The organism is Chryseobacterium endophyticum (assembly GCF_056333165.1).
The window spans coordinates 173,014-288,356 of record NZ_JBWGXE010000004.1 but is presented as its reverse complement, the minus strand read 5'-3'; the positions used below and the strand labels follow the sequence as shown (position 1 = coordinate 288,356).

At 39.4% G+C, this 115,343-nt stretch carries 105 protein-coding genes, 1 pseudogene and 1 riboswitch (2 of these 107 only partly in view); of the genes and pseudogenes, 62 read left to right on the top strand and 44 right to left on the bottom strand.

The annotated features are described in order from the left end of the window. Both lysS and AC0N32_RS11650 read left to right on the top strand, forming a co-directional pair. A protein-coding gene (gene lysS, locus AC0N32_RS11655; RefSeq protein WP_476394032.1) for a lysine--tRNA ligase crosses the window boundary here: on the top strand, window positions 1-636 show its end. 1,065 nt of this gene lie to the left of the window's left edge; 636 of the gene's 1,701 nt are visible here — the last part of the coding sequence; its start codon lies beyond the left edge, outside the window; the stop codon is at window positions 634-636. A gap of 114 nt (window positions 637-750) precedes the next feature. Next, entirely contained in the window at window positions 751-1,569 is an 819-nt protein-coding gene (locus AC0N32_RS11650; RefSeq protein ID WP_476394031.1) for an OmpA family protein, read from the top strand. A gap of 27 nt (window positions 1,570-1,596) precedes the next feature. On the opposite strand, the gene AC0N32_RS11645 is transcribed toward AC0N32_RS11650, so the two are convergent. From AC0N32_RS11645 to AC0N32_RS11635, 3 genes are read right to left on the bottom strand one after another with little or no spacing between them, the layout of a single operon-like run. Continuing rightward, complete coding sequence (locus AC0N32_RS11645) at window positions 1,597-2,100, bottom strand: ClbS/DfsB family four-helix bundle protein (RefSeq protein WP_476394030.1); 504 nt, start codon at window positions 2,098-2,100, stop codon at window positions 1,597-1,599. Between the two features lie 16 nt (window positions 2,101-2,116). Beyond that, window positions 2,117-3,121, bottom strand: coding sequence for a cytochrome d ubiquinol oxidase subunit II (locus AC0N32_RS11640; RefSeq protein WP_476394029.1), 1,005 nt, complete (start codon window positions 3,119-3,121; stop codon window positions 2,117-2,119). After that, window positions 3,118-4,461 (bottom strand): cytochrome ubiquinol oxidase subunit I, encoded by a 1,344-nt coding sequence (locus AC0N32_RS11635; protein WP_476394028.1) that lies wholly within the window; start codon window positions 4,459-4,461, stop codon window positions 3,118-3,120. Before AC0N32_RS11635 ends, AC0N32_RS11640 begins: the two co-directional genes overlap by 4 nt. 231 nt (window positions 4,462-4,692) lie before the next feature. Between AC0N32_RS11635 and gyrB the strand changes: the two genes are divergently transcribed. From gyrB to AC0N32_RS11605, 6 genes are all read left to right on the top strand, one after another. Beyond that, window positions 4,693-6,627 (top strand): DNA topoisomerase (ATP-hydrolyzing) subunit B, encoded by a 1,935-nt coding sequence (gyrB, locus tag AC0N32_RS11630; RefSeq protein WP_476394027.1) that lies wholly within the window; start codon window positions 4,693-4,695, stop codon window positions 6,625-6,627. 123 nt (window positions 6,628-6,750) lie between these two features. After that, window positions 6,751-8,643, top strand: coding sequence for a DUF3857 domain-containing protein (locus AC0N32_RS11625; RefSeq protein WP_476394026.1), 1,893 nt, complete (start codon window positions 6,751-6,753; stop codon window positions 8,641-8,643). Between the two features lies 1 nt (window position 8,644). Then, window positions 8,645-10,573, top strand: a complete 1,929-nt coding sequence (locus AC0N32_RS11620; protein ID WP_476394025.1) for a transglutaminase domain-containing protein — start codon at window positions 8,645-8,647, stop codon at window positions 10,571-10,573. A 79-nt stretch (window positions 10,574-10,652) separates the two neighbouring features. Continuing rightward, window positions 10,653-11,483, top strand: a complete 831-nt coding sequence (locus AC0N32_RS11615; protein WP_476394024.1) for an RsiV family protein — start codon at window positions 10,653-10,655, stop codon at window positions 11,481-11,483. 17 nt (window positions 11,484-11,500) lie between these two features. After that, window positions 11,501-12,313, top strand: coding sequence for a hypothetical protein (locus tag AC0N32_RS11610; RefSeq protein ID WP_476394023.1), 813 nt, complete (start codon window positions 11,501-11,503; stop codon window positions 12,311-12,313). Between the two features lie 5 nt (window positions 12,314-12,318). Then, window positions 12,319-13,209, top strand: a complete 891-nt coding sequence (locus tag AC0N32_RS11605; protein WP_476394022.1) for a diacylglycerol/lipid kinase family protein — start codon at window positions 12,319-12,321, stop codon at window positions 13,207-13,209. Window positions 13,210-14,139: 930 nt separating this feature from the next. Here the strand turns inward: AC0N32_RS11605 and AC0N32_RS11600 are convergent. Together AC0N32_RS11600 and ggt are read right to left on the bottom strand one after the other, a co-directional pair. Beyond that, complete coding sequence (locus AC0N32_RS11600; RefSeq protein WP_476394021.1) at window positions 14,140-15,420, bottom strand: dicarboxylate/amino acid:cation symporter; 1,281 nt, start codon at window positions 15,418-15,420, stop codon at window positions 14,140-14,142. 116 nt (window positions 15,421-15,536) lie between these two features. Beyond that, window positions 15,537-17,222: a gamma-glutamyltransferase gene (gene ggt / locus AC0N32_RS11595; protein WP_476394020.1), complete on the bottom strand. Its 1,686-nt coding sequence runs from the start codon at window positions 17,220-17,222 to the stop codon at window positions 15,537-15,539. 88 nt (window positions 17,223-17,310) lie between these two features. Here ggt and AC0N32_RS11590 point away from each other — a divergent pair, with 88 nt between their 5' ends. Together AC0N32_RS11590 and AC0N32_RS11585 are read left to right on the top strand one after the other, a co-directional pair. Beyond that, window positions 17,311-18,276, top strand: a complete 966-nt coding sequence (locus tag AC0N32_RS11590; protein ID WP_476394019.1) for an NAD-dependent epimerase/dehydratase family protein — start codon at window positions 17,311-17,313, stop codon at window positions 18,274-18,276. An 85-nt stretch (window positions 18,277-18,361) separates the two neighbouring features. Continuing rightward, window positions 18,362-19,114, top strand: a complete 753-nt coding sequence (locus AC0N32_RS11585; RefSeq protein ID WP_476394018.1) for a polysaccharide deacetylase family protein — start codon at window positions 18,362-18,364, stop codon at window positions 19,112-19,114. On the opposite strand, the gene AC0N32_RS11580 is transcribed toward AC0N32_RS11585, so the two are convergent. From AC0N32_RS11580 to AC0N32_RS11570, 3 genes are all read right to left on the bottom strand, one after another. Beyond that, window positions 19,111-19,947 carry a class I SAM-dependent methyltransferase gene (locus AC0N32_RS11580; protein WP_476394017.1) on the bottom strand — a complete coding sequence of 279 codons (837 nt, stop codon included), beginning with the start codon at window positions 19,945-19,947 and terminating at the stop codon, window positions 19,111-19,113. The genes AC0N32_RS11585 and AC0N32_RS11580 overlap by 4 nt on opposite strands. Window positions 19,948-19,972: 25 nt before the next feature. Further along, window positions 19,973-21,178, bottom strand: coding sequence for a metallophosphoesterase (locus tag AC0N32_RS11575; protein ID WP_476394016.1), 1,206 nt, complete (start codon window positions 21,176-21,178; stop codon window positions 19,973-19,975). 68 nt (window positions 21,179-21,246) lie between these two features. Continuing rightward, entirely contained in the window at window positions 21,247-22,314 is a 1,068-nt protein-coding gene (locus tag AC0N32_RS11570; RefSeq protein WP_476394015.1) for a 3-oxoacyl-ACP synthase III family protein, read from the bottom strand. Between the two features lie 101 nt (window positions 22,315-22,415). Here AC0N32_RS11570 and AC0N32_RS11565 point away from each other — a divergent pair, with 101 nt between their 5' ends. The 8 genes from AC0N32_RS11565 to AC0N32_RS11530 all read left to right on the top strand — a co-directional run bounded on the left by AC0N32_RS11565 (window position 22,416) and on the right by AC0N32_RS11530 (window position 28,696). Next, window positions 22,416-22,985 (top strand): hypothetical protein, encoded by a 570-nt coding sequence (locus AC0N32_RS11565; RefSeq protein WP_476394014.1) that lies wholly within the window; start codon window positions 22,416-22,418, stop codon window positions 22,983-22,985. Window positions 22,986-22,988: 3 nt separating this feature from the next. Next, a complete protein-coding gene (ubiE, locus tag AC0N32_RS11560; RefSeq protein WP_476394013.1) occupies window positions 22,989-23,720 on the top strand; it encodes a bifunctional demethylmenaquinone methyltransferase/2-methoxy-6-polyprenyl-1,4-benzoquinol methylase UbiE in 732 nt (243 codons plus the stop codon). 3 nt (window positions 23,721-23,723) lie between these two features. After that, the gene (gene porT, locus AC0N32_RS11555; RefSeq protein ID WP_476394012.1) at window positions 23,724-24,506 is read left to right on the top strand and encodes a type IX secretion/gliding motility protein PorT/SprT; all 783 of its coding nucleotides are present in this window, start codon (window positions 23,724-23,726) and stop codon (window positions 24,504-24,506) included. 137 nt (window positions 24,507-24,643) lie between these two features. Beyond that, window positions 24,644-24,946, top strand: coding sequence for a hypothetical protein (locus tag AC0N32_RS11550; protein ID WP_476394011.1), 303 nt, complete (start codon window positions 24,644-24,646; stop codon window positions 24,944-24,946). Continuing rightward, window positions 24,946-25,233, top strand: coding sequence for a cell division protein ZapA (locus tag AC0N32_RS11545; protein ID WP_476394010.1), 288 nt, complete (start codon window positions 24,946-24,948; stop codon window positions 25,231-25,233). Before AC0N32_RS11550 ends, AC0N32_RS11545 begins: the two co-directional genes overlap by 1 nt. A gap of 222 nt (window positions 25,234-25,455) precedes the next feature. Further along, window positions 25,456-27,021 carry a ribonuclease Y gene (gene rny, locus AC0N32_RS11540; RefSeq protein WP_476394009.1) on the top strand — a complete coding sequence of 522 codons (1,566 nt, stop codon included), beginning with the start codon at window positions 25,456-25,458 and terminating at the stop codon, window positions 27,019-27,021. 76 nt (window positions 27,022-27,097) lie between these two features. Continuing rightward, window positions 27,098-28,339 carry an MFS transporter gene (locus AC0N32_RS11535; RefSeq protein ID WP_476394008.1) on the top strand — a complete coding sequence of 414 codons (1,242 nt, stop codon included), beginning with the start codon at window positions 27,098-27,100 and terminating at the stop codon, window positions 28,337-28,339. 165 nt (window positions 28,340-28,504) lie between these two features. Next, window positions 28,505-28,696, top strand: a complete 192-nt coding sequence (locus tag AC0N32_RS11530; protein ID WP_476394007.1) for a hypothetical protein — start codon at window positions 28,505-28,507, stop codon at window positions 28,694-28,696. A gap of 243 nt (window positions 28,697-28,939) precedes the next feature. On the opposite strand, the gene AC0N32_RS11525 is transcribed toward AC0N32_RS11530, so the two are convergent. The 5 genes and pseudogenes from AC0N32_RS11525 to AC0N32_RS11505 all read right to left on the bottom strand — a co-directional run bounded on the left by AC0N32_RS11525 (window position 28,940) and on the right by AC0N32_RS11505 (window position 33,662). Continuing rightward, entirely contained in the window at window positions 28,940-29,878 is a 939-nt protein-coding gene (locus AC0N32_RS11525) for a YeiH family protein (RefSeq protein WP_476394006.1), read from the bottom strand. Window positions 29,879-29,973: 95 nt separating this feature from the next. Further along, window positions 29,974-30,855 (bottom strand): annotated as a pseudogene (locus AC0N32_RS11520) (LysR substrate-binding domain-containing protein). 46 nt (window positions 30,856-30,901) lie between these two features. Further along, window positions 30,902-32,209: a voltage-gated chloride channel family protein gene (locus AC0N32_RS11515; protein WP_476394005.1), complete on the bottom strand. Its 1,308-nt coding sequence runs from the start codon at window positions 32,207-32,209 to the stop codon at window positions 30,902-30,904. Between the two features lie 32 nt (window positions 32,210-32,241). Further along, window positions 32,242-32,308: riboswitch (Fluoride riboswitch) on the bottom strand. A gap of 14 nt (window positions 32,309-32,322) precedes the next feature. Next, complete coding sequence (locus AC0N32_RS11510) at window positions 32,323-33,195, bottom strand: sugar phosphate isomerase/epimerase family protein (RefSeq protein ID WP_476394004.1); 873 nt, start codon at window positions 33,193-33,195, stop codon at window positions 32,323-32,325. Then, window positions 33,195-33,662 (bottom strand): acyl-CoA thioesterase, encoded by a 468-nt coding sequence (locus AC0N32_RS11505; protein WP_449387813.1) that lies wholly within the window; start codon window positions 33,660-33,662, stop codon window positions 33,195-33,197. The genes AC0N32_RS11510 and AC0N32_RS11505 overlap by 1 nt, the downstream gene beginning before the upstream one ends. A gap of 113 nt (window positions 33,663-33,775) precedes the next feature. On the opposite strand from AC0N32_RS11505, the gene AC0N32_RS11500 reads away from it, so the two are divergent. Next, window positions 33,776-34,129, top strand: coding sequence for an arsenate reductase family protein (locus AC0N32_RS11500; protein ID WP_476394003.1), 354 nt, complete (start codon window positions 33,776-33,778; stop codon window positions 34,127-34,129). A gap of 441 nt (window positions 34,130-34,570) precedes the next feature. Here the strand turns inward: AC0N32_RS11500 and gcvT are convergent, their stop codons facing one another. The 3 genes from gcvT to idi are packed head-to-tail and all read right to left on the bottom strand — an operon-like array spanning window position 34,571 to window position 36,651. Next, window positions 34,571-35,647 (bottom strand): glycine cleavage system aminomethyltransferase GcvT, encoded by a 1,077-nt coding sequence (gene gcvT, locus AC0N32_RS11495; protein ID WP_476394002.1) that lies wholly within the window; start codon window positions 35,645-35,647, stop codon window positions 34,571-34,573. Window positions 35,648-35,662: 15 nt separating this feature from the next. Continuing rightward, window positions 35,663-36,139 carry a hypothetical protein gene (locus tag AC0N32_RS11490; protein ID WP_476394001.1) on the bottom strand — a complete coding sequence of 159 codons (477 nt, stop codon included), beginning with the start codon at window positions 36,137-36,139 and terminating at the stop codon, window positions 35,663-35,665. Then, the gene (gene idi, locus AC0N32_RS11485; protein WP_476394000.1) at window positions 36,136-36,651 is read right to left on the bottom strand and encodes an isopentenyl-diphosphate Delta-isomerase; all 516 of its coding nucleotides are present in this window, start codon (window positions 36,649-36,651) and stop codon (window positions 36,136-36,138) included. The genes AC0N32_RS11490 and idi overlap by 4 nt, the downstream gene beginning before the upstream one ends. A 295-nt stretch (window positions 36,652-36,946) precedes the next feature. Between idi and AC0N32_RS11480 the strand changes: the two genes are divergently transcribed. Both AC0N32_RS11480 and AC0N32_RS11475 read left to right on the top strand, forming a co-directional pair. Beyond that, entirely contained in the window at window positions 36,947-37,354 is a 408-nt protein-coding gene (locus tag AC0N32_RS11480) for an LNS2 domain-containing protein (protein WP_476394160.1), read from the top strand. Between the two features lie 84 nt (window positions 37,355-37,438). Beyond that, entirely contained in the window at window positions 37,439-38,398 is a 960-nt protein-coding gene (locus AC0N32_RS11475; RefSeq protein ID WP_476393999.1) for a D-2-hydroxyacid dehydrogenase, read from the top strand. Window positions 38,399-38,441: 43 nt separating this feature from the next. Here AC0N32_RS11475 and mscL read toward each other — a convergent pair whose 3' ends face one another. Next, window positions 38,442-38,831: a large conductance mechanosensitive channel protein MscL gene (gene mscL / locus AC0N32_RS11470; RefSeq protein WP_476393998.1), complete on the bottom strand. Its 390-nt coding sequence runs from the start codon at window positions 38,829-38,831 to the stop codon at window positions 38,442-38,444. 202 nt (window positions 38,832-39,033) lie between these two features. Here mscL and AC0N32_RS11465 point away from each other — a divergent pair, with 202 nt between their 5' ends. After that, window positions 39,034-40,551 carry an NAD(P)H-hydrate dehydratase gene (locus tag AC0N32_RS11465; protein WP_476393997.1) on the top strand — a complete coding sequence of 506 codons (1,518 nt, stop codon included), beginning with the start codon at window positions 39,034-39,036 and terminating at the stop codon, window positions 40,549-40,551. 132 nt (window positions 40,552-40,683) lie between these two features. Here the strand turns inward: AC0N32_RS11465 and lgt are convergent, their stop codons facing one another. From lgt to AC0N32_RS11415, 10 genes are all read right to left on the bottom strand, one after another. Beyond that, a complete protein-coding gene (gene lgt, locus AC0N32_RS11460; RefSeq protein WP_476394159.1) occupies window positions 40,684-41,550 on the bottom strand; it encodes a prolipoprotein diacylglyceryl transferase in 867 nt (288 codons plus the stop codon). 431 nt (window positions 41,551-41,981) lie between these two features. Further along, window positions 41,982-42,233: a membrane protein insertion efficiency factor YidD gene (gene yidD / locus AC0N32_RS11455; RefSeq protein ID WP_476393996.1), complete on the bottom strand. Its 252-nt coding sequence runs from the start codon at window positions 42,231-42,233 to the stop codon at window positions 41,982-41,984. Window positions 42,234-42,434: 201 nt separating this feature from the next. Then, window positions 42,435-42,992 (bottom strand): DUF6705 family protein, encoded by a 558-nt coding sequence (locus AC0N32_RS11450; protein ID WP_476393995.1) that lies wholly within the window; start codon window positions 42,990-42,992, stop codon window positions 42,435-42,437. A 38-nt stretch (window positions 42,993-43,030) separates the two neighbouring features. Continuing rightward, window positions 43,031-43,591, bottom strand: a complete 561-nt coding sequence (locus tag AC0N32_RS11445; protein WP_476393994.1) for a DUF6705 family protein — start codon at window positions 43,589-43,591, stop codon at window positions 43,031-43,033. A gap of 40 nt (window positions 43,592-43,631) precedes the next feature. After that, window positions 43,632-44,192: a DUF6705 family protein gene (locus AC0N32_RS11440; RefSeq protein ID WP_476393993.1), complete on the bottom strand. Its 561-nt coding sequence runs from the start codon at window positions 44,190-44,192 to the stop codon at window positions 43,632-43,634. Window positions 44,193-44,213: 21 nt separating this feature from the next. Further along, on the bottom strand, window positions 44,214-44,729 hold the full coding sequence (locus tag AC0N32_RS11435; protein ID WP_476393992.1) for a hypothetical protein: 516 nt from the start codon (window positions 44,727-44,729) through the stop codon (window positions 44,214-44,216). A 30-nt stretch (window positions 44,730-44,759) separates the two neighbouring features. Continuing rightward, window positions 44,760-45,794 (bottom strand): hypothetical protein, encoded by a 1,035-nt coding sequence (locus AC0N32_RS11430; RefSeq protein ID WP_476393991.1) that lies wholly within the window; start codon window positions 45,792-45,794, stop codon window positions 44,760-44,762. A gap of 59 nt (window positions 45,795-45,853) precedes the next feature. Further along, window positions 45,854-46,408: a hypothetical protein gene (locus AC0N32_RS11425; protein WP_476393990.1), complete on the bottom strand. Its 555-nt coding sequence runs from the start codon at window positions 46,406-46,408 to the stop codon at window positions 45,854-45,856. Next, window positions 46,408-46,989: a DUF6705 family protein gene (locus tag AC0N32_RS11420; RefSeq protein ID WP_476393989.1), complete on the bottom strand. Its 582-nt coding sequence runs from the start codon at window positions 46,987-46,989 to the stop codon at window positions 46,408-46,410. Before AC0N32_RS11420 ends, AC0N32_RS11425 begins: the two co-directional genes overlap by 1 nt. Window positions 46,990-47,014: 25 nt before the next feature. Continuing rightward, window positions 47,015-48,400, bottom strand: coding sequence for a hypothetical protein (locus tag AC0N32_RS11415; RefSeq protein ID WP_476393988.1), 1,386 nt, complete (start codon window positions 48,398-48,400; stop codon window positions 47,015-47,017). Window positions 48,401-48,571: 171 nt separating this feature from the next. Here AC0N32_RS11415 and AC0N32_RS11410 point away from each other — a divergent pair, with 171 nt between their 5' ends. The 3 genes from AC0N32_RS11410 to AC0N32_RS11400 all read left to right on the top strand — a co-directional run bounded on the left by AC0N32_RS11410 (window position 48,572) and on the right by AC0N32_RS11400 (window position 51,555). Beyond that, window positions 48,572-48,847, top strand: coding sequence for a hypothetical protein (locus AC0N32_RS11410; RefSeq protein WP_476393987.1), 276 nt, complete (start codon window positions 48,572-48,574; stop codon window positions 48,845-48,847). A 13-nt stretch (window positions 48,848-48,860) separates the two neighbouring features. Continuing rightward, window positions 48,861-49,610: a DUF6261 family protein gene (locus tag AC0N32_RS11405; protein ID WP_476393986.1), complete on the top strand. Its 750-nt coding sequence runs from the start codon at window positions 48,861-48,863 to the stop codon at window positions 49,608-49,610. 667 nt (window positions 49,611-50,277) lie between these two features. Next, window positions 50,278-51,555, top strand: a complete 1,278-nt coding sequence (locus tag AC0N32_RS11400) for a replication-associated recombination protein A (protein ID WP_476393985.1) — start codon at window positions 50,278-50,280, stop codon at window positions 51,553-51,555. 83 nt (window positions 51,556-51,638) lie between these two features. On the opposite strand, the gene AC0N32_RS11395 is transcribed toward AC0N32_RS11400, so the two are convergent. The 4 genes from AC0N32_RS11395 to AC0N32_RS11380 all read right to left on the bottom strand — a co-directional run bounded on the left by AC0N32_RS11395 (window position 51,639) and on the right by AC0N32_RS11380 (window position 55,739). Next, on the bottom strand, window positions 51,639-52,079 hold the full coding sequence (locus AC0N32_RS11395) for a hypothetical protein (protein ID WP_476393984.1): 441 nt from the start codon (window positions 52,077-52,079) through the stop codon (window positions 51,639-51,641). Window positions 52,080-52,186: 107 nt separating this feature from the next. Further along, window positions 52,187-54,391 carry a DUF2339 domain-containing protein gene (locus AC0N32_RS11390; RefSeq protein WP_476393983.1) on the bottom strand — a complete coding sequence of 735 codons (2,205 nt, stop codon included), beginning with the start codon at window positions 54,389-54,391 and terminating at the stop codon, window positions 52,187-52,189. Window positions 54,392-54,456: 65 nt separating this feature from the next. Then, the gene (gene pheA, locus AC0N32_RS11385; RefSeq protein WP_476393982.1) at window positions 54,457-55,305 is read right to left on the bottom strand and encodes a prephenate dehydratase; all 849 of its coding nucleotides are present in this window, start codon (window positions 55,303-55,305) and stop codon (window positions 54,457-54,459) included. 23 nt (window positions 55,306-55,328) lie between these two features. Further along, window positions 55,329-55,739 carry an acyl-CoA thioesterase gene (locus AC0N32_RS11380; protein WP_476393981.1) on the bottom strand — a complete coding sequence of 137 codons (411 nt, stop codon included), beginning with the start codon at window positions 55,737-55,739 and terminating at the stop codon, window positions 55,329-55,331. 136 nt (window positions 55,740-55,875) lie between these two features. Here AC0N32_RS11380 and dnaA point away from each other — a divergent pair, with 136 nt between their 5' ends. The 4 genes from dnaA (at window position 55,876) to AC0N32_RS11360 (ending at window position 59,076) form a co-directional block, all read left to right on the top strand. Further along, a complete protein-coding gene (dnaA, locus tag AC0N32_RS11375) occupies window positions 55,876-57,330 on the top strand; it encodes a chromosomal replication initiator protein DnaA (protein ID WP_476393980.1) in 1,455 nt (484 codons plus the stop codon). A gap of 92 nt (window positions 57,331-57,422) precedes the next feature. Then, window positions 57,423-57,866: a low molecular weight protein-tyrosine-phosphatase gene (locus AC0N32_RS11370; protein WP_476393979.1), complete on the top strand. Its 444-nt coding sequence runs from the start codon at window positions 57,423-57,425 to the stop codon at window positions 57,864-57,866. Between the two features lie 6 nt (window positions 57,867-57,872). Further along, entirely contained in the window at window positions 57,873-58,373 is a 501-nt protein-coding gene (locus tag AC0N32_RS11365; protein ID WP_476393978.1) for a Cif family virulence factor, read from the top strand. Window positions 58,374-58,377: 4 nt separating this feature from the next. Continuing rightward, window positions 58,378-59,076: an SAM-dependent methyltransferase gene (locus AC0N32_RS11360; RefSeq protein WP_476393977.1), complete on the top strand. Its 699-nt coding sequence runs from the start codon at window positions 58,378-58,380 to the stop codon at window positions 59,074-59,076. Between the two features lie 4 nt (window positions 59,077-59,080). Here the strand turns inward: AC0N32_RS11360 and AC0N32_RS11355 are convergent, their stop codons facing one another. Beyond that, the gene (locus AC0N32_RS11355; RefSeq protein ID WP_476393976.1) at window positions 59,081-59,890 is read right to left on the bottom strand and encodes a DUF4349 domain-containing protein; all 810 of its coding nucleotides are present in this window, start codon (window positions 59,888-59,890) and stop codon (window positions 59,081-59,083) included. A 213-nt stretch (window positions 59,891-60,103) separates the two neighbouring features. Between AC0N32_RS11355 and AC0N32_RS11350 the strand changes: the two genes are divergently transcribed. Further along, window positions 60,104-61,171, top strand: a complete 1,068-nt coding sequence (locus AC0N32_RS11350; protein ID WP_476393975.1) for a DUF2891 domain-containing protein — start codon at window positions 60,104-60,106, stop codon at window positions 61,169-61,171. Here the strand turns inward: AC0N32_RS11350 and AC0N32_RS11345 are convergent. Beyond that, on the bottom strand, window positions 61,168-62,505 hold the full coding sequence (locus AC0N32_RS11345; RefSeq protein ID WP_476393974.1) for an alpha-amylase family glycosyl hydrolase: 1,338 nt from the start codon (window positions 62,503-62,505) through the stop codon (window positions 61,168-61,170). The two genes, AC0N32_RS11350 and AC0N32_RS11345, sit on opposite strands and share 4 nt — an antisense overlap. A gap of 239 nt (window positions 62,506-62,744) precedes the next feature. On the opposite strand from AC0N32_RS11345, the gene AC0N32_RS11340 reads away from it, so the two are divergent. Then, window positions 62,745-63,530: a glycosyltransferase family 32 protein gene (locus tag AC0N32_RS11340; RefSeq protein WP_476393973.1), complete on the top strand. Its 786-nt coding sequence runs from the start codon at window positions 62,745-62,747 to the stop codon at window positions 63,528-63,530. An 87-nt stretch (window positions 63,531-63,617) separates the two neighbouring features. On the opposite strand, the gene AC0N32_RS11335 is transcribed toward AC0N32_RS11340, so the two are convergent. Beyond that, the gene (locus tag AC0N32_RS11335; RefSeq protein WP_476393972.1) at window positions 63,618-64,091 is read right to left on the bottom strand and encodes an Mpo1 family 2-hydroxy fatty acid dioxygenase; all 474 of its coding nucleotides are present in this window, start codon (window positions 64,089-64,091) and stop codon (window positions 63,618-63,620) included. A gap of 70 nt (window positions 64,092-64,161) precedes the next feature. On the opposite strand from AC0N32_RS11335, the gene AC0N32_RS11330 reads away from it, so the two are divergent. The 6 genes from AC0N32_RS11330 (at window position 64,162) to AC0N32_RS11305 (ending at window position 71,213) form a co-directional block, all read left to right on the top strand. Next, window positions 64,162-65,007 (top strand): helix-turn-helix domain-containing protein, encoded by an 846-nt coding sequence (locus AC0N32_RS11330; RefSeq protein WP_476393971.1) that lies wholly within the window; start codon window positions 64,162-64,164, stop codon window positions 65,005-65,007. Window positions 65,008-65,096: 89 nt separating this feature from the next. Continuing rightward, window positions 65,097-66,407, top strand: coding sequence for a TolC family protein (locus AC0N32_RS11325; protein ID WP_476393970.1), 1,311 nt, complete (start codon window positions 65,097-65,099; stop codon window positions 66,405-66,407). 20 nt (window positions 66,408-66,427) lie between these two features. Further along, window positions 66,428-67,549, top strand: coding sequence for an HlyD family secretion protein (locus AC0N32_RS11320; protein ID WP_476393969.1), 1,122 nt, complete (start codon window positions 66,428-66,430; stop codon window positions 67,547-67,549). A 191-nt stretch (window positions 67,550-67,740) separates the two neighbouring features. Then, the gene (locus AC0N32_RS11315; protein WP_476393968.1) at window positions 67,741-69,333 is read left to right on the top strand and encodes an MFS transporter; all 1,593 of its coding nucleotides are present in this window, start codon (window positions 67,741-67,743) and stop codon (window positions 69,331-69,333) included. A 310-nt stretch (window positions 69,334-69,643) separates the two neighbouring features. After that, the gene (locus AC0N32_RS11310; protein ID WP_476393967.1) at window positions 69,644-70,129 is read left to right on the top strand and encodes a hypothetical protein; all 486 of its coding nucleotides are present in this window, start codon (window positions 69,644-69,646) and stop codon (window positions 70,127-70,129) included. Between the two features lie 379 nt (window positions 70,130-70,508). Continuing rightward, window positions 70,509-71,213: a class I SAM-dependent methyltransferase gene (locus AC0N32_RS11305; protein ID WP_476393966.1), complete on the top strand. Its 705-nt coding sequence runs from the start codon at window positions 70,509-70,511 to the stop codon at window positions 71,211-71,213. Between the two features lie 17 nt (window positions 71,214-71,230). Here the strand turns inward: AC0N32_RS11305 and AC0N32_RS11300 are convergent, their stop codons facing one another. Next, a complete protein-coding gene (locus AC0N32_RS11300) occupies window positions 71,231-71,923 on the bottom strand; it encodes a hypothetical protein (protein WP_476393965.1) in 693 nt (230 codons plus the stop codon). Window positions 71,924-71,975: 52 nt separating this feature from the next. Continuing rightward, window positions 71,976-74,012, bottom strand: a complete 2,037-nt coding sequence (gene metG, locus AC0N32_RS11295) for a methionine--tRNA ligase (RefSeq protein ID WP_476393964.1) — start codon at window positions 74,010-74,012, stop codon at window positions 71,976-71,978. A gap of 327 nt (window positions 74,013-74,339) precedes the next feature. Between metG and AC0N32_RS11290 the strand changes: the two genes are divergently transcribed. From AC0N32_RS11290 to AC0N32_RS11200, 19 genes are all read left to right on the top strand, one after another. Beyond that, a complete protein-coding gene (locus AC0N32_RS11290; RefSeq protein ID WP_476393963.1) occupies window positions 74,340-77,090 on the top strand; it encodes a SusC/RagA family TonB-linked outer membrane protein in 2,751 nt (916 codons plus the stop codon). Between the two features lie 5 nt (window positions 77,091-77,095). Next, window positions 77,096-78,694, top strand: coding sequence for a RagB/SusD family nutrient uptake outer membrane protein (locus tag AC0N32_RS11285; protein WP_476393962.1), 1,599 nt, complete (start codon window positions 77,096-77,098; stop codon window positions 78,692-78,694). Window positions 78,695-78,712: 18 nt separating this feature from the next. After that, window positions 78,713-79,822 (top strand): SusE domain-containing protein, encoded by a 1,110-nt coding sequence (locus AC0N32_RS11280; RefSeq protein WP_476393961.1) that lies wholly within the window; start codon window positions 78,713-78,715, stop codon window positions 79,820-79,822. An 82-nt stretch (window positions 79,823-79,904) separates the two neighbouring features. Next, a complete protein-coding gene (locus tag AC0N32_RS11275; protein WP_476393960.1) occupies window positions 79,905-82,061 on the top strand; it encodes a glycoside hydrolase family 97 protein in 2,157 nt (718 codons plus the stop codon). 176 nt (window positions 82,062-82,237) lie between these two features. Continuing rightward, complete coding sequence (locus AC0N32_RS11270) at window positions 82,238-84,088, top strand: glycoside hydrolase family 13 protein (RefSeq protein WP_476393959.1); 1,851 nt, start codon at window positions 82,238-82,240, stop codon at window positions 84,086-84,088. 155 nt (window positions 84,089-84,243) lie between these two features. Continuing rightward, a complete protein-coding gene (locus tag AC0N32_RS11265; RefSeq protein ID WP_476393958.1) occupies window positions 84,244-84,756 on the top strand; it encodes a nuclear transport factor 2 family protein in 513 nt (170 codons plus the stop codon). Beyond that, a complete protein-coding gene (locus AC0N32_RS11260; protein WP_476393957.1) occupies window positions 84,756-86,174 on the top strand; it encodes an MFS transporter in 1,419 nt (472 codons plus the stop codon). Before AC0N32_RS11265 ends, AC0N32_RS11260 begins: the two co-directional genes overlap by 1 nt. 194 nt (window positions 86,175-86,368) lie before the next feature. After that, complete coding sequence (locus AC0N32_RS11255; protein ID WP_476393956.1) at window positions 86,369-87,097, top strand: pirin family protein; 729 nt, start codon at window positions 86,369-86,371, stop codon at window positions 87,095-87,097. 32 nt (window positions 87,098-87,129) lie between these two features. Then, a complete protein-coding gene (locus AC0N32_RS11250; RefSeq protein WP_476393955.1) occupies window positions 87,130-87,681 on the top strand; it encodes an NADPH-dependent FMN reductase in 552 nt (183 codons plus the stop codon). 269 nt (window positions 87,682-87,950) lie between these two features. Next, window positions 87,951-88,943 (top strand): phosphoribosylformylglycinamidine cyclo-ligase, encoded by a 993-nt coding sequence (purM, locus tag AC0N32_RS11245; protein WP_476393954.1) that lies wholly within the window; start codon window positions 87,951-87,953, stop codon window positions 88,941-88,943. Window positions 88,944-89,010: 67 nt separating this feature from the next. Further along, on the top strand, window positions 89,011-89,577 hold the full coding sequence (gene purN / locus AC0N32_RS11240) for a phosphoribosylglycinamide formyltransferase (protein ID WP_476393953.1): 567 nt from the start codon (window positions 89,011-89,013) through the stop codon (window positions 89,575-89,577). A gap of 309 nt (window positions 89,578-89,886) precedes the next feature. Continuing rightward, window positions 89,887-91,404, top strand: a complete 1,518-nt coding sequence (purH, locus tag AC0N32_RS11235) for a bifunctional phosphoribosylaminoimidazolecarboxamide formyltransferase/IMP cyclohydrolase (RefSeq protein WP_476393952.1) — start codon at window positions 89,887-89,889, stop codon at window positions 91,402-91,404. Window positions 91,405-91,521: 117 nt separating this feature from the next. Next, window positions 91,522-92,760, top strand: coding sequence for a phosphoribosylamine--glycine ligase (gene purD / locus AC0N32_RS11230; protein ID WP_476393951.1), 1,239 nt, complete (start codon window positions 91,522-91,524; stop codon window positions 92,758-92,760). Window positions 92,761-92,912: 152 nt separating this feature from the next. Beyond that, window positions 92,913-94,442 (top strand): glutamine-hydrolyzing GMP synthase, encoded by a 1,530-nt coding sequence (gene guaA / locus AC0N32_RS11225; RefSeq protein ID WP_476393950.1) that lies wholly within the window; start codon window positions 92,913-92,915, stop codon window positions 94,440-94,442. A 1,162-nt stretch (window positions 94,443-95,604) separates the two neighbouring features. Continuing rightward, on the top strand, window positions 95,605-97,104 hold the full coding sequence (locus AC0N32_RS11220) for a nitrilase-related carbon-nitrogen hydrolase (RefSeq protein ID WP_476393949.1): 1,500 nt from the start codon (window positions 95,605-95,607) through the stop codon (window positions 97,102-97,104). A gap of 500 nt (window positions 97,105-97,604) precedes the next feature. Then, the gene (locus AC0N32_RS11215; protein WP_476393948.1) at window positions 97,605-98,042 is read left to right on the top strand and encodes a transposase; all 438 of its coding nucleotides are present in this window, start codon (window positions 97,605-97,607) and stop codon (window positions 98,040-98,042) included. A gap of 1 nt (window position 98,043) precedes the next feature. Beyond that, window positions 98,044-98,376, top strand: coding sequence for a helix-turn-helix domain-containing protein (locus tag AC0N32_RS11210; protein WP_476393947.1), 333 nt, complete (start codon window positions 98,044-98,046; stop codon window positions 98,374-98,376). 90 nt (window positions 98,377-98,466) lie between these two features. Continuing rightward, the gene (locus AC0N32_RS11205) at window positions 98,467-100,116 is read left to right on the top strand and encodes an ABC1 kinase family protein (protein ID WP_476393946.1); all 1,650 of its coding nucleotides are present in this window, start codon (window positions 98,467-98,469) and stop codon (window positions 100,114-100,116) included. An 84-nt stretch (window positions 100,117-100,200) separates the two neighbouring features. Next, complete coding sequence (locus tag AC0N32_RS11200; protein WP_476393945.1) at window positions 100,201-101,553, top strand: DEAD/DEAH box helicase; 1,353 nt, start codon at window positions 100,201-100,203, stop codon at window positions 101,551-101,553. 75 nt (window positions 101,554-101,628) lie between these two features. On the opposite strand, the gene AC0N32_RS11195 is transcribed toward AC0N32_RS11200, so the two are convergent. The 5 genes from AC0N32_RS11195 to AC0N32_RS11175 form a co-directional block, all read right to left on the bottom strand. After that, on the bottom strand, window positions 101,629-102,282 hold the full coding sequence (locus tag AC0N32_RS11195; RefSeq protein WP_476393944.1) for a GDSL-type esterase/lipase family protein: 654 nt from the start codon (window positions 102,280-102,282) through the stop codon (window positions 101,629-101,631). A gap of 61 nt (window positions 102,283-102,343) precedes the next feature. After that, a complete protein-coding gene (locus AC0N32_RS11190; RefSeq protein ID WP_476393943.1) occupies window positions 102,344-102,805 on the bottom strand; it encodes a lipocalin-like domain-containing protein in 462 nt (153 codons plus the stop codon). A 191-nt stretch (window positions 102,806-102,996) separates the two neighbouring features. After that, on the bottom strand, window positions 102,997-104,160 hold the full coding sequence (locus AC0N32_RS11185; protein WP_476393942.1) for an iron-containing alcohol dehydrogenase: 1,164 nt from the start codon (window positions 104,158-104,160) through the stop codon (window positions 102,997-102,999). Between the two features lie 212 nt (window positions 104,161-104,372). Then, on the bottom strand, window positions 104,373-104,951 hold the full coding sequence (locus AC0N32_RS11180; RefSeq protein ID WP_476393941.1) for a hypothetical protein: 579 nt from the start codon (window positions 104,949-104,951) through the stop codon (window positions 104,373-104,375). 33 nt (window positions 104,952-104,984) lie between these two features. Beyond that, on the bottom strand, window positions 104,985-105,389 hold the full coding sequence (locus tag AC0N32_RS11175) for a hypothetical protein (protein ID WP_476393940.1): 405 nt from the start codon (window positions 105,387-105,389) through the stop codon (window positions 104,985-104,987). Window positions 105,390-105,848: 459 nt separating this feature from the next. Between AC0N32_RS11175 and AC0N32_RS11170 the strand changes: the two genes are divergently transcribed. Continuing rightward, entirely contained in the window at window positions 105,849-108,383 is a 2,535-nt protein-coding gene (locus AC0N32_RS11170; protein ID WP_476393939.1) for a phosphoenolpyruvate carboxylase, read from the top strand. 9 nt (window positions 108,384-108,392) lie between these two features. Continuing rightward, window positions 108,393-109,142 (top strand): hypothetical protein, encoded by a 750-nt coding sequence (locus tag AC0N32_RS11165; protein WP_476393938.1) that lies wholly within the window; start codon window positions 108,393-108,395, stop codon window positions 109,140-109,142. 46 nt (window positions 109,143-109,188) lie between these two features. Here AC0N32_RS11165 and AC0N32_RS11160 read toward each other — a convergent pair whose 3' ends face one another. Further along, a complete protein-coding gene (locus AC0N32_RS11160; protein ID WP_476393937.1) occupies window positions 109,189-110,799 on the bottom strand; it encodes a S8 family peptidase in 1,611 nt (536 codons plus the stop codon). Window positions 110,800-110,886: 87 nt separating this feature from the next. Here AC0N32_RS11160 and AC0N32_RS11155 point away from each other — a divergent pair, with 87 nt between their 5' ends. Next, window positions 110,887-112,014 (top strand): DegT/DnrJ/EryC1/StrS family aminotransferase, encoded by a 1,128-nt coding sequence (locus AC0N32_RS11155; protein WP_476393936.1) that lies wholly within the window; start codon window positions 110,887-110,889, stop codon window positions 112,012-112,014. A gap of 118 nt (window positions 112,015-112,132) precedes the next feature. Here AC0N32_RS11155 and AC0N32_RS11150 read toward each other — a convergent pair whose 3' ends face one another. After that, entirely contained in the window at window positions 112,133-112,309 is a 177-nt protein-coding gene (locus AC0N32_RS11150; RefSeq protein WP_476393935.1) for a hypothetical protein, read from the bottom strand. Between the two features lie 214 nt (window positions 112,310-112,523). On the opposite strand from AC0N32_RS11150, the gene AC0N32_RS11145 reads away from it, so the two are divergent. Genes AC0N32_RS11145 through AC0N32_RS11135 form a run of 3 tightly spaced genes read left to right on the top strand, consistent with a single transcriptional unit; the run spans window position 112,524 to window position 114,642 of the window. Continuing rightward, window positions 112,524-113,111, top strand: coding sequence for a transposase (locus tag AC0N32_RS11145; RefSeq protein WP_476393934.1), 588 nt, complete (start codon window positions 112,524-112,526; stop codon window positions 113,109-113,111). A gap of 24 nt (window positions 113,112-113,135) precedes the next feature. Continuing rightward, on the top strand, window positions 113,136-114,158 hold the full coding sequence (gene galE / locus AC0N32_RS11140; RefSeq protein WP_476393933.1) for a UDP-glucose 4-epimerase GalE: 1,023 nt from the start codon (window positions 113,136-113,138) through the stop codon (window positions 114,156-114,158). A gap of 22 nt (window positions 114,159-114,180) precedes the next feature. Continuing rightward, complete coding sequence (locus tag AC0N32_RS11135; protein WP_476393932.1) at window positions 114,181-114,642, top strand: adenylyltransferase/cytidyltransferase family protein; 462 nt, start codon at window positions 114,181-114,183, stop codon at window positions 114,640-114,642. 50 nt (window positions 114,643-114,692) lie between these two features. Here AC0N32_RS11135 and AC0N32_RS11130 read toward each other — a convergent pair whose 3' ends face one another. After that, window positions 114,693-115,343, bottom strand: the end of a protein-coding gene (locus AC0N32_RS11130) for a TonB-dependent receptor domain-containing protein (RefSeq protein ID WP_476393931.1). Its footprint extends 1,971 nt past the window's final position; the window shows 651 of its 2,622 coding nt (coding positions 1,972-2,622); its start codon lies off the right edge, out of view — the gene reads right to left on this strand; it ends in the stop codon at window positions 114,693-114,695.

The following is a 115,343-nucleotide window of genomic DNA, read 5'->3' as shown; positions in this document are numbered from 1 at the left end:
GCAACGATGGGGAAAGGAAAATTAATTGACGAGATTTTTGGTGAAAAGTGTGAGGGAAACTTCATTCAGCCGACTTTCATTACCGATTATCCTGTTGAAATGTCCCCTTTAACCAAAAAACACAGAAGCAAAGAAGGACTTACAGAGCGTTTCGAGCTGATGGTTTGCGGTAAAGAAATTGCAAATGCTTATTCTGAGCTGAACGATCCTATTGACCAGAGAGAACGTTTCGAAGATCAGTTGAGACTATCTGAAAAAGGAGATGATGAGGCCGGTCAGTTTATCGACGAAGATTTCTTAAGAGCCCTGGAATACGGAATGCCGCCAACTTCAGGATTGGGAATCGGAATGGACAGATTAATTATGTTCTTAACAAACAATGCCTCTATTCAGGAAGTATTGTTCTTCCCGCAGATGAAGCCGGAAAAAGCAGTTCCTCAGATCGAATTAGGAGAAGATGAAAAGGTGATCCTGGAAATTTTAAACTCTCAGGAAGAGCCGTTCACTTTAGCTGAAGTAAAAGAAAGAAGCCAGCTTTCCGGTAAAAAATGGGATAAAGCTTCTAAAACTTTAACCAAGAATAATTTAGTGAAAGTTGAAAAAATTGATGAAAACCTTTTGATGAAACTGGTTTAAGTTTATTTAAATTTATATAATTTAGACTCCGGCGGAAGCAAAGCTTCCGCCGGAGTCTTTTTTAACAAAAGAGACTAATTTCGCTGATTTTACGTTTTCACTAAAAACTATGAAATGAAAATTCTCGTATTGCTGTTTTTTTTCGCTGTAAATTTTCAGGCGCAGATGCATACTTCTGTTTATTTCGGGTACGACAGCGACAAACTTACGAAAGATTCTCAACGGAAACTGGATAGTTTAGCCGGATTAAAAAATGATCTGAAGATCAGGATTTTCGGGAATTGCGATATTTCCGGAAGCCATGAGTATAATAAGATACTCTCTGAAAAACGGGCCCACGCGGTGGCTGCTTATTTAAAGACAAAAATAAAAGATAATATTAAACTCGAAAGCGTAACAGGTCTGGGAAATGAAAAGCAGATCAATGATAACAGTACGGAAGAGTTACGCTTACAAAACAGGAGGGTAGATTTGTTTATCGATCGTGTTATGAGAAAGGGAGAAGTGAGAACCGGGAAAACATTTGCAAGCTTTTTCAGCCGTAAAATTTCTGACATGAAAGTAAGGGACACCTTTTCGCTGCCGAATGTGAATTTTTTCGGGGGTCGTCACATCTGGCTTCCGAAAGGAAATGCAGTTTTGGCAAAGCTTGCCGATATCCTGAAAAATAATCCGTCGCTGGTGGTTGAATTGCAGGGACACATTTGCTGTGATTATGATAATTTTGACGGGGAAGATCTTGATCTGAAAACATTTAATCTTTCCTTTACCAGAGCAGATGCCATCCGGCAATTTCTCGAAAAACAGGGAATAACTCCAAATCGAATAAAAGTTAGCGGACTTGGGCATCTTAATCCTGTGGTTTATCCTGAACGGACAGAAGAAGATTTTGTCAGGAACAGGCGGGTCGAAATTGTTGTGCTTAAAAAATGATTAATAATCACTCAAATAAGCCTTCTTCTATACTTTCTTCCACTTTCTGATTTGGGATCTGAAGCTGTTAAAAGGAGCCACTGTATTAATATCTATCCATTTCCAGACAGGCCATTGGGCAGGCGTCGTGGCCCATTTTCTTCTTCCCGGAAGAAAGAGGATGTCATCGTCAAGGTTTTCTATCCATTCGAGGATCTTTTTTACCTGACCGGATAATATCTCGCGCTGCTCTTTCAGGCTGTAAATACCATACGATTGGTAGAAAGATTTGTAAAGTGCTCCCAGGTTGTTCCATTTATATTCGGGAGCAGGGGTTTTTACGTCAATCCCTTTTAATTCATCTGATTCCCAGCTTAAAAGCAAGCCTGTCCATCCGATCTGATAAGAGAGATTCTGTGAAGGTGTTTTATTGATATTTTCCTTCAGCAGATCCTTATCGGCCTCTTCAATCCCGTCAAATTCATGATCATAAAGGAAATATGCTTTTTTAATCGATTCTATAAGCTCTTTTTTATCTGAGTAGCTTCGCATAATATGAGTTATTGATTTACTTTCGTAGTTTGCTGAATGAAGCCATTAAATAAAACAGAAATGGTAAAATAAAAATAGATCCCAGGATCAGCGCCCATCCCAGTGCGGAAACTGTTTTTGGAGCTGCGACATGTTCAATTAATGAAAGGTGCTGCCCGTTTCCAAAGAGAATGATATTCGGATTGTGCTGATAGGTGGCGGCAACCAAAATCATAATGACCTGAAATCCCGCTAATGCTCTCACCGGAAGGAGTTTCCTGTTGTTCATAGCACGAAGAATTAAGAGAAGGCAGATCGTTGCAAAAACAGTGGCCATAATTCCCAGTGGTTTTGAAAATACCCACATTACCAAAGGTATGTCTGAAAGATAAGCGGTCAGGAAAACCAATGCGCCTGTCACCACTACAAAAACCATTGTCTGTTTTGATTTTTTAATCATTAAACTTAATTCAACCCGGTCTACTGTTTCCCTCAAGGCGAAAACGGAAGCCAGATACGCGCAGATCGCAATAGTGAAAAGTCCCACAGCGACACCAAACCAATTCAGCCAGCTGAAAATATACAGTTCTAAAAAGCCTTTCGCATCCGGATTGATTGAATGTGAGATGGTTGCAGCAGCAATTAATCCAAGGAAAAATGGGGTAAACAGGCTCGAAAAATAAAATATCTGGGTATATAAATTTTGCCATTCATCTTTTACGGCATCATAATTTCTGAACGTGAAAGCCGTACCTCTTGCAATAATTCCGATTAGCATCAATACTAAAGGAATATGAAGATAAGTCGACAGCGTCGTATAAATTTCAGGGAATCCCACAAAAAGAATAACAATAGCAATGATCAGCCACATGTGGTTGGCCTCCCAAACGGGAGCAATAGATTCATACATAAGGACTTTCGTTTTGGAACGGTTCTTCTTTTTCGTAAAAAGTTCTACGATTCCGGCGCCAAAATCTGCTCCACCCAAAATCACATACAGGCAGATGGAAAGCCAAAGAAAACCTATAACTACGTAGATCATAATTTCTTTTGTTTAGGGTTAAACTGAGGATCGGTAGGATCATAAAGCTTGGGAACCATTTTTATCTGTCGGGTCAAAAGGAAAACAATGACGAAGGACAGGGATACGAAAACGGCTGTAAAGAAATAGAAAGAATATTGTATTCCCGGCATCGGCGTTACTGCATCTACCGTTCTCATGATGCCGTAGATGATCCATGGCTGCCGGCCCACTTCTGTGACGGTCCAGCCTGCCTCCAGGGCAATATATCCGAAAGGTGTGGCAAATAAAAAAGTTTTCAGAAGCCATCTTTTTTCCAGCCATTTTTTCCTGAAAAAGAAGGCATATAAGTAAATAATTCCTATGATAATCATTACGACTCCGAAGAAAATCATGATCTGAAAAGCAAAGTGGACAACCGTTACCGGAGGCCATTCATCCCTTGGGAAATCATTTAATCCCTTCACTTCTGTATTAAAATCGTTACTGACCAGAAAGCTCAGTAATTTGGGGATTTTTATCGCATATTTTATTTCGCCTTTTTTCTCATCCGGAATGCCTCCGATAACAAAAGCGGCTCCTTTTTCCGTTTTAAAGTGCGCCTCCATAGCGGCTAATTTTATCGGCTGCCTTTCCGCTACGGATTTCGCGGCAACGTCGCCACTTAAAGGGGCTCCAAAGGCTCCGATAAGCGCAAAGCCGGCGGCAATTTTAAACGCTTTGGTATGAAATTCAACATTCTTTTTCCGCATGATCATGTAGGCGTGAACTCCGGCAACGGCAAATCCTGTGGCGCAAAATGCAGCAACCGTCATATGGAGGGCCTGCGGAAACCATGCTTCATTCAGCATTGCTTTAATGGGATCTATATTTAAATACTGCCCGTCAATATAATTGAACCCGGCAGGTGAATTCATCCAGGCGTTGGCTGCAACGACCAGAATTCCGGAGGCCAGTCCGCTGAGCCCTACAAGAAATCCGCAAAACCAGTGAAACCATTTATTGAATCGGTCCCAGCCATAAAGAAAAAAACCGATGGCAATGGCTTCAATAAAAAAAGCGGTGCCTTCCAGGGAAAAAGGCATCCCGAAAATGGGTCCGGCATGTTTCATAAACTGAGGCCACAGAAGTCCGAGCTCAAAAGAAAGCATTGTTCCGGAAACGGCTCCCGTTGCAAAAAGTATTGCTACTCCTTTGCTCCAGGCTTTGGTAAGCCCTTTGTAAATTTCATTATTTGTTTTTAAATATTTCCAGTGGGCAAAAGCCATCAGGAACGGCATCACCATACCGACACACGAAAAAATGATATGAAAACCGAGGGACATCGCCATCTGGGCCCGGGCTGCAAGGAAATCGTCCATAAACATCAACTTTTTAAGCAAATAAATTTAAGGATAAATTGCTTATTTTTAATATGATTTACAACAGTTCTTATTCACGCTAAAGACCTTAACTTTGTATTTTTTAGCTTTAAATCATATCGTTTTCTGTGGAAAAATCAGTACGTTTTTGACATATTTTAACTTTCACACCTCGAAAAAAATCACGATATTTGTGGGTCTTTGCATTTAGCAGGATTTTTAATATTTTATATGAGTCAGAAACAATATACAGCTAGTAGTATTCAGGCATTGGAAGGAATGGAACACGTTCGTATGCGTCCTTCAATGTACATTGGTGATGTAGGGGTAAGAGGCCTTCATCATTTGGTTTATGAAGTAGTGGATAATTCTATTGACGAGGCTTTGGCAGGGTATTGCGATACCATCTTCGTTGCTATTAAAGAAGGAAACGGAATCGAGGTAAGCGATAATGGTAGAGGTATTCCGGTAGACTTCCATGAAAAAGAACAAAAATCTGCTCTTGAGGTTGTAATGACAAAAATCGGGGCCGGAGGTAAGTTCGATAAAGATTCTTATAAGGTTTCCGGAGGTCTTCACGGTGTGGGGGTGTCGTGTGTAAACGCACTTTCCAATGAAATGGTAACCACCGTTTACAGAGACGGAAATGTATACCAGCAGATTTATTCAAGAGGAAAAGCACAGACCGGTGTTGAAGAAATCGGACATAGCGACCAGCGAGGGACAAAACAGTTTTTCCAGCCGGATGATTCTATATTTACAGAGCTGGTTTACAACTATGATACTTTGGCAAGCCGTTTAAGAGAGCTTTCTTATCTTAACAAAGGAATCACGATTACATTAACCGATGAAAGAGAAAAGCTTGAAGACGGTACTTTCAGATCTGAAGTTTTTCATTCTGAAGGCGGCTTGAAGGAGTTTGTAGCCTACATCGACGGAAACCGTGAATCCATCATGGAAAATGTGATTTTCATGGAAGGCGAAAGAGATGATATCCCTGTGGAAGTGGCGATGCGTTACAATACCTCGTTTACCGAAAACCTTCACTCTTACGTTAATAATATCAATACCCACGAAGGAGGAACTCACCTTGCAGGTTTCAGACGTGCTTTAACGAGGACTCTTAAAAAATATGCCGATGATCTGGGGATTCCTCAGAAGGAAAAAGTAGAAGTAACCGGTGATGACTTCCGTGAAGGGTTAACAGCCGTGATTTCCGTAAAAGTTATGGAACCCCAGTTTGAAGGGCAGACGAAAACAAAATTAGGGAACTCTGAAGTTTCAGGAGCTGTTGATAAAATTGTGGGTGAAATGCTTACCAACTTCCTTGAAGAAAATCCGACTGAAGCTAAACAGATCGTGCAAAAGGTTGTTTTAGCTGCAAAAGCAAGACAGGCTGCGAAAAAAGCCCGTGAAATGGTTCAGAGAAAATCACCAATGGGCGGTTCAGGACTTCCCGGGAAATTGTCTGACTGTTCTTCAAAAGATCCGGCAGAATCTGAAATATTCCTTGTAGAGGGAGATTCCGCAGGAGGTACGGCAAAGCAGGGAAGAGACCGTTTTTTCCAGGCTATTCTTCCGTTGAGAGGTAAGATCCTGAACGTGGAAAAATCGATGCTTCATAAAGTTTATGATAACGAAGAGATTAAAAATATCTACACCGCTCTTGGCGTTTCCGTAGGAACTGAAGAGGATAGCAAAGCCCTTAACATGGCGAAGCTCAGATATCATAAGATCGTAATCATGACCGATGCCGATATCGATGGCTCTCACATCTCAACGCTGATCCTTACCTTCTTCTTCAGATATATGAAAGAGCTGATCGAAAACGGATACATTTATATTGCCCAGCCACCTTTGTACTTATTGAAAAGAGGTAACAAAAAAGTATATGCCTATAACGAAAAAGAACGTGAAGAATTTACCCTTGAAATGTCACCTGACGGAAAAGGGGTAGAGGTACAGCGTTACAAAGGTCTTGGAGAAATGAATCCTGAGCAGCTTTGGGAAACAACCCTTAATCCTGAACACCGAATCCTTAAGCAGGTAACCATTGACAACGCTGTAGAAGCAGACAGTGTTTTCTCTATGCTGATGGGTGATGAAGTGCCACCAAGAAGAGAGTTTATTGAGAAGAATGCTAAATATGCAAAAATTGATGCATAATTAACCGCTACTAATATACAAAGGCCTCATTCACTGAGGTCTTTTTTAGTTTTCACATTGATGTATAAAATTTAATTTTAAGACATGCAGAGATTTTATTATTTTTGCTAAATTTTAATAACCATGATTAAAATACTTTGTACCGGCGCCCTTTCTGTAGCATCACTGTATTGTGCACAGAATTTCCCGGCTTCAGCCATTCCTGAAAATCTTAAGAAAAATGCTGATGCCGTTATCAGAAAAGATTTCACAACCATTCAGATCAATAAAATAGATGATATTAAATATCAGCTTTATACGGTAACAACGGTTCTCAATAAAGATGGAGACTCGGATGCACAGGTATACATTCCTTACAAAAAAGGAAACAGTATTTCCGATGTGAAAGTCAATATTTACGATGAAGGCGGAAAGAAAATAAAGTCTTATTCCAAATCGGATTTCGGGGATTTTGCCAACAACAACCAGGGAACATTCTATTCGGACAACCGGGTAATGGCTTTGTCCTACACACCGACGCAATATCCTTATACGGTTGAGTTTTCTTATCAGATTGGTGACGAGAATACCGTTTTTTTACCGGATTTCACACCATTCAGTTCTACAAAGGTATCATTGGAAGAGGCTCAGATGAAGATCATCAATACTTCGGGAATAGAGCTGAAATCAAAAATTTATCCTTCACCTTATAATTATACTGCAGTTACGGAAAGTGGAACCGCCGGTGAAAAAACATATACTTATAAAAATGTTCCTGCTATTGATGATGCGGTTTTGCTTCCCAAGCCGGTAAGGATTTTACCAAAAGTAAGCTTTGCTTTAAAGAAATTTAATCTTGAAGGAAAACAGGGAACTCTTAACGACTGGAAAGATTTTGGAACCTGGTATTATCACAATATCCTCGAACCGGTCTTTGTATCCACTCCTGCCATCAAAGCTGAGGTTGCTTCATTAAATTTACAGGGAACCACCGAAGAAAAGGTGAAAAAGATCTACCAGTACATGCAGAGTAAGACCCGTTATATTTTCGTAGCGCTGGGAATCGGAGGGTGGCAGCCGATGCTTCCGGATGAGGTTCAGAAAAAAGGCTATGGAGACTGTAAGGGTTTATCCACCTACATGAAAACGATGCTGGATGAGGCAGGTATTCCTTCGTATTACTGCAAGATCAATTCAGAATCTTCACCGGTTTCGTTTGATAAAGATTTCCCGAAAATGGGTGGTAATCATATTATTTTAATGGTTCCGACCGATAAGGGAAATATCTGGCTCGAGAATACATCACAACAGATTGCCTTTAATCATTTGGGATACACTACGACAGACAGGAATGTTCTGGTGGTAAAAAAAGACGGGATTGAAGTTATGGATACGCCTTCATATCCTGCCGAGCAAAGTAAAGAAAACCAGTTGCTTAAAATTAAAGTAAACGAAGACAATAGCATCACGGGTGAAGGTAACTTTTCTTACACGGGAGTTCAGTACGACAACAATCTTTTTCTTACGTCTCTGTCGCCGAAAGAGCGCAATGAAACGGTGAAAAATATGTTAGGTATTTTACATTTCGAAAAGGTTGAAATGAAAAATTTCCTTAATGATAAGGATCGCGCAGTTGCGAAGTATGATATTGATTTTAAAGCCAATAATTATTCTAAAAATGCAGGGAGCAGCATGATTTTCAGAGCGGTTCCTATTTATGCAGATAATGTTTATAAAACGGAAGAAAACAGGACGCTTCCTTTTGAGCTGAGACAATCGTTTGAAGATGATTATGAAATCGACTTTACGATTCCGCAGAATTATAAGATCGAAGAGCTTCCTGAAAATGTTGTTCTCAATTCAGAATTCGGAACTTATACTTTAAATTTTGTGAAAAACGGAGAAGGTCTGAAAGTGAAAAGAATGATTAAAATCAACAAAGGGCTCTATCCTAAAGAAAAATATAACGATTACGTTAATTTCAGAAAAAAAACTATAAATATCGATAACTCAAAAATTTTAATATCTAAAGTTTAACATGAAAAAAATATTATTCATCGCTTTTTGCTCTTTGAGTCTTTTTTTAGATGCTCAGAAGCACAAATTTCTCGATCCTCCAAAATTTAACGACGCAGACCTGCAAAAGCAAAAATCGGCACTTGACGAAAATGCGCCTGCAGAGATTTTATATAAATCTTTACACTTCAATATTGATTATAATTCGGGAAACCTTATAAAGTCAGCATTTTACAGAGTTAAAATTTACGATAAAGATAAAGCTGAAGACTGGCTGAATCTGGAAATCCCGCTTTATCAGAACGGAAGCACTCAGGAAACACTATCTAAAATGAAAGCTTTTACCTATAACCTTGAAAACGGAGCTTCCGTAGCGACAAAGGTTGATAAAAGTTCCAAATACAAAAGTAAAGAAAGCAAGTATGTGACGATTACCAAATTTGCTTTTCCTAACGTTAAAAGCGGTTCTGTCATTGAGTATCAATACGAAGTTACATCTCCGTTCCTTTTTATTATACCGGAGATCCTCATTGAAACCGATACTCCGTCGCTGTACACGGAATATGTTTTAGACAGCCCTACCAATATTTCATATAACGTAAACTATACAGGATTTCTAAACCCGAAATTCCGTGAAATCGATGAGAGAATGATGTATGGAATAAACTACAGAACATACAGATTCGGATACGAAAATGTGAAAGGTTTTAAAACCGAAAAATTCGTTAATAATGACAGGAACTACAGAACAAAAATAAGTGCCGAGCTGCATTCTACCAATTATCGGGAACTGAAGCTGTATTCTTCATCATGGGAACAAATAAAGGAACGTTTATATGAAAACGACGATTTTGGTGGCGAATTGAAAAAAACGAGGTTAGCTAAGGAAAATATGCCGGCCAATATCTCGGGAATCTCCGACGAAGTAGAAAGGGCCAATGCAGTATTCAATTATGTGAAAAATACCTTTACCTGGAACAATGACAGAGGAATTTATGCAGATGAAGGCATTAAAAAAATGCTTGAAACCAAAACCGGAAATGCGGCAGAAATCAATCTTTTTCTGGTGATGATGCTTCGTGAAGCAGGTCTTAAGGCAGATCCTCTTACCATTTCAACCGTAAGTAACGGCCTTATCAATATTGCGTCTCCCAACGTTTCAAACATGAATTTCGTCATTGTAGCCATCCAGACAAAAGACGGATTCCATCTGTTTGATGCCACAGCGAAGCAGTCTTCCATCGATCAGTTGCCACCAAGAGACTGGAATCAGTTCGGGATCCTCATCTCCAAAGATAAGGTCCAGCAGCTTTCCCTCAGCAATGCCAAAATGAGTTACACGTATCTTACGGCAGTGGGAAAAATCAATGTAGACGGAAGTATTTCAGGGAATTACTCAGATAAAGATACCGGGACTTACGCGATGTTTGCTAAAGAAAGCTATGACGATAATGCCGATAAATACAAGAAACAGTACAAAGACAATTTTTCCATTGATTTTACGGATATCGATTCAAAGGTTGCGGAAAACGGAGATTTTGAAAGTACGATGAAGTTTGCTTCAGAGAATCTGATCGACAGGATCGGAAAAAAGATGATCATCAACCCAATGCTGTTTCTCAATAAAAACTCCAACGAATTTGATCAGGCGGAAGAAAGAAAATTTATGATCGATTTCACCTCACCATTTACGAGGGTAAAAAAGATCGTTCTTGAAATTCCGGAAGGTTACACCATCGAAGAAATGCCAAAGAACAAAAAGATCGTTACGGAGGATAAGGAAATTGAATACAGCTATGTTGCTGCACAAAAGGGAAATACCATTGAAGTGACTACCACAACAAAAGTATCGAGCCCAACCTATCCAAAGGAATATTATCCTGCATTCAAACAGATTTGGGGCGTGGCCTCCAAGCATGAGAATCAGGTCATCAGCTTGGTGAAAAAATAAAAACAGGGAAAATTTCGAAATAAGTTTAAAACCATTCATTTTTTGAATGGTTTTTGCATGTACGTAGGAAATTAGAATTATGAAAAATACGATCGCCGTTCTGGCTCTTTCAGCGCTCTTTGCGGTCTCAGCCTGTAAAAAGACAGAAAACAACTCCGTTGGTAGTGTTAAGATTGATTCCGTTCAGAGCAATACATTCACCGTAGATTCTGTAAAAGTGAGTGATTCTATAAAGCTCAGCGATTCATTAATCGTTAAATATTCCTCCAAGATGTTAGTGTTTCCCGGCATTAAAAGCAAGAATCTTTTAGACAGCATTTATTTCGGGGACAAAAATATCCAGGATTTCTCGAAGAGCGGCCTTCAGGCACTCCTTGAAAAAAATAAGGATGAGTATTTCAATAATATCAGGAAAGATGCGAAAGACTGGATTTCTGACATCAGTTTCTCCCAGCAATGGTATTCGGATATGGGGATGAACCTCAAATCAAAAGTCAATGATTATATGCATATTGAGTATACCTGGGGTTCTTACGAAGGTGGGGCACACGATAATTACGGGTTTTCAGAAAGGGTTTTTGATTTAAAAAATAATAAAAAAATAGAGCTCAAAGATATTACCTCTTTACCCAAAGCCAAGTTGGAATCGATACTCATGAAAAATATCAACAAAATAAACAGCGGAACCACCGACAGCGAAGGGAAGGTAAATAATTCCGAAATGCTTCTGGTAGAAACAATTCCGGCTACCGAAAATTTCTATTTTGATGAAAAGAACCTGTACTTCCATTATAGTCCTTACGAAATCGCCGCTTTTGCTGCGGGAGATATCACTATTCCTGTATCATGGGAGGAACTGAAAGGGACCATCAATCCTGAATTTAAGAAAAGAATGAATATCAGCAACTGAACTTTCAAATGACACAAATGATGAGAAAATGGTACTTCATATGGGCATCCGCTTTTTTTCTGGTAATTTTCTCGTGCAAAGAACTGGGAAATGATAAGAAAAAAACCGAACAAAATTTCGGGAGAACTCCTGTAGATTACGTAATAGAAGAAGATACAGTGAAGATCTCCGATTCGGTTTTGCTTCGTTATTCCTCAAAACTTTTATGGTTTCCCAATCTGAAAAATGATCAGCTTTTGAAAGAGATTTATCCCGGAAAAAAATCGGCTGACTTTTCCAGAAACGGACTTCAGAACGATCTGAGGCAGGACAAAAACGAGATTAGTAACCGTTTAAGAAACACAGCCCAACTTCTGAATCTAAAACAGCAGCAACAGTGGTCGTACATCTCTTTTATGAATGTCCGGATGAACAGGAATAATTATGTCTCCGTACAGTATTATATCAGCGAGTCTACGGGAGAAAGTAAAGTCAGGTATTCCTATAAAGAAAAAGTATTTGATTTTAAAAATCTTAAAATGCTACAACTTTCCGATATGATCACACTTTCTGAAGAAACGGTAAAGCGCACCCTGAAAGTAAATCTTGAAAAGACAACCATCATGCAGCAGATCAAAACCTATGATCCTCAGACTTATGCCGCAATTTCCGCAGCCGCATTTCCGGTGAGCCGGAATTTCTATTTTGATGACTACAATCTGTATTTTCACTATAATGCAAACGAAATTATCCGTAATGACGACATTGGTGATCTTATCATTGCCGTTTCATGGAACGACCTGAGCGGGTACATTAAACCTGAATTTGCGCGCAGAATGAAAATTAACTGAATTTAATGCTTTCTAATCTGGAAGCATTTTTTATTTTTGCATCAATGGAAAAAGTTGCCTTCATCATCAATCCTTTTTCGGCCAAAAAAAACTATCAGCCGTTTCTCAATGAATTGAATACAAAGATCAAAGATCCTCGGTATTACATATCAGAATCAATTCTGGGAACCGATGAATTTATTCAGAACCATTTTGGTGAAGTCGATATTTTCGTGGCTATAGGCGGTGACGGCACCATTTCCACCGTCGCAAAAAACCTGATCAATACGGAAAAAGTGCTGGCCATCTTTCCGGCAGGCTCGGGAAACGGATTTTCGAACGAAACCAATTTCAGTAAAAATCTGGATGAGCTCCTCGAGAAACTCAAAGCACGAAAATCGAGGAAGATTGATACTTTTACCATTAACGGAAGGCTTTCCATCAATGTTTCAGGAACCGGTTTCGATGGGAAAGTGGTGAAGGAGTTTGAAAAAACATCCCGCGGTTTCAAAAATTATATCAGAGTTTCCTTAAAAACTTTTTTCAGCTTTAAACCTAAAAAGGTTAAATTTCTTGATGAACAGTACAAGCAGTACAACGGCAAATATCTGATGGTTAATATTGCCAATACCCGTCAGTTCGGAAACAACGCTTACATCGCTCCCCATGCCAGTAAGAGTGACGGGCTGGTAGATATGGTTCTGGTAAAAAAGTTTCCGATCACATATTCTCCCTTTTTTGCCTTTAGGATGTTTACCAAAAAACTGAAAGATGACAACTATATCACTTATCTTCCGGTTTCCGACATTGAGTTTAAGGTAAATACAAAAAACTGGCATATTGATGGTGAGTTCAATAAAATAAAATCACCTGTTCATGTAAAAGTTCAGCCGGCAAGTTTAAATATTCTCATATAATAGCCTTTAGGCCAAAACTGATAACGAAAATATTTAGTCCCTATATTTCTTTTTCGTTCTGCATAATAATCCATGGTATTGGCTGCCGGGGCACATATCATTGGCGTACTTATTATTCAGGTAGTCATTTTTTGAAGGAGCTCAGAACTGCTACCCAAGATAAGTCATTGACTGTTTTGTAAAAGAACAAGAGGATTGCTTCGGTGCAAGCAAGAGGATTGCAAGGGCGCAAGCAAGGGTCTTGCTACGAGGCTCACAAGATGCTTGCAAGGGAGCAGGCAACCGCATTGTTATTAAATACAATAATTTCTGTTACGAATAAATTACTGGAATTATGACAGGGAAATCATTTTAGTCAGTGAAAATGATTCCTCACTGAAATAAACTGACAAATCCTTCTAGTATAATGATGCTCCGGTTTTGGGAATCTTTCCCAGCCGGATTTTTTTTGTGGGAGAGGTGGCTGAGCGGAGCCGAAGCCACCGTTGGGTTTGAGAGTGGGAGTAAGAATTTTTAAAGTGTATGATTATGAATATTTCTACAGAACGACGAAAAGTAGGCCTGAGGTTCTCGAAGGCCCGCATTACACTGCAAGGATTGGTGGCTTCGAGTAGCCTCAGCCACCATTTAACGTCATCACGCTTCCTTGTCATCCCGTAGGGATCTAAGCCCGAATCTTCCATCGGAATAGGCTCAACGACGCCGAGATTCCTACGGAATGACAAAGTGTGTGATAGTTGTGTTAAGGTAGAAGAGTGTTAGAGTGTGAGTGTTCCAGCGTCTTAAGGTGTACGGATATTCCTATGGAATGACAGAGAGTATTCGGTAGCTGCGACCTGAGCGGGGTCTAAGCCATCATGAAGAATATTGAATAAGATTCTCGAAAGATTATTGGTGAAAGAAAGTCGAAGATATATATGCCGGTAATTTTCAGATTTCCAGCTTTTTTTCCACCTTATCCGGATGATCAAGACAATACCGGAGCTGTTCCTTATCCAGTTGTTTTTCCCAGTTGGCTACGACTACCGTTGCTACGGAATTTCCGATGACATTGGTTAAGGCTCTGCATTCACTCATGAATTTATCGATTCCCAGGATCAGTGTCATTCCCGCAATCGGAATTTCAGGAACTACGGCTAAAGTGGCGGCCAATGTTACAAAACCGGCTCCGGTCACGCCCGCTGCCCCTTTTGAGCTCAGCATGGCAACAAGCAGAAGCATGATCTGTTTCTCTATGGGAAGATGAATATTAAGGGCCTGGGCGATAAATAGCGAGGCTAAAGTCATATAAATATTGGTGCCGTCCAGATTGAAAGAATATCCTGTAGGCACTACAAGGCCTACAATGGCTCTGGAGCATCCGGCTTTTTCAAGTTTTTCCATAATTCCCGGAAGCGCAGATTCTGAAGAGCTGGTTCCAAGTACCAGCAGCAGCTCCTCTTTCAGAAAATACATCAGTTTGAAAATATTAAAACCGTTGTACCAGGCAACGGCTCCAAGCACCAAAACAACAAAAAGGGCTGATGTAATATAAAAAGTTCCGACCAGAAAAATGAGATTCAGAACAGAATGCAGGCCGTATTTCCCAATCGTAAAGGCCATCGCCCCGAAAGCTCCTATGGGGGCAAGCTTCATCAGCATGTGAACGATTTTAAATACCGGAGTGGAGAGATCCTGTAAAAATTCAGTGACCTTGCTGCTTTTTTCTTTTGTTAAAACCAGGGCAACCCCCATTAAGATGGCAACGAGCAGTACCTGAAGAATATTTTCTCCCACAAGCGGGCTGAAAAGGGTTTCGGGAATGATGTTCATGATAAAACCGGTGAGGGTAGATTCATGGGCTTTTTGCTGATATTGGGAAACATCTCCCGAAAGAGTGGAGGGATCTATATTGAGGCCGTGGCCGGGCTGTAAAACGTTTCCGACAATCAGTCCGATAATAAGGGCCAGCGTGGAAAAGGTCAAGAAGTAGATCATGGCCTTAATGGCAATTCTTCCTACTTTCTTAAGGTCTGTCATATGAGCGATCCCTAAAGTAAGCGTAATGAAGATCACAGGGGCAATAATCATTTTTACCAGCTTGATGAATCCGTCGCCTAAAGGTTTCATCTTTTCTCCGAGTTCCGGGTAGAATTTACCTAAAAGAATACCGGCCAGAATGGCTACGACCACCTGGAAATAAAGCTGCTGATAAAGTTTTTTTGCTTTCAATGAGATTGTTTTAAAGGGCGAAAATTATGAAAAATTTGTTAGTCGGGATGATAAAAGTCAGTAAAAGTTTAGACAAAGGCCGAAAGCCTTTGCCAAAACTTTATTATTTAAAATTATTACTCTACGGCCACAGAATCGTCACCCCTGCCATCAGCTACGGCATGAATGCTTCCGTCGTCATCGATCAGGATCATTTCCGTTCTGCCGATCTGGTTCCAGCGTTCCGCTTTATAGCCTTTTTTTTCGAGCGCGCTGATGGTCGTTTCGGGAAAACAATTTTCGTAGGCGACAATTTCCGGAAGCCACTGGTGATGGAATTTCGGGGAATTGACCGCAATATTGGCATTTAGTTTAAAATCGACCACATCCACAATGGACTGATAGACCGAAGTAGGAATTGTAGTACCTCCCGGCGTTCCTACTACCATGTAGGGTCTACCTTCCTTCATCATGATCGTCGGCGTCATGGAAGAAAGCATCCTCTTGTCAGGCTGGATAGCGTTGGCCTCTCCGCCCACAGCGCCGAACATATTGGGAACGCCTGGCTTTATGGAAAAATCATCCATTTCATTATTCAGGAAAAAGCCGGCTCCGGATACTACGACCTTGCTTCCGTACAAACCATTTAAAGTGGTGGTGACCGCAGCGGCATTTCCTTCTTTATCAATAACTGAAATATGGGTGGTTTGTGTAGATTCTGCAGTCTGTTTAATGATTTTTCCGACCTCTGCACTCGCCGTAGCTTTTTGAAAGCTGAAACTTTTCCATCTGTTTTTTAAATATTCGTCAGAAATCAGGTATGACGTTTTATCCTGAATAAAATCGGGGTCGCCCATGTATTCTGCTCTGTCGGCATACGCTCTTCTTTCGGCTTCCATCATAATCTGGACCGCTTGTGCAGAATTCAACTGATATTTTTCCAGATTCTCATAACCCGCCATTTTCAACATCTGAGCAAGTAAAATTCCACCGCTTGAAGGTAAAGGCATCGAAACGATGTGGTTCCCCTTATATTCAAATTCCAGGGCTTTTCTTTCTGCAACTTTGTAGTTTTTTAGATCTTCCAAACTAATGATTCCGTTTCCCTTTTTCATTTCAGAAACAATGAGTCCTGCGGTTTTACCTTCATAGAAACCTTTCTGCCCGTATTTTTGAATGAGTTTTAACGTTTGGGCCAACTCTTTCTGAACAAGAAGATCGCCCGCCTTCCATGGAATATCCTTTACGAAAGCCATATTACCCTTATTATGCTTTTGGAAGTATTCTTTATGGGCATTTAATAATTCTGCTTCCTGCCGGGTTATGGCAAATCCTTTTTCTGCTAAATCGATCGCAGGCTGAATCAGCTTATCCATTGGGAGTCGGCAGTACTTTAACGTTGCAAAGAAACCTGCCACACTTCCGGGAACTCCCACGGCCAGTCTGCCGTTTTGTGAGAGGTTCGTGTCTGCTTTCCCGTTTTTATCGACGTACATGTCGTGAGTCGCTTTTCCGGGAGCTGTTTCCCGGTAATCAAGCGTAAATTTTTCACCGTTGTTTTTAACGCCTACTAAAAATCCGCCACCTCCGATATTTCCGGCCTGAGGATAAACGACGGCAAGTGCATATTGTGTCGCGATCACGGCATCATAAGCGTTGCCTCCCAATCTGAGTATGCCGGCACCTGCTTCACTGGCCAGCGGATGGGCAGAAACAACAACCCCTTTACTCCTCACTTTAACTTCCTTTACCGTATTGAAATCGGTATATTGTGCTGAAAGTGTGGAAGTAAACGCAATAAATAAAATAAAAATGTTTTTCATTTGCAAATTTTTAATCCAATTTACATTTTTGTTTTAAGATAGGCTTTAAAATATTTACTTTTGCTTTCATCAACTAATAAAAATCAAAATGGAATCCCACACGGAAAGAATTCTTATTACCGGTGCACTAGGACAGATCGGCACCGAGCTTACCAACAGACTTGTCGAAATTCATGGAGCTGACAATGTAGTGGCTTCGGGCCTCGACAGATGGCAGAAAGGAATCACCTCTGCAGGACATTACGAAAGAATGGATGTTACCAATACGCAGCTGGTAAGACAGGTCGTAAAAGATTATGAAATCACAACGGTTTATCACCTGGCTTCGTTATTGTCCGGAACTTCTGAAAAGCAGCCGATTTTTGCCTGGAAGCTTAATCTTGAGCCTCTTCTTCAGTTTTGTGAAATGGCAAAAGAAGGGCTTATCCGGAAGATTTTCTGGCCAAGCTCAATTGCTGTTTTCGGAAAAGGGATTCCCAAAGAAAACGTAGGACAGGATGTAGTATTGAATCCTACGACTGTTTACGGGATATCGAAGATGGCAGGAGAGAAGTGGTGCGAGTATTATTTTGATAAGCATGGGGTAGATGTAAGAAGCATCAGGTATCCCGGACTGATTTCCTGGAAAACACCTGCCGGTGGAGGGACAACAGATTATGCCGTAGAGATTTTTTATGAAGCTATAGAAGAAGGAAAATATACCAGTTTCATTTCCGAAAATACAGGAATGCCGATGTTGTATATGGATGATGCTATTAATGCAACATTGAAATTAATGGAAGCTCCGAAAGAAAGTTTAACCGTTCGTTCTTCTTATAATCTGGGAGGGATGTCTTTTACCCCAAAAGAACTTGCCGAAGAAATCAAAAAAGAAATGCCGGCTTTTGAGATCAATTACAAACCGGATTTCAGACAGCAGATTGCAGACTCGTGGCCTGCCTCAATTGATGATTCCGTAGCGAAAAAAGACTGGGGCTTATCGTATGAATTTGGAATTTCGGAGATGACCAGGGACATGATTAAGAACCTTAAAGTAAAGTTGGGTAAGCATTAAGGTTAGTTTAAATTTACTTTAAATAAAAGTATTGTTAACATCTGATTTTCAAATTATTATAAATTTTATCTAAAATTAAGTTTATATGGTATTATTGACTTTTAACATCATCACTATCGAAGCTTTATGTAAAAAAGATGCCCATGTTTCTGATGTTGAAAGGCTTAAAATTACCGCTGATAACACCAGGGCTGTCCTCAGGATTTTAGATATCCACGATATAAAAGCAAGCTTTTTTGTAGAGGTTTCCATCGCTGAAAAGCTGCACGATTTACTAAAAGCAATTTCATCCAAAGGGCATGAAATTGCTTTTTATAATCAAGATTCCACTCAGGAAGAAATTGAAAATGTGAAGAAGGGTATTCAGGATTTTCTGGTAAAACCGATCAAAGGAATCCGACAGAAAGACGTGAAAATTCCTCTTTCTGATCTGAAGCTGATGGAATTTAATTATGTTTCAAATATTGACAATGCTGATATTCTTTTCCCTTTCAAACGTCTGAAAAGAGATACTGAAATTGTAGAAGAGGATGGGTTGAGTATTGTTCCGGAAAGCATCTCCCCGTACAGCCAGCTTCCTTATAATGATTTTACATTTCAGATTCTGCCTGTAAGCTATTACCAGAATATGGTTTTTGAGACTCTTAAAAAAGACGATTTTGTTTTGATTTATCTTAATTCGTGGCAATTTACCGATTTCAGGAAATACCATTTTGATGTTCCTTTTTTCAGAAGGCTGAATTCAGGCAAAAAAATGGAGGACAAACTGGATGCCCTCCTTAGCTGGATCAACGAAAAAGAAATGGCAACTTCCCGGATGAAAGATTATATATTTTAAATCTGTTCTTCATTTTTACAGATGGCAAGGAGATCTGTAGAATAAGACATTTCTTTGTCGAATACGATGTCTTCGTGCGAATATTTACCTGCCAGATCAGGGGAAGTGTTGTGCTGCGATTGACTTTGCTTATTGTTTCTGTTTCTGATTTTCTTTACAAGGTCAAATGCCTTTTTCTGTAGATTTAAAAGAAAGACTTTTAAGAAATGAGGATAGATAATTAAAGTAGAAGGCAATAGAGCTAGTCTCTGCTTTCTTGTTCTTGTGATCTCTTCATGGATCAGATCCGAATCTGAACCTATCTTTAAAATTTCTACCTTCGTAAAATACTTTTTAAGAAGCTTTTCTAAGCTTTCCGGGGTATATTCCTTCAGGTGGAAAATATTCCACGGCTGCTGGATGTAATTAAAAAGCCGGTGCTTTTTATCGGGAGTTGAAATAATCAGTAATCCGCCGGGATTTAAGAGCTGCTTCAGTTTGGCGGTATATTTTTTATCATCCGGAACGTGTTCAATGACCTGAAAAGAGGTGATGATATCAAATTTTTCATTTCCCAGTTCGGCAATTGTTTTGAAATTCAGATTACCGGATTTGTATTCACGGTCTGCAAAATCAACTGCTTCCTTGCTGATGTCAACCCCTGTAACGCTTGCGGCAGTCTCGGAAAGCATGTGTGAGCCATACCCGGACCCGCATCCGTAGTCTAAGACTTTTTTATCTCCTACAAACTTTTTAGCGTATTCGTAGGTGGCAATGTGCATGAAATGCAGATATAGTTCAGATTTGTTTGTAAAATGATGAGGTATGATGTGTCTCTCGCCGGTATCCTTCATTTGCTGATTATTTGATTGACGGTTATTATGCCAGTTCAAAAAGAGTGATTTCCGGTAAAACACCCACTCTTCCCGGATATGCCAGTACCCCGAACCCTCTGTTCACGTAGAGCATTTTTCCTTCACTTTCATACAGGTCTGCCCATTTAGGATATTTGTATTGAACCGGGGACCATTTTATATTTTTAAGATCCAGTCCGAACTGCATACCGTGAGTATGTCCCGAAAGTGTCAGGTGAACGTTTCCAGGGTGCTTTTTTACCACGTAATCAAAATGGGTAGGGTCGTGGCTCATTAGAATTTTCGTGGCTGATTCCGGTACGTTTTTAAGGGCATCGTCTAATCTTCCGAATTGAGGGAATGGTTTTAAACCCCAGTTTTCAACGCCCAGGATGTATAGTTTTTCGCCATTTTTCTCAATGATCCGGTGTTCATTACGGAGCATATCAAAACCGGCCTGTCTTTCATAATCGATAAGGGTTTTAAGGTTTTGCTTCTTTTCTTCAGGTGAAGCCCACTGTACGTAGTCTCCATAATCGTGATTTCCAAGAACGGCAAACTTGCCGTCTTTGGCTTTTATTTTTGAAAACAGCGGGATAAACGGTTTGAATTCTTCAGCAACATTATTCACCATGTCACCGGTAAATAAAACAAGATCGGGATTCTGTTCATTAATAAGATCAATAGCATGCTGAAGTTTACCAGGGTCGGAAAAGCTTCCACTGTGAACATCCGAGATCTGTACAATTTTATAGCCTTCAAAACTCTTTGGAAGATTGGTGAAATTGATTCTTACTTTTCTTACTTTATGACGGTATTTTCCGAATGTGATCCCATCAATAAAAAGAGCTGAAAGAACACCGCCCAGACCCAGGCCCACGATGCTTAAAAACTTTCTTCTTTCCGGGAAATGATTTTCTGAAGACCCTGCTAAACCGATAAGATATCCGAAGATTCGGATGATATCGTCGATCAGAAGAAAGAGGACGACGAAAATTTTAGGAAGAATAAAGACCAGAAACAGTGAGATCATGATCTGGGCTCTCATCATATTTCGGTCGGCCCTGCTGAAATTTGTGATTTCGTACACTAAAAATCCGTATACTGAAAGCGAAATCACCCAATACACAATCCTGATCCAGAAATTATCGGTGAGGGTCTTGATGGCCTGATAAATATATATTTCCAGAAAAAGGAAAATGGCAGCAATTATTAAAAAGTTTTTTTGCATAACAGGTTTAAAAAAAGCACAAAGAATCATTTCCCTGTGCTTTTGTATTTTAAAATTAAATATTACGATTAAGGAAATCTGTATACGATAGCATTAATGTTCATTCCGGCACCTACCGACGTCATCACAATGTTACCTTTTTCTTTAAACGTTTGACCGTCCATTTTTCCTTTAATGATTAAATCATACATGGTAGGAATTGTTGCCACGGAGGAGTTTCCGAAGTCCTGAATCGTCATTGGGGAAATGGAATGGTCGTAATCTTTCACGTCGTAAAGTTTATGAAGTCTTTCGATCATTGCGTAGTCCATCTTCGCATTGGCCTGGTGAATCAGTATTTTGTTAATGTCTTCAATAGAAAGGCCTGCATCTTCGATGGTTTCTTTGATCGCTGCAGGAACGTTTTTAAGGGCATATTCATAAATCTTTCTGCCCTGCATTCTTACAAATAAACGGGTTTGGTCAGATTCTTTGTTGATGGATGGTCCGTTGGCTAAATAATCCAGTTCAAGACCGTTATCACAAATGGTATTATGGGCAATAATCCCTACATTTTCTTCGTCGGTTGCTTTTACAACGACCGCTCCGGCTCCGTCTGCAAAGATCATTCTGTTTCTGTCGTGAGGATCTGTTACTCTGCTTAGGGTTTCAGCACCGATTACAAGGATTGTTTTGGCAACTTTAGCTTTTATTAGATTATCTGCTAAGATCATTGCTTCCACCCATCCCGGGCATCCGAAAAGCATATCATAAGTGACACATTTTCTGTTTCTGATGCCTAATTTGTTCTTTACTCTCGCCGCCATCGTAGGCATAAAATCGGCATATCCGTGAACGGTTACTTCCCCGAAATTACTGGCGTAAATGATATAATCGAGATCTTCCTGATCTATTTTTGCGTCTTCAATCGCTATTTTGGCAGCCTCATACCCGATTTGAGAATTTGAAAGATCTTCTTCTATGAATCTCCGGTTCTCTATTTCTGTGATTTCTACAAATTTTGCAATAGTTTCTTCAGCAGGTTTATCAATCTTTACCCCGTCTTCTGTATAAAACTCTGAATCTAAGAAATAGTCTCTCCCAATAATTCTGCTGGGAAGGTAAGATCCAGAACCAATAATGATCGTATTCGGCATTCGTTTAAATGATTTTTTAAAGATGCAAAGTTAATAATTAATATTAATAACAGAGAATTAAAAATATTATTAAATTTGCAAAAATTGTACTTTACAATCCTATGAAAAATAATCCATCCTTAAAAGGCTTAATCATTGCAATTGTGGCTTTTGTATTCGCCTTTGGGATTTACTTCCTCTTTTTAGCCAAAAAAAATTATTATGTCGTAGACAATCCTACTTCCGCAACGTTTTACTATAAAATAAATGAAGGATCCGAAGGAACGATTGCCGGCGGACAGACCGTTCATGTGGATCTGAACAAAGGTAAAAACTCCATCAAGGTTTTCGACGGGAACAGGAAGCTGTTGTTTGATTCTGCATTTGAGGTGAATAAAGTACGCGGCCTTATTAATATTGCGCACCAGGATTATTATATCAACGATCAGTACTATGGCTACAACCTTAAAAAAGATTCACTACTTTTGGCGCTTGATAAAACCGTTATTGACGGAAAAGCATACTTTGGAGGAGCAAGACGCTTTAACAAATTATTTACTGACGATTTTTATTACAATGTAGATGAAGATTACGACAAAGTGATCAAAAATATCCAGCAGGTGGAGTCCAGATCAAAGATCTTCAGAAAACAGGATTACCTAAATTATTATAACGAATATTACAAGTTTTAAGTTTTGACAAAAGATATTACCAAAATTACACCCTACAATTCTGATGCTACGAAGAAGAGCCAGGTAGAGGATATGTTCGACAATATTGCACCGAAATACGATGTTCTGAATCGTGTGCTTTCCCTGAAAATTGATGTTTTATGGAGAAATACTTTGGTGAAATGGATGAAAAATGACCATCCGCAGGAAGTGCTGGATGTGGCTACAGGAACAGGAGATCTGGCGATCGCAATTGAAAAGGGAACAGGTTCCAGAGTGATAGGATTAGATTTATCGCAACAAATGTTAAATGTTGGCGTTATTAAAATAAAAAAACTTAAATTAGACGGCAAAATTTCCATGCAAAAAGGGGATGCGGAAAATTTACCTTTCGAGGAAAATAGATTCGATGCAGTGTCCGTTGCATTTGGAGTGAGGAATTTTGAGAACCTTACCAAAGGTTTGGCAGAGTTGAGAAGAGTGGTTAAAGATAACAAGAGTGTTTATATACTGGAGTTTTCAAAGGTTGAGGGTTTCATGGGGCCATTTTATATGTTTTATTTCAAAAATATATTACCTGCCATCGGCAGACTGGTTTCTAAGGATAATAGGGCATACACATACCTTCCGGATTCTGTAAATGCTTTTCCTTTCGGGGAAAAGATGAGACAAATTCTTTTAGATACAGGATTTAAAAAAGTTGAATATAAAAAACTAAGTTTAGGTATAGCCACAATTTATAAAGCAACAAAGTAACCTATGAGTAAATTTTTATTAAGAGCACTGGTTTTAACCTCAGTAAATATCGCCGTTTTTGCAAACGCGCAATTCAGAACCCGAAACAGAATGGATAAGTTGGAAGATTTCGACGAACAGAAATTCAGCTGGGGTTTTTATCTGAATGGTAACAGACTAGACTACCGTATCGTTTTGGATCCGAGATATGGGATGAATAATAATCAGAATCTTGTTTCATCTAAGGAAAGTTACAGCTTCGGTGCCGGATTGATCGCAAAATGGAGACTGAACGATTTTCTGGATGTAAGATTGGAACCAGGGTTACAATTCGGTCAGAGACAACTCACTTTTAATACCCAGTCGAATGACCAATACGCAGCAGGTACTTTAACGAATGCTCCTTTTATCCCTTTTCCTTTAACGGAGAAAGACAGGGTAAGAGAAATTAAAACGACTTTGGTAGACGTTCCCGTATTGCTTGAATTCCATGGAAGAAGATGGTACAACTCGAGACCGTATGTTGCTGCCGGGGTAAACTATATTGTCAACCTCCAGTCAAATTCAGATTCTACAGATGATAACCTTCAGCAGGTTTTCAGATCAACAACGCATAATTTTGCGTGGTCGGCAGAAATGGGGATTCAGTTTTACTTTAATAAATTTAAACTTACTCCGGCAATCAGAGGTACTTTTATCATGAACAATGAAATTGTGGCAGATAACGCGACAACGCCGCCGTACTGGACTTCTGCAATGTCTACTTTACAGACCAGAGCCGTATTTTTTGTGCTGAAATTCGAATAGGAAATATTCATAAAATATAAAAGGAGATGCATTTTGTGTCTCCTTTTCCTTTTGAAATCAAAATATAAGGACTTTTATTTTTGTTAGTGTTAATATTTTGTTATTTTTGCTATTAGTTAGAATATACAAAACCTGAAATGCTTCAAGATTTAGAAAACAATTTTTCAGAATTAGAAAAAAAGATTTTATTATTACAAAAGAATTATAAAAATCTTACTGAAAAATTCTCGGAATTAAGTATTGAGCATGAAGACCTGAAGAAGAAATACGATGAGGAAAGAAGAAAGAATCAGGTATTAGCAGAAGAACAAAAAAATATAAAACTTTATTCAGCAATATCAGGAAATCCTGAACATAACAGATTGATGAAGAATCACATCAACAGATTGGTTAAGGAAATAGATTTCTGTATTGCGCAGCTTCAAAACAGTGGATTATAATGGAAGTAAGAAGAATTACCATTAATATTGCAGGAAGGGTATATCCGCTGAACGTACCGGCAGCAGAAGAAGAAACACTGCGTAAAGTCGGGAAGCAGATTGAAAATATGATTAAAGATTTTGAACAGAATTTTGATGTCAGAGACAAGCAGGATGCATTAGCAATGTGTGCCCTGAAACTGGGAACCAATTCCGAAGTTGTGTCGATGAACTACGAAAAAACAATACAATCTACCAACGAAAGATTAGCAAATATCAATCAATCGTTGAATGAAACAGGGAAATAGATTTTTTTTCCCGGAAAATGCTGCCTACAATAATTCTAACACATTAAAGGTAAACTCAACGCTAAACAATTACCGAACAAATGTCCATTGAATGGCGTGCCGGTTCGTCCGGATTACAGACAGTGGAAATCAGTTCAAATCGTGTTGATTAGGAGTTTACTCTCAATCTCTGGATTATTGTGGGCTTTTTTTATGTAAATACAATTAAACTCAATATAAATTATGATAGAAGTTATAGTCGGCGTTGTTTGTTTGGTAATCGGAGCTGCTGTAGGAATATTTTTCTCCAGGAGTTCACTGAATACTAAAGCAAAATTCATTATAGACGATGCAAAGAAGAATGCCGAAAATCTTATAGAAAAAGCCAATGTACAGGCAGAATCCATAAAGAAAGAGAAAAATCTCCAGGCCAAGGAAAAATTTTTGGAGCTTAAATCCCAGCATGATGCAGATATCCAGGGTCGCGAAAAGAAAATGCAGGAGGTTGAAAAAAGAATCAAAGACAAAGAGCATAAGCTTAATGACGAGCTTAGCAAAGTAGGAAAGCTGGAAAAAGATCTTGATAAACAGATCGCGGATTATTCTAAAAAGACAGAAATTTTAGAAAGGAAACAACAGGAATTGGATGTTGCTACCGCTAAGAAAGTTGAAATTCTTGAAAAGATTTCCAATTACACGGCGGAAGAGGCAAAGGCAGAATTGGTGGAAACCATGAAGGCAGAGGCTAAAACAAGAGCTCAGGCACACGTTCAGAGTATCATGGAAGAAGCTCAGCTTAATGCAAAAAGTGAAGCCCGAAAAATCGTTATCCAGACCATTCAGAGAATTGGTACCGAACAGGCGATCGAAAACTCCGTATCGGTATTTAATATCGAATCTGATGAGGTAAAAGGAAGAATTATCGGTAGAGAAGGTAGAAATATCCGTGCTTTGGAAGCCGTTACCGGAGTAGAAATCATCGTTGACGATACTCCTGAAGCCATTCTTCTTTCATGTTTCGATCCTGTAAGAAGAGAGATTGCAAGATTATCCCTTCACCGATTGGTAACGGACGGAAGAATTCACCCGGCCAGAATCGAAGAAGTAGTAGAAAAGACAAGAAAGCAGATTGAAGAGGAAATTATTGAAGTAGGAAAAAGAACGATCATCGATCTTGGAATTCACGGGCTGCACCCTGAACTGATCAAAATTGTGGGTAGAATGAAATACCGTTCTTCTTACGGACAAAACTTACTACAGCACTCCAGAGAAGTAGCCAACATCGCTGCAACCATGGCTGCTGAATTAGGATTAAATGTAAAATTAGCAAAGAGAGCAGGTCTTTTACACGATATCGGAAAAGTTCCGGAGCAGGAATCTGAACTTCCGCACGCTTTACTGGGAATGCAGTGGGCTGAAAAATACGGTGAAAATGCAGAAGTGGTAAACGCTATCGGAGCTCACCATGATGAAGTGGAAATGACTTCATTACTGTCACCGATTATTCAGGTGGCGGATGCGATCTCCGGGGCAAGGCCGGGCGCCAGAAGACAGGTTCTTGAATCCTATATCCAGAGACTCAAAGATCTTGAATCGGCTGCGTTAAGTTTTGATGGCGTATCATCGGCTTATGCCATCCAGGCGGGTAGAGAACTGAGAGTAATGGTAGAAAGCGGAAAAGTAAATGATGAAGTGGCTTCTCAGTTATCTTACGACATTTCAGAGAAAATCCAGAATGAGCTTACTTATCCTGGGCAGGTAAAAGTAACCGTCATCAGAGAAACAAGAGCGGTGAATATTGCCAGATAATAATCATAAAAAGATATTTCATAAAAACCTTTCAAGAAATTGGAAGGTTTTTTATTTTTAGCAAAATTAATCAAAGATGCAAGAGCTTTCTTTTTCTTCAAAAATGAAGTATATTTTCTCCATTCCTGTCATTATTTCTGCATTAGGCTACTTTGTGGATATTTATGATCTGCTGTTGTTCGGTATCGTTCGGATTCCAAGCTTAAAAGCTTTAGGTCTAAATCCCGATACGGACGGAACATTCATCCTTAATGCACAGATGGTCGGATTGCTCATCGGAGGAATATTCTGGGGAATTTTCGGCGATAAAAAAGGAAGACTGTCGGTATTGTTCGGTTCAATTTTAGTGTACTCACTGGCGAATATTGCCTGTGGGTTCTTACCTTATTTTCCTGAAAAACATTTAGTCTATCAATATGCCGCTTTAAGGTTCATTGCAGGGATTGGCCTCGCCGGGGAGCTTGGCGCCGGAATTACACTCGTTTCTGAAAGCCTGCCGAAGAATCTGAGAGCTATCGGTACTTCGGTCGTTGCCGGATTCGGACTGATGGGAGCGGTTGTCGCGCAACTGACCGTAGAATTAGCCGGCGGCTGGAACATTTCTTATATTATTGGTGGCATCCTCGGAATCTTATTGTTATTCCTGAGAATCAGTGTATCGGAATCTGGGATTTATAAAAACATCGAACATCAGGCTGTTTCAAAAGGAAATTTTCTGTCATTTTTCGCGAATAAAGACCGGCTGACGAGGTATCTCAAATGTATTGCCATTGGATTGCCCACCTGGTTCTGCATTGGTATATTGGCTGTTTTGGCCAATCAGTTTGCTCCCGAGCTTGGCATTAAAGATCTCAGTCCCGGAAAAGCAATCATGTGGGCGTATGTAGGGATTTCTGTGGGTGATCTGGCAAGCGGATTTATTTCACATCTTTTAAAATCAAGGAAAAAAGCCATTCTATACATGCTGGCCTTTACCATTGTCGGCGTGGCGGTCATGCTTTTCGGTAATACCGATTCGGAAACGAAATATTATATTTTCTGCGTATGGCTGGGCTTGGGAACAGGATATTGGGCAATGTTCGTCACACTCGCCGCAGAACAGTTCGGGACGAATATCAGGAATACGGCTACCACCACCGTTCCGAATATGGTGCGCGGACTTGTTCCTGTGATGATCCTGGCCTTCGACTTTTTTAAGCGTGATTTTTCAGTCATCATTAGTGCGGCAATTGTTGGAGTTATTGTTTTCGGACTCGCCTTTTATTCATCATTGACCATATCCGAAACCCATGACAAAGACCTTGAATTTATAGAATAATCAGGGTTGTTTAAAATATTTAGGCCAACACTTCCGTTATAAGAATTAATTAAGTTGAACAATATAAATAATTTATGAAATTTAATATTAAATTATGCTTCGAATAATTAATATTTGTTTAACTTTGAATGTAATTAAAATATATCACCATTAAAACCAATCACAATGAAAAATTTTTTGAAAAACGCCAAGAAATTAAAAAATTCAGAACTTAAAAACATCGTAGGAGGTGTAGGAGGCGGAGGTTCTTTAGGAACACCGGACCTGTCACTTTGCGGATGTAGCTGTACCGGTGCTGTTACAGGCCCTAAGTACTGCTCATCTTACATCGCTTGTCCTCAGGTAATTACCTGCTAAGTAAAGAGTTATTTCAGACAGAATAAACATTTCCACATTTAATACGCAAAAGCCTTTCGGTTCTCCGGGAGGTTTTTGTCATAATAATATAACCGGTACGTAGAATGCTTCAATGCCCATTTTTTAGGAGCTTAATCTTGCTTTCCGCTGTATCTTTTGGGTGGCCGCCACCGCTCCGTGCCGGCCGCCACCCAAAAGGATGCCGCTGCAATCAAGGCTAGGGTAGCAGGTTTCAAAAACCCATTACCTACAATGTAAAATGAACAGCAGGCTTCCGATACTGATGAAAATCCACAGGAAAACAGCAAATGCCAGTGGTTTTATCCCAATACTTTTTAAGGCGCTGATTGAAAGTGTAGAACCGATAAGGAATAGAGTGAGATTTAAACCTGATTTAGCAGCCATGGTAATAAGAGCGCTTAAATTTCCGATCGGGAAATACGTATTAAGCAAAATAGCCAGAATAAAATACCCGATAAACCAGGGAACCTTTATTTTTGATTCTTTACTTTTAAAGATAAACATGGTCAGCAAAGAAACGGGAATTATCCATAAGGCACGGGCCAGCTTAACGGTCGTTGCAATATTCAGTGCTTCGTTGCCGTATTTGGCGGCCGCTCCTACGACCGAACTGGTATCATGAATCCCGATCGCGCACCACAACCCGAACTGTTCCTGTGTGAGATGTAAAAAATGCCCGATGGCCGGATAGACAAACAAAGCAATGGAATTCAATGTAAATACAATCGCGAGGGCAAGCGATATCTGTTTAGGCTGAGGCTTGATAATAGGAGAAGTTGCTGCAATGGCACTTCCCCCGCAAATTGCCGTTCCGACAGAAATTAAAAAAGATAAAGGCCGTTCAATGTTCAGCAATTTCCCGGAAATATATCCCAGCGTCATCACTGTAGAAATGCTGATCACCGTCAGCATAAAACCAGATCTTCCGGCTTCCAGAGCTTCATTCAGCTTTAAGCCGAATCCCAAACCGACAATCGAAACCTGCAGCAATACATGAATATACTGGTTAAGGCTTTTCTCAAAAGGATTTCCGATAAGCATTACCAGCACAAATCCCATAAGCAAGGCAACCGGTGAAGAAACAAAAGGACTAAGGCAGACAATCGCCGTAAGAATGAAGATGGTTTTGCGTAAACGTTCATTTTGAATGAATTGTTCCATGTGTAAAACTTTAAATTATTCTTCAAAATTCTACAAATAATCATCACCAGATAAATCGTATTTTGTTATAATGGATAACTTTTGGTTATAATGCGTTAGTTTACATCTGCAAATTTCAGGAATAATCTTATTAGATTCGACTGCTCACCTTTCGGAAGAATAAAATGAAAATCTCTTTCAATGGTAAAATTTTTAATGTCAACAATGCTGAAAAGATTGTTTTTCAGTTCATTTAAAACGGTGCTGATCGACAGAAAGGCCATGCTTTCCGAATGCAAAAGGTAATTTTTAATACTTTCACTGCTCCCGAGCTGCATGACTACATTAAGCTTATCCGTGTCAATTCCGTTTTCTTTCAGACGGTTTTGAATAAACTCTAATGATCCCGAGCCGTGTTCCCTGAAAACCAGATCAACCGAATACAGATCCTGTACATTTATTGTTTTATGCACTAACGGATGCCCGGATTTTGCCACGAGAACAATCTCATCTCTTTTAAATTTCCGGTATTCAAAATAACTGGACTGCTATTCGCCCTCAATGATGCCGAGATCGATTTTTCCTTCTTTGAGCAGTTCAGAAATCATTTCTGTATTGTGGGCAATCAGTTCGATTCTCAGGTCTTTATAGTAAGATTTGAATTTAGCCAGGATTTCCGGCAGAACATATTGTGCTACTGTGGTACTTGCGCCGATGATCAGCTTTCCTTTATATTGCTGATTCATCTGGCTGATTTCAAATTCAAGATCGCGGTAAATATTCCTGATCTTTTCAGCATATTCAAATAAAATTTTCCCGCTTGGCGTCAGCTGGATGGAAGTCCCTTTCCGGTCGAACAATCTCGTGTGAAGCTGGTTTTCTATTTCTTTAATGTGCTTGGTAACGGCGGGCTGTGAGATATTCAGTTCATCTGAAGCTCTGGTAAAGCTCAGACGGGAAGCAACGGTGTGAAAAACTTTTAATCGGTAATCAAACATCATTAAAGGTATGAATTTACATTAAAATTTATGAATAAATCTGCCATTATACATCCTCGAAGTTTTTATCGGCAAGGTTATCAAATCTGCTGTTTTTGGCTTCTCCGATCTTCTGTTTCGTGTAAATGCTGTTATTTCCTGAAAAAAGATAGGCTGCCACACATGCCACCGCGACATAAACGCCACATTCAGCACCGAATAGTTCTATTCCCATTAAGGTACACGCCAGCGGAGTATTGGTGGCCCCTGCAAATACGGCGACGAAACCCATGCCTGCCAGCAGTGCAAAAGGAAGCGGGATCACTATGGAAAGGGCACTGCCCAAGGTCGCACCAATGAAGAACAAAGGCGTTACTTCACCACCCTTGAAGCCGGCGGAAAGGGTAACGACCGTAAAAAGTATTTTTAAAGCAAAATCATACAGTGGCAGCTGTTTCCCGAAGGCTTCTTCAATAGAGGGAATTCCGAGCCCGATATATCTTGTCGTTCCCATCACGAATACGGCAAGAGCGACGATAACTCCTCCAAGCAAAGGCCTGAAGGGTGGATAATGTATTTTGGATTTGAAAATGAAACTCGTTTTGTGCATCATTTTACTGAATGTTGCCGCACAGACCCCAAACAAAATTCCTGCTATGATGCAGTAAATAAAAGATAAAAAATCAATTTTTGGGACAAAGTCGATGTGGTAATGGGTATGCTGAACATTCCAGAGCTTTGTCACGCAATCGGCCAGGATTGCTGAAGCAAAAGCAGGGAAAAGCGCATTATACCTGATTTTACCTATTAAGAAAACTTCCAGTCCGAAAACGGCACCCGCCAAAGGAGTTCCGAAAACCGAACCGAAGCCCGCTGCGATGGCTGAGATAATTAATATCTTTCTCTCATTCTGGCTTAACCGAAGAAGGCGAGTGAATTGATCCGAAATGGCTCCTGCCATTTGTAAAGCTGTCCCCTCACGGCCTGCGGATCCTCCGAAAAAATGCGTGACGATCGTTCCCAGGTAAACAAAAGGGGCCATTTTAAAAGGAATTCTTTCTTTGTCGGGCTGATGAATCGTCTCCAGAAGTAGATTATTCCCCCCTTCTGCATCTTTTCCGAAATAATAGTAGAGCATACCGACGGCTAATCCTGCCAAAGGAAGAAAAGCAATGATCCAGAGATGTTTTTCTCTGAAATTTGTGGCCCACGACAGCGATTCTAAAAACCCTGCCGAGGCAGTTCCTACAAGCAGTCCGACGATCATGCTTATTGAAAACCATTTAGTGACATACAGCAATGCCGGATATTTCCTGGAAAAAAACAGGATTTGAATTTTTGTCTTTCTTTTTAAATTTCCTGAAGGTTGTGACATAACTTCCCTGATCAAATTACTGTTAATAATCTTTTTAATCAGGCGTCATCAGCTTTGAAAAGCGGTTGGGTAAGGAAGAACACCATTTCCTTTTGTTGATACAAAGATAAAAATTATTTCACAAAGAAATCGTGTTTGGCAATAAAATCACGGCTGATGCGGATGCTTTCGAACATATCTTTGTCGCTGGAGTCCTGTTCGAGAAACCAATGCCGGAGACCTGCCTTTTCTTTAGCTTTAAAAATTCTTTGAAAATCAATGCTGCCGTTTCCGATTTCGGTAAAATCTTTGGTAGCGGAATTCATATCTTTTACATGCCACAATGGGAATCTCTTCGGGTATTTGTCGAAGTAAAGCAGAGGATCAATGCCGGCTTTTGCCATCCAGTATAAATCCAGTTCCATCTTCACTAAATCGGGTGACGCCGCATTTAAAATAAAATCATAAACCGTCTGTGTATCGTCGAATTTATCAAATTCAAAATCATGATTGTGATAGGCAAACTGTATTCCTGCTTTTTTAGCGGTCTCACCGGATCTTTCCAGGAGCTCAGGGAGTTTTCTGTAATTTTCCAGAATTCTTTCTTCCGGGAACAGGTAAGAACAGACCATATACTGCGAGCCTATAAAATGAAGATCTTCTACTGATTTTTCCCAGTTTTCCAGCAAGGTGCCCTGTTCTTTATGCAGTATTCCTGTGGTGTGATGCGAGCTGATGACGGTCATTCCCGTATTGCTGAGGATATTTTTAAATTCGTTGCGGTTTTTGCCGAAAAAAGTACCGTTGTAGCCGTAAATTTCAAGCCCGGTGAAACCCATCGCTGAAAGTTTTTCCAGGGTTTTTTCCGGATTTTCCGCAATAGCGTCACGAACGGTATATAACTGAATAGCCAATGTGTTTTTTTTATTTGTTAAATGAGACATTCCACAGGAATACAAACCCAAAAATCCCAGGGAGGAAATTTTGATAAAGTCTTTTCTATGCATTACAGAAAAGGTTTCATTTCATCTTCAATCTGGGTTCGCAGCTCCATCAGGCGCTTGGCGTACTGTTCCTGCTGCTTTTCCTCGTCGGTTTCGGGAATCCATTTGGGGACGGGAAGTTTCTTTCCGTTTTCATCCACCGCTACGAAAACGATGATGCAGTGCGTCTTTTTATCGAAGTTCGGCTGCTTGAGGTTTCTGGAAAATACATTGATAGAAATGTGCATGCTGGAAGAACCGGTATAGATCACCTGGGCTTCAACCTTTACAATTTCCCCGATCTTAATGGGTTCATAAAACCTGATTCCGCCTACATAAACCGTTACCGAATAATTTCCGCTCCAGGTGGTGGCGCACGCATAGCCGGCCTGATCGATCCATTTCATTACACTTCCCCCGTGTACGTTGCCGCCGTAATTCACATCCGAAGGCTCGGAAATAAACTGAAAAGTAATAGGCTTGTTATCCATGAGTCATAAAATTTGAATAAAGGTATTTATAATTTTTAAAATTTTAGATTAAATCTTACTTTTGAAGGCCGGAAACTCTTGAATTTCCGCTTTACTATTAAATTTATTCGTTTATGAAAAAAGTATTTCATTTAAATACATGTGACACCTGCAGGAAGATCCTTGCACAGTTCGATTTGTCAGACTGGGACAAAAGAGAGATCAGGAAAGAGCCGGTAACCGAACAGGAATTGGCTGAAATGTATGAGAAAACAGGATCTTATGAAGCATTGTTCAGCAGAAAGTCTACACAGATCAAGCAGAGAGGGCTGGATGTAAAATCCCTGACAGAAAAAGACTTTAAAGAATTGCTGCTGAATCATTACACCTTTCTGAAACGTCCGGTATTTCTCAAGGATGACCGTATTTTCATTGGAAATGATAAGAAAAATGTAGAGGAATTGAAGACGTTTTTTGGAGTGGAATAATGAGCTGAATTCAAGAATCGGTATAAACCTAACGGGTTTTTAAAACCCGTTAGGTTTTTTTGTGAATCAATCGTTAGCGGGAAACAAAATGCAGTTGCAGGAAGTCTCCAACAGTTTGCGGGAAACAAAATACAGTTGCAGGAAGTCTCAAACAAAATGTTTCGTGATCAACAGCTTCAAAAATCCTGATTAGTAGAATCCAAGCTCGGGCTAAAGCGATAAACATCAATAGGAATGGGCTTCAGCCCTTTTTTAAAAAATGAAATATGCTCATTGGCTTTAGCCAAATCTTAATACAGTCAGCCTGATGCTACTGTAATTACCTGCTGGCCTTAGGGTCGGGCCCCGGAAAAAATAAAACCTGCCCAAACGGCAGGTTTTACATTTATTTGTAAAACTTTGTCAAAGATTTTGAACTTTGACAAAGTGAGGTTGTCTGATTTAAACAAAGGGTGCTTTCACCACTTTGGCAGGGATATTCTTGTTTCTTACCTGGATGAAGATTTCAGAACCCAGTTTGAAGTGCGGTTTGTCTACATAAGCAAGACCCAATCCAACTTTTTTCATGGGCGACTGTGTTCCGGAAGTTACTTTTCCGATCACGTTTCCTTCTGCATCTACAACAGGATAGTCGTGTCTTGGAACGCCTTTGTCGGTCAGCTCGAAGCCCACCAGTTTTCTGGTAACACCTTCTTCTTTCTGTTTGGCAAAAGTCTCTTTGGAAACAAAATCTTTATCGAATTTTGTGATCCATCCCAATCCGGCTTCGATAGGAGAGGTGGTATCGTCGATGTCGTTTCCGTACAGGCAAAATCCTTTTTCAAGACGTAGCGTGTCTCTGGAAGCCAATCCGCAAGGGATAATTCCTTCTTCGGCGCCGGCTTCGATAATGGCGTCCCAAAGTTTCTCGGCAGATTCATTTTTAAAATAAATTTCGAAACCTCCGCTTCCGGTGTAGCCGGTGTTGGAAATAATAACATCATTCACTCCGGCTACGGAACCTACCGTAAAATGGTAATAAGGAATGTCTGCAAGAGGGGTTTCTGTTAATTTCTGAAGAATTTCAGTGGCTTTCGGTCCCTGAACAGCCAATAAGGACATGTCGTCTGAAGCATTGGTCATTTTGGCCCCGAAAGTATTGTATTTCGAAATATGATCCCAGTCTTTATCGATGTTTGAAGCATTTACCACTACGAAATACTTGTCGTCTGCCATTTTATAAACGATAAGGTCATCCACGATTCCTCCGTTTTCATTGGGAAGGCATGAGTACTGGGCTTTTCCGTTTTCAAGAGTATCTAAGTTATTGGTGGTCACGTACTGCAGAAGGTCTCTGGAACCAGGCCCTTCAATGAAAAACTGTCCCATGTGGGAAACATCGAACAGGCCCGCTTTTTCTCTTACGGCAAAATGTTCTTCCGTCACTCCGGAATATTGTACAGGCATTTCAAAACCTGCAAAAGGTACGATTTTAGCACCCAAAGATACGTGCTTGTCGTACAATGCTGTCTTCTTCATAGTTAATTTTTATTTCTATTTCTTTATTTTAAAACTGTCAAAAGCTTCGTTGAAAATCTTCATATAATTTCCGTTCCAGTATTTCTGTCCGCAATTCACGGAAACCAGGTAAAGGTTTTTGTCTTTCTGGAAAACTTTTGTCAGCCAGATGAGCTTTTCTTTCTCGTCGAAGTATTCGTAAAAATATTCGGTGTATCCTTTTTTACTGCCTTTGGAAATCACTTTCTTTTCATCATCTGAAGACTGATACAGCGCAAGGATGAATTTTTTGGTTTCAGCCTTGGGAAGATTCAGGTCATGGTATTCGGAAATCGTGATGGCGCCTACCTGATTGGGAGGGAAAATATTGATGATATCATCGTTATTGGTCACTTTCCAGCCGGCCGGATGGCTGATGGAGTAATTTTCGCTGTCGTAGGTCTCCGTAGGAATAGATTGTGCAAACACAAACAATCCCGTCAACAGCAGGAAAGCAGAAATTATTTTTCTCATGAATTGAAATGGTGTTTATATTCTTCAAGAATGATCTTGAACCATTCTGTGAAATGTTCCGGATATTCGGACATCTCGAGGTCGAGGTCTTCAGGGGTAATGTATCGTACTTCTTCCACTTCTTCTTTATTAAGATGAAATTCATCTTCGAAGGTTCCTACAAAAACATGATCGAGCTCATGCTCCCAAAGTCCGTTCCCTACATCGGCTTTATAAATGAAACTGAATTTTTCGGAAAGTTCAGCCTCAATGCCCAGTTCTTCCTTTACCCTGCGTTTTGCCCCTTCGAGATAAGTTTCCCCGATTCTTGGGTGAGAGCACACCGCGTTGGTCCATTTCAATGGAGAATGGTATTTTCCGGAAGCTCTTTTCTGTAAAAGCATTTCTCCTTTTCCGTTGAAAAGAAATACTGAAAAAGCTCTGTGCAGAAGGCCGTTGATGTGCGCCTGTTGCTTCTCCATGAGGCCTGTAACCTGATCTTCGGGGCTAACTAAAACTACGTATTCTTCCATTTCTACAAATGTAAGTGTAATAAATGTATTTTGGAAATTTTTGGATAAACATCATGATTTAAGATGAATAAATGATAGTAAATTCACTCACGGAGATGAAATTCATGAAATTATTTTATCTGCTAAATTTTATTAGCCGCCCAAAAGAATATTTTTAACTTTAATGATAATATTCTCATTATTTAATTAAAATTATTTGTTAAATATTTAAATTTAGTTTAAAAAAATCATATTTATAAACTTTGGCGGGGCATATTAATGTAAAAGCCTTAACTTTGTCACTCAAATTTTTATGATGGAATTAGAGTACATAGAACACATTAGCCCGATCCTGAAAGACGGCGTAAAAAACTACCTGATCGATATCGACGGAACGATTACCGAAGATGTTCCGAACGAAGAACCCGAAAGAATGGTAACCTGCGAACCTTTTCCCGATGCCCTTGAAACCATCAATAAATGGTACGATGAAGGTCATCAGATCTGTTTCTTTACCTCAAGAACGGAAAACCTCAAGCAGATCACCATCGACTGGCTCAATAAGCACGGATTCAAATACCACAGTGTATTATGCGGGAAACCGAGAGGCGGGAACTACCACTGGATCGATAACCACCTCGTAAGAGCAACCAGATACAAAGGCAAATTTACCGATCTTGTTGAAAAGCAGGTAACCATAGAAGTTTTCAAAGAAGAAGAATAAATTTTTTAATAAATAGATTAAACGATTAATTCTTCCTACGGTCGATCATGTTGTTTAATCTTCAGTAAAATATCCCATAAGTTTATGAAAGTTTTAGCAAACGACGGCCTGGATCAATCCGGAATTGATGCATTAACTGAAAAAGGTTTTGAAGTGATCACCACAAAAGTTCCCCAGGAATTTCTGATGGAGTACATTAATGAGCATAAAATCCGTACCCTGTTGGTACGAAGCGCAACACAGGTAAGAAAAGACCTTATTGACAATTGTCCGTCCCTGGAAATCATCGGACGCGGCGGTGTCGGAATGGATAATATCGACGTGGAATACGCAAGAGAAAAGGGAATTCATGTCATCAATACACCGTCTGCCTCTTCAGAATCGGTAGCCGAGCTTGTTTTTGCCCACCTGTTTTCAGGAGCAAGATTCCTTCAGGATTCCAACCGCAAAATGCCTGTCTCAGGTGATACCGAATTTGCCGCTCTTAAAAAAGCTTATGCCGCCGGGATCGAACTGAAAGGCAAAACCATAGGAATCGTAGGAATGGGTAGAATAGGGCAGGAAGTAGCCAAGATCGCCCTAGGCCTCGGAATGAGAGTCGTGGCAGCTGACAGCAACGTAGGAAAAGCAAGCATCAAAGTAACTTTCTATAATAAACAGTTTATCAATGTAGATATCGAAACCGAACCGCTACAGGATGTACTTCAGCATTCCGATTTTATCACGCTGCACGTTCCGGCCCAGAAAGACGGATACATGATCGGAAAGAATGAGTTTGACATGATGAAAGATGGGGTAGCCATCGTAAACTGCTCTAGAGGCGGCGTGATCGATGAAGCTGCTTTAATCGAAGCCCTCAATTCAGGAAAGGTGAAGTTTGCCGGACTCGATGTTTTCATCAATGAACCGACACCATCCAAAGAAATCCTTACCCATCCTAAAATTTCAATGACCCCGCACACCGGCGCTTCCACGCTGGAGGCTCAGGACAGGATCGGGCTTTCACTGGCAGAGCAGATCTCCAGTATATTGCAGATTCAGTAGTTTGTAAAAAATAGAAGCACTTCATACCGAAGTGCTTTTCCTTTTATAAATTGTTTTTTGTCTTCAAAAGATCCCTGATCTCCATCAGTAATTTCTGGTCTTCCGTAAGTACCGGTGCCGCAGGCGCTTCTTCTTTAGGCTTTTTATTGAGGCTGTTGACCCCTTTGATCAGCAGGAATAATACAAAGGCCACAATCAGGAAGCTGATCACCGAAGACAGGAAATTCCCGTACTTCACGCCTCCCCATGAAAGCTCTGCAATGTTTTTTACATTAGCCTTTTCCAACGCCGGATTCAGAAGAAGAGGCGTAATAATATCATCTACAAATGACTTGACAATAGCACTGAAAGCAGCACCAATGATCACCCCGACAGCCAGGTCGAGAACATTCCCCTTAAATGCAAATTCTTTAAATTCTTTTACAAATCCCATATTATATTTTTTTAAGTTTATCCGAAAACAGGGAATTAAGTTACAAAAAAATGGGTAAACTATTTATATTTAAAATATATTCTTAAGGAATTAATAAAAATCAGGCATGAATTTTAATGTGATCTATGATATATCTCTTGACGTAAATTTTTAAATTTACTTTTTCGTAAATTGCTTAAAAGACCTTACCAAAACATTATCAATGAAAATTTTCACAGCACAGCAGATCCGCGATTGCGATCAGTATACCATAAAGAATGAGCCTGTTCCTTCGATCCTGCTTATGGAAAGAGCGGCAGAAGCCTGTGTAGACTGGATCTCGGAAAACTGCAATCATCACCGGAATTTTGCCATATTCTGCGGAAACGGAAACAACGGCGGGGATGGATTTGCCCTGGCCAGAATGCTGTACCAAAAAGGGTTTGATATCGATGTATTTACCCATTCAAAAGCGAAATTCTCTCCCGATGCCCAGGAAAATTTTAAACAGATCAAAGAAATATCAGGGATCACCGTAAGAGAATTGAAAGAAGCAATGAGCTACCGCTTCGACAGCAGGACCGTCATTATCGATGCTCTTTTCGGAATCGGGCTTTCCAGGATCCTGGAGGGAGAAAGTAAAGATCTGGTAGAATTTTTAAACCGAAAAAAGAATATAAAGATCTCTATTGACCTGCCGTCGGGACTTATGGCTGATGGTATTCCCGGGAACGAGAACGCTGCGGTTTTTATGGCAGATTATACGCTCAGCTTCCAGTTTTGGAAAAAGACTTTCCTGCATCCTGAAACAGGAACGTTTGCCGGCAAAGTTCATATCCTGGATATCGGCTTAAGTCAGGACTATATCAATGACACCGAAACCGAAGATTTTGTCACCGATGAGGAAGTAATCAAAAGCATCTTTAAAGTAAGAAGCGAGTTTTCTCATAAAGGAACTTACGGAAAAGCCACCATCGCAGGCGGAAGCTACGGGAAAATAGGGGCTGCGGTACTTTCTGCAAGAGCCGCTCTCAGAATGGGGGCAGGCCTTACTTTCGTTCTGGCCCCGAAATGCGGATATGAAATTCTGCAGACCTCCGATCCCGAAGCCATGTTTACAGAAGGCGGCGAAAACTATATAGAGCGGTTCGAAATCGATGAAACCTCCGTATGCGGAATCGGACCCGGACTGGGAACCCACAAAAAAACAGCGGAAGGTCTTTTAAAATTCCTTAAAAGCTATTCAAAACCTTTAATTCTGGACGCAGATGCATTAAATATCATTGCTGAGAATCATAGTGTCTCTTCTTTAATTCCGCAGAGATCCATTATTACCCCTCATCCGAAAGAATTCGAAAGACTCTTTGGAAAGACGGAAAACTCTTTTGAAAGAACAGCACTGGCCAGGAACAAAGCTCAGGAACTTAAAATCTATATCGTCTTAAAAGACCATCATACGCAGGTGATCACCCCGGAAGGGAAGGTCTTCTACAATATCACAGGAAACTCCGGGCTGGCAAAAGGAGGTAGTGGGGATATTCTGACGGGTATTATTACTTCGTTACTCGCCCAGCAGTATTCTGAAGAAGAGGCCGCCCTGCTTGGCGTGTGGTTTCACGGTAAAGCCGCGGAGCTCGCTTCTGAAAAACATTCCAGGGAATTTATGTTGCCTACCGATGTTATTGCGGAATTCGGAAATGTCTTTGCGGAACTGAATGCTAAACTTCAGAAGGTTTTGTGAAATAATGATTGGATAAATAATAGATAAATAAGGGAAACTAAGTTTAGCAATAACCCCGCAGAATACAAAAAAGCAAGCCTGAAGAGACTTGCTTTTTTTACGGCTGTTCCGTAAGTTGATGTATTTTAAAAACTATTCAGGTTTTTCGTTTTCGGCCTGCGTAATTTTGAATTTTTTAGAAATGATCATGATCACAACTCCGGCAATCATGAAAGGGATCGATAGTACCTGCCCTGTATTCAGCCCTCCAAACTGGATGAATTCATCACCCTGAGGTTCTTTAAGGAATTCCACAAAGAATCTGATCGCCCATAGAATGATGAAAAATAAACCGAAAAGCCATCCCTGCTGGTATTTCTTATCCGTTTTTCTGTATAAAACCCACAAAAGGATAAAAAGGCACACATAGCCAACAGCTTCGAAAAGTTGGGAAGGATATCTCGGAATAGTTACTCCATATTCACTGCTCTGTTGCGGGAAAAGTAAAGCAAAAGGAGAGTTGGGATCTGCCGGTTTTCCGATAATTTCAGAGTTGAAGAAATTCCCCATTCTTACGAATGCTCCACCCAAAGCAACGACGATTCCCAATCGGTCGTATACCCAGAAAGGATTTTTTTTAATGATCTTAAATGAATAATAAAGAGTGGTAAAGATCAAAGCGATAGTTGCTCCGTGACTTGCCAGTCCCGAAAAACCTGTGAATTTTAATCCGTTTTTGGTACTGATCGGCAGGAATACGCTCCAGAAATCTTCTTTGAATAATTCCGGCTGGTAGAAGATGACGTGTCCAAGACGTGCTCCGAGGATTGTTCCGATAAGGGTCCAGGTAAAGAGCGGCTCAAGATATTTTTGGTTTACGTTGTCAATTTTAAAAATTCTGTTCATTAAAATATAGCCGAATCCGAATGCGAAAATAAACATTAAGCTGTAAAAATGCAGGGTGATCGGGCCCAGCACAATTCCTTTCGACGGATCCCAGATTTTAAAAGGAGTCTCCAGGCTCACCTGGTCTGCTGAGGTGATCACTTTATTTGATTTTACAGCATACTTGAAAGTGGAGATACTCTCTTTTGTAGCAGGAGATTCGATCAGTCTGAATTTCTTATCCAAAAGCTGATATCCCGTCTTTTTCAATTTATCCAGGGTTAAAGCGCCGAAGCTGAAGAAAGCAGGTTCAAGATTGGATTCGTTCAGGATGATCAGGACATTTCCGTCTACTTTCCTGTCCGGGAAAGCATTAAGGTCTCCCAGTTCCGTTGTGCTGTAGATCTTTACGGGAACCGGTGCGGAGTTTACTTTTAAAGTCCCTTCCGACATTCCGTCCGGATAATTCTGCGCAAAAAGACATTGGCTGATCAGCGCAAAAATGACGAGATACATTCTGAAAAAAATATTACTCATTTCTATTTTTTTAGTAGTTTGTTTTTATTCTAATGTTTACATTTTTTTGGGGGTACGGGATCATACCCGCTTCCTCCCCAGGGATGGCATCTTGAAATTCTCTTCACGCCCAGCCAAAACCCTTTAATAGGTCCGTGAATCTGCAACGCTTTTACCATATAGTGCGAACATGTAGGTTCATACCTGCAGTTTTTGGGCAGCAGCGGCGAAATAAACCATTGGTAAAACCGGATAAGAATTACCAGGGGAAATGTGATGATCTTGTTGGCTGTGACTTTCAAAACATTGCAAAAATAGGCTAAAAAAATGGAAATCGGTTTAAATATGTCATAAGTTTCGGCAGCACAGACGCGTGTTCGTCGGAGAATTTCCGGGGTTGGCCGATTTGCGGTTTTGAAGAGATTATCCGAATTGCAACAAGTTTGAAAAGACCAATCAGCTGTCGATTCAATAATGATTAAAAGCCTCCGAAGAGGCTTTTATTACTGTTTTGTAAAAACTAGATTGTTTGTCTCTGGTAAATAGATCGTCGTATCTGCTCCATTAGGGCAGTTTATGTTAGTTAATATTACACCTTCCGGTTGATATCTCCATTTTATGTGTGTTGCATCTATTAACTGTAAATCAACATCTCCCCATCCATACTGGCAATCACCTCCTGAATAAATAAAAGAAATCAACTGATTTGGAAAAATTGTACTACTTTCAATATTAGAGTTCTCAATACTTAAATTCATCGTACTTTTTATTACTGTACCTTGAGAATTTTTTATACTATAGCGGATAAATAGCATATCTTGGTAATAAATATGTGTGCCCAATTTCATATAATGATGGTCAATCTTGTCTATTTTAATAGTAATTTCTTTATTGTTAAAACTAGCTTTCCATATTCCAACAAAAGGCAATAATTCATTATTTATATCTTTTAAGTATGCATTGTTAGAAATTGTAGAAAAACTTGTATTTAGTGGATAAATTTGTTGGGCCTTACAAGATATGGTAAGCAAGATAATTGATAATAAAAATATATTTTTCATATCGGTGTAAGTTAAAGAGCCTCAGAAGAGGCTTTTTATTACTGTTTTGTAAAAACTAGATTGTTTGTCTCTGGTAAATAGATGGTAGTATCTGCTCCATTGGGACAGTTTATATTAGTTAAAATTACACCTTCAGGTTGATAGCTCCACTTAATATGTGTTGCATCTATTAACTGCAAATCAACATCTCCCCATCCATACTGGCAATCACCTCCTTGATATACAAAAGATACAAGATTTTGATTAGGAAAAGTTCCAATGCTCTTGATTCCAGATTGAGATATAGGTAAGTTAATTGTACTTTTTATTACTGTTCCTTGCGCGTTTTTTACACTATAGCGAATAAATAGTACATCTTGATAAAATATTTTTCTACCAGATTCTATAAGATGTTGGTTAATCTTATCAACTTTAATTATGATTTCTTTGTTACTGAAATTGGCCTTCCATTTTCCGGTAAAAGGGAGTAACTCATTATTAATATCTTTTAAATAGGTATGATTCTGAATATCAGAAAAACTTGTATTTAGTGGATAGATCTGTTGTGCCTTACAAGATATGGTTAGTAAGATTATTGATATTAAAAATATATTTTTCATATCGGTGTAAGTTAAAAAGCCTCTTGGGAGCTTCTCATTACTATTTTGTAAAAATCAAATCCTTTGTTTCCGGCAGATAAATTGTTGTATCCAAATTAGGAGGGCATTTGGCAGCTGTTGTTGTGATATCATCTGGGCGGTATTCCCAGGAAATTTGTGTAGTATTAAGCTTTTTTAATATAATTCTTCCCCATCCTACACTACAGTTAGTACCACTATAGAAAAAGTTTACTGCATTTTGCGAAGGCGTTGTGCTGATACTATAAAGTTCAATGTTATATAAATTATTATTTAAGGTATTCTCTAAAACTAAACCTGCTGAATTTTTTATAATGTATTTTATTATCAGAGCATCGATGTAATAATTTTTTTGCGCTGTTTTCTCCGGTTTTTGTGTTTGTTTAGATATATATAGGATTACTTCATTACCATTGAAATTCGCTTTGTAAGTACCTATATAAGGGTTAAGCTCGTTGTTTAAATCTTTTAGATATGAGTTTTGAGGTACCTCTTCATAATCTGCATTTAAAGGATAAATCTGTTGTGCTTTGCACGATATTAATGTTATAATTAACACTAGAATAGAAAATCTTTTTTTCATGTACTAATATTTTAAAGTTGATCAAATAGGGCAAGGGGTTCCGGTTGGTATACCGTTACTATTTACATTTATATTTATAACAGAACCATTAGAATCTATTTTTTGTAAATTTACATCTCCATTTATTCCCATGTTTTTTAATGTATCAAAGAAGAGTTTTTCAAGTCCAGCTTCATTAAGCATCGCACCATTATTGATGGAATAAGAAGAATCTTTTAACAATTTATCTACTTTTTTTTGATAGTCCTTTTCAAATTGTTTCATTTGTGTAGATGTAAAAACATAACTTCCTCCAGTTCCTATATCCGCTGCTTCGCCCGTGTACTGAATAACATAATGCAATATTTTTTTATTACTTGGCGGGCAATTGCACCATTCCGCGGCAATCATTCCAAAATAAGCATCATTTACATTATCCTGCGCTGCGGCAAAGCCCAACAGCGTGTCAGCGATATCCGGTGGAGAAAACATATGTGTGCCATTAGCAGTATGGTTGTGATAACCTCCGTAGCCATCCGTAACATTGTTATATATCACTTTACGCGATGCGTTGACGTCCGCAGGTGGCTAGGTTCCATCTTTCTTTTCTTTAAAACCTAATTCTCCTTCATTTATATCACTTAATGTCTTTAGAGCCTGTGTTTTTACATCATTAATGATTTTTTGTACCGTAGGTTTTTCCAATATATTCTTCGTTTTCTCACAAGGAGTTTCCGGTTCCCCCACATTAGGTTCTGTAGGTATTACATGACAGTCTCCCTGGTCTGTAGGGTCGAAGTCTGCCTGCTGAGGACCGGTGAAAACCTGCGGATCGGGATACTGCCATGGATCCTGATTTTCTCCGCCGCTGCCACTCCCGCTATCTCCGTACCCTGATGAGCCATTAGGATTCGGAGGCCCATATCCTCCAATATTATTTTGGCCGTCACCAAGATATTCGCACATGTACATATAACCTGTTACAAGATGCGATTTTTCATCAGCTGAACAGGTTTCGCTTCCTTCCCCGCTATGGTGTATATGCTCGCCACACCATGTGTAATATTCGTAAGCTACATACCCGCATACCTGTATTGTTTTTGCTGTAGGAATATTTACTGTTCCCGTTCCCAGAACCGTTACGCTGGTTTTTCCTTTGGTACTTATCTGCACTCCGTTTTGAAGGAGCTTTTTTTCCTGCGGGGTAAGATAATAGGAAACCAGTAATTTCCTGTATGTTCCATCCGTTAAAGGCGTTAAAATCAGATTTTCTATCGGGGAATCTTCATTCTCGTTTTGTTTTATAATACGGAAGGTATAAGTGTGGTAATTGGGCCCGTTCTCAATATAGATAATCTCATTGGTATCTATGGTGAAATCATCATATGCTACTAACCTTCCATTGACAGAAGTATTTGCTTTTTTTAATGCCGTTTCTGCTTGTTGCATTTCGGTAATAAGCTTTGTTTTGTGTTTGCTATGATTTAAAGAAATTCTTTTTGAGGTTAGCTGGAAGCTGCTGCTGCTTGAGTAAACTTCTTTTTCCGGGAACACATCATTCCTGCAGGAACAAAGACTGAGAATCACTGCCATGAAAGGCAGCCATGATAATTTTTTCAGCATACGTATTTGTTTTTTGATGATCTTCATTCACTTTTAAAGCCTCCGAAGAGGCTTTGACATTACTGTTTCGTAAAAATTAAATCCTTTGTTTCCGGCAGATAAATTGTTGTATCCAATGTAGGAGGACATTTGGCAGCTGTTGTTGTGATGTCATCTGGACGATATTCCCAGGAAATTTGTGTAGGACTGATTTTTTTAAGATCAATTTCTCCCCACCCAACACTGCAATTTGCGCCACTGTATAAAAATCCTACCGTATTGGGAGCAGGTATATCAATGCTATAGAACTCGATATTATATACATTATTATTCTTTGTGTCTTGTAAAACAGTTCCTGTTGAATTTTTGACAATATATTTTACAATTAAAGCATCCATATAATAATCATTATGTGTACTTTTTTCAAGTTTATCCTCTTGTTTAGTAATAAACAAAGTAATCTCATTCCCATTATAGTTTGCTTTGTAAGTTCCTGCAAAAGGAATTAATTCATTGTTCGTATCTTTTAGATGGGCACCAGCCGGGATTTCATTCAAAGCAGTATTTATCGGAAGAATCTGTGCTTTAAGCAGGAATGCAACAAATACAAAGGTGTATGTTACTAAACTTCTCACTACTGTTTCGTAAAAATTAAGTCCTTTGTTTCCGGCAGATAAATTGTTGTATCCAAATTAGGAGGGCATTTGGCAGCTGTTGTTGTGATATCATTTGGACGATATTCCCAGGAAATTTGTGTTGAGCTAATCTTTTTTAGATTTATTGCTCCAAATCCTACGTTACAGTTTGTCCCATTATATATTAGTTCAGCTTTACTACCATTTTCCGTAACCCATAAACTATAGATAGAATATTTTAGGTCATTTGTAGGAAGAGTTATGTTCTTAGTATCTTGTAATATATTTCCTGAAGAATTCTTTACAATATATTTAACATTTAAAACATCTCTATAAATTTGTTTACCTCTGGTGTTAAACAATTTATCGTTTTCTTTCGTAATATAAAGAATGATTTGATTTCCATTATACGTTGATGAGTATGTACCAACAAATGATTGTAGCTCGTTATTTGTATCTTTTAAGTGGGATAAATTTGTTACAGTAGATATAGAAGTTTGTAATGGATAAATTTGTTGTGCTTTACAAGATATTAAATTTATAATTAATACTGTAGTTATTAATATTTTTGATTGTATCATAGTGATAATTTTTTGTTGAAATTTATTAATTAGGACAAGGTGTTGCCACTGGCATATTATTGCTGTCTAAATTTACATTAAATACAGTTCCACTAGGTTCTATTCGCTGCAAATTTACCTTTCCGTCCATACCCATAACTGCCAGCGTTTCAAAAAATAATTTTTCCAAACCTTTCTCATTTAGATCGCCTGCATTATTCTTGATATAAGTTGTGCCATTTAGTGATTTATTTGTTAAGTCTTTGATAATTGAAAGATAATCAGATATGAACTGATTTACTTGAGCCTGCGTAAAATTATAACTTCCACCAGTCCCTAAGTCATTAGCCTCTCCCGTGTACTGAATAACATAATGCAATATTTTTTTATTACTTGGCGGGCAATTGCACCATTCCGCGGCAATCATTCCAAAATAAGCATCATTTACATTATCCTGCGCTGCGGCAAAGCCCAACAGCGTGTCAGCGATATCCGGTGGAGAAAACATATGTGTGCCATTAGCAGTATGGTTGTGATAACCTCCGTAGCCATCCGTAACATTGTTATATATCACTTTATGCGATGCGTTGACGTCCGCAGGTGCTATGGTTCCATCTTTCTTTTCTTTAAAACCCAATTCTCCTTCATTTATATCACTTAATGTCTTTAGAGCCTGTGTTTTTACATCATTAATGATTTTTTGTACCGTAGGTTTTTCCAATATATTCTTCGTTTTCTCACAAGGAGTCTCCACAGGAGGTTCAGGATATTCGTATCCATCATTTCCGCCCCCACCTTCAAAATTTGGATCTCCCGAAGGAGGTAATCCTTTTGGAGGGTGATTACTAATTACCCATTCGCAGACCATTGTCGTATTACTCGCTGGAGGGCAATTGACTTCCCCGTTGGCACAGCCTACGTGAATCGTTCTTGTGGAACATACATAACTTAGACCTTTTGCCGATGGGCTTCCCTGTGTATTTATTTTCTCTTCAAATCCTACAATGTTTGAATACATGACCTGTTCAAAAAACGTTTGAAGATTCTCATCTTTCTTTTCATAAAAATACACTTTGCTTCCGATTCTGACGGCCTCCATCAAAAGAACGACTTTATTCTTCTTTGTAATAGGGACCAGCGCATATTTTTCCCCAAACTGTCCGTATGACATGGCGTAATCCCAGTTGAGTTCTCCGTAATTTGTACTAAAACGCTCCAGGTTGGCGTGCTTCAGAAAGACCTGCTGCACTTTTCCAATATACAGCACATCTTCTTTCCATAAACTCCGGGAAACAAATTTGGCTGAGCTTGCATTTTTTGCAAATAGCTGACTGGCATCTTCCGGCTGAATAAAATCTTCACTATGGCAAGACCACAGTAGGGTGAGGAAGACTGTCAGAAAAGACAGGCTGAGAACAATTTTTCTCTTCATGGTTAATTTAGTTTTTGTAAGGGCTAAATATATGAATTTTTTATCCCTCAGAAATGATAAAAGTAAATGAATTGCAAAACAATGTCTTTGACGTCTGTTTATTTTAAGAAAAAAAATTATATTTGCTCTGTTCAAATTATAATTCTCCGTCATTCCCGGACAGTTTTGAGAATGCATAAAGAATTAAAAAAGAACAGGCAGAAATATTTTACAAACAATAACAAAACAGTAAAGAGGTCTGCCTTTCCCGAAAAGCTGTCGCACCCTCGCAATGACTTTTCGGAAACACCCGAAAGTGCCCTGCAACCTGCAGGAAGTTTTCGGGAACAGCCGAAAGTTCCCTGCAAGCTGCAGGAGGTTTTCGGGAACACCCGAAAGGTATTCTTATCCCTCAGAGACTTTCGGATTAAAGTAAGAACAAAAACCGTATCGTACGGTTTATCATAATTAAATACATATAATGATGAATTTTATTGATTTACCTAAACTCCGCAATGCAGAATACCTGCAGTATGTAAAAGACTTCTCAGGAATTATCGCCTTGAACAATCCCGAAACTTTACAGATCGATGCCAAGCTTTCCGCTTTTAATGCCAGAATTGAAGAGTTGGAAAATCTTTATAAAAAAGCCTTGGCTAATGAGAAAACGCAGGATCTTTTGCTGTTGGATGAGAGAAGGGATAATGCTGTTATCGGAATTAATTATTACCTTTTGTCCCAATCTTATCATTTTGAAAATGCTAGAAAACTGAATGCTCAACCGCTTCTCGACAGCATCGCGTTGTACGGTAACAGTATTGCCCGTCTCAACTATCAGGCGGAAACCGCCACCCTCAACAACCTGATCCGCGACTGGGAAAATAAATCCGAACTGGCAGAAGCCGTCGCCTTTTTTGATTTATCCGGCTGGGTAGCCGAGCTGAAAGATGCCAACGAGCAGTTTAATGCAAAGTATCTTTCCCGTACCCAGGAGTATGGCGATGCGAATCCGGGTACCATCAAATCGAAAAGGGAGGAAACCAATGCCGCCTATTATGCACTGAGAGACCGTATCGATGCGCTCCATCTGTTGACAGAAACTTCACCGTCACCCTACACCACGGTCATCAATCGGCTGAATGCGCTAACCGACCAGTACAATGTGCTGCTGGTAAACCGAAAGGATAGGGTGGTTCCCGAGAATAATCAGCAACCTCCTTTACAGCAATAACATTCGAATCGACGAATCAGGAAATATATATACCCGCCCTTCACCGGCGGGTTTCTTTTTGAGTAAATATCCGTCTGATATTTTGAATTAATTTCAAAGAACTAAGAGTCATTTGATTAAATGTTACAAAATCCGCGGGATATTTATTCGACGCAAAGTTTTATTCTTATGATGGATACTTTAAAGGAAGCAAAGAGCGAATCAGCAAGCTGATTAATGAAGCTCACGTATAAGCTTCGCGAAGCAAATTTATTTGCCTTTGCCAACTAAAGTAACCGGCCTGCAAAATCATCTTTGCATTATAAAAAATAATAGAATCATAAAAATTTAAACATACTCTAACAATTTACCCTATTCCCGCTTTTTGTTTTACTCTTTTAAATGAAATGCCTTTGTTTATCTTTATTAAAGATTGATGTATAGTAACCAACTTTGTTTACCCTTGCGATAGTTAAAAACGCAGGGAAATAAAAAGAATTGGTTTTAAGCATTGAAAAATAAAATAAACAGAAGCGTTGACTTGGTCGAAAATTCAGTTTGCAGTTAATTCTGAAATAAGTTTAAAAACGTTTAATATATAATTTTAAAAAAATACTTTCTCTACCTTTGTAAGTAATAAAATGTATTCACATTCAATGCATCAACGCAAACAATTAATTTAAATACCTTGAATCAAAATATTCCATTAGCTGAAAAATTACGTCCCAAGACCCTGGATGAGGTTCTCGGTCAGGAGCATCTGACCGGGGAAAAGGGGACCATACGGAAAATGCTTCAGAATAACAGCCTCAATTCACTGATCTTCTGGGGGCCGCCCGGTACCGGAAAGACGACGCTGGCTGAAATTATTTCTGAGCAGTCGGGAAGGAAGTTTTATAAGCTTTCTGCGGTTTCTTCGGGCGTAAAAGACGTGCGCGACGTGATCGAGGATGCCAAAAAGCAGAATCTTTTCTCGGGAAAATCACCGATCTTATTTATTGATGAGATTCACCGGTTCAACAAATCACAGCAGGATTCGCTTCTGCATGCCGTAGAAAAAGGCTGGATCGTCCTGATCGGTGCTACAACGGAGAATCCGAGCTTCGAGGTGGTGTCCGCATTGCTGTCGAGGAGCCAGGTGTATGTCCTGAAGGCGTTAAGCTATGAGAAGCTTGAGGAACTGATCGATATTGCGCTGGAAAGATTCAACCGGGATGAAGGAACCGGTTTTACGGTGAAAGAAAAAGAAGCCATGATCCAGTATTCCGGGGGTGATGCGAGAAAGCTCATCAATTCTGTAGAGCTGGTGCTGAATCAGTATAAAGGTTCTTCCAAAAAAGAGATTGCGAATGCCGATGTCATGGAGGTTTTGCAGGAAACCATGGCGCTGTATGATAAAAACGGGGAGCAGCATTACGATATTATTTCGGCATTCATCAAATCGATGCGAGGAAGTGATCCGAACGGTGCCGTATACTGGCTGGCAAGGATGCTGGTGGGCGGTGAAGACATCAAGTTCATTGCCAGAAGAATGCTGATCCTGGCCTCGGAAGATATCGGGCTGGCCAATCCGAATGCCCTGGTAATCGCCAACAACTGTTTCCAGGCCGTGAATGTGATCGGAAATCCGGAAGCAAGGATCATTCTGAGTGAAACGGCAGTTTACCTGGCTGTCTCTCCGAAGAGCAACTCGACTTATATGGCGATCAATGAAGCCATGGCGCTGGTAAAGAAAACCGGCAACCTGCCTGTCCCGCTACACCTGAGAAATGCACCGACCAAACTGATGAAAGACCTCGACTACGGTAAAGAATATAAATATGCACATTCTTATGACGGGAATTTCGTAGACCAGGATTTTCTGCCCGAGGAGATCAGAGAGGTAAAACTCTATGAGCCCGGAAATAATGCAACGGAAAAAAAGATCCACGAGGAGCTGAAGAAAAAGTGGAATGATAAATATTGATTTTCAGCATCGGTTTTAATCAACATTAAATAAAAAAGGATACTTTCAGTGAGTATCCTTTCTGGTTAAATATCATTAAGAAATTACTTTTTTGTGGTCACAGACAAGGCTTTTGAGCCATTGCTGTCGATAACATTGATCTTGTTGAGAAGTTCTTCAAAAACGATAAGGCTGGTATTTTTAAACTCATAGCCGTCGATGAATACCGGGGTTTCTTTGGCGAGACCATAACGTACATTCAGCGCAGAAAGTGAGGTTCTGTCGAGGGCTGCAACCTGATTTTTTTTAAGCTTGTATTCTACCAGGCCGTTGTCTGCCATAAAGCTGTATTTTTTGAGATTTTGCGGAAGCTCTGCAGAAGACTTGTAGGAGCGTGTACTTTCAATACTGTTTTTTAAGCTGCCTGCAAAGAGATCCGTTGTCCCGACAATATCGTTGGCCACGGCAAATTTTACGGAAGTATTCTTCTGGGCAAATAGTGTAACGGATGACAACAGTAAAAAAGAGTAGAATATTTTTTTCATAATATTTCGGCAATAGGTCCTGTTAAATACCTGATAAATATAGTTAATTTTTATAAATCGTAATTGAATTTTTAGAGTTATTTGAAAATTAATTAAAAACAGATGCTTTATTGTGTATTCTTACCATCGGGCAGAGCATCTTTGTTCTTGTTATCAACAATGGTTTTCAGAAGGTTTTTCAGCCTTTGAAAAAGAAAGGAGCTTAGGAGTAAAATGATTCCGAGGATGATGAACGCTGTAATTCTTGAGATGTTATCCATTTTCCAGACATCATACAGATATAATTTTAAAATCATGACCGCCAACAGCGCAAACCCCACTCTGCCAATTTCCTGCGTGCCGGATTTTAATCCTTTATAAATGAAAATACTGGCCAGTACGGCCCAGATGATCGGAAGATAAAGGATACTGAAATGGTTTTGCAGCATTGATATTTCCGTTTCGGTTTTAGCAAAAAGAAGAACATAAACGTGATATAGTTCCATACTTACCGCCGACACAACCGCCGCTGCGAGCATCCAGTAAGAAAATTTAATCCTGAAAAATGCAGAATCCCGCAGGATTTTTAATGTGGTGTAGCAGAAAGGAACGATATATAAAAGATACCATGCATAGTTGCTGATTCCTACTTTTTTCAATACGATATCGTTTACCATTCCGGAGCCGGAGATGATGGTGTGAAAGACAATTAGGGATAAAAATATGTAAAGCAGTCCGGTTTCTAGCGTATTACCGATATTCAGTTTTTTTCTGAACAGCAAGAAGGCAAAAACGTAATAAATAGTGAACAGCATGGTGGTGCTGAATATGATAATCAGCGGTCTTCCTGAGATATGATACAGGATTTCCAGGAGAAGAGCCATGTATACCAATGTGTAACTGACCGACGTAAAGAGGTTTTCGAAGAAGCTGTTGTCGTGGCCTTTGTTTTCCGGAAGTTTTTTCAGGAGTATTAAATTGACCAGTGTGGTGCATATCGTGACGAAGCTTGTCAGGAATACCGGGTTAAAAACCGGACTCAGGTTTTGTGCGTGTATGTATTCAGTCCATGTCACCATCTGAGCAATAATCACAAGTGGGAACAGGATGTAAAAAAAGATTTTGAAAATGTGCAGATTATTCTTTTTCCAGATAAACAGCAGGAGTGTCGCTTCAACGGCCCATACACTGGTAATGAGATGTGCTTTAAACTGTAATGCCACAGCGACCGTAATAAGGCTGACGGCAATTCCTGAAAACACAGAATGCACAAGTCCGAATTTCTTTCCTGAATTTTCCCTGTAAAGCAGGATGAAATTAACCAGGCTAAAACCGACGGGGAATACAAGGACCGGCTCGTACTTTAACTGCTTAAAAATATAAACCGTACCGATAATACTTGTGAAGTTGATAAGCACCAGCATTAAAACATCCGAGGCGGATAAATGATTACTCCTGAAATAATTCTGCAGGGCAAATGCATAAAATAGAATATAGCTGATCACAAAAAAGTAAATCGCCATGATTGCGGTGGCCTCAAGCGTCCAGTAGAAAAGATAGAGCTGGGTGAAAATAAAAGCGATCCACCCGATGCTTTTCCATTTCCGCAAAAAGGCTACTGCAAGCATCCCGATATTGATCACCGTAAGGTAAGTGAACATGAACGGGTAATTACTTTGCCCGCTGCTGATCATCAGCGGAGCAAGGAAACCTCCGAATAAAGAAAAGATAATGAGGATTTCACTTTTATAATAGTAAGAAAGCAGGATTGAAATGACCGTAATGATACACGTCACCGAAAAGGCTGTGGCCTGTGTAAAAAGATGGTATTCCCGGAATGCAATTGTCGTGGTAAAATATAAAACTGAAATACCGCCCCCAGTAATGATGGAGGCAAAGGAAGGATAGTTTCTGCGTAGAAAGTGACCCATCCCGATAATTCCGGCGCCGGCTGCAAAACCTATTCCTGCCCGGGAAATTTCACCGATCCAGTTTTTGTCGATGGCATATTTTACAAAATACCCGATGCCCAGCACAAGGGTAAAGATCCCGGCGATGGTTAAGGCATTTTGCCGGAAAAACTCTACGACCGGCCTGATACGGTCTGTCGGCTGGTTTTCATCTTCGCGGATTTCATGGAGAGCGGCATCTGTATTGACGTCTTCTCCTGTAAAGATGGTAATCCGGGGAACATTTCCTTTCTCTTCGTTCTGGTGTTCGGATTGTTTTTTCCTGAGCTCAGAAATTTCATTTTCCAAACGCCTGATCCTTGTATTCAGTTTGGCAAAAAGAACAATAACGATTATCGTTAAAATAATGACCAGGATATACATTGTGTTCCGGTTTTAAGATGATCAAATATAATCAAATGTTTTTTAAGAGAATATGATGCTGTACGTCAGCTGTCCAATGAAAATTCTTTATAACTCCCTAAAAACCGGGTTTCGGCATCCAGCGCTTTAAGTTCTTCGAGGGCGTTCTGATGCAAAGCGGTTTCCCATTTTCCCACCACATTGATGAAAAAGAAATAATTTCCCAAACCGGTCTTTAAGGTTCTGGATTCTATTTTGCTGAGGTTCATCTTTCGCCATGCAAAAACAGACAATACCTGATGCAGTCCTCCGGCATGGTCTTCGGGAAGGGTAATAAGAAGCCCTGATTTTTCACCTAAAACTTTCAGGTTATCATTTTTGTAGCGGTCGTTTTTCCTGGAGATGATGATGAATCTCGTGTGATTCTGTTCAAAATCCTGGATGTTTTGGTGAATGATTTTCAGTCCGTACAGATTGGCGGCAAACTGGTTGGCAACGGCTGCCAGGTTTCTTTCAGGGGCCTGGCTTACATATTTTGCGGCGGCGGCGGTGGAAGAAAAATCCTGTTTCCGGATATCTTTAAAATGATCATCAAGGAAATGAAAGCTTTGAGCCAGGGCCTGAGGATGGGAATATATTGTTTCAATACCGCCCGGATCGGAATCTGGATGGATCATCAGGTGGTGGGCGATAGGCATTACGGCCTCAGCCTCTATTTTGATGCCTTCCGTTTTGTACAGATAATCGAGCGTCATGGAAACTGTTCCTTCGATCGAGTTCTCGAGGGGGACAACGGCTTTTTCCACTTCACCTTTTTCAATGGCGGTAAAGCAGTCTAAGATATTGGGTTGGGGGATAAGCTCATGATCCGGGAAAAGCTGAATCGCGGCCAGTTGGGTAAAACTGGCTTCAGGGCCCAAAAATGCAATCTTCATTATTTTAGTATTATGATTGAAATTTATTCATTCCAGTTTTCTTTGATCAGTGCCATCAGATAATCCGGACATTTTACTACTTTACTGGTTTTGGCATCCAGGAAAAAAAGAGTAGTGGAGGCTTCGGTTATTTTAATGTTTTCTTCGTTGAAGATTTCATAATCGAATTCTATTCTCACGCCGGGTATTTTCCTGATATAGGTGTGGATCTCTAATTTTTCGTCGTAATAAGCGGGTTTTAAATACTTAATTTTATACTCCGAAACAGGCAGCCAAATTCCTTGATTCTCAATCTCATTATACGACATTCCTATGCTTCTGAAGAGCTCCACTCTTCCTGTTTCGAGGTACTCGGCGTAGTTGCCGTAGTAAACGTATTTCATAGGGTCTGTTTCTCCGTAACGAACTCGTAATGAGTGTTTTGTGTGTATCATTGTTGTGGCTTAAATATACATACAAATATATTTTTAAATAATCAATAAGTGCAATATTTTTTTTTAAAATAAAAAATATAGACCTTTGTCTTCCTTCCAAAAACAATACTAACAAGAACTAATCGGGGCATAAATTATGGATGAAAATTTAATGTTGACATGGCAGAAGTGCCTTCAGTTCATGCGCGATAATCTAAACGCAGCTGAAGACAATTCTGATCTTAAAAAGCTTGAAAAATCTTTCGACTTGCTGTTTGATAAGGTACAACCAATTTCGTTGGTTGACAATAACCTTACGTTGATGGTCCCGAGTGATTTTTACAAGGAATATATAGAGGATAATTACCTGTCCTTACTTTCTGCTGCCCTGAAGAAAAATATAGGAAAAGGTGTGAAATTATGGTATTCTGTAATGGAAAACAAGCCTTCCGGTTTGGAAAAACCCGTTACCATGAATATGAAAGGAAAAACGGTTCCTACTCCAAAGATACAGGAGACCATGCCTCAGGGGTTTTCATCGAATATCGTGAATCCTTTTGTGGTGCCGGGAATCAAAAAAGTGAATATTGATTCCAACCTGAAATCTGATTTCTCTTTTGACAATTACGTAGAAGGGGAAAGCAATAAATTTGCAGCGACAGTGGCAAGATCAATCGCGAAAAGACCTGGCGCAACGGCTTTCAACCCTTTATTTTTATATGGTGGTTACGGAGTCGGAAAAACGCATCTTGGCCAGGCGGTAGGTCTGGAAGTGAAAAGCCAGTTTCCTGATAAAGTAGTCCTGTATCTGTCTTCTGAGAAATTTATCCAGCAGTTCATTTCTGCGGCCAAAGCTCATAAGCAGACAGAATTTGCCAATTTTTACCAGATGGTAGATGTGCTGATCATTGATGACATTCAGTTCCTTTCCGGAAAATCGGCTACCCAGGACAGCTTCTTCCATATTTTCGACTATCTTCATCAGAACGGAAAACAGATTATCCTTACTTCTGATAAAGCGCCTGCCGATATTATGGATATCCAGGACAGAATTGTTTCCCGATTTAAATGGGGGCTTTCTGCAGAGATCAAATCTCCGGATTACAGTACCCGTAAACAAATTATCGTTGACAAATTGAGCAGAGACGGTATTGTTTTGACTGATGATATGCTTGATTTTCTGGCTTCAGAAGCAAAAACAAACGTACGAGAACTTATCGGGGTGATCAATTCCGTGATTGCGTATTCTACTATTTATAAATCTGACTTAAGTCTTGAATTATTAAAAGATACCATCAATAAGATTGCCGCCAATCAGAAGAAGATTATCAATATTCCTTATATCCAGGAAGTGGTTTGCGATTACTTCGGAATTAAAAGAGAGCAGCTTTTATCCAAAACAAGAAAAAGAGAAATTGCCCTTCCCAGACAGCTGGCGATGTATTTTGCGAAAGAATTAACGAATGCCACTTTCACCAAGATCGGCGAAGAAATGGGTGGGAAAGACCACTCTACGGTAATGTATGCCTGCGAAACCATTAAAGATGTTTCCAAAATAGACAAGGAAGTAAAGAAATACGTTAAAGAATTGTCTGAAAGAATTAAGCAGTAAAAAATAATTTAATGATTATAAAGAAAATGGAGAATAATTTTATTCTTCATTTTTTATATAGTTTTGTAGAAGTTTTTTAAGGATATTATACGATGAAAATGTTAATGGTCTGCCTTGGTAATATTTGCAGGAGTCCGCTTGCTGAAGGAATAATGAAAGCAAAGGCGCCGGAGAATTTTTTGGTGGATTCTGCGGGAACGATTTCACTTCATGAAGGTGAACATCCGGACAAAAGAGCCATAAAAACCGCAACGCTTCATGGGATCGATATTTCAAAACAACGGTCAAGACCTGTCACGGCACAGGATTTTGACCTATTTGATAAGATCTACTGCATGGATGTGGATGTTCTGGCAGATGTGGTGTCCAAAGCAAAAAGTGACAGCCAGAGGAAGAAAGTCTCATTATTTCTTGAAACTTTAGGCGATCATCAAAATGCCGAAGTTCCCGATCCGTATTGGGGAGATATGAATGATTTTGAGGACGTTTTCCAGCTGCTGGATCGCGGATGTGACGCCATTCTGAAAAACATATAAGTTACTATGAGAAAAATGTCTCTATTGCTTTTGCTGAGCTGCAGTTTTATTTTCGCGCAGACTAAAGATGAAAATGAGATCAGGCAAATAATGACTGATTTTATGAGTTGTATTAAAACGAGGGATGAAGCCAGATTTATCTCTCTTTTTCAGGAACCTGTTCTCTGGACAGGAATTTATACTGACCGTACTTACAGAAAAGTTTTGGAAAAAGATCCTCATGAAAAAAACTTTTTTACCGATAATTATAAAGCATTTATCAAAAGTTTTAAAGACAACAAATCTGAAGAGCGGTTTGATAATGTTAAAATTATACAGGACGGATCAATTGCTTCTGCTAATTTTGACTACAGCTTCTGGTACGATGGCGTAATGCAAAATTGGGGAAAAGAAATATGGACACTGATGAAGATCAATGGTCTGTGGAGAATAACATCAGTTTCTTTTTCAATGGATATGACAGAATATTACAGACAACCTTCTTTACAAGAAAGATTTAAAAAATAAACAAATGCTTATCTTACTTCCGGCTTACCTTTCCGAAAATACTTCTATCACGCACTTTTCACCTGTGATCAAAGATTATATCATGCAGACCGATTACTTTTTTGTGGAAAATGAAAAGACCGCACGAAAGGTTATTAAATTTTTTGCTCCCGAAAAGAAACAGTCGGATCTAAAACTTTTTCTTTTGGATAAATACACTGAAAATGCCGATATTAAAGAAGCCCAGAATCTTATGCTGAAAGGCCAGGATTTCGGACTGCTTTCGGAAGCCGGGCTGCCGTGTATTGCTGATCCGGGTAATCTGATGGTGAAATGGTGTCATGAAAAAAACATCCGCGTTATTCCTGTTTCAGGGCCGTCGTCAATTATCCTGGCTTTGATTTCCAGTGGTTTCAACGGTCAGGAATTTACTTTTAACGGCTATCTGCCGATCGATAAAGGGGAAAAGAAAAAACAAATTCTTCAGCTTGAAAGCCTGGTTCAGAAAACAGGGTATTCGCAGATCTTTATGGAAACCCCTTACCGTAATAACCCGCTTTTTGAAGACCTCTGTAAGTTTTTATCGCCAAATACGAAGCTATGTATTGCGGCCAGTATCAATGATCCGGAGCATGAATTTATCAAAACCAAAACAATAAAAGAATGGCAAAAACAAAAGCCGGAACTTCATAAAATCCCGGCGGTTTTTGTATTAGGAAAGTAAATGCTTACTCATTCTTCGGCAAATTCTGTCTTTTTGTTCTTCTATTCCTCCATTTCTTCCAGGCAATCACGATCACCGGGATCAACAGTAGGAATGGCCACAGGGAAATAATGCCCAATAGAAATTCAACGAAACTATTCCAACCCTCCGTTACAGAATCCCCGAAACGGCTTCCGAAACCTATTTTTGAGGTTGCGGAGCTTCTTACTTTTTCTTTATATAAATTAATGTTCAGCGTACTGTAATTCACACGGTCATCGATGAAGCGCAGCCTTCCTTCGGCGACATCGATCTCATCTTCCAGGGCGCGGATGTTTTCCTGAATTTCCAGCATGTCTTTCGTAGTTTTTGCCGTTTTCAACATGTCACGGTATTTCTCAAGGTAGATCTTTTTATTGGCCAGTTTGATGGAAACATCCGTATATTCTTCTGTTACCTCATCGGAAGATATATTTTTAGATAAAACCGCACCGACACCGTTTGAAAATGAGTTGACCAGGGCATCAAAGTTTTTATGAGATACTCTGATGACAATGTCCAGGTTTTCATCGGTATCCGTGTTCTGAAATTCTTCTTTCTGGATGTATGCGCTGTTGTTTTTGAGGATTGAATTAATCTGGCCCTGGGCTTTTTTGATATCGCCCACCTGGATTCTCATATTACCGTTTTTAATGATCTTTTTGGAAATCGTATTAATCTGTAAAGATGAATTTTGTGGGCTGCTTACCGGGCTCATCATCTTTTCTGCTTCAGCATTTGGCGGTGGTGGTGCATCAAGCGAAGCTACTTTATCTTCCTGGACGATATCAACCATATTTGCGTTGAGACCCTCTGTTTCATTTTTTTTGCATTGAATTAATAAAATACAAAAAAGGGGAATAAGTAATTTTTTCATGTTAAAAGCTTTTTTGAGAACAAAGCAAAAATTGTACTGAAAATTTATTGTTCTCTGCGATACGGTTCATTTTTCTCTGCTTTTTACTGAATAATTTTAATGGAGTTGGAATTAATTTTATATTTTTAATCCATGAAAAAGAGCTTTTTATTCCTTATTTTTTCTCCTGTTTTAATGTTTTCTCAGCAAGTTCCGAAGCTCACCGACGAAATGGCGGTACAATTGTCGGAAAAACCTTTGCACTGCATTTCTCAGGAGTATCCTAATAAAACGGCACATATTATTAACAACGCCAGCGAAGTTCCTTTAAGTCCTAAAGATCTGCATCCCGCTTTTTACGGATGTTTCGACTGGCACAGTTCCGTACATGGGCACTGGATGCTGGTGAGGCTTTTAAAAACAAAACCTGGTTTATCTGGTGCTAAAGACATTGAAAATATCCTTGACCATTCATTCACAAAAGAAAATCTTCAGACCGAAGCCGATTATTTTACAAAATATCAGCTGACGACTACTTTTGAACGTACATACGGCTGGGCATGGTTACTGAAGCTCGACGAGGAGCTGGCCACCTGGAACCACCCGAAAGCCAAAACGTGGCACCAGAATCTTAAGCCGCTGACAGATAAAATTTTAACGGCCTGGAAAACCTATTTGCCAAAACAAACCTATCCGAACAGGACAGGCGTTCATCCGAATACGGCCTTTGCGATGGCTTTTGCGCTGGATTGGGCAAGAGCAACGGAAGATAAGGATTTTGAAAATCAGCTTATAGAAAAAGCAAAATATTTTTATTTAAAAGATGAAAAGACACCCGCCTATCTTGAACCCGACGGCTCCGATTTCTTTTCGCCAAGCCTTGAAATTGCAGATTTAATGAGAAGGGTTTTACCACAGAAAGATTTTGTGCTTTGGCTCAACCGCTTTTATGAAAGACGAAGCCTGGAAAATATTGAAAAGATTCCTGTTGTCAGTGATCTCAGTGACTATCAGACGGTACACCTTGTGGGGCTTTCTTTCTCAAAAGCATGGTGTATGAAAGGCATTACAAAATCGCTTCCTGATCGCCATCCACTCAAAAAAAGTTTCCGGAGAACGGCAGATGTATTCCTGAATAACGGATTACCTCTTCTATTTCAGGGGAATTACGGGGGTGATCACTGGCTGGCCAGTTTTGCCGTTTATGCCCTTGAAAATTAAATCGGAGATCGTTCTTCACGGTGAAGAATCAAGTATTCCCATGGATTCATATTGAGAATCATAGTTTCAGGAACCTGCTGCTGCTTTCCTGTAAAAAGATTGGTGTACATTCCGGTATCGAATGAGGTGTCAAGCTGAACGAGCGCGGGATCATCACTGAGATTCATAAAGGCCAGAACTTTGTCCCCCTCTTTTTCCCGTACAAATGAAATCACCTGGTCCATCCTGTCATTGATGATCCTTACCATTTCGCCGCCATAATTGCCGTTCCAAAGCGCTTTGTTTTGGTGCTTTAATTTGAAAAGAACAGTATAAAGTTCTTCGTTTTCGTGAGACTTCCATTCAATAGGATCTTTCTCGAAAAACTCCAGGGAGCGATCGAGGCCGGCTTCCTGTCCGCTGTAGACCAGGGGCATGCCATCCATGATTACAGTGAATACGGTAGCTGCTGCAAGAGCCTCTCCGAAATTACTGTACTGGTTGCCTTCCCAGGAATTTTTATCGTGATTATCGATAAAATTCAAACGGATCCCGGCTTTCGGAAAAATAGATACATGTTCGGCGATATAGGCTTCCGTGAGTGTCTTTACACTTCTTTCATTGAGAGCGATCTGGTGAAGAATATTCCATAAGGTCCAGTTGTAGGTAATGTCAAAAGCCCTGCGGTGAAGTTCGCGGTCTTCTGCTTCTGCAAGCATCAGTACAGGCTTCAAGGCGTCAAGCTCTTCCCGTGCATTTTCCCAGAAGTCGATCGGGATGAAACTTGCGATATCGCAGCGGTATCCGTCGATATCATACTCACGGATCCAGAATTTAAGGGCTTCCGTCATATATTTGCGAAGTTCAGGATATTGGTAATCCAGTTCGATGATATCGTCATAATCTCTCCATCGGGTCGACTGGAAGGTGTCCTTGCGCGACTTTCGGTACCATTCGGGGTGTTCGGAAACGAGTGGGTTGTCCCAGCTGGTGTGATTGGCAACCCAGTCGAGAATAACATACATGCCTTCATTGTGAATTGCTTTTACCAGATGTCTGAAGTCTTCTTCCGTTCCGAATTCCGGGTTTACGGCGAGATAATCTTTTACCGAATAATAGCTTCCCAGGCTTCCTTTCCGGTGGAGTTCCCCGATAGGATGTACCGGCATCAGCCAGATGATATCGATTCCCATTTTTTTTAGCCGTCCAAGCTGCTTTTCTACCGCTTTGAAACTTCCTTCTTCTGAAAACTGCCTGATATTAAGTTCGTAAATCGTGGCATTTTTTGCCCATTCGGGAAGAGAGATTTCAACATATTGCTCAGGAAGATAACGGGATTCAGGGTGCTGTTCCATAATGTATTCGTGATAAAAAATTGTAAATATCAGCGGTACAGAAATAAATGTACCAGAATTGATTTTTGTCTGATTAAATTAAAACATCAGGGATAAATCTCTCTTTCTGATCGTTTTTATTCTACAGTTTTGGTGATGTGGTACGTAAAAAATTGAGAATTGAATAGTAAGGTTTAATTTTTGCAAACATAAAGCAGGGCTTCGGCCATCTTAGAAAACCAATCACTTAAAATATATTTATGATTCCCAAAAAAATACACTACTGCTGGTTCGGAGGCCATGCAAAACATGAGCTGGCAGAACACTGCATCGAATCGTGGAAGAAAATCCATCCGGATTACGAAATCGTTGAATGGAATGAAAGCAATTCGCCTTTAGAAGACAATAATTATGTCAGGGAAGCTTTTGAACAGAAAAAATGGGCTTTTGTCTCAGATTATGTACGCTCAAAAGTGATGTATGAACACGGCGGTATTTATATGGATACCGATATGGAGCTGAAATTACCGCTGGACGAATTTCTTACGGAGAAGGCCGTTTGTGGCTTTGAAGTGAAAGGCGTTCCGTATTCCGCGTTCTGGATGGCCGAACCGGGGCACAAATTGGCTAAAGATTTTGTCGATTATTACGACCGCCAGGATGGATTTGAAGAACGCATCAATACCGATATTTTCTCTGAAATGCTTGAAAAAGAATATGGTGCCGACCGGTACAGCGATACGGTTCAGAAGCTGAAGCACGACGTAACCCTTTATCCATCCGTTTATTTTTCACAGGATCTTCCGAAAAACTATGTGAGTCACCATTTTAACGGTTCATGGTTTGGAGGGGATGAGGAAAATACCCACAAAAAAATGGTCAATACCTATGGACTTCTCGACCGTCTGATCAATCAGCCTGATGCTTCAAAATCCATCGAAAGCATTTTAAACAAGCATAAGATCATCGATATTAAAGATGTCCTTGATCTTTTCCCGAAAGAAAGTATTGCGGCCTACCTGAAAGATGCCAAAGTAGGAAGCTGAAAATGTAGATATGGACTTTTCATTTAAAACCCGGCCCGGAGCACTCGTCTTCGGGCCGGGTTTTTTACCGTAGTGCCGATACAATCACTAGTATTTGATTCCTGTTTTCTTTAAGATAAAACTCAGCAGCCAGATCGGACCGATCAGGAGAAACTGCAGGTCTTTCAGGAAAGATGGTTTTTTACCTTCTATTTTATGGCCGAGAAACTGCAGGATCCATGTCACTATAAACACCGAAAGATAAACGATCCATGCGTTTTCCCTGAACCTGATATTGATGCCGAAAGCAAAACTTTCCATAATGATCATGATGATGACCATGATGATGCTGATCAGGACAGAAAGGCGTACATAAAAAATAGTCACAAGCGCCATCGCGATCAGGCTCACATAGCTGATACAGCCGATGTAAATGAAACAGATGGATTTGGAAGGGATCAGTGAGATAAACCCTAAGATCGTCCAGAAGATCAAAGGAACGCAGATCCAGTGGATCAGTTTGTTGGTTGAGTTCCGGTGGCTTTCACTGTATTCTGCAAAAAGCAAATCAATTTTTCTCATAGCTGTAATTTGGACGTACTAAAATAATAAATTTTTGTAATCACTCAAGAGATTGCTTACATTTGTGTCTATGTCTGTCTTAGAAAAATTCGGGGTTGAGATCTTTACGCAACATAATATCTTCGAGAGAATTGCGGTCGACAAACCCTTCCGTCCGGAGAACCCGGCATTTATATTTATCAAATCGGGAACCATAAAAATGAAGCAGCACTTCCGGGATCTGGAGCTTTCTGCCAATATGTTTATGGTCACCGATCCGCAGACCGTCTATGAAATGATTTCGGTGAGTGATGACTTCCAGTCGAGAATGGTGTCCTATAAAAGAGAATTTATTTCTGCTTTATCATTAAAATTCAACCGATTGATTACCTACCGCTATTTCCGTCAGCAGATGAATATCGGGGTTCCGTTTCATGCAGACGAAATGGAGGTGGTGTGGAAAAGCGTCAACTTTTTAAAGTATATCCTTGATTCTGAAACGGAGATGACCTATAAAAAGGAGATCGTGGAGCATCTGTTTTCAGTATTCTGCTATCAGATGGCCGGAATCATTTCCAGTCAGGACAATACTGCCATGAACCAGATGTCTAGACAGGAGGAAATCGTTTTTGTTTTCCTGAATGATGTCGCCAAATACCATAATAACGAACGAAGTGTAGAGTTTTATGCAGCACGACAGTCGATTACAACCAGACATCTTTCGTCGGTCATCAAGTCGGTGACCGGTAAGTCGGCAAGTGAGATCATTGCTTTAATTGTCATCAATGAAGCGAAGGTACTGCTGAATTCTTCAAGTAAGCCTGTTTCGGAGATTTCTTCCATACTGGGATTCAGCGACCCGTATTCTTTTTCTCACTTTTTCAAAAAGCATCTAGGCGAAAGTCCGTCGCAATACAGAAATCAGTTCGAAAACTGAAATCTTACATTTGAACATCTTTTTCCAAAATTCAAACATTTGTTTGGGTTCCTTAGTGCCATAACTTTGCATTCGTAAAACAAGGTAAAATGGTACAGAATATAAAAACAGTGCTGTCGGTAATGCTGGCAGTATTTCCTGCGCTGTTTTTTTCACAGGAAATAAAACAGATGACCGCAAATGAAGTGGCGGAACTTGCCCTGCAGAATCATCAGCAGCTGAAAGTTTCGGCGCAGAACATCGATATCGCAAAGCAGAATACAAACGTTGTAAAACTTCAGAAACTTCCCAATATTACGGCTTCTACGAGCCAGTTTTATCTGGGAGATGCGGTAGCTATCGATAAAGACTTTTCCAATTCCACAAACATTCCGATGCCGCACTACGGAAGCACTTATGGGGTTCAGGCAACCCAGCTGATCTTTAAAGGAGGTTTGGTGAATAAATCCATTGAGCTTGCCGGACTTCGTGAGCAGCTTTCGGAGCTCGATCTGGAGAAGAACAAGCAGGACGTCAAGTTTTTGGTGATCTCTAATTATCTTGATGTCTATAAAATTTTAAATCAGCAGAAGGTTTTTGAGAGCAATAAAAAGCTGGCCCAGGAACGTCTGAAAAATATTCAGAAATTCTACCAGCAGGGGATGGTCACCAGAAATGAAGTGATCCGTGGCGAACTGGCCATTAAAAACCTGGATCAGGGAATTCTGACGCTGGTGAACAACAAACAAATCCTCAATTATAATTTGAATCTTGCGCTCGGCCTGCCTTCAGATACGGAAATAATGCCGGTCGAAAGCCTGGAAAACAAAGAGTCCGGTATCGGGATCGATTTTTATCTGAATCTGGCCCACAACAATAATCCGTTGTTAAAATCTGCGCAGACCAACGTGAATGTAGCAGACAAGAATATTGAGATCATTAAAACCGATAAGATGCCTGCGATTTCAGGTTTCGGAGGGTATACGGTGCAAAGGCCGATCACGACAAGAAATCCTGTTCTGGATATGTATTCAGGAGGATGGCAGACCGGGATCTCCTTAAGCTACAATATTGATAATCTTTATAAAACCAAAGAGCGGGTAAAGCTGGGCGAGCTTCAGAAAAGCCAGGCGAATGATGCCGTAACGCTGACTCAACAGAATGTGGATATGGGGGTGAACGCCGCTTACATCAAATATCAGGAATCGATACAGCAGGCTGAGATCCTTAATGATGCTAAAAAACTGGCGGAGGAAAACTATAAGATTACCGAGGCCAAATACCTCAATCAGCTGGCGGTACAGGCAGAAATGATCGATGCGCAGAACCAGAAATTGCAGTCGGAATTAGATTATGCCAACGCGGAAATCAATATGCTGTATCAATACTACAGTCTTCTAAAATCGACAGGAACATTATAATTTTTAAGGTAAATAAAACAATGGAAAACAAGGAACAAAATATACAGAATGCATCTTCTGCACAGACCCAAAGCCCTGCTGCAGCGAAAAAGAAACAAAATAAAAAGAACAGGATCAGGGCAATCATCTCCAATACGATTGTCTTCCTGGTCATCGGTTTCGGACTGTTCTGGCTGGTGCGTGAATATTTTCACGTAGGGGATAAAACCTATACCGAAGCTGCCCAGGTAGAGGAATTCATCAATCCTATCAACACAAGGGTTTCAGCGTATATTAAAGAAATAAAATTCATAGAACATCAGCAAGTTAAGAAAGGTGATACCCTGGTTGTCCTCGACGACCGTGAAATTCTTACGCAGCTGGGACAGGCAGAAGCAGCCTATCAGAATGCTCTTGCCCAGAGAACGGCTACAAGTTCTTCTGTGAACACCGTTTCCAATAATGTCAGTGTGATGGAATCCAATATTGCCGGTGCCAAAGCAAGACTCTGGAATGCTGAACAGAATCTTAACCGCTACAAAAACCTGTTGGCTTCCGAAGCGGTGACCAGACAGCAATACGACCAGGTAAAAACTGAATATGATGCACAAAAGGCTGCTTATGAAACATTAGTTAACCAAAAACAATCTGCAAACCTTTCTACGACCGAGGTGAAAAGCAAATTGGGAATCAATGATGCGGAAATCAAAAGAACAAAAGCCGCTTTGGATATGGCAAAGATCAACCTTTCATACACCGTAATCACGGCGCCGTATGACGGAGTAATGGGACGAAGAACCATTTCCGAAGGGCAGCTGATCCAGCCGGGGCAGCAGGTAGCAACCATTGTATTAAACGGACAGAAATGGGTAACGGCCAACTTCCTGGAAAGCCAGATGCCGGATGTGAAAATCGGTGAAAAGCTGATGATGACGGTAGATGCACTGGGAGGAAAACAGTTTGAAGGAGTGGTTACGGCCGTTTCAGCCGCAACAGGATCAAGGTATTCCAGTGTTCCGACGGATAACTCTACCGGAAACTTTATCAAAGTTCAGCAGAGAATTCCGGTAAGAATAGAATTTACAGGTTCAAACGATAAGGCAGACCTCAATAAACTGAGCGCCGGAATGAATGTAAACGTGAGTTTGGTAAGTAAAAAGTAAAAAGTAAAAAGAGCCAAGTGAAAAGGGCAAGTAAAAAGAGCCAGGTAAAAAGTATAAAGTAGGTTGCATTAAATATAAGTTATGAAAGAAAGATGTGTGAAAGTTTTCATCAGTTGATGAATCTGTATTTCGCACCACACTTTTTACTTTTACCTTTTTACCTGGCTCTTTTTTAACATTAAATCAAAGAAATGTACAATAAAGGACTATACAACGACTGGGTTCCCAAACCTGTACAGCTGCTCCTCATTGTGTTGCTGCTCGCGGTGGTGATGCCACTGGGAGGGGTGTACACGGGAAACATCAGCTATCTGGTCAGCGGAACCGGTGCGATGACGGAATATTTTATGTGGGCCAACTATGCCACCACCATCGGTATGGGCGCCTGTATGCCGATCGTCCTCCGAATGAAGATGAGGTTTAAGGTACGGGATAAAATGACGGTACTGCTCGTGCTTCTGGGATTATTAAGCTATCTGAATTCCACCACCTATGACCCTCTGATTTTTGTTTTCAGCTCATTGGTGATCGGGTTTTTAAAGATGATGGTGACGATCGAGCTTTTTCTTCCGCTGATGGCGATGATCGGCAACCGCGGAATATTCTACGGGGCTTTTTATACCTTTGTTCTCGTGCTGAATCAGGTAGTGGCTTATTATGCGGTTGATATTTCCATCCGTTACAACTGGCAGCATTTCTACATCATGGCGGCAGTAGGATGTTTCATTCTCGCTCTTCTGCACTGGATTTTTATGCACGATAAGTATTTTGCCTTAAAGGTTCCGTTGCATTATATCGACTGGCTCAGTGTTTTGCTTTTTGTGGCGACTTTTATGTTTTCGGCCTATGTTTTTTCGTTTGGAAAACAGCAGGATTGGGTGCGGTCTGCCCGGATCATCAACGCCGGGATAGCGGCTTTCATCAGCTTTGCATTGCTTGTGATCCGGCAGATGACTTTAAAGAGACCTTATTTATCCTTTAAAATTTTCACTAAAAATAATGTTCAGCATGGGCTGTTCATGCTTTTGTGCCTGGGGATGTTTTTAGGGACAACTTCTATTCAGAATACTTTTGCCGTCGGTGTTTTAGGATATGATCAGCTGACGAATGCCGGGCTGAATCTCCTGATGATTCCCGGGCTCATCCTCGCAGGAGGCACTGCTATTTTTTGGTTTAAAAAAGAGATTCCCCTGAAAATGTTCATCTTCTCCGGCTTTGCAGCGATGCTAGGATATGCGATGGTGATGTATTTTTCAATGGTCCTGGAATTCAGCTATGAGTACTGGTATCTTCCTATGTTCCTGAAAGGCTACGGAATGGGAGCCCTGTTTATTTCCGTATGGTTTTATACGCTGGATAAGCTTGAAATGGATGATATGCTGGCCGCCATCGGTCTCGTGCTGGTGTGGAGAACCTTTCTCGCTGTCGGCATTTTCTCCGCTCTTTATTCATGGGTTCAGTACCGCTTCCAGGTGGTGGCGGTAGGAGATCTTGCCGTATATATGGATGGGATGACGGTAAGTCCGCAGACTGTGGCCGCCAATATGAAACTCATTCAGCTGAATGCCATTATTATTGCCTCCAAAAAGATATTCGGATATATTATCCTGGCCGGAATCGGTATTCTGATCTATATTTTTACCCATCATTTCGGAAAAGAACGTTTCGAATATGTACGGTTTATAAGAATGCTCACCGGGAAATCGGTCATTGCCAGAAGAAGGCTCCGTGAGCGGAAAAAACTTCTCGAAGAAATAAAAGACGCAGCTGGTCCTGCGCTTTAACGATACCTTGTTTTTCATTTACTTAGTCAAAGCTTCATTTTATGTATATAGAATGGAGCTTTGCATTTTGTAAGATGTATACGGACTAATTAATCATACCTACTGTTTCTTCTTATACCATGAATTAGGAAGTGAAAAATATTTTGTAATCAAACTTAAATAATGAAATTTATGCTATAATAATTCGCCAAAAATGCGAATTAACGCACTAAAAGTAAAAAGCGGCATTTAAAATTGTTAATGATCCGGGACCAGTATATTTTAGTCCTGACAAATATAATTTTATCAATCAATTTTAAACAATGCAACTATGGCAATTACCAACTTAAACAATGTTCATCTTACCGGGCAGGAAATAGATGATGTGAAGAATGCACTAACCGGACTAGAAAATGCCCTTTCGAGAATTAATATTACTTTAACTTCAGAAGACCGACAGAAGTATGGAAGCATCAATGAGCAGAATAAGCTTTTCGTTAACAAGGTGAATGATTACCTGGTCAACCGGCCGGATCTGTGCACGACCCAGGTCGATTGGGTAGAATTCAACAATGATTTTGCGAGCCGCCTGGTTATGGAACATATAAGTGCACGGTTGAATATTCTTTATGTTAAAATTCAGAATGCAAAGATCCTTCATGATTACGACAATTATCAGGCGTCTCTGGTAGATTATGGTTTTACCGGCTTTATGGCAGGTACGGGAGCAGAAGGTTTTGAAACAAAGCTGAATGATCTTAAGCAGTTCTTTGTAAAAACTTCTCCTAAGAAAGATGCAAAAGGTTCTGAGGAGTAGCTTAGATGTTTGAACAGGTTGTTTAATGGTCCGTTGCGGTTGCAGAACCGTAGCGGATTTTATTTTAACCATGCCGTCAGGGTTTCCCTAAGCTTTGTTCCGGTTCAGAAGCTGAAAATCTGGGTCTGTGAACCCGGATAAACCAGTAAATAACCCATCCCGACCATTAAAAGACCGGTAGAGATTTGTTCTGAACCGTAAACTTATACTTCATCAGTGGAATTGTGAGAAGAGTTTTGTGTAGCAATAATCTGATTCATATTTATTTTTAAGTTTTTTCTGGTTTTAAATGTAATAAATATACAGGGAATTATGTAGGATGATCGGTTGTATCAGATAAGTCTGATCAAAACACTATCTTTGCTTTTTTTAGAACGCTATGAAAGACCTTATGGGAAAGGCGATCCGGGATTATTACCATCAGGAAAATTCTCAGGATCTGCAGACCGAAACTTCTATTTCCGAACTCGATGAACTTCCGGTAGATTATCTCTTCCGTGATTTTGAAGAAATGAATGACATCGAACAGAAAGCTTTAACACTGTCTCGGGGAAAAGTCCTCGATATTGGTGCGGGCGCAGGATCGCATTCGCTTTATCTTCAGAATAACAGGCATCTGGAAGTGACCGCCCTGGATATTTCCCCTCTTTCCATCGAAATCTGCAGGCTTAGGGGTGTAAAAAGAGCCGTGGCTGAAAACATGCTTGCCTTTTCCGGGGATACTTTTGATACGATTCTCCTGCTGATGAATGGAACGGGTATTTTTCAGAGCCTTCTGGTTATTGATATTTATCTTAAAAAACTTTATGCCCTTCTGAATGAAAAAGGACAGATCCTGATCGACAGCACGGATATTCTGTATATGTTCGACCGTGACGAAGACGGCGGTGTGTATATTCCTGCCGAAGGATATTATGGCGAGCTCGATTATGTGGTTCACTACAAAGGAGAATCTGAGGAGCCGATCAAATGGCTGTATCTGGATTTTAATACCTTAAAAAATGCCGCTGAACACAACGGTTTTACCATTGAGAAAATACTTCAGGAAGATGAATCTTATCTGGCCAAACTCACGAAAAAATAAGCAGGGGTTTATCGAGTTTAAATTTGCCCGGGCATGCTTGAGAAATCCCTGACCAGGCGGAAAACCGAGACCACAGGATATGCTGAAAACCACCCTTTAAAATTGATAAGCATGATGATAAGCGTCAGGATGGCTAAAACAACAGGAAGGAACAGCGGTTTTGGCCGGTAAGGTAATTTTTTGGGCATGAAGAGGACTGATATTACCAGTAAGATGAGCGCCCCCAGTGCAATGATTCCCATTTCAGGACTGTATCGCGAGGATGAATGTGTTGTAAGAAAGATGGTTGAGAAAAGATAAGTTTGCAGCAAGAAATACCCGAAGCCCGCCAATAAGGTGAAAACAGCAACAGTATATTTTCTGATTGCCAGCAGATTAAGGCATAACAGGACAGATCCGGGAAGGGTAGTAAACAGGATTGTCATAACAAAAATTGTGGTCCTGGAATAAAGCTTTATGGCATTAGGGTCTTCTGTAATATGGTCTTTCCAGGTTTCCTTTTCTTCATGTATCCTGTTTTCTTCATCCTGTTTTTTAATCCGGATGATCTCATCGACAGTTGATTTTTCGGATTCGCTGAAGACGTGACCTCTTTCCTGTAGAATCTCAAGAGCGATTTCCACGGCTTCCGGGGTAAAACGGTTCCCTGCGATAAGATATTTCCTGAGCTCGGCATCCGGTAATTTTCGGAGTACATTTTTGCTGACCATAACCAAAAAAAGGGCATCGAAATGCCCATTTATCTATTGAAGTTTATAATATTTATCCTATTTCAATCCCGTTTTCCACATTGCTGTCATCCGGTGTTACGAAAGATAATTTTCCGTCCGGTTTTGTGGTTAACAATAACATTCCCTGGGATTCAATACCTCTGATTTTTCTTGGCGCAAGATTTAATAAGATCATCACCTGCTTCCCGATCACTTCTTCAGGGGTAAAGCTTTCTGCAATCCCGGAAACGACCGTTCTTACGTCAACGCCTGTATCCACAGTCAGTTTCAGCAATTTGTCTGCTTTTTCCACTTTTTCAGCTTCCAGAATAGTGGCTGTTCTCAGGTCGATCTTTGTAAAATCATCAAAAGTGATTTCTTCTTTCATAGGGTTTGCGTTAGGGTTTGTTTTTTTATTGTTCTGTTTGGTCTGTTCCAGTTTCTGGATCTGGGCTTCGATGACATCGTCTTCAATTTTTGAGAAAAGAAGAGAGGCTTCGTTGATCTGGTGACCGGCTTTGATGAATACAGATTTTGTTTCAATATCCGCCCAGCTTTGCTTTTCAGCATTAAACATCGTTAATAATTTCTCGGAACTGAAAGGCATAAAGGGTTCACACAGCTGCGCCAATGCTACGGCAATCTGAGCTCCGACAAATAGCGAATGAGCTGCTTTTTCAGGATTATCCTTGATCGTTTTCCAAGGCTCTTCAGTCTGAAGATACTGGTTTCCGAAACGAGCAAGATTCATCAAAGCCGTTAAAGAATTCCTGAATTCGTAATTTTCCAGGAAGCCTGAAATCTCTTTCGCCGATTTGTTGATTTCCTGTAATTCAGGAGCGTTAACATCTCCCTCCGGAACGACACCGTTGTAGTATTTATGAATCAGGACGGCTACTCTGTTGATAAAGTTTCCGAAGATCCCTACCAGCTCAGAGTTGTTTTTGGTCTGAAAGTCTTTCCAGGTAAAATTATTATCCTTGGTTTCCGGAGCTGATGACAATAAAGCATATCTCAGAACATCCTGCTGTCCCGGGAAATCTTCCACGTATTCATGTGCCCAAACCGCCCAGTTTCTAGAGGTTGAGATTTTGTCATTTTCAAGGTTCAAAAACTCAAATGCCGGTACATTGGCAGGCATGATAAAGTCACCATGCGCCTTCATCATACTCGGGAAAATAATACAGTGGAATACAATATTGTCTTTTCCGATGAAGTGAACCAGATCAGATTCTTCACTCTGCCAGTAATCTTTCCAGTTTTTGCCGTTTTTCTCTGCCCATTCTTTGGTGAAAGAGATATATCCGATCGGTGCGTCAAACCACACATACAATACTTTTCCTTCGGCCCCTGGCAATGGAACCGGCACGCCCCAGTTGAGATCCCGGGTCATGGCACGGGGTTTCAGTCCGTCATTCAGCCATGATTTTACCTGTCCGTACACATTGTGCTTCCAATCGTCTTTATGGCCTTCAATGATCCATTCGTTGAGGAAGTCTTCGTATTCGTTCAGCGGCAGGTACCAGTTTTTTGTTTCTTTTAAGATGGGAACATTTCCGCTCAGCATCGATCTTGGATTGATCAGCTCTGAAGGCGAAAGGGTAGAGCCGCATCGCTCGCACTGATCTCCGTAGGCGTTTTCGTTTCCACAGTGGGGACATGTTCCGACGATGTAGCGGTCGGCAAGGAATTCCCCGGCCTGCTCATCAAAATACTGTTCGGATACTTCTTCTGTAAACTTCCCTTTTTCGTAGAGTACCTTAAAGAAATCCTGGCTGGTTTCATAATGCTTTTCAGACGTGGTTCTGGAGTATTCATCAAATGAGATCCCCAGATCTGAAAAAGATTTTTTAATGATTTCGTGGTATTTGTCTACAATATCCTGTGGGGTAACCCCTTCTTTTTTAGCCCTTATGGTAATAGGAATTCCATGCTCATCCGAACCACAGATAAATGCTACCTCTTTTCCTGTTCTCCGTTGAAATCTTGCGTAAACATCTGCAGGAATATAGACACCTGCCAAATGTCCTATATGAACCGGTCCGTTTGCATAAGGCAAAGCCGCCGTAATCATCTTTCTGTTCGACATTTATAGTAAAATTTTATATAGGCAAAGATAGGGAATATATACGGAATATGACAGGGCCTTTTTAAGGCGCGATAAAGTCTATAAGGGCAGTCGGATATTACATTTAGTTAAACGTATGTTTAACTTTTTGTTAAATTTAATCCACTGTTATGTTATGCATATTTTAATTTAAACGATTGATAGATAGATGTGTAAGCTAAAACAATCGTTTAATTTACACAATTTTAATAAAAATTTTAAAAATTTATGATAATTCTTAATTTTTTTTAAATTGCAGCAGGCCTAGGCCATGTACGATAAAAGAGAAACTATATAAAAAATAATATTGTGAAAAATTTTACAACGGTATTAAAAATTGCGCCTGCATTTTTATTTGCAAGTACAATAATTCATGCGCAAACCACCGACTCTGCTACAAAAGAGAAAAAAATAGAGGAGGTTGTTCTGATTGGTTATGGGAAGCAGAAGAAAACGGATCTTACGGGGTCGATATCTTCAATTTCCTCTAAAGATTTTAATGCAGGATCTACTACTGCGGATCAATTAATTGTCGGGAAGACTCCCGGTGTACAGATTACGGGAAATGGTGGAGCTCCAGGATCAGGATCTACAATCAGGGTGAGAGGTAGTTCTTCTTTCCAATATAATGATCCTTTAATAGTTATTGATGGAGTACCTTTAGAAACAAATAGTTTAGCAGGGGCAACGAATCCATTATCATTAATTAATCCAAATGATATCGAAACTTTTGATATTCTTAAAGATGCTTCTGCTACTGCCATTTATGGTAACAGAGCTACTAATGGGGTTATATTAATTACAACCAAAAAAGGAACGGCGGGAAAATTCAGGGTAAATTTTAATACCAATTTTTCTGTCTCAACTAAAATGGGGAATACAGATGTTATGGATGCAGATCAATTCAGAAGCTTTGTAAATACCTATGGTACAACACAGCAAAAATCTTATTTGGGAAATGCTAATACAAATTGGCAAGACCAAATTTATCAACAGGCTTTAGGTACTGATAATAATGTGTCTCTCTCTGGAGGAATTAAAGGTTTACCTTATAGATTATCTTTAGGATATAATGAGCAGAATGGTATTGTAAAAACTAATGAATTTAGAAGAACTTCTTTGGGATTAAATCTATCGCCAAAGTTTTTTGACAACCATTTATCAATTAATGCAAATTTAAAAGGAACATTTACGGAAAACAGATTCCCTGATGGAGGAGCGATAGGTGCTGCTATTTATTTTGATCCGACACAACCGATATATTCTGGTAATTCTAATTACGGAGGATATTATGAGTGGTTGGATTCTGCAAACACAGCTACCGGACTAAATGTCAATGGAACAAGAAACCCTCTTGGTCTACTATATAGTAAAAGAGATTTATCATCTGTTTTCAGAATTATTCCAAGTTTGCAAGTTGATTATAAGCTTCATTTTTTACCAGATTTAAGATTGGTAGCAAATGTTTCTTATGATTACGCAAAAAGTGACGGTTCTACTGCCGTGGCTGCAAATTATGCACAAGGTATTGGTACTTTAGGATCTTATCGTTCATATTCACAGGAAGCTAAAGGTAAATTATTGGAAACATATTTTAATTATGTTAAAAAAATAGACGCTATAGCTACTAATATTGATATTATTGGAGGTTATTCTTATCAGGATAAACATGAGATAACTCCAGTAGCACCAACTTATTACGGGAATGGTCAAAAAACCGATTTTTCGACTGCGGGAGATAATCAAAGAACGATGCAGTCATACTACGCAAGAGGTATTTTTACAATAGCCAATAGATATATTATTAACGGATCAATAAGAAGAGATGGGTCATCTACTTTCTGGAATGGAACAGACAAAAATAATTTATGGGGGAATTTTTCCGGTGTATCTGTTGCATGGAAAATTAATGAAGAAAGTTTTTTGAAGAATGTAAAACTTATTAATTCTTTAAAATTAAGAGCAGGTTGGGGACAAACTGGGCAACAAGAAACAGGAGGTTTTTATACTGCTTTTGGGTCATATTCATATAGTAATAGCAGTACTTCACAGTATCAGCTTGGTGACACTTTTTACACGTTGTTAAGACCTGATATTTATAACCCAAATTTAAGATGGGAAACTACTACTGCAAAAAACATAGGATTAGATTTTGGAATTTTGAATAATAGAATCAACGGTTCGGTAGATCTTTTTGCAAAAAGAACGGATGATAACAGCTTAATTGCGAATGTACCGACTTGGGCAGGAGGTCTTAATAACTTTGTTACTAAAAATGTTGGCGTAATTGATAATAAAGGAATTGAATTTAATCTGAATATTGTACCTGTAAAGAATGAGAACTTAACATGGGATGTTAATTTTAACTTCAGTAAGGCAAACCCTAAAATTATTAGCTTCTCACAATATGTTGATTCTTCGTATAGATTTCAGACATCATCATCAAATATTACAGGAATTAATAACTATATAGAATGGAATTCTGTAGGATATGCACCCAATTCTTTCTTTGTCTACCAGCAAGTTTATGATAGTAATGGAAAAGCTCTTGAAGGAGTATATGTAGATAGAAACGCAGATGGAAAAATTGATGATTCTGATAAATATTTTTATAAATCGCCTAACCCAAGCGCAATTTTAGGTTTTTCAACTAAAATATCTTACAAAAAATGGGATTTTGGAACTACACTTAGGGCTATCTTAGGAAACTATGTTTATAATAATTCAGCTTCTAACAGTTCAATTGCAAATATTCAAAATAATAATTTCTTGAGTAATACTAATGTAAGTGTTTTAAATACCCAATTTGCAACTACACAGTTATTTTCTGATATGTTTGTTGAAAATGCTTCATTTTTAAGGATGGATAATTTGACGATTGGTTATAATGTAGGAGAATTTATGGGTAAGGGAACTAATTTAAGAATAAATGCTATGGCACAAAATGTATTTGTAATCACTAAATATAAAGGTATTGATCCAGAGATTTTTAATGGTGTAGATAATGGATTTTATCAAAGGCCTAAAGTGTATTCATTAGGATTTAACTTTCAATTTTAATTAACATGAAAAATAAATATTTATACAAAAAAATAATTATAGGGTCTATTGTGTTAGGAACTGTAATTTCAGCAGGCTCGTGCTCACAAGATCTGGAAAGAGAACCAAGTTTAGGACTTACTGCCTCTGTATTATATAAAGATTTTAATAACTATAAACCTGCTTTAGCAAAAATCTATGCTGGATTGGCAATTGGAGGACAAGGAGATCAGAATAACGGAGATGCAAATACGGATATTGGAGGCATTGATGGTGGATTTTCCAATTATCTTCGTCAAATGTACAGTATGCAGGTATTAACAACTGATGAAGCGGTTATCGCTTGGGCAGATTCCGGTCTACCAGAAATGCATAAAATGACTTGGGATGCTTCAAACCCTTTCATAACAGCGATATATTACAGAATCTATAGTGTAATTGCTACAAGTAATGAATTTATTAAAAACACTACAGATGAAAAACTTTCTACAAACGGCATTACAGGAAATAATCTGACTGAGGCAAAATATATGCGTGCCGAAGCGCGTTTTTTGAGAGCACAATCTTATTATCACGCATTAGATTTATTTGGAAATGTTCCTAATGTAACAGAAGCTACAGATATTATTAATACTCCTCCACCAAGAATTGCGAGAGCAGAATTATTCAAATATGTAGAAGCTGAACTTTTAGCTTGTGCCAATGATCTTAAAGATGCAAAAACTAATGAGTATGGAAGAGCAGATAAAGCTGCAGCTTGGGCTTTACTAGCAAGATTGTATTTAAATGCTCAAGTTTACACAGGTACAGGAAGATATACAGATTGTATTACGTATTGTAACAAAATTATAAGTGCTGGTTATACTCTAAAATCAAATTATGGATCATTATTTATGGCTGATAATAATGTAAGTAATCCTGAAGTTATTTTATCTGTAAACTACGACGGTACAAGTACAAAAACTTATGGTGGTTCAACTTTCATGGTACATGCCGCTGTTGGAGGATCTATGCCTGCTTCTGATTTTGGAATAAATGGGGGTTGGGGTGGCCTAAGAACTACAAAATCTTTTGTTAATCTATTTGCAGGTTCTCCAAGTGATCAAAGAGGAAATTTCTACACTACTGGTCAGAATTTAGAAATAAATAATGTATCAACATTTACAGATGGTTATGCATTTATTAAATATAAAAATATAAAATTTTCTAACGGTGCTCCTGGATCAGACGCATCAGGTAATTTTGTCGATGCAGATATTCCATTGTATCGTTTGGCTGATATTTATTTGATGTATGGTGAAGCTGTTACAAGAGGAGGATCAGGAGGAAATATTACTACTGCATTAGGATATGTGAATGCCTTGAGAACAAGAGCTGGAGGTAATACAGTTGCGTCAATTAATACCGATTTCTTCTTAGATGAAAGAGCAAGAGAAATGTCTTGGGAAGGAACAAGAAGAACGGACTTGATCCGTTATGGTAAATTTACGACTGGTTCTTATCTATGGCCTTGGAAGGGAGGTGTGAAAGATGGTAAAGCTGTTGAGGATTACAGAAATCTGTTTCCTTTGCCAGCTAATGAGATCGTGGCAAATCCTAATTTGGTTCAAAATCCTGGCTATTAATAAAAAAACACTATTAAAATGAAACATGTATTTAAAATATTCACACTTTTTGTGGTAGCTTTTTTAGTAGCTTCTTGTGATAAAGATGAAGATCAGGCTGTTTTACAGAATCCGTCTGCATCTAGTATTAAAGCAGATAAAACTACTTTAGTTTTAATAAAAGATAATGAATCTCAAACTGCCATTACATTCGATTGGAGTAATCCTGATTATGGAGTAGCAGTAGCACAAAAGAATCAATTACAAATTGCTGTAAAGGGAACAAATTTTGCCAGCCCAAAAAATATAGATTTAGCAGATGGAGCTAAAAAAGTTAGCTATACGGTTGCTGAATTCAATACTGTCTTATTAGACGCAGGATTGTTGCCTGGTGTTGCAACAGATATTGAAGTGAGACTATCTTCAAAGTTAGGAAGTTATGATGCTGTTACTTCTAACTCTGTAACTGTTAAAGTTACGCCTTACCTTACAGAATTTCCTTCTTTCTATATTGTGGGAGACGCATCGGCTGTAGGTTGGAACGCGGGAACAGCACAATTGCTTTATAAAAAAGACAACCTTTCTACCATTTATACCTATCTCGAAAATGGTAAATCTTTCAGATTCCTGGGGCAACAGGACTGGGGACCTCTTAACTACAGTTTGGATGTTGCGGGAATGAACGCCGGAAACAGGTATTTTAAAACATGGTCTACCAACTTATCACCTTCTACACCTGAAAATATACAGTTTACCGGAGCGTCTGGAATGTATAAGGTGCAGATAGACGCTGATGCTACGGTAAAATCTATTACAGTTTCGGCTTCTCCTGTTAATACATGGAATCCTGCAAATGTATATTTAGTAGGAACTGTAAACGGTTGGAATTCCGCAACAGCTATTCCGATGACAAGCTTAGGAAATGGTAAATTTGAATATACTGTGGCACTTCCGGCTGCTTCTGAGTTTAAGTTTTTAGGACAACAAAGCTGGGGAGATCTGGATTGGGGAAATATTACAGCCGATGGGAATACAGGATATTTAGGACCAAAAGGAAGTAACGGAAATATTAAATTTGATGGAACCGGAGGTAATTATAAAATCTCTGTTGATGTAAAAATGGGAACTTACAAAATCCAGCCGTTATAATATTAATTTAAGTTGAATAACATAGCAAAGTGTTGCTTTTCGGCAGCACTTTCTTTATTTTTAAAGTTTATAAATAATCATTATGAAGAAAATTACGATGGGGGCATTATTGTTCTCAATGATGTTTGCGGGTGTGAATGCACAATCTTTAAAATCGCCGGACGGAAAATTTGAAATGGATTTCCAGCTCAAGCAGGGCGTACCTTACTACAATCTTAAATATAATGGAAAAACAATAGTTGAAGATTCAAAACTGGGACTGAGATTATTTAAAGATACTTCGATCAAATTTGCATCTGAAATTGCTAAGCCCGAAGATGTAAAATTTGATCTTAACAACGGCTTTACGAAAGTCGACGAGAAACGTGATGCTAAGAACGAAACCTGGCAACCGGTTTTAGGGGAGAAGAAAAATTACATTAACAACTATAATGAATTGGCAGTTACGCTGCATCAGGATACCACTGACAGGAATATTATCGTGAAGTTCCGACTTTTTAACGATGGATTGGGCTTTAGATACGAATTCCCACAGCAGAAAAACCTGAATTATTTCGTGATCCGTGAAGAGGATTCCGAGATTGACTTCCCGACGGATATGAAAGCCTGGTGGATAGTAGCCGATTATGACTCCCAGGAATACCAATACCAGGAGACAAAACTTTCCGAGATCCCCGCAAGATGGCCGAAAGCCGCAGATGCTAATGCTTCGCAGACTTTGATAAAAAATGCAGTGCAGTCACCGGTAATGCTCAAGCAGGAAGGTAAAGAACCATTATATATTAACGTTGCAGAAGCAGCCGTTTTAGATTATCCGGCTTCTCATCTTGAAGTGGATGCGGTTAATTTTAAATTTAAAACCCATCTTACTGCTGACAGGCAAGGCGCAAAAGGATATATTCAGACCCCATCCGTAACGCCTTGGAGAACCATTATTGTGGCTCCGAAAGCAGAAGAGGTGATGGATTCTAAAATGCTTTTCAACCTGAATGAACCTACAAAATATACCGATACTTCTTATATTCATCCCACAAAATACATGGGTGTATGGTGGGAAATGATTATCGGAAAATCTCAGTGGGCCTACGGTCAGCCGGAATCAAATGTCCGTATTGGAGTAACCGACTTTTCTAAATTAACACCCAACGGAAAACACGCGGCCAACAACACAAAAGTTAAGGAATACATCGATTTCGCAGCAGAGAACGGTTTCCAGGGACTTTTGATTGAGGGCTGGAATGTCGGATGGGAAGATTGGTTCGGCCACTCGAAAGAATTTGTTTTCGATTTCATCACGCCTTACCCGGACTTTGATATCAAAATGCTCAATGAATACGCCCATTCAAAGGGAATCAAGCTAATTATGCACCATGAAACGTCTGGTTCTGCAACCAATTATGAAAGATGGGCTGATAAAGCGTATCAGCTCATGAATAAATATGGCTACGATGCAGTGAAAACAGGATATGTGGGCGATATGATCCCACGGGGAGAACACCATTATTCTCAATGGACGATCAACCATTTCTACAGAATTGCAGAAAAGGCCAACGAATATAAAATCATGGTCAACTCTCACGAGTCTGTTCGTCCTACCGGAGAAAGCCGTACCTATCCCAACTATATTTCTGCAGAAGCAGCCCGTGGAACGGAGTACGAAGCGTTTGGCGGAAATAACCCGGATCACCAGACTATTCTTCCGTTTACCAGATGGATGGGTGGATCGATGGACTATACACCGGGAATCTTTCAGACAAAATTAGATTACTATTTCCCTGGCGACAAACGTTTTGTGAAGACCACTCTGGTAAAGCAATTGGCGCTTTATGTTGTAATGTACATGCCGCTTCAAATGGCTGCCGACCTTCCGGAAAACTACAGGAAGCACATGGACGCCTTCCAGTTTATTAAAGATGTAGCGGCGGATTGGGACGATACCAAAATTTTATCGGCTGAACCGGGAGATTATATCATCACAGCCAGAAAAGCAAAAGGTACGGAAAACTGGTTTGTGGGAGGAATTACTGATGAGAACAAACGCGATTACACCGTGGACTTCTCTTTCCTCGATAAAGGTAAAAAGTATGAGGCCACGATTTATGAAGACGGCAAAGATGCAGATTACATCGATAATCCTCAGAGCTACAATATCTACAAAAAGAAAATCACAAGCAAGTCTAAGATCAATATGAAAATGGTACGAAGCGGTGGTTTTGCGATTTCAATAAAACCTTTGTAATATCTAATCAACTTTGTCAAAGTTTCATCTTTGACAAAGTTTTTTTATTTTCAGGAGCTTTTTTCGCTTAGAATATATGCTGAGCCTATTGCGTGTTTCTATCGGGCTCAATAATCACACACCATACAAACGAACATTTCAAAGTTGAATCTTTGTCAACGTTTAAAAATCTTAAAATGAAAAAAATATTCACAATATTTGCTTTATCGGCAGCATCCGTAGCATTTTCACAAATCCAGAAAGTAGAACCCGCCTTTTGGTGGAAAGGGATGAAAAATCCTGAACTGCAGATTCTGGTCTATGGAAAAAATATTGCCGGTGACGACATCGAAATTTCAGACGGCGTTCAGATCAAGGATATTCAGAAAGTAGAAAATCCGAATTATGTTTTTATCACTTTGAATACAAACGAAATCAACGTTCCGAAATTCAGGATCAATACTAAAAAAGGTAAAAAAATTACCAGTTCATACACTTATGAATTAAAACAAAGAGCCGCCAATTCTGCAGACAGGGAATCTTTTACGTCTAAGGATGTGATGTACCTCATCATGCCCGACCGATTTGCCAATGGTGATGAGAAAAATGATTCAAGTCCTGACTTAACGGAAAAAGTAAACAGAAGTCTTCCCAACGGTCGTCACGGCGGAGATTTGCGAGGAATAATCAATAATCTGGATTATATCCAAAATTTAGGAGCGACGGCAGTATGGCTCACTCCGGTGAATGAAGACAATGAAAAAGTCTATTCTTATCATGGCTATGCGCAGACCGATTTATATAAAATAGATGCCCGCTACGGAACCAATGAAGACTACCGCGAGCTTTCCCAAAAATTAAACAGAAGAAACATGAAGCTGGTGATGGATTACGTCACCAACCACTGGGGAATTTCCCACTGGATGCTCAAAGATCTCCCGACAAAAGACTGGATTCACTGGTTTGATGACAGTCGGGACGGTTTTAAACGCTCCAATTACAAAACAACCACGCAGTTTGATACCAACGCTGCAGAGGTCGACAAAAAAGTTGCATTGGACGGCTGGTTTGATACCACGATGCCCGATATCAATCAAAAGAATCCGCTGGTTTTGAAATATCTTACCCAAAACGCAATCTGGTGGATCGAATATGCGGATTTAGGCGGTTTCAGGGTAGATACATATCCTTATAACGATAAGGAGGCAATGGCGAAATGGGCCAAAGCAATTACCGACGAATACCCGAAATTCAATATCGTAGGAGAAACGTGGCTCAATACCGCCGGCTATATCTCAGCGTGGCAGAAAGACTCAAAAACGGGTGAGGCTGCCCATTATAATTCCTATTTACCTTCAGTGATGGATTTTATGCTGTATGGAGATATGTCTAAAGCCTTAAAGGAAAAAGAAGGCTGGGACACGGGAATGAACCGTATATACAACAGCCTGGCAAGCGATTTCCTTTATCCCGATATCAATAACGTCATGGTTTTCTTTGAAAATCATGATACCGAAAGATGGAATGAAATATTCAATAATGATCCGAAAGCCTATAAATTGGGCTTAACATTAATTTCCACGGTCCGCGGAATTCCACAGATCTATTACGGATCCGAAGTCGCAATGCGCGGAGATAAAAATAAAGGCGGGGATGCCGATATCCGCAGGGATTTTCCGGGTGGATGGAAATCGGATAAAGTAAATGCTTTTAAACCCTTGGAACAGACTCCCGAACAAAAAGAATTTTATCAGTTTACCCAAAAATTATTAAACTGGCGAAAAGGAAAAACCGTGATCCACACTGGAAAAACTAAAAATTTTGTTCCTCAGGATAATGTTTTTGTGTACTTTAGATACAATGAAAAAGAAAGTGTGATGGTCATTTTAAATAACAATGAAAAAGAACAGACCTTGGATCTGAAACATTTTTCCGAATCACTGAAAGGATTTTCAAAAGGAAAAGACATTATTTCAGACAAAGAATTTTCAATACAGAATAACTTAACAATCCCTGCGAAAACATCGATGGTTATTGAATTGAAATAAAGTTTGAATAACATATCACAATCAATCTTCTTTATCTGACTTAAGTGAAATCGAAGATTCGGCGAAGTCAAATGCCTTTTGATAATTTAAAAAACAGTTAGTAGTTAAGAAGAAACTTGCGTTAAAAAATAAAATTTAAAGGTTTAAAATTAAATATGAAAAAAACAACAATATTCTTTAGTTTCATTTTATGCATATTGAGCTTTACGGTCATTTCGGCTCAGACAAAATTTGAAAACGAGAAAAAAGAAATCGGAACGATGCTCGACGGATTCAATGTCGCTGCTGCAAAAGCAGATTTTACAGCGTATTTCAATTATTTTGCCGATGAATCGACATTCATCGGTACGGATGCAACAGAAATCTGGAATAAAAAAGATTTTATGGCCTGGGCCAGACCGCACTTCGACAAAAAGCAAACCTGGAATTTTACCTCTCTAAAAAGAAATATCTATTTCAGCAAAGATGGCAAACTGGCGTGGTTTGATGAATTGCTCGACACTCAAATGAAAATATGCCGTGGCTCCGGCGTTGTCGAAAAAATCAATGGAGCTTGGAAAGTGAAGCAGTATGTCCTTTCGGTAACAGTTCCCAATGAAATTGTCGATAAAGTAGTCGCTGAAAAAACGCCGATTGAAGATGCATTAATCCAAAAAATGAAGAAATAATGGCTGAAATGGTTGGAAAAGTAGAATCTGGAAAATCTGGAAAAGTTAAAAAGCCAAATCTTTCCATGCTTCAGATCATCAATATGAGCATGGGGTTTTTGGGAATTCAGATGGCTTTTGGTTTACAGAACGGTAACGCAAGCCGGATTCTGGCTAATTTTGGCGCAGATGTTCATGAACTGTCATGGTTCTGGCTGGTGGCTCCTGTAACGGGACTGATTGTTCAGCCGATTATCGGTCACATGGGAGACAATACCTGGAGTCCGTTGGGAAGAAGAAAGCCTTACTTTTTAATCGGTGCGGTTTTATGTGCGATAGGGCTGGTGATGCTTCCCAATGCAGCTTCTGCCACTCAGATGATGGCGGCCAATGTATTGCTGATGGCTGTTATTTTCCTGGCGATGATGGATGCATCCATTAATGTGGCCATGGAACCTTTCAGGGCCCTGGTAGGGGATATGCTGCCGAAACACCAGGCAACCATAGGGTTTTCTGTCCAGACGATCCTGATCGGAATAGGCGCCGTGATCGGGTCTGACCTTCCGTCGTGGCTCACGAAAATGGGCTTTTCCAATGAAGCACCGAAAGGATTTGTGGCAGATAATGTGATTTATGCTTTTTACATCGGGGCAGCAGTGCTGATCGTATCGATTCTTTATACCATAATAACGACCAAAGAATATTCTCCCGAAGAATTTGCGTCATTTGAAGGCGGAAAAGAAATAGCAGAAGAAAAATCGAAACTTTCGGATATTTTTAAAGATTTTGCCAATGTCCCTTCCCAGATGAAAAAATTAGGAATTGTACAGTTCTTTTCCTGGTTTGCCCTGTTTACGATGTGGGTTTTTACGACGAGTGCTCTGGCCACACATCATTTCGGGCTTTCTCCGGATGATACCCACTCTGCGGAATTTAATAAAGCTGGTGACTTGACAGGAAGTTTGTTTGGAAGTTATAATTTCTATGCTATCTTCTTTGCCTTTGCTCTTACTCCTATTGCGAAATTTATAGGTAAAAAGCAGACCCATGCGTTAGCACTCACCTGCGGAGGACTGGGATTGATCGCCATGTATTTTATTAAAGACATTCATTATTTGTGGATTTCAATGATCGGATTGGGGTTTGCCTGGGCGAGTATTCTGGCCATGCCTTATGCCATGCTGATCGATTCGATCCCGCAAAAGAAAATGGGTGTCTATATGGGAATTTTCAACTTTTTTATCGTGATTCCTCAGATCATCAACGGAGTTTTCGGAGGGCCGATTGTGAGCGGTATTTTTGGGAAAATGGCAATCGATTACATTGTTGTAGGAGGAATCTGTATGCTGTTGGGCGCATTTTTAACCCTGATTTTCGTTAAATCAGAACATGATAGTCCAAACGAAATAGAAGAAGAAATCCAGCAGGTACATTTTTAAATTAAATTTTGTATCTTGAATAATCAATAGGAGCGGACTTTAGTCCGCTTTTTATATGTAATGAAATGGCTTTAGCCGAAATTTAAATACATATAGTTTTTAAATATTACAAGAATTAGCTTAAACCCATTCTTATCCTACATCAACACCTTACCGATTTATTGAATGTAAATTTGTATTATAAAATAGACAATATGAAAACAGTATATCATAAAGCAGACACAAGAGGCCACGCCAATCACGGCTGGCTGAATTCATACCACACGTTTAGTTTTGCTAATTATCAAAACCATGATAGAACCCATTTCGGAGTATTGAGAGTGCTGAACGACGACACCGTTTCCCAGGGAATGGGATTCGGAACCCATCCGCACAAAAACATGGAAATTATTTCAATTCCTCTGGAAGGGGATCTCGAGCATAAGGATTCGATGGGAACAATAGCTGTCATCAGAAAAGGGGAGATTCAGGTGATGAGCGCCGGAACCGGAGTGATGCACAGCGAATACAACAAAAATAAAGATGAAGAAGTGAAATTTCTACAGATCTGGGTTTTCCCTAGAGAAGTGGATATTGAACCGAGATACGATCAGAAAAGCATTAAGGAAGGTGAGAAAATAAACGGTTTCCAGCAGATTTTATCTCCAGATAAAAACGACGACGGGGTTTGGATTCATCAGGATGCCTGGTTCAATCTGGCAAACTTTACCAAAGGAAACGGTAAAAATTATACCCTTCATAAAAAAGAAAACGGCGTATATGCATTTGTTTTGAAAGGCAGTGCGAAAATAGGCGATAGGATTTTAAATGAAAGAGACGGTTTAGGAATCTGGGATACCCAAAGTTTCAACATTGAAGCCGTTGAAGATACCGAAATTCTTCTCATGGAAGTTCCTATGGACTTGCCGTCTTACCTTAAATAATATTAAATTTGTAAACTTTAAATAGAAAAACAATGAAAATTTTAGCCATAGCCGGAAGCAATTCCGAGACGTCCATCAATAAACTTTTGGTTTCTTACGCCGCTTCACTCATCGAAAACGCAGAAGTGGAAATCATCGATATGAATCAGTTTGAAATGCCGATTTATAAACATCAGCGTGAAGTAGAAAATGGAGTTCCCCAGCAGGCCGCAGACTTTGCTGCAAAAATCGACGCCGCAGATATTCTTTTGGTTTCGCTTTCAGAACACAACGGAACCTATTCCACAGCGTTCAAAAATGTATTCGACTGGACTTCCAGAATCAAAGACAGAGCCGTCTGGAATGAAAAACCCATGTTGTTGATGGCAACAGCTCCGGGAGCGAGAGGTGGGTTAGGTGTTTTGGAAGCCGCAGCTAAAAGATTTCCCCTTCACGGTGGAAATATTGTCGATACTTTTACCCTTCCGTTCTTCAACGATAATTTCGACAAATCGGCACAAAAAATCTCCAATGATGAGAAAGACAGTGAATTGAAGGAAAAAATCGCAAAAATTTCAGCCTTGGAAATTATCCTTGAAAAATAGATTTGAATATTAAGTTAAAATTAATATCTTTGCAAAAAGAAAAAAAGATGAATATTCAGACCACTTTTAAAGAATGTTTCTCAAAGAAAGGGAATGTTGTGGGCTCTGAAATTCTGAGATAATACAACGGCCGATAATCTACTAAGATTGTCGGCTTTTTTATTTTCAAAATTGAAATTTAAACATAGAAATAAATTGTGCCAATTTAGTGCATTACCAATGATTATCATTGGTAAATTGTTAAACTGATACACTGTTACATTAATAATATGAGCAACACTTACAAATCTGCAGGAGTAGACAAAGAAGAAGGATACAAAACCGTTGATAAAATCAAAAAGGCCGTTGGAGAAACTCACAATTCCAATGTTTTGAATCATTTGGGAAGTTTCGGAGCTTTCTACGAAATCGGAGGATACAAAAATCCTGTCCTGGTTTCAGGGACCGATGGTGTGGGAACTAAGCTTAAAGTCGCTTTAGATTCAAAAAAATATGATTCTATCGGGGTAGACTGTTTCGCCATGTGTGCCAATGATATCCTTTGCCACGGTGCAAAACCATTATTTTTCCTCGATTATCTTGCCTGCGGAAAGCTAGATTCCGAAATTGCTGCAGAAATCGTTTTGGGAATGGTGGAAGCTTGTAAAGACAACAACTGCGCACTGATCGGTGGAGAAACTGCCGAAATGCCGGGAATGTACCAGCCGGGAGATTACGATGTAGCGGGATTCTGTGTAGGAATTGTTGAAAAAGATCAGATTATCGACGGTTCGAATATAAAACCGGGAAATAAAATTATTGCATTGCCAAGTTCAGGATTCCATTCCAACGGATTTTCACTGGTAAGAAAAGTTTTCCCTGATTTCAACGAAGAATTTGAAGGAAAACCTTTGTATGAAACACTTTTGGTTCCTACAAGATTGTATTATAAAGATATTCATAAAGTTCTTGAAGAAGTGAACGTATGCGGAATTGCCCACATCACCGGTGGCGGTTTATACGAAAACGTTCCGAGAATCATTCCTGAAGGCTTATGTGCTTCTATTGATGCTTCAAAAATCAATATTCCTACCATCATGCTTGAACTGGAAAAAAGAGGAGGTGTAACCCGCGAAGAGATGTTCGGAACCTTCAATATGGGAGTCGGAATGATCGTTGTGGTAGATGCAGAACATGCTGAAAAAGTGCTTCACCTTTTAGATGATGCTTACGAAATCGGAGAAATCACAGAAGGAAGCGAAAAGATTAATTTGAAAATTTGACAATTTATCAATTAGATAATGTTTCTATTTCATTTTCAAATTAACTCATTTTCAAATTGACTCATTAATGAAAAACTTAGTCATACTCGTTTCAGGTTCGGGAACCAATCTTCAGCGAATCATCGATACTATTGACAGCGGAGAAATCCCGAATGCAAAAATATCTTTGGTCGTGGCCGACAGAGAATGCTACGGACTTGAAAGGGCAGCAAAACATAATATAAAAAGTATCCTGATTCCGAGAGGAAAAAACTTCAGTGCCGAGCTGGCCAAAGTTATTCCCGGAAATACAGACTTAATCGTTTTAGCAGGATTTTTATCCATTCTGAAACCTGAATTCTGTGAAAGCTGGAAGAAAAAAATAATCAACATTCATCCGGCATTGCTTCCGAAATTCGGAGGAAAAGGAATGTGGGGACATCATGTACATAATGCGGTGATTGAAGCGAAAGAAAAAGAAAGCGGCGCTACGGTGCATTTCGTAACCTCAGGAATAGATGAAGGAGAAGCGATTCTCCAGAAATCATTCGAAATCACAGAAAATGACACTCCAGAAACCGTAGCGGAAAAAGTTCATTTAATTGAATATGAAATTTTTCCGAAAGCAATAGATCAAGTATTAAGTAATAATTAAACCGTAATGGTTAACAACCGAAAAATTCCCCTCCTTTGGAGGGGTGGCAAAAATTAAGAAGTAATTTTTGACGGGGTGGTTAAACATCATTTGCTAAGTATAAACTGAATATTCACGACATAGTCTGGTCTTTGAGACAATATTCAGAAATAAAATATAGTCTTAGCTCGCTTTGCATTAAAAGCAATAATCAACACATTTAGATTTATTATTTCGAAAAACAAGAAAATCTAAGTAAAAATAAGTTCGGAGGTGAAAGACCCGGACACAGTTTGAAATAGCTGTAAAAAGTAAAAAATTGAAAGTAAGATGAGCAAAAAAAGAGTTTTAATCAGTGTTTCTGACAAAAACGGGTTGATCGAATTCGCGCAGTTTTTGGAAGCCCAGAATTACGAATTGATTTCTACAGGAGGGACATTCAAACATTTGAAAGATGCTGGTTTAAATCCGATTCAGATTGATGAGGTTACCGATTTTCCTGAAATGTTGGATGGAAGAGTGAAAACATTACACCCGAAAGTTCACGGTGGATTGTTGGCAGTTCGTTCAAACGAAGAGCACATGAATACCGTTCAGCAACACGGAATTGGTCTGATTGACATGGTGATCGTAAATCTTTATCCTTTTTTCGAAAATGTGAATAAAGATATTTCGCTTCACGAAAAAGTTGAATTCATCGACATCGGAGGTCCTTCCATGCTTCGTTCTGCGGCTAAGAACTTTGATTCTGTGACGGTCATTACGGATGTGGAAGATTATGCAGCCGTAAAAATCGAAATGGAGCAGAACGGCGATACCTACATCGAAACCCGTAAAAAGCTTGCCGGTAAAGTATTCAATCTAACCTCTGCTTATGATGCAGCGATTTCAAGAATGCTTTTGGAAGAAGATTATCCGACTTATTTAAATGCTTCTTACAAAAAAGTTTCCGATCTCAGATACGGTGAAAACCCACATCAGACAGCGGCTTACTATGTTTCCACTTTTGAGAACGGGGCCATGAAAGATTTCGAACAGTTGGGAGGTAAGGAATTGTCTTTCAATAATCTTCGCGATATGGATCTTTGCTGGAAAGTCGTTACCGAATTCAAAGAAGAAATGGCATGCTGTGCCGTGAAGCACTCAACACCTTGTGGCGTTGCCATCGGAACTTCAGCACTGGAAACTTATCAGAAAACTTTCGAATGCGATCCGGTATCCATTTTTGGCGGAATTGTTGCAATGAACTACAAAATCGATGCGGCTACAGCTGAAGAATTAAATAAAACTTTCCTTGAAATCGTTATGGCTCCTGAATTCGATGAGGAAGCTTTAGAAATTTTAAGAAAGAAGAAAAATTTAAGAATTATAAAAATCGTAAACCCTGTTTCCGATAAGCAGACCTGGGTGAAGATCGACGGAGGAATTTTAGTTCAGGATAACGACAGTATCTTCTCAGATGATATCAAAGTGGTAACTGAAACTCAGCCAACAGAAGAGCAGAAAAAAGCATTACTATTCTCTCAGAGAGTTGTGAAATATGTGAAGTCTAATGCAATTGTGGTTTCCAACGGTATTCAGGCTTTCGGAATCGGTGGCGGACAGGTCAACAGAATCTGGGCTACGCAACAGGCGATCGAAAGAGCAAAAGAAAAATTCTCGGGAGATTTGGTGTTAGCCTCAGATGCATTTTTCCCTTTCCGTGACGTTGTAGATTTCTGCGCTCAGGAAGGCATCACAGCAATCATCCAGCCTGGCGGAAGTGTAAAAGATCAGGACAGCATCGATGCAGCCAATGAGCACAAGATTCCGATGATGTTTACCGGGATCAGACATTTTTTACATTAATGGTAAAGCAAGTGGCCTCTGGCTATTGGCAATTGGCTAAAATTATATTTTGAGATTGTATTTATAGCATTCAAAATTATATATTTGTAAATTATAGACTAGATAATTAAATAAAGTATGAGAATATTAATCATAGGTGAAGGTGGAAGAGAATCTGCTTTGGCTGCTAAACTTCAGGATGATTCGAGAATTACTAAGATGTTTTTCGCCAACGGAAACGCTACTACTGATGTAATAGGAAAAAATGTTCATTTATCGGAGATTAAAGAACTGAGAGATTTCGCAATCAAAGAAAAGATCGATTTAACGATCGTTGGTCCCGAAGCACCGCTGGTAGCTGGTCTGAAGGATGAATTTAAAAAACACGATCTTAAAGTTTTTGGTCCCGCTCACAAAGTGGCAAGCCTGGAAGGAAGTAAGGCTTTCTCTAAAAAATTTATGCAGACCTATGATATCAAAACGGCAAAAGCTGAAGTATTTGATTCATACAATGACGCTAAACAGTATGTTCAGACACAGCAATATCCTCTTGTAATTAAGGCGAGCGGACTGGCTGGAGGAAAAGGTGTCGTGATTTGCGATACGCTGGAAGAAGCGGAAGCGACCATTCATGATTTCATGATCAGAAGGATCTTTGGAGATGCCGGAATCCGTTTAGTAATTGAAGAATACCTTGAAGGCTTTGAAGCCTCAATTATTGCCTTCTCAAATGGGGAAAAACTTTTCCCTTGTGTTGCTGCCAAAGACTATAAAAAAGCAGGAAATGGAGATACAGGACCTAATACCGGAGGGATGGGATGTGTCGCTCCAAGCCCCGAATTTACGCAGACACATTACGAAGACTTTGAAAAAAATATCATGCAGCCTACGCTTAATGGGCTTAAAGCAGAAGGACTAGGTTTTAAAGGAATCATTTTCTTCGGATTAATGGTCACCAAAAACGGAACCTATCTTCTGGAATACAACATGAGATTCGGAGATCCTGAAACTCAGGTGTTAATGGCCTTAATGGAAAACAATCTCCTTGATGTCATCCAGGATTGTATGGACGGTAAAGAGATCGAACTTAAATTTAAAGACGAAAAAGCCGTGTGCCTGGTAATGTGCTCAGGAGGTTATCCTAGAAATATCGAATTAGGTTTCGAGATTGTAGGAGAAGATAAAATGAAATACAGCAAGCTTTTATATGCAGGTGCCATCAGGAAAGGTGATAAAGTAGTTTCAAACGGAGGCCGGGTTCTCAATATTGTAGCTACCGGAGCAACTTACGAAGATGCCCGCAAAAAAGTCTACGAAGACGCAAGTCACGTACATTTCGATTACGGCTTCTACAGAGAAGACATCGGAAAGTTCTAACATAAATCACGAAAAAAGATTTGGAGAAATCCAGGTCTTTTTTTGTAAAGAATTTAATAGCAGTAAGCTTTAAGCTATAGGCGAAAAGCTTTAAACAATTACAAATGCCTACTGCTTTCAGCCTATAGCCTAAAGCATTAATAATAATTAAAATGAATAACGGTATTATCATATTAGATTTCGGATCACAATACAACCAGCTTATCGGAAGAAGAATCCGTGAGATGGGAGTATATTCGGAAATTTTACCTTTCAATACATCATTACAAACAATTTTAGAAAAGCAACCAAAAGGAATTATCCTTTCAGGAGGCCCAAGCTCTGTCAATGCAGAAAATGCCCATCTGGTTCAAAAAGAACTGTATGAGCAGGGAATTCCTGTGTTGGGGATCTGTTACGGAATGCAGCTTACAGCCCATCTTTTAGGCGGAAAAGTGCATAAAGGCGTAAAAGGAGAGTATGGAAAAGCACACCTTGAAATTGTAAAAGAAAGTTCTTTATTAAAAGGCGTTACCAATAACTCTGTCGTTTGGATGAGCCACTTCGATGAAGTAGGGCAGCTGCCTCCCGGTTTCGAATTAAATGCAGAATCAGGCGTAATAGCTTCCATCTCAAACGAAGATAAAAAAATCTATTGCGTACAGTTCCACCCGGAAGTTTCTCATACGGAAGAAGGCGGAAAAATGCTTGAAAATTTCGTATTCGGAATCTGTGATGCAGAAAAAAACTGGAAACTGACCAATTATATCGACAAAACAGTTGCAGAAATCCGTGAAAGAGTAGGAGACCAGAAGGTGATTCTTGGACTTTCGGGTGGAGTAGATTCCTCTGTGGCGGCCGTATTGATCCACAGGGCAATCGGTGATCAGCTGACATGTATCTTTGTTGATACAGGCCTTTTAAGAAAAGACGAAGGCAAAAAAGTAATGGATAATTACGGAGAGCATTTCCACATGAACATTAAGCTGGTGGATGCTAAAGAAAGATTTTTATCAAAATTAGCAGGGGTCGATGATCCGGAAGCCAAAAGAAAAATTATCGGAAACGAATTCATCCATGTTTTTGATGAAGAATCTCATAAAATTGAAGGCGCAAAATTCCTGGCACAGGGAACCATTTATCCCGATGTCATTGAAAGCCAGTCGGTGAACGGCCCTTCTGCCGTCATCAAATCCCACCATAATGTGGGCGGTCTTCCCGAAGAAATGGAATTTGAACTGCTCGAGCCTTTAAGAGAATTATTCAAAGACGAAGTAAGAAAAGTAGGGGAAGAATTAGGAATCCCTCATCACTTGGTACACAGACATCCTTTCCCTGGTCCTGGTTTGGGAATCAGAGTGTTGGGAGCCGTAGATGCCGAAAAAGTAAGAATCCTTCAGGAAGCCGATGATATTTTCATCGAAGAATTATATAAAAATGATTTATACGAAAAAGTTTCCCAGGCATTCGTGGTCCTTCTTCCGGTAAAATCGGTCGGCGTAATGGGCGATGAGAGAACGTATGAATACACAGCCGTCGTTCGTTCTGCCAATACCATCGACTTTATGACCGCAACATGGAGCAGACTTCCTTACGAGTTTCTGGATACCGTTTCCAGCAGAATTATCAATGAAGTAAGAGGTATCAACAGAGTCGCTTACGATATCTCAAGCAAACCCCCTGCAACCATCGAGTGGGAATAATTTTGACTTGAATTTTAGATATACATCCTGCCTTCGGGCGGGATTTTTTTGTTTAAAACCTTTCTAATAAACAAATGATCAATAAAATATTCAGGACGATTAAAAAACAGTATATAATTTTAAAGATGATATGCTTATGAAAGATAAGATAATTTAATCCGAGAGATCCCATTAAATAAACATAAATAAGAGCTTTTACTTCCTCAAAGCTTATATGAGAAACAGAAAATAAATTTAAATTATATGAAAGATTTATCACAGAATTTTTATAAAATATTTTCAAAACAGAAATGATGACGACAGTAATCAACTGAATTAATGGGTAAATTCTCATAGTTTTAGAATAGTTCTTACAATGTCTTTTTGAATTGCTAAAATGTATTTTAACAATTTTCTCTAAATTTAAGTAAAATAACACCAAATTCAAATTAAAATAAAAGTGCTTACTTTTAGGATTATTAGGAGCTGGCAGGGTTTATGAAAAGAGTTTATTAAGAGATGTTTTGAATAGGTTAGGTGAAAAATATAGAAACTCGAAAAATTATTTCCTCTGATACAGATTTATATACAAAATCGTATATAAGTTTCGGCTAAAGCCCGATACTACTGATTCGTATTGTAATAATGAAAGCATAATATTTTTTTATCCCGAACTAACCTTAAACTTATTTAGCATGGACGTCGAAGCATCGGTGATTATCTTGATGTTGGTTTAGATATTCGCAATGTTAAATTAAATGTTCGCTCCGTCATTTTATATTTTAGCAATGTAAGTTTAAATATTACCGATGTAGCTTTAGATATTAGCATGGTCATTTTATATTTTAACAATGTAAGTTTAAATATTAGTGGTTTAGCTTTAGATATTAGCATAGTCATTTTATATTTTAACGATGTAGGTTTAAATATGAGCAACTATCTCTATGAATAATTTGCTAAATAAAGCAAAGCACAATAATCTGTGAAAATCCGTGAAATCTGTGGTTAAATCCCAATAAAAATTTTTACTCGAATGTGTTCTTCTATTTTCAATACTAAAAAAACTATCTCTGTGACCCATGTGTCAAATATCTTTCACATCCTCTCAATAATGCGATGAAAAATATTCCGATGCACGGGAAAATATCAAATTTTTCTTTAATTTTAGATAAAATTACATCAAATGCAAATAGAAACAAGACCACTGACCGTACAGGATTATGATGAACTGGTCGTTACCATGAAGAGGGCTTATCCTCAAATGTCAGAATCAATCTGGTCAAAAAGAAGCATCGAAAAGCTCACCACGATATTTCCAAAAGGTCAGATTTGTATCACCGTAGACGGGAAATTGGCGGCTGTGGCGCTTTCCATTATTGTCAATTACAATGAATTTGGGGACGATCATACATACAGTGATATCACGGGCAATTATACATTCAATACCCATTCTTCCACGGGCGACGTCTTATACGGAATTGAAGTTTTCGTAGATCCGGAGTTCCGCGAACTGAGATTGGGCAGAAGATTATACGACGCCAGAAAAGAACTGTGCGAACTTTTAAATCTGAAATCAATAATTTTGGGTGGCAGAATCCCGAATTACCATAAGCACAGCGAATTATCACCCAGAGAATACATCAGGAGAGTTCGGGATAAGGAAATCTATGATCCTGTTTTGTCATTCCAGTTATCCAACAATTTCCTGCCGATCCGGGTTTTAAAAAAATACCTTCCGGAGGACGAATCTTCAAAGGAAAATGCCGTGCTCCTTCAGTGGAACAATATCTATTACAGCAAAAAGCCCAACACCATGCAGGACAGCATCATCAGGCTTGGTCTTGTTCAGTGGCAGATGAGGCATTTTAAAGACATCGATGCGTTCTACGAGCAGTTAGAATTTTTTGTAGACGTGATGGGGGATTACAAGGCAGATTTTGTGCTCTTCCCGGAATTGTTCAATACGCCGTTGCTCGCCCCCTTTAACAAGCTTTCCGAGCGCGACAGCATGATTGAGCTCGCAAAACTTACCGATGAGATCAAGATGAAGATTTCTGATCTCGCTATCAGCTACAATGTAAATATTATCTCAGGAAGCATGCCCGTTTTCGAAAACAATGAATTGTACAACGTAAGCTATCTCCTGCACCGCGATGGAAGAACCGATGAATACCGTAAAATTCACATTACCCCCAACGAAAGGAAATACTACGGGATGAAAGGCGGAAATGAAATCAGAGTTTTCGATACCGACTGCGGAAAGATCGGTCTGGTGATCTGCTACGACGTAGAATTTCCCGAACTTCCGAGAATCCTTGCCGACCAGGGAATGAAAATTCTCTTCGTTCCGTATCTTACTGATACCCAGAATGCTTATATGAGAGTGCGTCATTGCGCTGCGGCCAGAGCTATAGAAAATGAATGTTATGTCGCTATAGCGGGTTGTGTAGGCAATCTTCCGGGTGTCAATAATATGGATATTCAATTCGGGCAGGCAGCTGTTTTCACGCCGTCTGATTTCGCATTTCCCTCTAATGCCGTCAAAGGAGAGGCAACACCGAATACGGAAATGACTCTTATTGTCGACGTAGATTTAAATCTCCTTAAAGATCTTCATCATCATGGTTCTGTCCAGGTCATGAAAGACCGCAGAAAAGATCTTTACGATACCTATCTGAAGTAATTTTCACCTTTTAAAAACAAAAAAAATTAAATTCCTCTCCAGGCGGGAGGTTTTTGTTTTTACAATAAATCAAAGTCTAATTATTCTGATTGCAGATATGCTTATCATTGAGGAGTTGCAGGCCGATTTGTGGTATATGCCTAGCAATCACCTGATTTATCGATAGTATAATTATAATTTTTACCCACTGATATTAGTTAAAATGCTCGGGATATTAATATTTAAATATCAATATTTTAAATATATTGTATTATTATTTTGTTTTAATTAAATTTGTAAAAATAGTTGAGCCTAACTGCAGCTAATAGTACACCCTAATTTTAATTTTAAAAAAAACAAAAAATCATAAAATAAAACCATGAAACAATCTACTTTAATAAATCTTTATTTGGTGATAAAACACTTGAAAAGGACCTCATAAATTGAACAAATTATCATATTGATTTATTCAGCAAAAAACTAAATACACCATATTTTTTCACATTATTATACCAATTAGGATGAAATTTGACTATAAAGAAATACACATCGGAAGTATCATACAGACACGTGTAGCAGACACAGGAACTGATCTGGAACGAATTTGTAAATTCATGAAATCCACAAAAGATCAGATTGAAGAGATGTACCGGTCGAAAAGTCTCGACAGCGATATTCTCATGAGATGGAGCAAACTCCTGGAATATGACTTTTTCAGAATATATTCCCAGCATCTTATTCTGTATGCGCCGCCTTCCAAAGTCGATAAGCAGGAAGAAAAAAAATCACAGCTTCCCAACTTCAGGAAAAGCATCTACACCCGGGAAGTTATTGATTTTATTGTTGAACTGATCGAAACCCAGGAAAAAACAATGCCCCAGATCGTTAAAGAATACCGGATTCCCAAATCCACCCTGCACCGCTGGACTAAGAAATATGGAAATATTAACAATGACTAAAATGAAAAAGAATACTTCCCAGCCCGACTTTAAAAGAATATATACCGACATCCTCGAAAAAAAATTTCCGGAAAAGAAAAAGCTTTGTGAAAAAATCTTAAGCAAGAAAACACTTTCTGAACTTGACGTCATTGCCATAAACAACATCATTTTTGCTCCCGTATCAAAGGACATCATAAAATCTAATCAGCAGCACCGGTCTTACAGCAAATCAACCATTATTAAAATTCTTGAATTCCAGAAACAGCACGGTCTCAATAATACGAAGCTGGCTCTCCACTACAAACTGAGCCGCAATACCGTTTCCAGATGGAAAAAACTTTTTGTCGTATAAAACCTTATCGGTATATTTGAGAGACCATTTTAATCCCTTAGGAATAATTTTTGAAATATTTGTGGCTTGTTTTTCTTATTTTTATAAATTATGTTCGACAAGCAACAAAGAAAGCTGAAAAGATCTGCAAAACTGATTTCCGTACTAAGTAAATACGGATTTAAAGATCTTTTGTCAAGGATGAACGTGGGCAACAAGCCCGCTGAGATCTCCGGCGACCCGGAAGAAATTATTTCAAAAGGAACGGTGTACGAAAGGATACGACTCGCCCTGGAAGAGCTTGGTCCCACCTTTGTAAAACTTGGGCAGACATTCAGCAACAGGGAAGATCTGCTGCCGCCGGAACTGATTCAGGAGCTGCAAAAGCTTCAGGATAAGGTAGACCGCATCGAAATGAATGTTCCCGAGATTCTTGAAAATGAATTCAATATCATCATCGCCGATTACTTTTCGGAGATCGAAAAAGATCCGTTGGCAACGGCTTCTATTGCGCAGGTCTACAAAGCCAGCCTTTCAGATGGGAGCCCGGTTATATTAAAGATTAAAAAACCTGATGTACAGGCCGTTATAGAAGATGATCTGTTACTCATTAAGGATATTGAAAAGCTGATTTCTTCCTATTCTGAAATCGGCGAAAAGCTTAATCTGAAACAGGCCATTTCAACATTTGAAAGATCTTTGATGGAAGAAGTTTCACTCATCAACGAAAAGGAAAACATTCTTCAGTTTAAAAGAAATTTTAAGAACAGTAAAGAAACCTATGTCCCGCAGGTTTATGAAGAATTTTCCAACAATAACGTGCTCTGTATGGAGTTTATTGACGGAATTAAAGTTACCGATAAAACAACACTCCTCGAACATTCTATAGATCCCGTCAATATTTCTGAAACAGGTTTAAGGCTTTTTGTGTCCCAGATTCTGGATTACGGTTTCTTTCATGCAGACCCTCACGCCGGAAATATTCTCGTTAAAAAAGATGGAAAAGTAGTGTTCATAGATTTCGGGGCCGTTGGAAAAATTCCGCCTAATGATAAAGAGATCCTCGAAAATCTTATTGTAAGCTTTGTCGCCAAAAATCCCCACAAAATTGTGCGGTACCTCAAGAAAATGGCAGTCAGCTACCAGATTCCCGACGAAAGAAGGTTTGAAGGAGATGTGGAAGATATCCTGGATTTCGTTCACAGGACTTCGCTTAAGGAAATTGATCCTCATGCCATTATGAATAAAATGAAAGATGTTCTAAAGGATAACCGTCTTTACATGCCCGATTATTTTTACCTGTTGTTTAAAGGAATAGGGTTAATAGAAGGCGTTGGCCGAACCATAAATCCGGATCTGGATGTCGTGAAAAGCTTACATCCCTACACAAAAAAAATATTTGCCCGGAAGATCAGTCCGCAGAATCTTTTAAAAACCGGGATGGACAAGATGATGAATTTCACAGACAATGTCGACGAAATCCCAAGAGAATTACGCTCCGTTCTGCAGAAGCTGGATGAAAATAAATTTACGGTTTCAAGTGAAATCAAAAATATAGAGAAGACCAACCAGCTTATCAAATCCGGAATTGTTAATCTTATTCTAGCAATGGTTTTAGGAGCGAATATGGTTGCAACGGCAATTGTTTTTGTTTCAGAAACAGGGCCTAAAGTTGGCGAAATGTCGCTGGTAGCCGTACTGGGATTTATATTTTCGGTTTTTCTGACGATAATTATTTTGTTAAGGATAACAAGAAAATAAGTTGAAAGCTAAAGTTTAAATACGGACTTAGATCATTAGTTTAAACCTTAAATTCCACAAAAATTAATTGCCTATCTTTGCAAAATGGAAAAACTCACTTTTGCAGATTTTGACCTTCCGGTTAAAATTCTTGATGTTTTAGCAGATCTGGAATTATTCGAACCTACCCCGATTCAGGAAAAAAGCCTGAAGCCGATTCTTTCAGGACGTGATGTCATGGGAATCGCACAGACCGGTACCGGAAAAACACTGGCTTATCTTTTGCCTGTTCTCAAAACCTGGAAATACAATAAAACAGGAAATCCTACGGTTCTTATTCTTGTGCCCACAAGAGAACTTGTAGTGCAGGTAACGGAAATTCTTGAAAAGCTTACGGAAAACATCACAGCAAGAGTGATCGGAATCTACGGAGGAAAGAATATCAATACACAGAAATTATTGTTTGATGCAGGCTGTGATATTCTTGTAGGAACGCCGGGTAGAGTGATGGATCTGTCCATTGACAATGCCATTTCCCTGAAAGAAGTGCAGAAGCTCATCATTGATGAATTCGACGAAATGCTGAATCTCGGATTCAGACCTCAGCTGACCCACATTTTCGAAATGATGAAGGGAAAGAGACAGAATATTCTCTTCTCAGCTACCATGACGGAAGCGGTGGATGAGATGCTGGATCAGTATTTCGCAAGCCCGGTCGAAATTTCACTGGCAAAATCAGGAACGCCGCTGGAAAAAATTGAGCAGACCGCCTATAAAGTGGAGAACTTTAATACCAAAATCAACCTCCTTGAATATTTGCTGAAAAACAATGCAGATATGTCTAAAGTATTGATCTTTAACAATAACAAGAAAAATGCGGATCTCGTTTTCAATAAAATAGAGGAGCTTTTCCCAGGCCAGTTTGATGTGATCCACTCCAATAAATCGCAGAATTACAGGCTCAAAGCCATGAAAAGTTTTGAAAATGAAGAAATAAGAGGACTCATTACCACGGATGTCATGGCGAGAGGACTCGATATTTCGAATATTACCCATGTGATCAATTTTGAAACTCCTGATATTCCCGAGCAATATATCCACAGGATCGGGAGAACGGGTAGGGCAGATAAAGATGGTAAAGCAGTGACGTTCGTGACCAAAAAGGAAGAACCGCTTATTCTCGATATTGAATTGTTGATGGATAAAGAATTGAACTTCATCGATTTTCCTGAAGAAGTTAAGATCAATCCTAAAAAAATTGCTTCTGAAGAAGAACAGGTCGTGATGAAAAATCCTGCCCAGGTTAAACTGAATGATGGCGGCGGTGCTTTTCATGAAAAGAAAGCTAAAAATACTAAAGAAAACTGGGGCGGACCTTCCAAACGGAAAGCACCTAAGAAGTTTGGAGCCAACAGGGCTCAGCAAAAAGCCATCTCGAAGTCTAAGAGAAAGAAATAATAAAACTCCCGAAATTTTCGGGAGTTTTTGTGTTATAATATGTAAAATGATGCTTTTAGCAACATTTACTTACTACTATTTTATATAAGGAAGCATTACCGATTTCCACAGCGCATAGCCTTCCGGAGTCATGTGAAGCATATCTTCTACAAACAGGTCTTTTCTCACGTTTCCATTGCTGTCCTGCATCACTTTTGTAATGTCAATGAATTCGGCATTCGGCTCTTTTTTCATGAAAGCGGCAATTTTTTTATTGGCTTCCTTCATCTGCGGCCATAGCTTTTCGCGGCTCGGAGAATATTTGATAGAAATATAATCTACCTCAATCTTCGGAAATTTAGTCCTTATTTTTTTGTAAAATGTTTTAAACCGTTCTACCACCACATCCGCCTTTAATTTATCGTCGTCTGCAAAGTCATTCTCGCCACAGTAGATAATAATCTGTTTGGGCTGGTAGTTTAAAAGATCGTTTGCATAATAATTAAGATCCGTTAACCTAGAACCTCCGAATCCTCTGTTGATGATCTTTTTGTCGGGAAAATAATTGGCGACATCCTTCCATTTTGTGAATGACGAGCTTCCTACCAAAAGAATGGCATCTTTGGGAGGAGGAGTTTCCTGATCCTGTTTCTTGAAATTCTGGATGTCCTGCCAGAACATCGGCTTTTTTTCCTGTGAAAAGAAAAGGGCAAAAGTCAGCAATAAAAATGCTGATAACATCTTCTTCATTGTTTAATCATTTAAAAATTTCTGTCCATAAAAAACTCCCGAATGCCGGGAGTCTGTTTTTTTATCTTTTGTAAGAAATGTAGGTGTAATCTATCACCTGATCTCCGTCCTGATCAATATTGCCGAACATTTGTTTAAGCCTCATCTCAGAGCTGGTAAGCACTACTACCTGGTATTTTCTGGGGCTGTCATTGGTATACTTTATGGTAAGATTTTTGGTCTCAGTATCGTACTCATAAGTTCCCTCGGATTTGCTGGCAACCTGGCAGTTTGTTCCTGTTCCGGCATATGCGGTATAAGCCGTGTAATAATCTGTGCGGTACTCTGTAATATTGTTGGCACTACATCCGGTAGGAACATAAGTATCGATAACGGTTTTATTATCTGCTCCTGAAATTACTTCTGTCTTACTGGTTTTCCATTCACCTTTCATCATATCCATTTCATAACCCTGCATATCATCATCATTACATGAACTAAGCGCTAACGCAGAAAAGGCAAATAAAAGTAATTGTTTTTTCATTTTCACAAATTTAAGAATATGCTAAAATATAAATAAATTTGAAATATCTCTAATGAATTTAAGGTTTTTTAAACGAATGTTTGTAAACAAAATACTTTTTCAGTAAAGCGAAGATGAAAGAAGAATATTTATACTCAGTATAAATCAATTTTAAATAAACTTCCATCATCCGTCTTCATACGCTGGCTTTATTAATAGCTCATTTCTACAATCTGGCGTGCGTCCTGTGGAGTCAGTTTTCGGTATTCGCCGAGACCCGTCCAGTTTCTTTCGGTGAAAGCTTTTTCTACCCTTTCTGCAGTACCTTCAAAATCTTCTGTGTACTCGGAAAGTTTCGTCTGGATATGCAGGCTGTGGAAGAATTCCTCCATCTTTTTGATGCCCAATTCCGCTTTCTCTTCGATGCTTCCGTCTTTTATTCCCCATACTCTCTCGGCATATTGGGCAAGCTTACCTTTTTTAGTCTCAAAATTATAACGGTAATGGGATGGCGCAATAATGGCCAGGGTTCTGGCATGGTCAATACCGAAATAGGCGGTCAGCTCATGGCCCATGGCATGTACGGCCCAGTCGGTGATTACCCCTTTCTGGATCAGTCCGTTCAGTGCCATCGTGCAGCACCACATGAAGTTTCCGGCGGCTTCATAATCAAATTCATCTGCCAGCACTTTCGGAGCGGTTTCCTGCAAGCTGATCATAATGCTTTCTGCAATTCTTTCCTGAAGATCTGCAGACGATGGAGCGGTCATATATTGTTCCAGAACATGGGTGTACGCATCGGTAAGTCCGTTCACGATTTGTCTGTCAGGGATGGTTTTAACCACTTCAGGATCCAGTACCGAAAACTGTGGGAAAAGTCCGGGACCTCCGGAAGAAAGTTTCTCATTGGTTTCCCTTCTTGAGATCACATAGCCTGAATTCATTTCCGAGCCGGTGGCCGGTAAGGTAAGCACCGTACCGAAAGGCATGCCTTCTCCTTCAAACGTGCGTACCGATTTTCTCAGGATCTCCCAAGGCTCACCCTCATAGTTGGCGGCGGCAGAAAGGAATTTGGTTCCGTCGATGACAGACCCTCCGCCCACGGCCAGTAGGAAAGTGATTTCTTTTTCTTTGATGAAATTTAAAGCATTAATAAGCACCTCGTACTCAGGATTGGCAGGAACTCCTCCCAATTCATACACATCGTGGTCCTTCAAAGCCTCTTTTACCTGGTCGTAAACACCGTTATTTTTGATGCTTCCGCCACCATAAATAAGTAATATTCTGGCTTCAGACGGGATTTCTTTGGAAATTTTAGCGATTTCACCTTTCCCGAAAAGTATTTTGGTTGGATTTTTAAACTCGAAATTAAGCATTGTTCTTAAATTTATTTTAACCCAAATTTAAGCAATGGATCGTGAAATAACCGTTAATAAAGTTTTAAAATTCTAATGATTCATTTTTATTAAAATTATCACGTCATAAAAAACTTCACAAGCAGCCGGAAAATAATCTCCCGTAGATAATGGTAATTACGTAGATTTTAATAAAGAAGATCCGCTCAATCCGCTCAATCCGCGGGAGTCATTCAGTAAGTTCCGATCGTTTTTACCTCGTGCCTTCCCGTTTTTCTGTTGATTTTAATCAAAAAAGATTCCTTGCCGGCAGCATTGTTGTTAAGCTTGGTGAGATAAAGAGAAATGTATTTATCATCTGTTTTATAAGAGCTGGCGGATGGGTTCGTGCTGTCAACGTAATATCCATAGGAGTTGGCGATCAGCAGAGCTTCCGGGAGATTGTCTACCGGTCCGATAAAGTTTCTGAGTTCCTTTTCGGTGGAGAAATATTTCGTTCTTCCATTTTCGCAGGCTAAGATATATGAAAAGCAGTCTTCCCCCAGGCACTTCTGAAAAAATCCTTTTTCCGGCGCCGGGTCATTTAAAGTCATAAAATCCGGGGCTTGGCTTTCATAGATCACCGCTTTGTCGGGATCGGGATTATTGCGGAGCACCGACCAGTAATCGTATTTTTGATCCGGAACGATAAAAGGAAGAAGCAATTCCGGATTGTCTAGGATCTCCGGGATTTTTTTACAATCGGCAGGAACCGGGTTCTGACCGAAAAAAAGGCTGGAGAAGAATAGCAAAACCGGAAATAATATTTTCATGCGGGTATTTTTTTTACAAATTTGAAATATCGGTTACTGGAAAATGATTTGGTAATAACCGTTTTCATCCTTTACATCAATTCCTACGCCGGTAAAAGTCAGTTTGTTGATCTGAAACCCGTCACACCCACTGTTGAATTCCGATGACTGTATCGAGAAATCAAAAAGCTTGACGTTTGAGTAAAATTTATAATTTTTGGTTCCGTCGTAGGCGCCGACATTTTCAAGAAGTACCATGTTGTCGGAGGTTTTCGTCAGCTGCACCCCAACATGGTTTTCATCCTGGATGGCAAAAGTAGTAAGCGTTCCGTTGGCGATCAGATTTTCCCCGTCAGCATTTACAAATTCAAAAACCACCGGCTGGGGAGCGTTGTAACAGTCTTCACCGCAGGCCGTGAAAAGGAGAAGAGGAAAAAGGAATAGGATTAGTTTTTTCATAGAATTGATTTTGCGATAAGTAAAAGTAATTATTTAAGTTCTTCCGTCAAAATTATAGGTGAAGGAGTTATCAAACCGGTATTTTTAGCCTTAATATAAACCTTAAGTATATAATTATTAACATTAAACAGATAAATATTAACTTAAAGTATATTAATCTACGTGTTAAGCGTAGAATAATATATTTAAAGTGTATAATAATATGCATAATGCTCATGAAGATATACTTTAAGCATAGAATTGTATACTTAAAGTATAAAAAAATAAACTTAAGGCGTATAAAAGTGAACATAAAGTATATAAAAATACGTCTTAGGTGTATTTTTAATGTAGAGATCATTGGTTTTTTCTGCCTTAAGGAACGGTTTCTATAAAAAATATCTGAAAACAGGTTAAATAAGTGTAAACAAGTTCAAAACAGCATTTGAATTAAAATCAAAATCTCCTACATTTGTTATTATGATACACGACCAACGCGCAGAAAAATTCAGGCAGATCGTGGAAAATAAGTTCCAGATCTACAATTCATTGTTTATGAGCCTGCCTTATGATAAAATGACCAATATCGGGATGCTGCTTCCGTTTCTTTGTGAAGAGAGTAAAGCCGGGTACGAAGCCGGAAAAACGCCCGAGGAAATCGTTGAAGAATTCTTTGAAAGCCATACCGATCTGCAGACCGACGAGCAGAAGCTTGAGCTGCTTTTTAAAATCATCCAGTACATCGAGAGACAGGTGGTTTTGTTCGACAGTATTGAGGATGCCGCGTTTCCCAACCTGCATTCCGACAGTGATAAAGGCACGGTGACCAATCTTTACGAGCATTCGCTTCAGGATCATAAACTGGAGGAAGTCCGGCAGAAGCTGAAGGATTTTACCGTTAAAATCGTTTTTACGGCGCACCCTACCCAGTTTTATCCGAATTCTGTGCAGAGAATTCTGCATGATCTCAGAAATGCCATCACGACCGACTCCATCACCAATATCGATATGCTGTTGCAGCAGCTGGGAAAAACACCTTTCGTCAATAAAGAAAAGCCGACGCCGATCGATGAGGCCATGAGCATCATTTATTATCTGAGATATGTTTATTACGATACGATCGGAGAGCTTTTTACAAAAATTAAATCAACTTTCGGGAATGATCATTTCCATCTTCATGAAGACCTCATTCAGCTTGGTTTCTGGCCGGGGGGTGACCGCGACGGCAATCCTTTCGTAACGGCAGAAGTCACGAAAAGGGTTTCTGAAGAACTTCACTTTGCGATTCTGAAAGCCTATTACAATAACCTGAAATCGGTAAGGAGAAGACTGAGTTTCAGAGGGGTTTCCGAAGTGCTCACCAAACTGAGCAACGAGCTGTATGCAGCCATCTTCAGAAATGCAGCCATCACGGCAGAAGATATTATCAGGAGAATTGATGAAGCGGAAAACATTCTCGCAGAGCAGCATAATTCATTGTTTATCGACCTGCTCACCGATTTCCGGGATCGCGTAAAGATCTTCGGGACCCATTTTGCCACGCTGGATGTGCGGCAGGATAGCAGGATTCACCAGAAGGTCATTGATGAAGTTTTTGCTAAGCTGAACGGAACTCCCGAAGCTGATTACGAGGAGAAATTCAACAAACTGATTCAGGTTTCGGAGAAAGTAAATCCTGATAACTTTGAAGATATCGTTAAAGACACCCTGCTTATGGTTTCACAGATCTCCGAAATCCAGAAACTTAATGGCTCAAGAGGGATGAACCGCTATATCATTTCCAATTCCGATGCGGTAAAAGATGTAATGAATGTGTATGCATTTTTCAGGATCTGCGGATATCAGGATGAAGAGATCAATATGGATATCGTTCCGCTTTTCGAAACCATGGAAGGCCTTGCCAATGCAGAACGTGTGATGAATGAATTGTATCAGAATCCAATTTATAAAAAGCATCTGCAAAGACGCGGAAACCAGCAGACGATCATGCTTGGCTTCTCAGACGGAACCAAAGACGGCGGCTACCTGAAAGCCAACTGGGAAATTTATAAAGCTAAAGAAGTCCTTACAAAATTGTCCGAAGAAAGCGGAATTAAAGTGGTCTTTTTCGACGGCAGGGGCGGACCTCCGGCAAGAGGCGGCGGAAAGACCCACGATTTCTATGCTTCACAGGGGAAAACCATTGCCAATAATAAGATCGAATTGACGATCCAGGGACAGACTATTACCAGTATTTTCGGAAATAAGGAGCAGGCCAAATATAATTTTGAACAGCTTTTAACGGCAGGCGTAGAGAACGACGTCTTTAAAAATTCAAAAAAAGACCTTACGGAAAAAGAAAGGGCTTTGATCATCGAATTAGCGGACATCAGCTATAAAAAATATTCAGATTTAAAAGCTCATCCGATGTTTGTCCCTTATCTTCAGGAAATGAGCACGCTGGAATATTACGGGAAAACCAATATCGGCAGCCGCCCGTCGAAAAGAGGTGGAGGCAATGAGCTGAAATTTGAGGATTTAAGAGCCATTCCTTTTGTAGGGTCCTGGTCGCAGCTGAAGCAGAACGTTCCGGGGTTCTTCGGTTTCGGTTTTGCCATGCTTCAGATGAAAGAACAAGGGAGATTTGATGAAGTAAGAGAACTGTACAAAGGCTCGGATTTCTTTAAAACGTTAGTATTAAACTCGATGATGAGTATGAATAAAACGTATTTCCCTTTGACCTATTACATTAAGAATAATCCTAAATTCGGAGCTTTCTGGAATGTTTTGTTTGATGAATATAATCTTTCCAAAAATATCATGCTGGAACTTACGGGTTTCAAAATGCTTCAGGAAGAAGATCCGCTTTCGAGGAAATCGGTGAAGATCAGAGAAAGAATTGTGCTCCCGCTTCTGAGTATTCAGCAATATGCGCTGATGAAGATCCAGAAGGGTGAAGGAAACCGGGAAGCGTATGAAAAGCTTGTGACCCGTTCTTTATTCGGGAATATCAATGCGAGCAGAAACTCGGCTTAATGAATTAAGATGAAGAACTTATTTTTTTCAATATCAGTTACCGCATCTTTACTTTTGTTTGAAGGGTGTAAAAAAGAAACTGAACAGAGCAAGTTGCCACCGGCTGCCAAAAATGAGGCGTTATCGGTGGAAAAAGCTTTGGACGATCATGTAAAATCGGGTGAAAAAAAATCGCCATCCGATTTTGTCCCGAAAGGATTTGTCGTTTTCGATACTATTGAAGGCGATCTTAATAATGACGGCCGCAAAGATTATGTGATGATCATCAAAGGAACTGAAAAAGATAAGATCATCACCCATGAATACCTGGGAAAGCTGGACCGCAACCGCCGTGGAATTATTGTTTTGTTTAAGACTGAAGACAACAGCTACGTGAAAGCCGTTGAAAATAAAAGCTGTTTTTCGTCTGAAAATGAAGACGGCGGCGTTTATTATGCTCCTGAACTGGAAGTCTCCATCGAAAAGAATAATCTGTACGTGAATTATATGCACGGCAGATATGGATACTGGGCGTATACTTTCAAGTACAGAAATAATGATTTCCAGCTGATTGGCTACGATTATAGTTATAACCGCGGGCCGATCGTGCTAAGCGAGACGAGCATTAATTTTTTAACGGGCAAAAAACAGTTTAAAGATAATATCAATAAAGACGTGGAAGACGCGGATGAGGTCTTCAAAGAAACCTGGTCTACAATCGATCATCAGAAACCAATTCTTTTATCTGAAATCAAAGATTTTGACAAGCTCGAATTTTAGCAGCCCATTACATTGAAAAACCTCTCGTTCTGAGAGGTTTTTTGCTTTATTCTTTTATGAATTTTTCGTAATAAACTTTATCTTTTGTCCGGATTTTAAGATAATAAACGCCTTTCGGGAAATCTTCAACCTTCACGGATTTTTGATGGCTGGCTTTCGTAATGAATCTTCCCAGGTTGTCATAAACTTCCAAAGCTACAACTTCACTTTCCGAAGCGACATTCAGAATGTTTTTGGCAGGATTCGGGAAAATAGCGATGTTGTTTTTCTTTACCAGATCGGAAGTGTTTAAGACATTGTTGTAGAAACTTCCAAAATTCAATATTCCAAAGCCCATCTGATCCGAATGATTGGGATAAAGGGATGCGCTTTGTCTCAGCCTGTTCCTCATGAGATCCCTGTCCATGGTTGAAAATGCCTGGATGAGACAGGCTACCCCTCCCGCTGCAATCGGAGTAGCGATGGATGTCCCGCTCACGATAACCGTTGAATTGTCATTATTAACGGTGGTTGCTAAACTGCCTCTCGCACTGGCATCCGGCTTTATGGCACCTGTAGAATTGGGTCCGTAAGAAGAAAAATCGGAAGAAGCTCCGGCTGCATCTACAGAACCGATGGAGAAGACTTTGGCATTATCCGCCGGGGTCATGATGTAGTGCCAGGGCTGCGTACCGGAATTGCCGGCAGCAAATAAAACAAAAATCCCTTTGTTGACGGCGATCTCAGCACCTCTGGCAATGAAAGAGGTACTGCCGTTCATATTGCTGTACGTATAATTATATTTCGGGTCATCAAAAGTTGAGTAGCCTAAAGAAGTGGTAATCATATCGACTCCTTTTCGGTCTGCTTCTTCAGCGGCTTCGATCCAGTAAAGCTCTTCTTCAGGGATTTCTACGGTGGCATTTTCGCTTCGGTAAAGGTAAAAATCGGCATCCGGGGCAGAACCTGCAAAAGTATCCTGTACATATCCTCCGATGGCTCCCAAAACCACGGATCCGTGAGCATTGAGGGAAGTATTGTAAATATCTGTTCCTTTTGTTACAAAATCGTATCCGCCTTTGATGTGGTTATTGGCCCATAATCTTGCATAGGCTGAACCTGTATTTACATTGGGGAACCCGGCATCAATCACAGCGATTGTTACGCCTGTTCCGGTATAGCCGGCAAGATGCAGGGGGCGAAGATTGATCTGATCAATCTGCTGAGCGCCTGAACCGTAATCAAAAACCGTTAAATTTTTATTGGCAGTACTCGTTGGATCTTCCCATTTGTTGATATTTTTTATTTTGGGAACGCCTGATGTATTTTTAGCAAAACTCTCCACGGAGTTGACATAGGTTTGGCCCTCCAGGAGTGTTATCTGTGCGGGAGTAGCGTTTACGGCGACCCCATTCAGCCATTTTGAATAATCAGTGACTGTAAATCCGAGATTTTGAATGTTGGTAATGTATGAATGTTCGATGGGCGCATCCTGGTCATTCAGGTTTACACCCAATGCTGTCCGGCGATCAAGCGATTTTTGGGAAAGCTCTGAAAGTGGATTGGCGTAAAATGTACTTTTATTGGGTTTATCTTTAAAAAACACAAAAACAAGCGATGTCTGTGCAAAACTTACCGAGTAACCCGACAGAAGAAAAAATAGTAAAGTTTTTTTCATAAGAATATTTTTATATAAAGATAAAACAAAATCAATAAAATTTTTGGCAGGATTTTAAATTCCTTATTTTTACAGAAATATTTATTTATGAAAAAGATTCAAATGGTTGACTTACAAAGTCAGTATTACAAAATAAAGAATGAAGTAGATAATGCGGTTTTAAATGTAATGGATTCAGCGGCTTTCATCAACGGCCCTGAGGTAAAGTCATTCCAGAATGAATTAGAGTCTTACTTAGACGTAAAACATGTTATTCCTTGCGCCAATGGTACTGATGCGCTTCAGATCGCTTTAATGTCGCTTGACCTTAAAGAAGGGGATGAGATCATTACCGCAGATTTTACATTTGCAGCCACTGTGGAAGTTATTCACTTGTTAAAGCTGAAATCTGTTCTCGTAGATGTTGACTATGATACTTTCACGATTTCTCCGGAAGCAATTAAAAGAGCCATTACCCCAAGAACAAAAGCCATTATCCCTGTTCATATATTCGGGCAATGTGCCAATATGGAGGAGATTTTAAAGATTGCCGAAGAGCATCAACTATATGTCATCGAAGACAATGCACAGGCTATCGGTGCTGAGTTTACTTTTTCAGACGGAACGGTAAAAAAAGCAGGAACGATGTCTACAGTTGGAACCACTTCTTTCTTTCCCTCAAAAAATTTGGGATGTTACGGAGATGGAGGGGCAATTTTCACCAATAATGATGAGCTGGCGCATCGTTTGAGAGGGATCGTTAACCACGGGATGTATGAAAGGTATTACCATGATGAGGTAGGTGTAAATTCCAGACTTGACAGTGTGCAGGCCGCCATTTTAAGAAAAAAACTCCCTCACCTCGACAATTATAATGAAGCAAGATCCAAAGCGGCAGATTATTATGATGAAGCTTTCGCGGGCCATGAAGGTATTTTAACGCCGAAAAGAGCTGAAAATTCCACTCATGTTTTCCATCAGTATACGTTGAGAGTCCTTAACGGAAAGCGCAATGATCTACAAAAATTCTTAACTGAGAAAGATATTCCTGCCATGATCTATTATCCGGTAGCTTTAAGAAAACAGAAAGCCTATTTCCAGGAAAGCAACGATGCCGATTTTGTGAATACGGATAAATTGCTGGATCAGGTAATTTCCCTGCCGATGCATACCGAGCTTGATGATGAACAGCTGAAGTATATTGCGGATGCGGTGCTGGAGTTTATGGGCAAATAATAGATGAAAAGAAAAGTTTTTAGGTATAAAGCCGTTTACTGGTTTACAATTTTATTAAGCTTCGTTTTAATGATTGCTTCTGGATTTGCATGTTATAACAGAATAATAACAGATTCTTTTAGTGATTTGGAAGAAGTTTTATTTCTTTAACCACATTTTCAATAGCTATCTTATCAACGCTTTCTTTTTTCTCATTAATACTTAAAAATAGAAAATCAGTAGCTTTATTATCAAGTTTATTATTGTTAATGATCATCACGATTTCAATAAGTATATTAATTTCTATTTTTATCATAAAGGATTTTGGTATTAGTAAAACAGATTATTTTGCTGCATTTGCTGTTTATTCTGTTTTATTCGGAGTTTTATATGTCGTTCGCAAATTTAAAGTAGTACAGTATGAAAATATAGATTTAATAGGACAGGAAACTTAGAATAACACTTTGTCAAAGTTGAAAATCTTTGACAAAGTTTTTAACAAAAACACAAAACAAAAAACCAACACAACGATGAAAATAAGAGAAAACCATCTTGAGCCTGGTCGTTTCTACCATATTTTTAACCGCGGAATAAATTCCCGGTTGATCTTTTTAAATGACGAAAACTACCGCTTTTTTCTTCGGAAAGTAACACTGTACGTGATTCCCTATTTTGATATCTATGCTTACTGCCTCATGCCGAATCATTTTCATTTTTTACTGAAGGTAAAAGCCGGAACGAATGTTATTTCATCTTTTAAGAAGGATGGCCTTCATTCTGAAGAATGCTTTTTCAGCAAACAGATTGCAAGACTGATTAGTAGCTACACACAGTCTTTCAATAAAGTCTATCAGCGAAGCGGTCCTCTTTTTGAATCGCCTTTTAAAAGAATACTTGTTGACTCTGAAGATTATCTGAGAAATCTTATTATTTACATCCATCAAAATCCGGAAAATTTCCAAAATTATAAATTTTCATCTTATCTTGCAGCAATTTCTGATACCAGGACAAATATCCAGCGTAATGAGTTGATTGAACTGTTCGGAGATTATGAAAATTTTGTTGAATGTCACAAAAGAGAATTAAACTTAAACTTTGTCAAAGATTTTCAACTTTGACAAAGTCATAAAAAAACATAACAAATGGCAATATTAGTAACGGGAGGTCTCGGATACATCGGTTCCCACACGGTGGTGGAACTTTTGAACAACAACTACGAAGTGGTAATTGTGGATGATTTATCCAACTCTGAGAAATTTATTTTAAAGAATATTGAGGAAATTACAGGAAAGAAACCTGCTTTTTATCCTTTTGACCTGAAAAGGAGAGAGCTTTTGACCCAGGTTTTTGATGCGCATCCGATTGACGGCTGTATCAATTTTGCTGCTTTTAAAGCGGTGGGAGAAAGCCAGCTGAAGCCTGTAGACTATTATGAAAATAATCTTTTTACTCTGATCAACGTTTTGCAGGAATTTAAGGAAAGAGGAATTTCCAATTTTATTTTCAGTTCATCATGTACGGTCTACGGCCAGGCAGATACCATGCCGATTGATGAGAATACCCCTCTTAAAATGCCTGAAAGTGTGTATGGTAAAACAAAGCAAATGGGTGAAGAGATCCTGATAGATTTTGCCAAAGCCTACCACAGAAAGATTTCCCTGTTAAGATATTTTAATCCTATAGGTGCGCATCCTTCGGCTAAAATCGGAGAATTACCCATCGGAATTCCAAATAATTTAGTACCTTATGTTATGCAGACGGCGGCAGGAATCCGGGAAAAGCTCAGTATCTGGGGAAATGATTATCCTACCGAAGACGGAACGGCAGTGCGCGATTATATTTATGTAGTAGACCTTTCAAAAGCCCACGTGGCGGCTTTAAAGAAGCTCATGAAAGACGAATCTGATGTTGCGACAATCGATATTTTCAACCTGGGGACAGGAAAGGGATCTTCCGTTTTGGAGGTGGTAAAGGCTTTTGAAGTTGCTAATGATGTAAAAGTGCCGTACCAGATCTGTGACAGAAGGGAAGGAGATATTACGATTGCGTATGCTAACGCAGATAAGGCACAAAGGGAACTTGATTGGAAATCTGATACTCCTCTGGAAGAAGCATTGAGAACGGTATGGAAATGGCAGAGGTATTTAGATACAAGAACCAATTGAAATTGATATAAAAAATTTAGATATGAAAACAGAAAGAATTGGTATTACGTTTTCTTCTTTCGATCTGCTTCACGCAGGGCATATTAAAATGCTGGAAGAGGCGAAAACAGTCTGTGATTACCTTATTGTAGGTCTGCAGATAGATCCTTCACACGACCGTCCCAATAAAAACAAACCCACGCAGACTATTGTTGAGCGATATATTCAATTAAAAGCAGTAGATGCAGTAGACGAAATCATTCCTTATTATACAGAGCAGGATTTGGAAGATATTCTGAAATCTTTCGTTATTGACGTTAGAATCATAGGAGATGATTATCTTGACAGGGACTTTACCGGTAAAAAATACTGTGAGGAGAAAGGAATTGAAATCTTCTACAATAAAAGAGATCATCGCTTTTCCTCCAGTGACCTTCGAAAAAGAATCTACGAAGCGGAACTCGAAAAGCTGTCCAGAACGGAAGCTGCAGAAGCTGAAAAATAAAAATATCCCGAAGATTTACTTTCGGGATATTTATTTAATGATCAGGGAAATTACATTGGTCCTCCCTGTTGATCGTCTCCTGCTGCATTGGAGTTGATGTCTTTTTTACGCTTAGGCTGGTCGACTTTTTCGCCTTGTTTAAATCGGTAAGTTAAAGAGAGTGAGAATTGTCTTGGCTGCCATTGCATGTATGATTCCCTAACACCTGTAGGGAAATAACCTACGCTTCGCATAGAGCGGGTGTTAAATATATCCTGCATATTGAAAGCAATAGTTCCATTGCCATCCCAGATTGTTTTAGAGGCACCAAGATTTAGAGCATACATTGCTTTCCTATCCTGGCTTGCAGTATTTTGAGGACCTCTATAGAAACCTTGTAGTTGAAAACTAAATGTTTTGTCAACTTTAAAGGTAGCATTTAATCTTGCTCTCGTCGATAGACCGTCTCCTGTGTATGGCTGAATTCTTGTGACGTTATTTCCTTTGATATCAATAGTATTATAACTGAATTCTCCTGTGGTTTTATATCCAAATACACTAAAGCTACCCATTAATTTTAGCCAAGAAAATGGATCAGCGGTTCCATTAAAATCTAAGCCATATTGCTCATTCGTTCCTAAATTGATGGGAGTTGTAAAGAAAACGTTTGTATTTTCATCTTCCTGGTACGATACAATTTTACTATCATCAGTAGTTTTCCT

Excerpts from the sequence above, each read along its gene's own strand:
- AC0N32_RS11420 (WP_476393989.1), bottom strand. The coding sequence starts at position 46,989 with ATGATACAATCAAAAATATTAATAACTACAGTATTAATTATAAATTTA.
- AC0N32_RS11515 (WP_476394005.1), bottom strand. The coding sequence starts at position 32,209 with ATGTCACAACCTTCAGGAAATTTAAAAAGAAAGACAAAAATTCAAATC.
- AC0N32_RS11615 (WP_476394024.1), top strand. The coding sequence starts at position 10,653 with ATGAAAAATACGATCGCCGTTCTGGCTCTTTCAGCGCTCTTTGCGGTC.
- AC0N32_RS11210 (WP_476393947.1), top strand. The coding sequence starts at position 98,044 with ATGAAAAAGAATACTTCCCAGCCCGACTTTAAAAGAATATATACCGAC.
- AC0N32_RS11180 (WP_476393941.1), bottom strand. The coding sequence starts at position 104,951 with ATGAAAATATTATTTCCGGTTTTGCTATTCTTCTCCAGCCTTTTTTTC.
- AC0N32_RS11440 (WP_476393993.1), bottom strand. The coding sequence starts at position 44,192 with ATGAAAAAAAGATTTTCTATTCTAGTGTTAATTATAACATTAATATCG.
- purN (WP_476393953.1), top strand. The coding sequence starts at position 89,011 with ATGAAAAACTTAGTCATACTCGTTTCAGGTTCGGGAACCAATCTTCAG.
- AC0N32_RS11185 (WP_476393942.1), bottom strand. The coding sequence starts at position 104,160 with ATGCTTAATTTCGAGTTTAAAAATCCAACCAAAATACTTTTCGGGAAA.
- AC0N32_RS11590 (WP_476394019.1), top strand. The coding sequence starts at position 17,311 with ATGGAATCCCACACGGAAAGAATTCTTATTACCGGTGCACTAGGACAG.
- AC0N32_RS11445 (WP_476393994.1), bottom strand. The coding sequence starts at position 43,591 with ATGAAAAATATATTTTTAATATCAATAATCTTACTAACCATATCTTGT.
- AC0N32_RS11620 (WP_476394025.1), top strand. The coding sequence starts at position 8,645 with ATGAAAAAAATATTATTCATCGCTTTTTGCTCTTTGAGTCTTTTTTTA.
- AC0N32_RS11195 (WP_476393944.1), bottom strand. The coding sequence starts at position 102,282 with ATGAAGAAGATGTTATCAGCATTTTTATTGCTGACTTTTGCCCTTTTC.
- rny (WP_476394009.1), top strand. The coding sequence starts at position 25,456 with ATGATAGAAGTTATAGTCGGCGTTGTTTGTTTGGTAATCGGAGCTGCT.
- AC0N32_RS11265 (WP_476393958.1), top strand. The coding sequence starts at position 84,244 with ATGAAAAAAACAACAATATTCTTTAGTTTCATTTTATGCATATTGAGC.
- AC0N32_RS11150 (WP_476393935.1), bottom strand. The coding sequence starts at position 112,309 with ATGATAAAAATAGAAATTAATATACTTATTGAAATCGTGATGATCATT.
- AC0N32_RS11395 (WP_476393984.1), bottom strand. The coding sequence starts at position 52,079 with ATGAAAAAAATATTCTACTCTTTTTTACTGTTGTCATCCGTTACACTA.
- AC0N32_RS11330 (WP_476393971.1), top strand. The coding sequence starts at position 64,162 with ATGTCTGTCTTAGAAAAATTCGGGGTTGAGATCTTTACGCAACATAAT.
- AC0N32_RS11535 (WP_476394008.1), top strand. The coding sequence starts at position 27,098 with ATGCAAGAGCTTTCTTTTTCTTCAAAAATGAAGTATATTTTCTCCATT.
- AC0N32_RS11370 (WP_476393979.1), top strand. The coding sequence starts at position 57,423 with ATGAAAATGTTAATGGTCTGCCTTGGTAATATTTGCAGGAGTCCGCTT.
- AC0N32_RS11545 (WP_476394010.1), top strand. The coding sequence starts at position 24,946 with ATGGAAGTAAGAAGAATTACCATTAATATTGCAGGAAGGGTATATCCG.
- AC0N32_RS11450 (WP_476393995.1), bottom strand. The coding sequence starts at position 42,992 with ATGAAAAATATATTTTTATTATCAATTATCTTGCTTACCATATCTTGT.
- AC0N32_RS11260 (WP_476393957.1), top strand. The coding sequence starts at position 84,756 with ATGGCTGAAATGGTTGGAAAAGTAGAATCTGGAAAATCTGGAAAAGTT.
- AC0N32_RS11165 (WP_476393938.1), top strand. The coding sequence starts at position 108,393 with ATGAAGAACTTATTTTTTTCAATATCAGTTACCGCATCTTTACTTTTG.
- AC0N32_RS11475 (WP_476393999.1), top strand. The coding sequence starts at position 37,439 with ATGAAAGTTTTAGCAAACGACGGCCTGGATCAATCCGGAATTGATGCA.
- AC0N32_RS11285 (WP_476393962.1), top strand. The coding sequence starts at position 77,096 with ATGAAAAATAAATATTTATACAAAAAAATAATTATAGGGTCTATTGTG.
- AC0N32_RS11300 (WP_476393965.1), bottom strand. The coding sequence starts at position 71,923 with ATGGTCAGCAAAAATGTACTCCGAAAATTACCGGATGCCGAGCTCAGG.
- gcvT (WP_476394002.1), bottom strand. The coding sequence starts at position 35,647 with ATGAAGAAGACAGCATTGTACGACAAGCACGTATCTTTGGGTGCTAAA.
- AC0N32_RS11625 (WP_476394026.1), top strand. The coding sequence starts at position 6,751 with ATGATTAAAATACTTTGTACCGGCGCCCTTTCTGTAGCATCACTGTAT.
- AC0N32_RS11480 (WP_476394160.1), top strand. The coding sequence starts at position 36,947 with ATGGAATTAGAGTACATAGAACACATTAGCCCGATCCTGAAAGACGGC.
- AC0N32_RS11145 (WP_476393934.1), top strand. The coding sequence starts at position 112,524 with ATGAAAATAAGAGAAAACCATCTTGAGCCTGGTCGTTTCTACCATATT.
- AC0N32_RS11345 (WP_476393974.1), bottom strand. The coding sequence starts at position 62,505 with ATGGAACAGCACCCTGAATCCCGTTATCTTCCTGAGCAATATGTTGAA.
- AC0N32_RS11305 (WP_476393966.1), top strand. The coding sequence starts at position 70,509 with ATGAAAGACCTTATGGGAAAGGCGATCCGGGATTATTACCATCAGGAA.
- AC0N32_RS11365 (WP_476393978.1), top strand. The coding sequence starts at position 57,873 with ATGAGAAAAATGTCTCTATTGCTTTTGCTGAGCTGCAGTTTTATTTTC.
- AC0N32_RS11320 (WP_476393969.1), top strand. The coding sequence starts at position 66,428 with ATGGAAAACAAGGAACAAAATATACAGAATGCATCTTCTGCACAGACC.
- purD (WP_476393951.1), top strand. The coding sequence starts at position 91,522 with ATGAGAATATTAATCATAGGTGAAGGTGGAAGAGAATCTGCTTTGGCT.
- idi (WP_476394000.1), bottom strand. The coding sequence starts at position 36,651 with ATGGAAGAATACGTAGTTTTAGTTAGCCCCGAAGATCAGGTTACAGGC.
- AC0N32_RS11350 (WP_476393975.1), top strand. The coding sequence starts at position 60,104 with ATGAAAAAGAGCTTTTTATTCCTTATTTTTTCTCCTGTTTTAATGTTT.
- AC0N32_RS11315 (WP_476393968.1), top strand. The coding sequence starts at position 67,741 with ATGTACAATAAAGGACTATACAACGACTGGGTTCCCAAACCTGTACAG.
- AC0N32_RS11510 (WP_476394004.1), bottom strand. The coding sequence starts at position 33,195 with ATGCATAGAAAAGACTTTATCAAAATTTCCTCCCTGGGATTTTTGGGT.
- AC0N32_RS11275 (WP_476393960.1), top strand. The coding sequence starts at position 79,905 with ATGAAGAAAATTACGATGGGGGCATTATTGTTCTCAATGATGTTTGCG.
- AC0N32_RS11280 (WP_476393961.1), top strand. The coding sequence starts at position 78,713 with ATGAAACATGTATTTAAAATATTCACACTTTTTGTGGTAGCTTTTTTA.
- AC0N32_RS11190 (WP_476393943.1), bottom strand. The coding sequence starts at position 102,805 with ATGAAAAAACAATTACTTTTATTTGCCTTTTCTGCGTTAGCGCTTAGT.
- AC0N32_RS11255 (WP_476393956.1), top strand. The coding sequence starts at position 86,369 with ATGAAAACAGTATATCATAAAGCAGACACAAGAGGCCACGCCAATCAC.
- AC0N32_RS11160 (WP_476393937.1), bottom strand. The coding sequence starts at position 110,799 with ATGAAAAAAACTTTACTATTTTTTCTTCTGTCGGGTTACTCGGTAAGT.
- AC0N32_RS11605 (WP_476394022.1), top strand. The coding sequence starts at position 12,319 with ATGCTTTCTAATCTGGAAGCATTTTTTATTTTTGCATCAATGGAAAAA.
- AC0N32_RS11325 (WP_476393970.1), top strand. The coding sequence starts at position 65,097 with ATGGTACAGAATATAAAAACAGTGCTGTCGGTAATGCTGGCAGTATTT.
- AC0N32_RS11490 (WP_476394001.1), bottom strand. The coding sequence starts at position 36,139 with ATGAGAAAAATAATTTCTGCTTTCCTGCTGTTGACGGGATTGTTTGTG.
- mscL (WP_476393998.1), bottom strand. The coding sequence starts at position 38,831 with ATGGGATTTGTAAAAGAATTTAAAGAATTTGCATTTAAGGGGAATGTT.
- AC0N32_RS11270 (WP_476393959.1), top strand. The coding sequence starts at position 82,238 with ATGAAAAAAATATTCACAATATTTGCTTTATCGGCAGCATCCGTAGCA.
- AC0N32_RS11410 (WP_476393987.1), top strand. The coding sequence starts at position 48,572 with ATGCATAAAGAATTAAAAAAGAACAGGCAGAAATATTTTACAAACAAT.
- AC0N32_RS11310 (WP_476393967.1), top strand. The coding sequence starts at position 69,644 with ATGGCAATTACCAACTTAAACAATGTTCATCTTACCGGGCAGGAAATA.
- AC0N32_RS11505 (WP_449387813.1), bottom strand. The coding sequence starts at position 33,662 with ATGGATAACAAGCCTATTACTTTTCAGTTTATTTCCGAGCCTTCGGAT.
- AC0N32_RS11380 (WP_476393981.1), bottom strand. The coding sequence starts at position 55,739 with ATGATACACACAAAACACTCATTACGAGTTCGTTACGGAGAAACAGAC.
- AC0N32_RS11390 (WP_476393983.1), bottom strand. The coding sequence starts at position 54,391 with ATGTATATCCTGGTCATTATTTTAACGATAATCGTTATTGTTCTTTTT.
- AC0N32_RS11155 (WP_476393936.1), top strand. The coding sequence starts at position 110,887 with ATGAAAAAGATTCAAATGGTTGACTTACAAAGTCAGTATTACAAAATA.
- AC0N32_RS11640 (WP_476394029.1), bottom strand. The coding sequence starts at position 3,121 with ATGATCTACGTAGTTATAGGTTTTCTTTGGCTTTCCATCTGCCTGTAT.
- AC0N32_RS11355 (WP_476393976.1), bottom strand. The coding sequence starts at position 59,890 with ATGGTTGATATCGTCCAGGAAGATAAAGTAGCTTCGCTTGATGCACCA.
- AC0N32_RS11220 (WP_476393949.1), top strand. The coding sequence starts at position 95,605 with ATGCAAATAGAAACAAGACCACTGACCGTACAGGATTATGATGAACTG.
- AC0N32_RS11570 (WP_476394015.1), bottom strand. The coding sequence starts at position 22,314 with ATGCCGAATACGATCATTATTGGTTCTGGATCTTACCTTCCCAGCAGA.
- AC0N32_RS11580 (WP_476394017.1), bottom strand. The coding sequence starts at position 19,947 with ATGAAGGATACCGGCGAGAGACACATCATACCTCATCATTTTACAAAC.
- AC0N32_RS11175 (WP_476393940.1), bottom strand. The coding sequence starts at position 105,389 with ATGAAAAAACTAATCCTATTCCTTTTTCCTCTTCTCCTTTTCACGGCC.
- pheA (WP_476393982.1), bottom strand. The coding sequence starts at position 55,305 with ATGAAGATTGCATTTTTGGGCCCTGAAGCCAGTTTTACCCAACTGGCC.
- gyrB (WP_476394027.1), top strand. The coding sequence starts at position 4,693 with ATGAGTCAGAAACAATATACAGCTAGTAGTATTCAGGCATTGGAAGGA.
- AC0N32_RS11465 (WP_476393997.1), top strand. The coding sequence starts at position 39,034 with ATGAAAATTTTCACAGCACAGCAGATCCGCGATTGCGATCAGTATACC.
- AC0N32_RS11645 (WP_476394030.1), bottom strand. The coding sequence starts at position 2,100 with ATGCGAAGCTACTCAGATAAAAAAGAGCTTATAGAATCGATTAAAAAA.
- AC0N32_RS11205 (WP_476393946.1), top strand. The coding sequence starts at position 98,467 with ATGTTCGACAAGCAACAAAGAAAGCTGAAAAGATCTGCAAAACTGATT.
- porT (WP_476394012.1), top strand. The coding sequence starts at position 23,724 with ATGAGTAAATTTTTATTAAGAGCACTGGTTTTAACCTCAGTAAATATC.
- AC0N32_RS11530 (WP_476394007.1), top strand. The coding sequence starts at position 28,505 with ATGAAAAATTTTTTGAAAAACGCCAAGAAATTAAAAAATTCAGAACTT.
- AC0N32_RS11415 (WP_476393988.1), bottom strand. The coding sequence starts at position 48,400 with ATGAAGAGAAAAATTGTTCTCAGCCTGTCTTTTCTGACAGTCTTCCTC.
- AC0N32_RS11585 (WP_476394018.1), top strand. The coding sequence starts at position 18,362 with ATGGTATTATTGACTTTTAACATCATCACTATCGAAGCTTTATGTAAA.
- AC0N32_RS11610 (WP_476394023.1), top strand. The coding sequence starts at position 11,501 with ATGATGAGAAAATGGTACTTCATATGGGCATCCGCTTTTTTTCTGGTA.
- AC0N32_RS11405 (WP_476393986.1), top strand. The coding sequence starts at position 48,861 with ATGATGAATTTTATTGATTTACCTAAACTCCGCAATGCAGAATACCTG.
- galE (WP_476393933.1), top strand. The coding sequence starts at position 113,136 with ATGGCAATATTAGTAACGGGAGGTCTCGGATACATCGGTTCCCACACG.
- AC0N32_RS11500 (WP_476394003.1), top strand. The coding sequence starts at position 33,776 with ATGAAAAAAGTATTTCATTTAAATACATGTGACACCTGCAGGAAGATC.
- AC0N32_RS11135 (WP_476393932.1), top strand. The coding sequence starts at position 114,181 with ATGAAAACAGAAAGAATTGGTATTACGTTTTCTTCTTTCGATCTGCTT.
- AC0N32_RS11525 (WP_476394006.1), bottom strand. The coding sequence starts at position 29,878 with ATGGAACAATTCATTCAAAATGAACGTTTACGCAAAACCATCTTCATT.
- metG (WP_476393964.1), bottom strand. The coding sequence starts at position 74,012 with ATGTCGAACAGAAAGATGATTACGGCGGCTTTGCCTTATGCAAACGGA.
- AC0N32_RS11170 (WP_476393939.1), top strand. The coding sequence starts at position 105,849 with ATGATACACGACCAACGCGCAGAAAAATTCAGGCAGATCGTGGAAAAT.
- purH (WP_476393952.1), top strand. The coding sequence starts at position 89,887 with ATGAGCAAAAAAAGAGTTTTAATCAGTGTTTCTGACAAAAACGGGTTG.
- guaA (WP_476393950.1), top strand. The coding sequence starts at position 92,913 with ATGAATAACGGTATTATCATATTAGATTTCGGATCACAATACAACCAG.
- AC0N32_RS11565 (WP_476394014.1), top strand. The coding sequence starts at position 22,416 with ATGAAAAATAATCCATCCTTAAAAGGCTTAATCATTGCAATTGTGGCT.
- AC0N32_RS11575 (WP_476394016.1), bottom strand. The coding sequence starts at position 21,178 with ATGCAAAAAAACTTTTTAATAATTGCTGCCATTTTCCTTTTTCTGGAA.
- AC0N32_RS11250 (WP_476393955.1), top strand. The coding sequence starts at position 87,130 with ATGAAAATTTTAGCCATAGCCGGAAGCAATTCCGAGACGTCCATCAAT.
- AC0N32_RS11550 (WP_476394011.1), top strand. The coding sequence starts at position 24,644 with ATGCTTCAAGATTTAGAAAACAATTTTTCAGAATTAGAAAAAAAGATT.
- AC0N32_RS11215 (WP_476393948.1), top strand. The coding sequence starts at position 97,605 with ATGAAATTTGACTATAAAGAAATACACATCGGAAGTATCATACAGACA.
- AC0N32_RS11335 (WP_476393972.1), bottom strand. The coding sequence starts at position 64,091 with ATGAGAAAAATTGATTTGCTTTTTGCAGAATACAGTGAAAGCCACCGG.
- ggt (WP_476394020.1), bottom strand. The coding sequence starts at position 17,222 with ATGAAAAACATTTTTATTTTATTTATTGCGTTTACTTCCACACTTTCA.
- AC0N32_RS11635 (WP_476394028.1), bottom strand. The coding sequence starts at position 4,461 with ATGGACGATTTCCTTGCAGCCCGGGCCCAGATGGCGATGTCCCTCGGT.
- AC0N32_RS11340 (WP_476393973.1), top strand. The coding sequence starts at position 62,745 with ATGATTCCCAAAAAAATACACTACTGCTGGTTCGGAGGCCATGCAAAA.
- purM (WP_476393954.1), top strand. The coding sequence starts at position 87,951 with ATGAGCAACACTTACAAATCTGCAGGAGTAGACAAAGAAGAAGGATAC.
- AC0N32_RS11200 (WP_476393945.1), top strand. The coding sequence starts at position 100,201 with ATGGAAAAACTCACTTTTGCAGATTTTGACCTTCCGGTTAAAATTCTT.
- AC0N32_RS11650 (WP_476394031.1), top strand. The coding sequence starts at position 751 with ATGAAAATTCTCGTATTGCTGTTTTTTTTCGCTGTAAATTTTCAGGCG.
- AC0N32_RS11360 (WP_476393977.1), top strand. The coding sequence starts at position 58,378 with ATGCTTATCTTACTTCCGGCTTACCTTTCCGAAAATACTTCTATCACG.
- AC0N32_RS11430 (WP_476393991.1), bottom strand. The coding sequence starts at position 45,794 with ATGCTGAAAAAATTATCATGGCTGCCTTTCATGGCAGTGATTCTCAGT.
- dnaA (WP_476393980.1), top strand. The coding sequence starts at position 55,876 with ATGGATGAAAATTTAATGTTGACATGGCAGAAGTGCCTTCAGTTCATG.